The organism is Streptomyces sp. NPDC031466, from assembly GCF_055581265.1.
In genome coordinates this window covers 296,151-409,701 of record NZ_JBVIJT010000003.1, presented here as the reverse complement: position 1 = coordinate 409,701, position 113,551 = coordinate 296,151, and the positions used below count along the sequence as shown (strand labels likewise).

At 72.7% G+C, this 113,551-nt stretch carries 95 protein-coding genes and 1 tRNA gene (2 of these 96 only partly in view); 57 read left to right on the top strand and 39 right to left on the bottom strand.

What is annotated here, in order from left to right; all coding sequences use genetic code 11:
• The 3 genes from ACZ5GP_RS07820 to ACZ5GP_RS07810 all read left to right on the top strand — a co-directional run.
• Positions 1-506: the 3' portion of an ATP-dependent DNA ligase gene (locus tag ACZ5GP_RS07820; RefSeq protein WP_468749949.1), read on the top strand. The gene continues 565 nt to the left of window position 1, outside the view; only the last 506 of its 1,071 coding nucleotides appear in the window; its start codon lies beyond the left edge, outside the window; it ends in the stop codon at positions 504-506.
• A 165-nt stretch (positions 507-671) separates the two neighbouring features.
• Positions 672-2,462 (top strand): hydroxysqualene dehydroxylase, encoded by a 1,791-nt coding sequence (locus tag ACZ5GP_RS07815; protein WP_468749948.1) that lies wholly within the window; start codon positions 672-674, stop codon positions 2,460-2,462.
• Between the two features lie 58 nt (positions 2,463-2,520).
• Positions 2,521-3,453 (top strand): DUF3048 domain-containing protein, encoded by a 933-nt coding sequence (locus tag ACZ5GP_RS07810; RefSeq protein WP_468749947.1) that lies wholly within the window; start codon positions 2,521-2,523, stop codon positions 3,451-3,453.
• Between the two features lie 13 nt (positions 3,454-3,466).
• Here the strand turns inward: ACZ5GP_RS07810 and ACZ5GP_RS07805 are convergent, their stop codons facing one another.
• From ACZ5GP_RS07805 to ACZ5GP_RS07795, 3 genes are all read right to left on the bottom strand, one after another.
• Positions 3,467-4,846 carry a M64 family metallopeptidase gene (locus tag ACZ5GP_RS07805; RefSeq protein ID WP_468749946.1) on the bottom strand — a complete coding sequence of 460 codons (1,380 nt, stop codon included), beginning with the start codon at positions 4,844-4,846 and terminating at the stop codon, positions 3,467-3,469.
• A 268-nt stretch (positions 4,847-5,114) separates the two neighbouring features.
• Positions 5,115-6,083 carry an SDR family oxidoreductase gene (locus tag ACZ5GP_RS07800; protein WP_468749945.1) on the bottom strand — a complete coding sequence of 323 codons (969 nt, stop codon included), beginning with the start codon at positions 6,081-6,083 and terminating at the stop codon, positions 5,115-5,117.
• Between the two features lie 21 nt (positions 6,084-6,104).
• Positions 6,105-6,869, bottom strand: coding sequence for an SDR family oxidoreductase (locus ACZ5GP_RS07795; RefSeq protein WP_468749944.1), 765 nt, complete (start codon positions 6,867-6,869; stop codon positions 6,105-6,107).
• Positions 6,870-6,937: 68 nt separating this feature from the next.
• On the opposite strand from ACZ5GP_RS07795, the gene ACZ5GP_RS07790 reads away from it, so the two are divergent.
• Genes ACZ5GP_RS07790 through ACZ5GP_RS07775 form a run of 4 tightly spaced genes read left to right on the top strand, consistent with a single transcriptional unit; the run spans position 6,938 to position 10,432 of the window.
• The gene (locus ACZ5GP_RS07790) at positions 6,938-7,705 is read left to right on the top strand and encodes an enoyl-CoA hydratase family protein (RefSeq protein WP_468749943.1); all 768 of its coding nucleotides are present in this window, start codon (positions 6,938-6,940) and stop codon (positions 7,703-7,705) included.
• Positions 7,702-8,580 (top strand): CoA transferase subunit A, encoded by an 879-nt coding sequence (locus ACZ5GP_RS07785; protein ID WP_468749942.1) that lies wholly within the window; start codon positions 7,702-7,704, stop codon positions 8,578-8,580. Before ACZ5GP_RS07790 ends, ACZ5GP_RS07785 begins: the two co-directional genes overlap by 4 nt.
• Positions 8,577-9,359: a CoA-transferase subunit beta gene (locus tag ACZ5GP_RS07780; protein WP_468749941.1), complete on the top strand. Its 783-nt coding sequence runs from the start codon at positions 8,577-8,579 to the stop codon at positions 9,357-9,359. Before ACZ5GP_RS07785 ends, ACZ5GP_RS07780 begins: the two co-directional genes overlap by 4 nt.
• On the top strand, positions 9,356-10,432 hold the full coding sequence (locus ACZ5GP_RS07775) for an NAD(P)H-dependent flavin oxidoreductase (RefSeq protein WP_468749940.1): 1,077 nt from the start codon (positions 9,356-9,358) through the stop codon (positions 10,430-10,432). The genes ACZ5GP_RS07780 and ACZ5GP_RS07775 overlap by 4 nt, the downstream gene beginning before the upstream one ends.
• A gap of 125 nt (positions 10,433-10,557) precedes the next feature.
• Here the strand turns inward: ACZ5GP_RS07775 and ACZ5GP_RS07770 are convergent, their stop codons facing one another.
• The 4 genes from ACZ5GP_RS07770 to ACZ5GP_RS07755 form a co-directional block, all read right to left on the bottom strand.
• Complete coding sequence (locus tag ACZ5GP_RS07770; RefSeq protein ID WP_468749939.1) at positions 10,558-13,209, bottom strand: ATP-binding protein; 2,652 nt, start codon at positions 13,207-13,209, stop codon at positions 10,558-10,560.
• 183 nt (positions 13,210-13,392) lie between these two features.
• On the bottom strand, positions 13,393-14,550 hold the full coding sequence (locus ACZ5GP_RS07765; RefSeq protein WP_468749938.1) for an acetyl-CoA C-acetyltransferase: 1,158 nt from the start codon (positions 14,548-14,550) through the stop codon (positions 13,393-13,395).
• 46 nt (positions 14,551-14,596) lie between these two features.
• A complete protein-coding gene (locus tag ACZ5GP_RS07760) occupies positions 14,597-15,184 on the bottom strand; it encodes a TetR/AcrR family transcriptional regulator (protein WP_468750161.1) in 588 nt (195 codons plus the stop codon).
• Between the two features lie 99 nt (positions 15,185-15,283).
• Positions 15,284-16,090 (bottom strand): SDR family oxidoreductase, encoded by an 807-nt coding sequence (locus ACZ5GP_RS07755; protein WP_468749937.1) that lies wholly within the window; start codon positions 16,088-16,090, stop codon positions 15,284-15,286.
• A gap of 128 nt (positions 16,091-16,218) precedes the next feature.
• On the opposite strand from ACZ5GP_RS07755, the gene ACZ5GP_RS07750 reads away from it, so the two are divergent.
• From ACZ5GP_RS07750 to ACZ5GP_RS07735, 4 genes are all read left to right on the top strand, one after another.
• The gene (locus ACZ5GP_RS07750; protein ID WP_468749936.1) at positions 16,219-17,547 is read left to right on the top strand and encodes an acyl-CoA dehydrogenase family protein; all 1,329 of its coding nucleotides are present in this window, start codon (positions 16,219-16,221) and stop codon (positions 17,545-17,547) included.
• Complete coding sequence (locus ACZ5GP_RS07745; RefSeq protein WP_468749935.1) at positions 17,544-18,524, top strand: acyl-CoA dehydrogenase family protein; 981 nt, start codon at positions 17,544-17,546, stop codon at positions 18,522-18,524. Before ACZ5GP_RS07750 ends, ACZ5GP_RS07745 begins: the two co-directional genes overlap by 4 nt.
• Positions 18,525-18,739: 215 nt before the next feature.
• On the top strand, positions 18,740-19,924 hold the full coding sequence (locus ACZ5GP_RS07740; protein WP_468749934.1) for an anhydro-N-acetylmuramic acid kinase: 1,185 nt from the start codon (positions 18,740-18,742) through the stop codon (positions 19,922-19,924).
• An 85-nt stretch (positions 19,925-20,009) separates the two neighbouring features.
• The gene (locus ACZ5GP_RS07735; protein WP_468749933.1) at positions 20,010-20,951 is read left to right on the top strand and encodes a DUF2510 domain-containing protein; all 942 of its coding nucleotides are present in this window, start codon (positions 20,010-20,012) and stop codon (positions 20,949-20,951) included.
• Between the two features lie 159 nt (positions 20,952-21,110).
• Here the strand turns inward: ACZ5GP_RS07735 and ACZ5GP_RS07730 are convergent, their stop codons facing one another.
• On the bottom strand, positions 21,111-21,695 hold the full coding sequence (locus tag ACZ5GP_RS07730) for a TetR/AcrR family transcriptional regulator (protein WP_468749932.1): 585 nt from the start codon (positions 21,693-21,695) through the stop codon (positions 21,111-21,113).
• Positions 21,696-21,856: 161 nt separating this feature from the next.
• On the opposite strand from ACZ5GP_RS07730, the gene ACZ5GP_RS07725 reads away from it, so the two are divergent.
• Both ACZ5GP_RS07725 and ACZ5GP_RS07720 read left to right on the top strand, forming a co-directional pair.
• Positions 21,857-22,735 (top strand): phosphatase PAP2 family protein, encoded by an 879-nt coding sequence (locus ACZ5GP_RS07725; protein ID WP_468749931.1) that lies wholly within the window; start codon positions 21,857-21,859, stop codon positions 22,733-22,735.
• Positions 22,732-23,646: a DMT family transporter gene (locus tag ACZ5GP_RS07720; protein ID WP_468749930.1), complete on the top strand. Its 915-nt coding sequence runs from the start codon at positions 22,732-22,734 to the stop codon at positions 23,644-23,646. Before ACZ5GP_RS07725 ends, ACZ5GP_RS07720 begins: the two co-directional genes overlap by 4 nt.
• 38 nt (positions 23,647-23,684) lie before the next feature.
• Here the strand turns inward: ACZ5GP_RS07720 and ACZ5GP_RS07715 are convergent, their stop codons facing one another.
• On the bottom strand, positions 23,685-24,575 hold the full coding sequence (locus ACZ5GP_RS07715) for an LURP-one-related family protein (RefSeq protein ID WP_468749929.1): 891 nt from the start codon (positions 24,573-24,575) through the stop codon (positions 23,685-23,687).
• A 360-nt stretch (positions 24,576-24,935) separates the two neighbouring features.
• Between ACZ5GP_RS07715 and ACZ5GP_RS07710 the strand changes: the two genes are divergently transcribed.
• Genes ACZ5GP_RS07710 through ACZ5GP_RS07695 form a run of 4 tightly spaced genes read left to right on the top strand, consistent with a single transcriptional unit; the run spans position 24,936 to position 28,811 of the window.
• Entirely contained in the window at positions 24,936-25,715 is a 780-nt protein-coding gene (locus tag ACZ5GP_RS07710) for a HalD/BesD family halogenase (RefSeq protein WP_468749928.1), read from the top strand.
• Positions 25,712-27,058, top strand: coding sequence for an APC family permease (locus tag ACZ5GP_RS07705; protein ID WP_468749927.1), 1,347 nt, complete (start codon positions 25,712-25,714; stop codon positions 27,056-27,058). Before ACZ5GP_RS07710 ends, ACZ5GP_RS07705 begins: the two co-directional genes overlap by 4 nt.
• Positions 27,055-28,041, top strand: coding sequence for an ornithine carbamoyltransferase (locus ACZ5GP_RS07700; protein WP_468749926.1), 987 nt, complete (start codon positions 27,055-27,057; stop codon positions 28,039-28,041). The genes ACZ5GP_RS07705 and ACZ5GP_RS07700 overlap by 4 nt, the downstream gene beginning before the upstream one ends.
• Positions 28,038-28,811 carry an SDR family NAD(P)-dependent oxidoreductase gene (locus tag ACZ5GP_RS07695; RefSeq protein WP_468749925.1) on the top strand — a complete coding sequence of 258 codons (774 nt, stop codon included), beginning with the start codon at positions 28,038-28,040 and terminating at the stop codon, positions 28,809-28,811. Before ACZ5GP_RS07700 ends, ACZ5GP_RS07695 begins: the two co-directional genes overlap by 4 nt.
• 141 nt (positions 28,812-28,952) lie before the next feature.
• Here the strand turns inward: ACZ5GP_RS07695 and ACZ5GP_RS07690 are convergent, their stop codons facing one another.
• The gene (locus ACZ5GP_RS07690) at positions 28,953-31,010 is read right to left on the bottom strand and encodes a phosphocholine-specific phospholipase C (protein ID WP_468749924.1); all 2,058 of its coding nucleotides are present in this window, start codon (positions 31,008-31,010) and stop codon (positions 28,953-28,955) included.
• A gap of 279 nt (positions 31,011-31,289) precedes the next feature.
• Between ACZ5GP_RS07690 and ACZ5GP_RS07685 the strand changes: the two genes are divergently transcribed.
• From ACZ5GP_RS07685 to ACZ5GP_RS07675, 3 genes are all read left to right on the top strand, one after another.
• Positions 31,290-32,492, top strand: a complete 1,203-nt coding sequence (locus ACZ5GP_RS07685; RefSeq protein ID WP_468749923.1) for a serine hydrolase domain-containing protein — start codon at positions 31,290-31,292, stop codon at positions 32,490-32,492.
• A 23-nt stretch (positions 32,493-32,515) separates the two neighbouring features.
• Positions 32,516-33,064 (top strand): DinB family protein, encoded by a 549-nt coding sequence (locus ACZ5GP_RS07680; protein WP_468749922.1) that lies wholly within the window; start codon positions 32,516-32,518, stop codon positions 33,062-33,064.
• 106 nt (positions 33,065-33,170) lie between these two features.
• A complete protein-coding gene (locus tag ACZ5GP_RS07675) occupies positions 33,171-33,671 on the top strand; it encodes an FBP domain-containing protein (protein ID WP_468749921.1) in 501 nt (166 codons plus the stop codon).
• Positions 33,672-33,680: 9 nt separating this feature from the next.
• On the opposite strand, the gene ACZ5GP_RS07670 is transcribed toward ACZ5GP_RS07675, so the two are convergent.
• Positions 33,681-34,070 (bottom strand): (2Fe-2S) ferredoxin domain-containing protein, encoded by a 390-nt coding sequence (locus ACZ5GP_RS07670; protein WP_358586536.1) that lies wholly within the window; start codon positions 34,068-34,070, stop codon positions 33,681-33,683.
• Positions 34,067-35,443: a 6-phospho-beta-glucosidase gene (locus ACZ5GP_RS07665; protein ID WP_468749920.1), complete on the bottom strand. Its 1,377-nt coding sequence runs from the start codon at positions 35,441-35,443 to the stop codon at positions 34,067-34,069. The genes ACZ5GP_RS07670 and ACZ5GP_RS07665 overlap by 4 nt, the downstream gene beginning before the upstream one ends.
• Positions 35,444-35,538: 95 nt before the next feature.
• On the opposite strand from ACZ5GP_RS07665, the gene ACZ5GP_RS07660 reads away from it, so the two are divergent.
• Complete coding sequence (locus ACZ5GP_RS07660; RefSeq protein ID WP_468749919.1) at positions 35,539-36,399, top strand: hypothetical protein; 861 nt, start codon at positions 35,539-35,541, stop codon at positions 36,397-36,399.
• Between the two features lie 70 nt (positions 36,400-36,469).
• Positions 36,470-37,768 (top strand): MFS transporter, encoded by a 1,299-nt coding sequence (locus ACZ5GP_RS07655; protein ID WP_468749918.1) that lies wholly within the window; start codon positions 36,470-36,472, stop codon positions 37,766-37,768.
• A 16-nt stretch (positions 37,769-37,784) separates the two neighbouring features.
• On the opposite strand, the gene ACZ5GP_RS07650 is transcribed toward ACZ5GP_RS07655, so the two are convergent.
• Together ACZ5GP_RS07650 and qcrB are read right to left on the bottom strand one after the other, a co-directional pair.
• The gene (locus tag ACZ5GP_RS07650; protein ID WP_468749917.1) at positions 37,785-38,636 is read right to left on the bottom strand and encodes a metallophosphoesterase family protein; all 852 of its coding nucleotides are present in this window, start codon (positions 38,634-38,636) and stop codon (positions 37,785-37,787) included.
• A gap of 29 nt (positions 38,637-38,665) precedes the next feature.
• A complete protein-coding gene (gene qcrB / locus ACZ5GP_RS07645) occupies positions 38,666-40,312 on the bottom strand; it encodes a cytochrome bc1 complex cytochrome b subunit (RefSeq protein ID WP_468749916.1) in 1,647 nt (548 codons plus the stop codon).
• A gap of 362 nt (positions 40,313-40,674) precedes the next feature.
• Here qcrB and ACZ5GP_RS07640 point away from each other — a divergent pair, with 362 nt between their 5' ends.
• Positions 40,675-42,327: a GMC oxidoreductase gene (locus ACZ5GP_RS07640; RefSeq protein ID WP_468749915.1), complete on the top strand. Its 1,653-nt coding sequence runs from the start codon at positions 40,675-40,677 to the stop codon at positions 42,325-42,327.
• A gap of 53 nt (positions 42,328-42,380) precedes the next feature.
• Here ACZ5GP_RS07640 and ACZ5GP_RS07635 read toward each other — a convergent pair whose 3' ends face one another.
• Both ACZ5GP_RS07635 and ACZ5GP_RS07630 read right to left on the bottom strand, forming a co-directional pair.
• A complete protein-coding gene (locus tag ACZ5GP_RS07635) occupies positions 42,381-42,872 on the bottom strand; it encodes a carboxymuconolactone decarboxylase family protein (protein WP_468749914.1) in 492 nt (163 codons plus the stop codon).
• Between the two features lie 3 nt (positions 42,873-42,875).
• Positions 42,876-43,952, bottom strand: coding sequence for an NAD(P)H-dependent amine dehydrogenase family protein (locus ACZ5GP_RS07630; protein WP_468749913.1), 1,077 nt, complete (start codon positions 43,950-43,952; stop codon positions 42,876-42,878).
• Between the two features lie 132 nt (positions 43,953-44,084).
• On the opposite strand from ACZ5GP_RS07630, the gene ACZ5GP_RS07625 reads away from it, so the two are divergent.
• The 6 genes from ACZ5GP_RS07625 to ACZ5GP_RS07600 all read left to right on the top strand — a co-directional run bounded on the left by ACZ5GP_RS07625 (position 44,085) and on the right by ACZ5GP_RS07600 (position 53,915).
• Positions 44,085-46,856, top strand: a complete 2,772-nt coding sequence (locus ACZ5GP_RS07625; protein WP_468749912.1) for a helix-turn-helix transcriptional regulator — start codon at positions 44,085-44,087, stop codon at positions 46,854-46,856.
• Between the two features lie 515 nt (positions 46,857-47,371).
• A complete protein-coding gene (locus ACZ5GP_RS07620; RefSeq protein ID WP_468749911.1) occupies positions 47,372-48,577 on the top strand; it encodes a radical SAM protein in 1,206 nt (401 codons plus the stop codon).
• 7 nt (positions 48,578-48,584) lie between these two features.
• The gene (locus tag ACZ5GP_RS07615) at positions 48,585-50,723 is read left to right on the top strand and encodes a DegT/DnrJ/EryC1/StrS family aminotransferase (RefSeq protein WP_468749910.1); all 2,139 of its coding nucleotides are present in this window, start codon (positions 48,585-48,587) and stop codon (positions 50,721-50,723) included.
• Entirely contained in the window at positions 50,720-51,907 is a 1,188-nt protein-coding gene (locus tag ACZ5GP_RS07610; protein ID WP_468749909.1) for a hypothetical protein, read from the top strand. The genes ACZ5GP_RS07615 and ACZ5GP_RS07610 overlap by 4 nt, the downstream gene beginning before the upstream one ends.
• Positions 51,908-51,916: 9 nt before the next feature.
• Complete coding sequence (locus ACZ5GP_RS07605) at positions 51,917-53,038, top strand: hypothetical protein (RefSeq protein ID WP_468749908.1); 1,122 nt, start codon at positions 51,917-51,919, stop codon at positions 53,036-53,038.
• Positions 53,039-53,054: 16 nt separating this feature from the next.
• On the top strand, positions 53,055-53,915 hold the full coding sequence (locus ACZ5GP_RS07600; RefSeq protein ID WP_468749907.1) for a phytanoyl-CoA dioxygenase family protein: 861 nt from the start codon (positions 53,055-53,057) through the stop codon (positions 53,913-53,915).
• Positions 53,916-53,956: 41 nt separating this feature from the next.
• On the opposite strand, the gene ACZ5GP_RS07595 is transcribed toward ACZ5GP_RS07600, so the two are convergent.
• Both ACZ5GP_RS07595 and ACZ5GP_RS07590 read right to left on the bottom strand, forming a co-directional pair.
• Positions 53,957-54,907, bottom strand: a complete 951-nt coding sequence (locus ACZ5GP_RS07595) for a Gfo/Idh/MocA family protein (RefSeq protein ID WP_468749906.1) — start codon at positions 54,905-54,907, stop codon at positions 53,957-53,959.
• A 61-nt stretch (positions 54,908-54,968) separates the two neighbouring features.
• The gene (locus tag ACZ5GP_RS07590; RefSeq protein WP_468749905.1) at positions 54,969-55,970 is read right to left on the bottom strand and encodes a zinc-dependent alcohol dehydrogenase; all 1,002 of its coding nucleotides are present in this window, start codon (positions 55,968-55,970) and stop codon (positions 54,969-54,971) included.
• Positions 55,971-56,206: 236 nt separating this feature from the next.
• Between ACZ5GP_RS07590 and ACZ5GP_RS07585 the strand changes: the two genes are divergently transcribed.
• On the top strand, positions 56,207-57,718 hold the full coding sequence (locus ACZ5GP_RS07585; protein ID WP_468749904.1) for a glycoside hydrolase family 3 protein: 1,512 nt from the start codon (positions 56,207-56,209) through the stop codon (positions 57,716-57,718).
• A gap of 31 nt (positions 57,719-57,749) precedes the next feature.
• Here ACZ5GP_RS07585 and ACZ5GP_RS07580 read toward each other — a convergent pair whose 3' ends face one another.
• Positions 57,750-60,083, bottom strand: a complete 2,334-nt coding sequence (locus ACZ5GP_RS07580; RefSeq protein WP_468749903.1) for a collagenase — start codon at positions 60,081-60,083, stop codon at positions 57,750-57,752.
• A 258-nt stretch (positions 60,084-60,341) separates the two neighbouring features.
• Positions 60,342-61,553: an MFS transporter gene (locus ACZ5GP_RS07575; protein WP_468749902.1), complete on the bottom strand. Its 1,212-nt coding sequence runs from the start codon at positions 61,551-61,553 to the stop codon at positions 60,342-60,344.
• Between the two features lie 651 nt (positions 61,554-62,204).
• On the opposite strand from ACZ5GP_RS07575, the gene ACZ5GP_RS07570 reads away from it, so the two are divergent.
• The 7 genes from ACZ5GP_RS07570 to ACZ5GP_RS07540 all read left to right on the top strand — a co-directional run bounded on the left by ACZ5GP_RS07570 (position 62,205) and on the right by ACZ5GP_RS07540 (position 69,209).
• Complete coding sequence (locus ACZ5GP_RS07570) at positions 62,205-62,969, top strand: helix-turn-helix transcriptional regulator (RefSeq protein ID WP_468750160.1); 765 nt, start codon at positions 62,205-62,207, stop codon at positions 62,967-62,969.
• Positions 62,970-63,065: 96 nt separating this feature from the next.
• Positions 63,066-64,289 (top strand): NAD(P)/FAD-dependent oxidoreductase, encoded by a 1,224-nt coding sequence (locus ACZ5GP_RS07565; RefSeq protein ID WP_468750159.1) that lies wholly within the window; start codon positions 63,066-63,068, stop codon positions 64,287-64,289.
• Positions 64,290-64,475: 186 nt separating this feature from the next.
• Positions 64,476-64,769 (top strand): (2Fe-2S)-binding protein, encoded by a 294-nt coding sequence (locus ACZ5GP_RS07560; RefSeq protein ID WP_468750158.1) that lies wholly within the window; start codon positions 64,476-64,478, stop codon positions 64,767-64,769.
• Positions 64,750-66,474 carry an FAD/NAD(P)-dependent oxidoreductase gene (locus tag ACZ5GP_RS07555; RefSeq protein ID WP_468749901.1) on the top strand — a complete coding sequence of 575 codons (1,725 nt, stop codon included), beginning with the start codon at positions 64,750-64,752 and terminating at the stop codon, positions 66,472-66,474. Before ACZ5GP_RS07560 ends, ACZ5GP_RS07555 begins: the two co-directional genes overlap by 20 nt.
• Positions 66,471-67,379 carry a dihydrodipicolinate synthase family protein gene (locus tag ACZ5GP_RS07550; RefSeq protein WP_468749900.1) on the top strand — a complete coding sequence of 303 codons (909 nt, stop codon included), beginning with the start codon at positions 66,471-66,473 and terminating at the stop codon, positions 67,377-67,379. Before ACZ5GP_RS07555 ends, ACZ5GP_RS07550 begins: the two co-directional genes overlap by 4 nt.
• A gap of 51 nt (positions 67,380-67,430) precedes the next feature.
• Positions 67,431-68,435: a proline racemase family protein gene (locus tag ACZ5GP_RS07545; RefSeq protein WP_468749899.1), complete on the top strand. Its 1,005-nt coding sequence runs from the start codon at positions 67,431-67,433 to the stop codon at positions 68,433-68,435.
• 111 nt (positions 68,436-68,546) lie between these two features.
• Complete coding sequence (locus tag ACZ5GP_RS07540) at positions 68,547-69,209, top strand: GntR family transcriptional regulator (protein WP_468749898.1); 663 nt, start codon at positions 68,547-68,549, stop codon at positions 69,207-69,209.
• A 77-nt stretch (positions 69,210-69,286) separates the two neighbouring features.
• Here ACZ5GP_RS07540 and ACZ5GP_RS07535 read toward each other — a convergent pair.
• Positions 69,287-69,371 (bottom strand) — tRNA-Leu (locus ACZ5GP_RS07535).
• Between the two features lie 276 nt (positions 69,372-69,647).
• Here ACZ5GP_RS07535 and ACZ5GP_RS07530 point away from each other — a divergent pair.
• Positions 69,648-70,073, top strand: coding sequence for a PaaI family thioesterase (locus ACZ5GP_RS07530; RefSeq protein WP_468749897.1), 426 nt, complete (start codon positions 69,648-69,650; stop codon positions 70,071-70,073).
• A gap of 92 nt (positions 70,074-70,165) precedes the next feature.
• Here ACZ5GP_RS07530 and ACZ5GP_RS07525 read toward each other — a convergent pair whose 3' ends face one another.
• Entirely contained in the window at positions 70,166-71,113 is a 948-nt protein-coding gene (locus tag ACZ5GP_RS07525; RefSeq protein WP_468749896.1) for a beta-ketoacyl-ACP synthase III, read from the bottom strand.
• A gap of 287 nt (positions 71,114-71,400) precedes the next feature.
• Here ACZ5GP_RS07525 and fdhD point away from each other — a divergent pair, with 287 nt between their 5' ends.
• Entirely contained in the window at positions 71,401-72,249 is an 849-nt protein-coding gene (gene fdhD, locus ACZ5GP_RS07520; protein ID WP_468749895.1) for a formate dehydrogenase accessory sulfurtransferase FdhD, read from the top strand.
• 43 nt (positions 72,250-72,292) lie between these two features.
• Here fdhD and ACZ5GP_RS07515 read toward each other — a convergent pair whose 3' ends face one another.
• Entirely contained in the window at positions 72,293-72,733 is a 441-nt protein-coding gene (locus ACZ5GP_RS07515; RefSeq protein WP_468749894.1) for a MarR family winged helix-turn-helix transcriptional regulator, read from the bottom strand.
• Positions 72,734-72,842: 109 nt separating this feature from the next.
• Between ACZ5GP_RS07515 and ACZ5GP_RS07510 the strand changes: the two genes are divergently transcribed.
• The 3 genes from ACZ5GP_RS07510 to ACZ5GP_RS07500 all read left to right on the top strand — a co-directional run bounded on the left by ACZ5GP_RS07510 (position 72,843) and on the right by ACZ5GP_RS07500 (position 77,166).
• Complete coding sequence (locus ACZ5GP_RS07510; protein WP_468749893.1) at positions 72,843-73,766, top strand: quinone oxidoreductase family protein; 924 nt, start codon at positions 72,843-72,845, stop codon at positions 73,764-73,766.
• Positions 73,767-73,997: 231 nt separating this feature from the next.
• Positions 73,998-75,890, top strand: coding sequence for an exo-alpha-sialidase (locus ACZ5GP_RS07505; RefSeq protein ID WP_468749892.1), 1,893 nt, complete (start codon positions 73,998-74,000; stop codon positions 75,888-75,890).
• Between the two features lie 10 nt (positions 75,891-75,900).
• A complete protein-coding gene (locus ACZ5GP_RS07500; protein WP_468749891.1) occupies positions 75,901-77,166 on the top strand; it encodes a hypothetical protein in 1,266 nt (421 codons plus the stop codon).
• Here the strand turns inward: ACZ5GP_RS07500 and ACZ5GP_RS07495 are convergent.
• On the bottom strand, positions 77,102-78,202 hold the full coding sequence (locus tag ACZ5GP_RS07495; RefSeq protein WP_468749890.1) for a bile acid:sodium symporter family protein: 1,101 nt from the start codon (positions 78,200-78,202) through the stop codon (positions 77,102-77,104). The genes ACZ5GP_RS07500 and ACZ5GP_RS07495 overlap by 65 nt on opposite strands.
• A gap of 165 nt (positions 78,203-78,367) precedes the next feature.
• Here ACZ5GP_RS07495 and ACZ5GP_RS07490 point away from each other — a divergent pair, with 165 nt between their 5' ends.
• Positions 78,368-79,273 (top strand): LysR substrate-binding domain-containing protein, encoded by a 906-nt coding sequence (locus ACZ5GP_RS07490; RefSeq protein WP_468749889.1) that lies wholly within the window; start codon positions 78,368-78,370, stop codon positions 79,271-79,273.
• On the opposite strand, the gene ACZ5GP_RS07485 is transcribed toward ACZ5GP_RS07490, so the two are convergent.
• Positions 79,270-80,250, bottom strand: a complete 981-nt coding sequence (locus tag ACZ5GP_RS07485) for an Lrp/AsnC family transcriptional regulator (protein ID WP_468749888.1) — start codon at positions 80,248-80,250, stop codon at positions 79,270-79,272. The genes ACZ5GP_RS07490 and ACZ5GP_RS07485 overlap by 4 nt on opposite strands.
• A 121-nt stretch (positions 80,251-80,371) precedes the next feature.
• On the opposite strand from ACZ5GP_RS07485, the gene ACZ5GP_RS07480 reads away from it, so the two are divergent.
• The 3 genes from ACZ5GP_RS07480 (at position 80,372) to ACZ5GP_RS07470 (ending at position 85,019) form a co-directional block, all read left to right on the top strand.
• Positions 80,372-81,883, top strand: coding sequence for an MFS transporter (locus ACZ5GP_RS07480; protein ID WP_468749887.1), 1,512 nt, complete (start codon positions 80,372-80,374; stop codon positions 81,881-81,883).
• Between the two features lie 303 nt (positions 81,884-82,186).
• On the top strand, positions 82,187-84,010 hold the full coding sequence (locus ACZ5GP_RS07475) for an AMP-dependent synthetase/ligase (protein WP_468749886.1): 1,824 nt from the start codon (positions 82,187-82,189) through the stop codon (positions 84,008-84,010).
• A 217-nt stretch (positions 84,011-84,227) separates the two neighbouring features.
• Positions 84,228-85,019 carry an aldo/keto reductase gene (locus ACZ5GP_RS07470; protein WP_468750157.1) on the top strand — a complete coding sequence of 264 codons (792 nt, stop codon included), beginning with the start codon at positions 84,228-84,230 and terminating at the stop codon, positions 85,017-85,019.
• Between the two features lie 73 nt (positions 85,020-85,092).
• Here the strand turns inward: ACZ5GP_RS07470 and ACZ5GP_RS07465 are convergent, their stop codons facing one another.
• The 4 genes from ACZ5GP_RS07465 to ACZ5GP_RS07450 all read right to left on the bottom strand — a co-directional run bounded on the left by ACZ5GP_RS07465 (position 85,093) and on the right by ACZ5GP_RS07450 (position 87,816).
• Positions 85,093-85,476 (bottom strand): CU044_2847 family protein, encoded by a 384-nt coding sequence (locus ACZ5GP_RS07465; protein WP_468749885.1) that lies wholly within the window; start codon positions 85,474-85,476, stop codon positions 85,093-85,095.
• Between the two features lie 135 nt (positions 85,477-85,611).
• A complete protein-coding gene (locus ACZ5GP_RS07460) occupies positions 85,612-86,628 on the bottom strand; it encodes a class I SAM-dependent methyltransferase (protein ID WP_468749884.1) in 1,017 nt (338 codons plus the stop codon).
• A gap of 124 nt (positions 86,629-86,752) precedes the next feature.
• Positions 86,753-87,502 (bottom strand): class I SAM-dependent methyltransferase, encoded by a 750-nt coding sequence (locus tag ACZ5GP_RS07455; RefSeq protein WP_468749883.1) that lies wholly within the window; start codon positions 87,500-87,502, stop codon positions 86,753-86,755.
• An 8-nt stretch (positions 87,503-87,510) separates the two neighbouring features.
• Entirely contained in the window at positions 87,511-87,816 is a 306-nt protein-coding gene (locus ACZ5GP_RS07450; protein WP_468749882.1) for a 4a-hydroxytetrahydrobiopterin dehydratase, read from the bottom strand.
• A 65-nt stretch (positions 87,817-87,881) separates the two neighbouring features.
• Here ACZ5GP_RS07450 and ACZ5GP_RS07445 point away from each other — a divergent pair, with 65 nt between their 5' ends.
• The gene (locus ACZ5GP_RS07445; RefSeq protein ID WP_468749881.1) at positions 87,882-88,736 is read left to right on the top strand and encodes a helix-turn-helix domain-containing protein; all 855 of its coding nucleotides are present in this window, start codon (positions 87,882-87,884) and stop codon (positions 88,734-88,736) included.
• A 10-nt stretch (positions 88,737-88,746) separates the two neighbouring features.
• Here ACZ5GP_RS07445 and ACZ5GP_RS07440 read toward each other — a convergent pair whose 3' ends face one another.
• Entirely contained in the window at positions 88,747-89,163 is a 417-nt protein-coding gene (locus ACZ5GP_RS07440) for a hypothetical protein (RefSeq protein ID WP_468749880.1), read from the bottom strand.
• Positions 89,164-89,443: 280 nt separating this feature from the next.
• On the opposite strand from ACZ5GP_RS07440, the gene ACZ5GP_RS07435 reads away from it, so the two are divergent.
• The 4 genes from ACZ5GP_RS07435 to narI are packed head-to-tail and all read left to right on the top strand — an operon-like array spanning position 89,444 to position 96,062.
• Complete coding sequence (locus tag ACZ5GP_RS07435; protein WP_468749879.1) at positions 89,444-93,127, top strand: nitrate reductase subunit alpha; 3,684 nt, start codon at positions 89,444-89,446, stop codon at positions 93,125-93,127.
• Positions 93,128-94,768, top strand: coding sequence for a nitrate reductase subunit beta (gene narH / locus ACZ5GP_RS07430; protein ID WP_468749878.1), 1,641 nt, complete (start codon positions 93,128-93,130; stop codon positions 94,766-94,768). It abuts the gene before it with no gap.
• Positions 94,765-95,340 (top strand): nitrate reductase molybdenum cofactor assembly chaperone, encoded by a 576-nt coding sequence (gene narJ / locus ACZ5GP_RS07425; protein ID WP_468749877.1) that lies wholly within the window; start codon positions 94,765-94,767, stop codon positions 95,338-95,340. Before narH ends, narJ begins: the two co-directional genes overlap by 4 nt.
• Positions 95,340-96,062, top strand: a complete 723-nt coding sequence (gene narI, locus ACZ5GP_RS07420; RefSeq protein ID WP_468749876.1) for a respiratory nitrate reductase subunit gamma — start codon at positions 95,340-95,342, stop codon at positions 96,060-96,062. The genes narJ and narI overlap by 1 nt, the downstream gene beginning before the upstream one ends.
• On the opposite strand, the gene ACZ5GP_RS07415 is transcribed toward narI, so the two are convergent.
• The 5 genes from ACZ5GP_RS07415 to ACZ5GP_RS07395 form a co-directional block, all read right to left on the bottom strand.
• A complete protein-coding gene (locus ACZ5GP_RS07415; protein WP_468749875.1) occupies positions 96,059-96,301 on the bottom strand; it encodes a hypothetical protein in 243 nt (80 codons plus the stop codon). The two genes, narI and ACZ5GP_RS07415, sit on opposite strands and share 4 nt — an antisense overlap.
• 111 nt (positions 96,302-96,412) lie before the next feature.
• Positions 96,413-96,838, bottom strand: a complete 426-nt coding sequence (locus ACZ5GP_RS07410) for an OsmC family protein (RefSeq protein ID WP_361086524.1) — start codon at positions 96,836-96,838, stop codon at positions 96,413-96,415.
• Between the two features lie 163 nt (positions 96,839-97,001).
• Positions 97,002-98,576: an MFS transporter gene (locus ACZ5GP_RS07405; protein ID WP_468749874.1), complete on the bottom strand. Its 1,575-nt coding sequence runs from the start codon at positions 98,574-98,576 to the stop codon at positions 97,002-97,004.
• 68 nt (positions 98,577-98,644) lie between these two features.
• Positions 98,645-99,118: a MarR family winged helix-turn-helix transcriptional regulator gene (locus ACZ5GP_RS07400; protein ID WP_468749873.1), complete on the bottom strand. Its 474-nt coding sequence runs from the start codon at positions 99,116-99,118 to the stop codon at positions 98,645-98,647.
• Positions 99,119-99,194: 76 nt separating this feature from the next.
• Positions 99,195-100,571: a jacalin-like lectin gene (locus ACZ5GP_RS07395; protein ID WP_468749872.1), complete on the bottom strand. Its 1,377-nt coding sequence runs from the start codon at positions 100,569-100,571 to the stop codon at positions 99,195-99,197.
• A 322-nt stretch (positions 100,572-100,893) separates the two neighbouring features.
• Between ACZ5GP_RS07395 and ACZ5GP_RS07390 the strand changes: the two genes are divergently transcribed.
• From ACZ5GP_RS07390 to ACZ5GP_RS07380, 3 genes are all read left to right on the top strand, one after another.
• The gene (locus ACZ5GP_RS07390; RefSeq protein WP_468749871.1) at positions 100,894-101,571 is read left to right on the top strand and encodes a DUF7019 family protein; all 678 of its coding nucleotides are present in this window, start codon (positions 100,894-100,896) and stop codon (positions 101,569-101,571) included.
• Complete coding sequence (locus tag ACZ5GP_RS07385) at positions 101,572-103,605, top strand: HEAT repeat domain-containing protein (RefSeq protein ID WP_468749870.1); 2,034 nt, start codon at positions 101,572-101,574, stop codon at positions 103,603-103,605.
• A 207-nt stretch (positions 103,606-103,812) separates the two neighbouring features.
• Positions 103,813-105,444: a DUF6345 domain-containing protein gene (locus tag ACZ5GP_RS07380; RefSeq protein ID WP_468749869.1), complete on the top strand. Its 1,632-nt coding sequence runs from the start codon at positions 103,813-103,815 to the stop codon at positions 105,442-105,444.
• Between the two features lie 11 nt (positions 105,445-105,455).
• Here ACZ5GP_RS07380 and ACZ5GP_RS07375 read toward each other — a convergent pair whose 3' ends face one another.
• The 3 genes from ACZ5GP_RS07375 to ACZ5GP_RS07365 form a co-directional block, all read right to left on the bottom strand.
• Positions 105,456-106,856, bottom strand: coding sequence for an amino acid permease (locus tag ACZ5GP_RS07375; protein ID WP_468749868.1), 1,401 nt, complete (start codon positions 106,854-106,856; stop codon positions 105,456-105,458).
• An 83-nt stretch (positions 106,857-106,939) separates the two neighbouring features.
• The gene (locus tag ACZ5GP_RS07370; protein WP_468749867.1) at positions 106,940-109,090 is read right to left on the bottom strand and encodes a phage holin family protein; all 2,151 of its coding nucleotides are present in this window, start codon (positions 109,088-109,090) and stop codon (positions 106,940-106,942) included.
• 177 nt (positions 109,091-109,267) lie between these two features.
• Positions 109,268-109,696, bottom strand: a complete 429-nt coding sequence (locus ACZ5GP_RS07365) for a hypothetical protein (protein ID WP_468749866.1) — start codon at positions 109,694-109,696, stop codon at positions 109,268-109,270.
• Between the two features lie 82 nt (positions 109,697-109,778).
• Here ACZ5GP_RS07365 and ACZ5GP_RS07360 point away from each other — a divergent pair, with 82 nt between their 5' ends.
• From ACZ5GP_RS07360 to ACZ5GP_RS07350, 3 genes are read left to right on the top strand one after another with little or no spacing between them, the layout of a single operon-like run.
• Positions 109,779-110,555 (top strand): MBL fold metallo-hydrolase, encoded by a 777-nt coding sequence (locus ACZ5GP_RS07360; protein WP_468749865.1) that lies wholly within the window; start codon positions 109,779-109,781, stop codon positions 110,553-110,555.
• The gene (locus ACZ5GP_RS07355; RefSeq protein ID WP_468749864.1) at positions 110,552-111,169 is read left to right on the top strand and encodes a DedA family protein; all 618 of its coding nucleotides are present in this window, start codon (positions 110,552-110,554) and stop codon (positions 111,167-111,169) included. Before ACZ5GP_RS07360 ends, ACZ5GP_RS07355 begins: the two co-directional genes overlap by 4 nt.
• Before the next feature lie 53 nt (positions 111,170-111,222).
• Positions 111,223-112,497 (top strand): IS701 family transposase, encoded by a 1,275-nt coding sequence (locus ACZ5GP_RS07350; protein WP_468749863.1) that lies wholly within the window; start codon positions 111,223-111,225, stop codon positions 112,495-112,497.
• A gap of 148 nt (positions 112,498-112,645) precedes the next feature.
• On the opposite strand, the gene ACZ5GP_RS07345 is transcribed toward ACZ5GP_RS07350, so the two are convergent.
• Positions 112,646-113,551: the 3' portion of an MBL fold metallo-hydrolase gene (locus ACZ5GP_RS07345; protein ID WP_468750156.1), read on the bottom strand. It continues 42 nt past the right edge of the window; only the last 906 of its 948 coding nucleotides appear in the window; its start codon lies off the right edge, out of view; its stop codon occupies positions 112,646-112,648.

The window sequence follows — 113,551 nt, the reverse complement described above, 5'->3', positions numbered from 1 at the left end:
ACGAACGCGTCATGTTCAAGGTCAAGCACGAGCGCACCGCGGACTGCGTGGTCGCCGGCTACCGCTTCCACAAGAGCGGCCCCGTCGTCGGCTCGCTCCTCCTCGGCCTGTACGACGGCGCCGGGGCCCTGCAGCACGTGGGCGTCGCGGCGGCGTTCACCATGAAGCGGCGGGCGGAACTCGTCGAGGAGCTGGAGCCACTGCGGATGGGGACCGCCGAGGGGCATCCCTGGGCGGCCTGGGGGGACGAGGCGGCGCACGAGACGGCGCGGCTGCCGGGGGCGCCGAGCCGCTGGTCGGGGAAGAAGGACCTGTCGTGGGTCCCGGTGCGCCCGGAGCGGGTCTGCGAGGTGGCGTACGACCACATGGAGGGCGGGCGGCGCTTTCGCCACACGGCGCGCTTTCGCACCTGGCGCCCCGACCGTGACCCGCTGAGCTGCACGTACGCCCAGCTGGAGGAGCCGGTGCGCTACTCCCTCACCGATGTCCTCGGGCCCCCGGCCTGACGAGCGCCGCGGTGCCCCGGCGCCTTGACCACACCGACAGGCGGTGCCCCGGCGCCGTAATCACGCCAATGTTCGGCGCGGCACCCCGGCATCTTCCGCCTCATGCGCCGCGCCCCTATGCTCCTGCGCCTGACACGTCAGTTACCGACGGTAAGGGGGGCGGGCATGGGGCGCTGTGGTGCCGGGGGAAGCACGCGAAGAGGGTTCGTCGCGGGGGCGGCGGCGGTCGGCGGAGCGGCAGCGCTGGGCGTGGGAGCGGGCGCCCTGCCCGCGGCGGCCGCCGCGCCTGACGCGCCGCAACAGCAGTCCGTGGCCGTCCTCGGCGGCGGTGTCGCCGGGCTGACGGCCGCTCACGAGCTGGCCGAGCGCGGCTTCGCCGTCACGGTGTACGAACGCAGGGCACTCGGCGGCAAGGCCCGCAGCATGGACGTACCCGACAGCGCGAAGGGCAACCGAAGGCCGCTGCCCGGTGAGCACGGCTTCCGCTTCATCCCGGGGATCTACCACAACCTCCCCGACACGATGCGCCGCATCCCCTTCCCCGGCAACGCCAACGGCGTGTGGGACAACCTCGTGGCACCGCGCGAGATGGCGTTCGCGCGCACCGGCCGCGAGGACATCCGCATGCCGATCCCGTGGCCGGGCCACGAACCCGAGAAGCTCACCCTCGACGACATCGCGCGGGCGCTCAGCGCGCTGCTCGACACCGCGTTCCACCTGCCGGCCCACGAGGTCGCGTACTTCGTGAACCGCGCCCTGGTCTACCTCACCAGCTGCGACGAGCGCCGCGACGACCACTGGGAGGCGACGCCCTGGTGGGACTTCGTGCGCGCCGAGAGGATGTCGAAGGACTATCAGCGGATCCTCGCGATCGGCGTCACCCGCAACATCGTGGCGACGAAGGCCGAGGAGGCGAGCACCCGCACGGTGGGCACCCTCGGCGAGGCCTTCGTCCTCAACGCCCTCGGCCGAGGCGCGGACGGCCCGCCCGACCGGCTCCTGAACGCACCCACCAACGAGGCCTGGATCCACCCGTGGGTGACGCATCTGGAGTCGCTCGGCGTGCGGTTCCGCATCGGCTGGACCGTGCGGGAGCTGGCGTTCGGCGGCGGCCGCGTCACCAAGACGGTGATCGAGGACCCCGACGGCGTACGGCGTGACATCACCGCCGACCACTACGTGCAGGCCATGCCGGTGGAGCACGCGCGCAGGACGTGGAGCGCCGCGATGAAGGCGGCGGACCCGCAGTTGGCGCGCTGCGACAAGCTGCAGACCGATTGGATGACGGGCATCCAGTTCTATCTGACCGAGCGCCCGCCGCTCGTGAAGGGCCACTTCAACTGCATCGACTCCCCCTGGTCGCTGACCGGTATCGCGCAGGCGGCCCACTGGCCCGCGCGCGACTTCCCCGCCGACTACGGCGACGGAGTCGCGGTCGACTGCCTGTCGGTGGACATCTCCGAGTGGGACAAGCCGGGCGTGCTGTACGGAAAGACGGCCAAGCAGTGCACGCGCGAGGAGGTCGCCAAGGAGGTGTGGGCGCAGCTCAAGGCCGCGCTGAACGACACCGGCAGGACGGTCCTGAGCGACGGCAAGCTGCACTCGTGGTTCCTCGACCCGGGCGTCGACGGCCTCGGCACGCCGAACCCCACCAACGAGGACCAGCTCCTCATCCACCCGGTCGGCACCCTGCACAACCGGCCCTCGGCCGCGACGAGGATCCCCAACCTCTTCCTCTCCGGCGACTACGTGTCCGTGGACATCGACCTGGCCACGATGGAGGGCGCCAACGCCTCCGCCCGGCAGGCGGTCAACGCGCTTCTGGAGCGGGTGGGTTCCGACCACACGCCGTGCACGGTGACGCCGCTCTTCCGCCCCCCGGCGATCGAGTCGGCCAAGCGCCACGACCGCGTCCGCTACCGGCTCGGTCTGCGCAACGCCCTCGATCTGGGGTGAGCGCGGAGGGCATGCCCTTCGCGGGCTGCATCCGGTGTGCGCGGGGTATGACGTACGCATGAGACGGCGGATACGGACGCGCGTGGGTGCCGGGGCGGTGGTGCTCGCCGCCCTGGTGGCGGGTTGCACGGTACGGCCCGCCGGGACGGGGCCGTCCGCGGGCGGTCCCGGTGGCGGCGGCACCGTCCTCGCCGTGAAGATCGACAACGTCCGTCCGGCGCGCCCGCAGACCGGTCTGGACGCCGCGGACATCGTCTACGTCGAGCAGGTGGAGGCGGGGCTGAGCCGGCTGATGGCGGTCTACGCCTCCCGCCTGCCGCCCGTGATCGGCCCGGTGCGCAGCGCGCGCGAGACGGATCTCGAACTGCTGCGGCAGTTCGACCGGCCCGTGCTCGCCTTCTCGGGGGCGCAGTCGAAACTGCTGCCGTTGATCGCCGGCGCGCCCGTGCGGGCCCTGCCGCCCGGCAAGGCGCCGGGGGACGCCTATTACCGGGACGGCGGGCGGGCCGCGCCGCACAACCTCTTCGTACGCCCGAAGGCGCTGAAGGCCGCCCCGCGCGCGGGCGCCCTGGAGAGCACCGGGTTCCGGTTCGGGCCGCGCCCGGCGGGCGGTACCCGGCAGACGCACCGGACGGTCCGCTTCCCCGCGGCGCGCTTCGCCTTCGACTGGGTGGAGTACGAGGGCCGTTGGCGCGTCACTATGGACGGCGAGCGGGCGCGCACCTCAGGGGGCAGGGAGCTGCGCGCCGCCACGGTCGTCGTGCAGTACGTGAAGGTGCGGCGCTCCGCCTTCCACGACCGCTCGGGCAGCGTCACGCCGTTCACCGAGACGGTGGGCGAGGGGACGGCACGCGTGCTGCGGGACGGCCGTTCCTACGAGGCCCGCTGGCGGCGTCCGTCGGCCCAGGACGGCACCCGGTTCACGACCCCCGACGGCAGGCCGCTGCCGTTCGCCGAGGGCCAGGTGTGGGTGGTGTACGCGAAGGCGTGAGGGCCGGGAGGTGTCAGCCCGCGACGCGCCAGGTGAGCTTCTTGGTCAGGAGCTTGCGCAACGCCGGGTCGCGGACCGCGTCGGTGGCGTCGGTGCCCCGCACCGAGACGGTGTGCGCGCGGCCGTCGGCCGGTACGCCCAAGGCGCGCGGCGTCATGCTCTTCTCGCCTCGGCCCTTGTCGGTCGCGTGGCCGTCGACGTACCAGCGCAGCTGGATTCCCTTGCCCGCCTCGACGGTGACGGGCTGTGTGCGGTTCACCTCCCGGTCCGTGCGGGTGGTGGCGCCGATCACCGACGCGTGCCGGTGGAAGCCGGCGATCATCGCCTCGCGGCCGGGCAGGTTGAACTCGCTGCCCAGGGTCCGCATGATCGAGTCCTCAGTGGGCCGGTAGATGCCACGGGGGTAGTAGCCGCCGCCCCGGTACGCGCCGACGGTGCCGCCGTCCGGTGACGTCCGGCCGATCCAGCGGTACCACTTCTTCTTCTGCGCCGTCAGCTGCGCCGCCTTGAGCTTGCTGATGTTCGACTCCCACGGCTCGGCGCCGGTGTAGGTGTCGTACTCGTCGTACCAGTACTCGTCGGCCAGCTTGCCCAGGGAGTGGCCGGTCTCGTGCACGACGATCTGGGAGGACTCGGGGTTGTCGGAGGAGGCGGTGGCTATGCCGTCGTAGCCCGACGGGGAAACGATGTCGTTGTAGCCCGCGCCGCCGTACTTGGTGGAGTTGGCGAGGACGATCACCAGGTCGGCGTCGGCGGCCTTGCTCGCGTACGCCTCGACCTTCTCGGGGTTGACGCACAGCAGGCGCTCGACGTTGTCGCAGTAGAACGACGTGCCGAGAGCGGTTCTCTTGCTCGTGTGGTAGTCCGGATCGCCGCCCACGCCGGACTGCGGGGAGTGGGCCTCCACCGCCCAGACGTTGAACTGCTTCTTGTACGTGCGGTACGGCTCGACCGCGGAGACCTCCTTCCACTTCCTGCGCACGTCGGAGAGGAAGTCCTCCTGCTGGGACTTGGTGTACCCGTCGCCGATGAACACCACGTCGGCCTTGGTGCCGATCGGGCCGTTCCGCACGAGGGAGACGACCTTCCCATCCTGGGCGATGGCCGAGCGCTGCCTGTTGTTCAGCGGGGCGGGGACGGGGATGGTGGTGTGCCGCGGGTGGCTGTCGGGGCCGGGGAAGTACTCGACCTGCTGCTGAGGTCCTTCCGACCGCGCGGACGCGGCGGACGGCGGGGTGCCGGGGGCGGTGTCGGCGGCGGCACCGCCGCCCCCGGCGAGGCCGGCCGCGACGGCCACGCCAGTGGCGACCGCGATCTGGAGCCGGGTACGCCCGGGCCGTCCGCCCGCGCGCCGGCTCGTCCGTACTGATGTGCCGGGTATTCGGCTCCGCATGAGGGTCCTCTCGACATCCGCCGACGAACGGCGCACAACCAAAATGGGCATGACAATACAAGGGGTGGGGTGCCGGGTGCGCCGTCCGAGCGGCCGGCTCGACGCCCGGACCAGCGGGACTGCTCACCGCTGCCGGGGAACTGACCCCGTGACGACGTTGCGCCCCTACCTTGGCGTGGAGCGCTCACGTTTCGCTGACGTTCGGCTCACGCGCCGGTGACGGCTGCCCGCGGCCGGCCTCGGGTGGGCAGGGGCAGGCGCGGGAGGCTCACCGCGCCCCGTACACCGGCTGCGGCGGCTGCGCGTCGGTGAGGAGTCTCCGTGCCGTCTCGCCCGCTTCCGCGGGCGTCCAGCGGGCGCCCTTGTCGGCGGTGGAACCGGGACGCCAGCCCTCCATGACGGTGATGCGGCCGGCCTCCGCCTCGAAGACGCGGCCGGTGACGCCCGCGGAGCCGGCGGCGCCGAGCCAGACGACCAGCGGGGAGACGTTCTCCGGGGCCATCGCGTCGAAGGCGCCGCCCCCGGGGGCCGCCATGGTCTCGGCGAAGGTCCGCTCCGTCATACGGGTCCGGGCGGCGGGGGCGATGGCGTTCACCCGCACTCCGTAGGGCGCGAGTTCGGCGGCGGCGACCATGGTGAGGCCGAGGATGCCGGCCTTCGCGGCGCTGTAGTTGCCCTGCCCCACGCTGCCGAGCAGGCCCGCCCCGGAGCTGGTGTTGACCACGCAGGCGTGCGGTGTCCGCCCGGCCTTCGCCTCGGCCCGCCAGTACGCCGCCGCGTGCTTCAAGGGCAGGAAGTGGCCCGTGAGGTGGACCCGCAGCACGGCGTCCCAGTCGTCCTCGTCGAGGTTGACCAGCATCCGGTCGCGCAGAAAACCCGCGTTGTTGACGAGGGTGTCGAGACGGCCGTACGCGTCCAGGGCGGCCCGTACCAGGGAGGCGGCGCCGTCCGTCGTGGCGATGTCACCGTCGTGCGCGACGGCGTCGCCGCCCGCGGCGCGGATCTCCTCGACCACGGCGAGCGCGGGCCCGCCGGACCCCCCGGAGCCGTCCGGGCCCACCCCGAGGTCGTTGACGACGACCCGTGCGCCCTCGGCCGCGTACGCGCGCGCGTGCGCACGGCCGAGGCCGCGCCCCGCGCCCGTGACGAGCACGACGCGGCCCGCGCAGATTCCGGCCGGGGCGGGGGAAGTCGAGGCGGGGTCGGGCACGGCGGCGGATGCGGCGGGCGAGGTCATGCGGCGACTCCCTTGGGGGGTTCAGCGGTTGACGGAGGCGGCGTCCAGGAACGCCGGGCGTTCACCGCCGCCGTGCAGCTGGAGCGCGGCGCCGCTGATGTACCGGGCGCGGTCGGAGGCGAGGAACACGCAGGCGTCGCCGACGTCGGCAGGGTCCGCGAGACGGCCCAGCGGGACGGTGCGGGCGACCCGTTCGACGCCCTCCTCGTCGCCGTAGTGCAGGTGGGCGCTCTCGGTCCGGGCGAGGCCGAGGACGACCGTGTTGACGCGCACGGCGGGGGCCCATTCGACCGCCATGGTCCGGGCGAGGTTTTCCAGCCCCGCCTTCGCCGCGCCGTAGGCCCCGCTGCCGGGCGAGGGCCGCGTGCCGCTCACACTGCCGATCATCGTGATGCTGCCGCCGTTCTCCTGGGTGCGCATCACCTGACTGGCCGCGACCGAGGCGTACAGCGGGGCGAGCAGGTTCAGTTCGACGATCCTGGCCTGGCGGGCCGGGGCCGCATCGGCGAGGAGGCCGTACGGCGTTCCGCCCGCGTTGTTCACGAGCGCGTCCACCCCGCCGTGGTCGGCGGCCACCGCGTCGAAGAAGGCGGGGACCGCCTCGGCCTCGCGCAGATCCAGCGGGCGGAACTCGGCGGTGGCGCCCGCCGCTTCGACCGGCTCCCCGGGAGGCCGGCGGGCGCAGACGACGACGTGCGCCCCGGCGGCGAGGAAGGCGCGGGCGATTCCGGCGCCGACGCCACGGGTGCCGCCGGTGACGACGACGACCTGTCGGGTGTCAGTCATCGCTGCTACCTTCCTGACTAACAAATGTTTGGTTGAAGGCGTGTGGTCGAAAGGTAGCGGATTCGCTGATGTCTGTCTCCACCTCCGTCACCACCTCCGTCCCGGACGACGGCGTGGCCGTGGTCACCGTCGACCGTCCACCCGTCAACGCCCTGCCCGCGCGGGGGTGGTTCGCGCTGGCGGACGCCGTGCGCGTCGCCGGGCGCGACCCCGCCACGCGCTGCGTGGTGCTGACCGCCGAGGGCCGGGGGTTCAACGCCGGCGTGGACATCAAGGAGCTGCGGCGCGACCGCGGCCACACCGCGCTGCTCGGCGCCAACCGCGGGTGCTACGCCGCGTTCAGCGCGGTGTACGAGTGCGAGGTGCCGGTCGTCGCCGCCGTGCACGGCTTCTGTCTGGGCGGCGGCATAGGACTCGTGGGCAACGCGGACGCGATCGTGGCGAGCGAGGACGCCACCTTCGGGCTGCCCGAGCTGGACCGGGGCGCGCTCGGTGCGGCCACGCACCTGGCCCGCCTGGTCCCCCAGCACCTGATGCGCACCCTGTACTACACCTCGCGCACCGTGACGGCCGCCGAGCTGCACGCCCACGGCTCGGTGTGGCGGGTCGTCCCGCGCGCGCAGCTGCACGAGGCGGCCCTGGCGCTGGCGCACGAGATCGCCCACAAGGACGGCACGCTGCTGCGCCTCGCGAAGGCGGCGATCAACGGCATCGACCCGGTCGACGTCCACCGCAGCTACCGCTTCGAGCAGGGCTTCACCTTCGAGGCGAACCTCAGCGGCCTGGCCGGCCGCATCCGCGGGGACGTCGGACCGCGAGGGGAGGACGGGGCATGACGGACCCGGCACGGACGGCCAAGACGATGACGCCGGAGGAGATCGTCGGGCGCCTGGCGAGCGGGATGACGCTCGGCATCGGCGGCTGGGGTTCCCGCCGCAAGCCGATGGCGCTGGTGCGCGCGCTGCTGCGGTCCGACATCACGGACCTGACGGTCGTGTCGTACGGCGGCCCGGACGTCGGTCTGCTCGCCGCCGCCGGCCGCGTCCGCAAGCTGATCACGGCGTTCACGACGCTCGACTCGATCCCCTTGGAACCGCATTTCCGGGCGGCACGCGAGCGTGGCGCCCTCGAACTCGTCGAGTGGGACGAGGCGATGCTCATGCAGGGCCTCACCGCGGGCGCCCAGCGGCTGCCGTTCCTGCCGATCCGCGCCGGCCTCGGCTCCGACGTGCTGCGCGTCAACCCCGGCCTGCGCACAGTCATTTCGCCCTACGAGGACGGGGAGGAGCTGGTCGCCGTGCCCGCCCTGCGGATGGACGCGGCGCTGGTGCACATGAACCGCGCCGACCGGTTCGGCAACGGCCAGTATCTGGGCCCGGACCCCTACTTCGACGACCTGTTCTGCGAGGCCTCCGACACCGCGTACGTCTCGTGCGAGCGGATCGTCGACTCCGGGGAGCTCACCGCGCACGCGGCGCCCCAGACGATGCTTCTCTCGCGGCACGCGGTGACGGGCGTGACCGAGACACCGCAAGGCGCGCACTTCACGTCGTGCGTGCCCGACTACGGCCGCGACGAGCCCTTCCAGCAGGAGTACGCCACCGCCGCGGCCGACCCCGAGGCCTGGGCGGCCTTCCACGACCGCTTCCTCACCGGCACCGAACAGGACTATCGGCTGGCCGTCGAGGCCTGGCACAAGGAGCAGCGATGACACCGACCGGTGCGCCGACGGCCGGGCGGACGGCCACCCGCGCCGAGTACTGCGTGATCGCCTGCGCCGACGCCTGGCGGGGTGACGGCGAGATCCTCGCGTCCCCGATGGGCACGATCCCCTCCGTCGGCGCGCGCCTGGCCAAGCTGACGTTCTCGCCCGAGCTGCTGCTCACGGACGGTGAGGCACTGCTCATCGGCGACGTCCCGGCGGTGGGCGCCGCCTCGGGTGTGACGGAGGGCTGGCTGCCCTACCGGCGGCATCTGACGATGGTGATGGGCGGGAAGCGGCACGTGATGATGGGCGCGAGCCAGATCGACCGTTTCGGGAACCAGAACATCTCCTGCGTCGGCGACTGGCGGCGACCCCGGCGACAGCTCCTCGGCGTGCGGGGCGCCCCGGCCAACACGGTGAACAACCCGGTGAGTTACTGGATCCCCCGGCATTCGACGCGGGTGTTCGTCGCGAAGGTCGACATGATCAGCGGTGTCGGGTACGACAGCGCGGCCGCCGCCGGGCCCGCCGCGACGCGCTTCCACGAGCTGCGGCGCGTGGTCTCCGACCTCGGCGTCTTCGACTTCGTCACGCCCGATCACTCGATGCGTCTCGTGTCCCTGCATCCGGGCGTCACGCTGGACCAGGTGCGCGGGGCGACCGGCTTCGCGCTCTCGGTACCGGACGAGGTGCCGTGCACGCGGGAGCCGACGGGCGAGGAACTGCGGCTGATCCGCGAGGTGGTGGACCCTCGGGGCCTGCGTGAGCGCGAGGTGCGCGCGTGACGCCGTCCGCGCCCGTCCTCAGGACGGCACTGACCGAGCTGGTCGGGGTGCGGCATCCGCTCGTGCAGACCGGCATGGGCTGGGTGGCGGGCCCCCGGCTGGTGTCGGCCACGGCCAGTGCGGGGGCGCTCGGCATCCTGGCCTCGGCGACCATGCCCGTCGAGCGGCTGCGCGCGGCCGTGCGTGAGGTCAAGTCCCGTACGGACGCGCCGTTCGGGGTGAATCTGCGCGCCGACGCGGGTGACGCGCGCGACCGCGTCCGGGTCATCGTCGAAGAGGGCGTGCGGGTCGCGTCCTTCGCGCTCGCGCCGTCCCGGGAGCTGATCGCCGAGCTGAAGGACGCGGGCGTGGTGGTCATCCCCTCGGTCGGCGCGCGCCGGCATGCCGAGAAGGTCGCCGCGTGGGGCGCGGACGCGGTGCTCGTACAGGGCGGCGAGGGCGGCGGGCACACGGGCGAGGTCGCCACGACGGTTCTGCTGCCGCAGGTGGTCGACGCGGTGGACATTCCCGTGGTCGCGGCGGGCGGGTTCCACGACGGGCGGGGCCTGGTCGCCGCGCTCGCCTACGGCGCGGCGGGGGTGGCGATGGGCACCCGCTTCCTGCTCACCTCGGACTCGACGGTGCCGGACGCGGTCAAGGCGTGCTATCTGGCGGCCACCGTCAAGGACGTCACCGTCACCACGCGCGTGGACGGCCTGCCGCACCGGATGCTGCGCACGGAGCTGGTGGCCGGCCTGGAGAAGTCGGGCCGGATCGCGTCCCTGGCCCGGGCGGTGCGGCACGTCGCGGCGTTCCGGAAGGTCTCCGGTCTGGGCTGGGCGCGCCTCGCGCGCGACGGCCTCGCGATGAAGCACGGCAAGGAGCTGACGTGGGGCCAGGTCCTGCTCGTGGCGAACACGCCGATGATGCTGAAGGCGGCGATGGTGGACGGCCGCCCCGACCTCGGCGTGATGGCCTCCGGCCAGGTGGCGGGAGTGATCGATGACCTGCCGTCGTGCGCGGAACTGGTGGAGCGGGTGATGACGGAGGCGGCGGAGGCAAGGGGCCGATTGGGCCGGCCCTGGTGCCCCTGACCGCTCGCTGGGGGCCACCTGTGAGCCGCCCGCTCGGCGGCAGTGAGCCGGGGGCAGTGAGCCGGGGGCAAGGACTGCCTGAGGCCGCGCCGCGTGGCTCGGCCTCACCGCCGCGCGGCCCGGCGTCAGCGCCGCGCGGGCGACAGGTGGTCCAGTGCCCGGTCGATGAGGCCGTCCGCCCCGCAGCTCCGTGCCAGGGTCAGGCCCCGCTCCAGCTCGGGCGCGGAACCGGTCGCGATGCCGTACTCGACGCGGGCGACCGCGTGTTCGTAGGCACAGGGTGAGGCCTCCAGGTAGGTGACGGCCTTGCGGAGCAGCTCGATGGAGCGCGCTCCGCTCTCCAGGGCGGCCGCGCACCGCAGGGCCTCGCCGATCGCGGTGTCCGTGCCGAACCGCTCGGCCTGTGTGCGGGCGTCCGAGACGAGGCGCCTGGCCCGCTCGGGGTCGTCGTGGGCCAGGGCGCGGGCGAGGTCGTAGGCCCAGGGCGCGAGGACGGTGTTGTACTGTCCGCGCGCGGTGAGCGCCTTCGCCGTCTCTTCCAGGATGTCCAGTCCCTCGCCGGTGCGGCCGCGGGCGAGCAGCAGTCTGCCGCGTACGGACATGGCGTCGGGCACGTAGATCGTGGAGGCGGAGGGCGGCGCGAAGCCGTAGCGGTCGGCGACGGCGCCGGCCTCCTCGGTGTGTCCGCGCGCCAGCAGTGTGTCGATGAGCATGCTGGCCGCCTCCCAGTGCATGGGCAGGCCCTCGCCGACGCGGTCCGCGAGGCGCAGGCTCTCCCGCAGGGAGCGCTCGGCGTCGACCAGTCGGCCGCGCCTGCGGTGGACGTAGCCGAGGAAGGCGTGGGCGAGGGCGAGGTGTCCGCCGCTCCAGCCCGCCGTCTCGTACACGCACACGGCCTCGGTGAACAGGCTCTCCGCACGGTCGAGCCGGTCCGCGAAGGCGTAGGAACCGCCGAGCATCAGCCTGAGTTCGAAGCTCCATTCCGTGTCGGTCCAGCCGAGGCCCGGTGCCAGGCGGCCGTTGACGAGGGCACGGTCGCAGAGCTCGACGACCAGTTCGGCGTTCTCGCCGCGGGTCATGGCGTCGAAGGCCCGCAGGATCAGCAGGGCCCGCTCGGAGTTGTCCCGGCCGGCGAGGGGTCCGGCGAGTGCGGCCAGTCGCCGTGAGCGCCCCGGTGAGTCCTTCTCGCCGGCGTGGATGCCCTCCCACATGTAGCGCACGGCTTGCAGGCGCAGCTTCAAGGGCCCTTGGGCGAGCCGCTCCGCCTCCTCGTCGATGGCCCGCAGGCCTTCTCCGAGCTGGTCGTTGTGGACGAGCGCCTGGGAGAGCCGGCAGACCGCGTCGACGCGCAGCTCCTGGTCGAGGCCGCGCATGGAGAGCGCGTCGCGCAGGTGCGCGATGGTGGTGACGGGCGAGGTCAGGAGTGTGGCGCAGCCCAGTTCGTAGAGCACGCGCGCGTGGATCTCGGGCAGGGGCGGCTCCCGCAGGGCCCGCTCCAGGCAGCGGCGGGCCGCGTCGGGCGCGCCGACCGCGAGGTGTTCGGCCGCTGCCCGGCGCAGCTGCTCGACCATGTTGGGGTCGTCCTCGGGGTGGACTTCGAGCAGGTGCCGGGAGGCGGCCGCCGCGCTCCGGCCTTCCCGGGTGAGGACCTCCGCGGCCACGCCGTGCAGGGCGGTGCGGGTGGCCGCGGGGATCGAGCGGTAGATGGTGCTCGCGATCTGGGGGTGGACGAACTCCAGGGTTTCCGCGTCGCGGAGCAGGATGCGTGCGGCGCAGAGCCGTTCCGTGCAGCGTTCGGCGCTCTCGCGGGACATGGCGGCGAGGCCGGCGGCCATGTCGAGGGGGGTGGCGGTGCCGAGGATGGCGACCGCCCAGGCGAAGCGGGTGGCGTCGGTGCCCAGCTCCTCGAGCCGGGCGACGAGGCCGTGGCCCTTGGCCGAGCGGTTGAGGGCGCGCAGCGCGTCCGCGGAGCTCTCCACCGGTTCCAGTTCGCCGTCCTGCACCTTGGCGAGCAGTTCGACCGACTCGTACGGATTGCCGCCGGTGACCGCCCACACCTCGCGGCAGAAAGGCGCGTCGGCGTGCTCGCCGAGCGTGGCGCGGGTCAGGCCCGCGGCGGCGTCGGGGGTGAGCGCGCGCAGGGTGCTGAACGAGCGGGCCGACGCGCCGGCCGAGGCCAGCTGGCGCAGGCTCTGGCCGGTGGTGTCGCCGGGGCGGTGTGCGATGACGACGAGGACGGGCAGCTCGTCCAGGCGGCGGGCGAAGGCGACCAGCCACTGCAGGGTCTCCTGGTCGGCCCAGTGCGCGTCGTCGACGACGAGGACGAGCGGCCACTTCAGCTGCGCGAGGCGTGCGACCGTTTCGACGAGGCCGTCGCACACGCCCTGGGGGTCGACCTGGCGTCCGCCGGGCTGGACTATGCCGAGGGCCGGGCCCGCGATGTCGTACCAGTCGCCGAGGTATTCGCGGGTCTCCTCGTCGGAGATCGCGATCAGGACGGGCTGGAGGAGCTGGCGCACGACGTTGAACGGGACGGAGGTGACCGCCTCACCGCCGCGTGCGGTCCAGACGGTGGCACCGTGGTCCTCCGCGATGCGCCGCACCTCGGCGAGGAGCGCGGTCTTGCCGATGCCGGCCTCGCCGCTGAAGACGAGCAGGCCGCCCGCGCTCGCGGCGTCCGCGCAGAGCCGCTCGACGGCCTTGGTCGCCGTGGCGAGTTCGGCGTCGCGCTCCCAGAGCGGGGTCCAGGCGGCTCCGCCGGGCCGTCCCTGCGTCATCGCGCTACCTCCCGGGGTCGCTCAATCGACGTACAGGAGTCGAGACTAGCCGGGTCGGGGCCGCTGTGGAGCACGGTCGGCCCAGCTACTCCCACAAGAGGTGAGGAGGATCCTGGCCCCGGCGGCCCGGCGGACTTTTCCGGGAGTGCGGGCACGGGTGGCCCGGCGGGGGCCGGCAGCCGGTCAGAGGCGTTCGATGATCGTCACGTTGGCCTGTCCGCCGCCCTCGCACATCGTCTGGAGGCCGAACCGGCCGCCCGTGCGCTCCAGTTCGTGCAGGAGCGTCGTCATCAGCTTCGCCCCGGTCGCGCCGAGGGGGTGGCCGAGGGCGATCGCGCCACCGTTGGCGTTGACCTTCTCCGGGTCGGCCCCGGTCTCCTCCAGCCAGGCGAGGACGACCGGCGCGAACGCTTCGTTGATCTCCACGAGGTCGATGTCGTCGATGCTCATGCCGGTCTTCTCGAGCGCGTACGCGGTGGCGGGGATCGGCGCGGAGAGCATCCGGATGGGGTCCTCGCCCCGCACGGAGAGGTGGTGGATCCGCGCGCGGGGCGTCAACCCGTGTACGCGCAGGGCCCGTTCGCTCGCGAGCAGCATGGCCGCCGCGCCGTCGGAGACCTGGGAGGAGCACGCGGCGGTGATGGTGCCGCCGTCCACGACGGGTTTCAGGGCCGCCATCTTCTGCGGGGTGGTGTCGCGGCGCGGGCCCTCGTCGGTGGTGACGTCTCCGTACGCGACCAGTTCGCGCGCGAAGCGGCCCTCGTCGAGGGCGCGGATCGCCCGCTGGTGGGAGCGGAGCGCGAACTCCTCCATGTCGCGGCGGGATATCCCCCACTGCTCGGCGATCGCCTGGGCGCCGTGGAACTGGTTCACCGGCAGGTCGCCGTAGCGGGCGCGCCAGCCCTCGCTGCCGGCGTAGGGGCCTTCGGTCAGGCCGAGCGGTTCGGCGGCCTGCCGGGACGCGAAGGCGATGGGGATCATCGACATGTTCTGCGTGCCGCCCGCGACGACGAGGTCCTGGGTGCCGGACAGGACGCCCTGGGCCGCGAAGTGCACGGCCTGCTGGGACGATCCGCACTGCCGGTCGACCGTCACGCCGGGCACCTCTTCGGGGAGCCCGGCCGCGAGCCAGCTGGTGCGGGCGATGTCCCCGGCCTGGGGCCCCACCGTGTCCAGGCAGCCGAAGACGACGTCCTCGACGGCGGCCGGGTCGATGCCGGTGCGCTCCATCAAGGCGTTGAGGACGTGGGCGCCCAGGTCGGCGGGGTGGACCCGGGCGAGCCCTCCCCCGCGCCTGCCGACGGGGGTGCGGACCGCTTCGACGATGTAGGCCTCGGCCATGACTGCGTACTCCTCGGTCGGGCGGCGCCGCGTGGGAACACGCCGCTCAGGTACGTACGGAGATGCCGTCCAGGACCATCGACAGGTACTGGCGGGCGATCTCCTCGGGGCTGTGGCCGCCACCGGGGCGGTACCAGGACGCGGCCACCCAGACGGTGTCGCGCACGAAGCGGTAGGCGAGCCGGACGTCCAGGTCGTCGCGGAAGGCGCCGTCCGCGACACCCCGCTCCAGCGTCGTCAGCCAGGCCTTCTCGAAGCGCTGCTGCGAGTCGGACAGGTACTGGAAGCGCTGCTGGGCGACCAGGTGCCTGGACTCCTTCTGGTAGATCGCGACGGCGGCGCGGTGCCGGTCGATCTCCCTGAAGGACTCGGTCACGAGCGCTTCGAGGGTCGCGCGGGGGTCGAGCCGGGCCTGGAGCACGGAGTCGTACCCGTCCCACAGCTCGGTCAGGAAGGTGCGGAGGATCTCTTCGAGCATCGACTCCTTGGAATCGAAGTGGTAGTAGAGACTGCCGGCGAGCATGCCCGCGGCGTCGGCGATCTTGCGGACCGTGGTGGCGTTGTACCCCTGCTCGGCGAAGACGTCGGCGGCGATGCCGAGCAGTTCGCGGCGCCGCTCGGGCGAGGGACTCACCTGGGTCTTCTTCTTGCCGGGGCGCCGCTGTGCCGCGTCGGTGCTCTGCTGCCGTGCGTTGGTGCTCTGTTTCGGTTTCGACACACGGCCATTCTCCGCCTACGCGTGCTGGCTGCTGACCGAGACGGTCTCGCCCGTCATGTACGAGGAGTAGCCGCTGGCCAGGAAGACGATGACGTTGGCTATCTCCCAGGGCTGCGCGTACCGCCCGAACACCTCCCGCGCGGTGAGTTCCTCCAGGAGCTCCGGGGTGGTCACCTTCGCCAGATGGGGGTGGAGGGCGAGGCTCGGCGCGACCGCGTTGACCCGGATGCCGTGGGGGGCGGCCTCGATCGCGGCGCAGCGGGTGAGGGCCATGACGCCGGCCTTCGCCGCGGCGTAGTGCGCCTGGCCCGCCTGGGCGCGCCAGCCGAGCACCGAGGCGTTGTTCACGATCGCTCCGGCGCGACGGGTGCCGTCGCCGGTCCCCTCGGTGGCCCGCATCCGGCGCAGGGCGGCGCGCAGGCAACGGAAGGTGCCGTTCAGCGTCACGTCGATGACCCTGGTCCACTGCTCGTCGGTCATGTCCGTGATCTGCGCCGTGCCGCCCAGCCCGGCGTTGTTCACCACGATGTCCAGGCGGCCGTGGGCCCGCTCGGCCAAGTCGAACAGGCTCTGGACCTGCGCCTCGTCGGTGACGTCGCACGGGATGCCGTCGATCCGGTCGGCGCCGAACTCCGCCGCGAGTGCCGCGACCGACTCCTTGGTGCGGCGCGCGTGGGCGTCACCTATGACGACGCGCGCCCCCTCTTCCAGGAAGCGGCGGGCGGTGGCGCCGCCGATGCCCGCTCCGGCGGCGGCGGTGATCACCGCGGTGCGGCCCGCGAGCAGATCGTGGCCCGGCAAGGACGCGGGTGCGTCGGCCATGAGCGGCTCCCCCCTGTTCCGGTGCGGCTGTGCCGCCAGGACATTTCCCTCGACTCGGAGTCTCCCCACAAGGTAATCTACCAAACACTTGTTAGGGAAGAGCGGACTGTCAGGGAGAGTGGGGGCTGATGGATCTCGACTTCACCGCCGGGGAAGAGGAGTTCAGGCAGCAGGCGCGGGACTGGCTCGCGGCGCATGTACCGGCCGTGCCTCTCCCCTCTCTGGAGACCGCGGAGGGCTTCGCGGCCCACCGGGAGTGGGAGCGCGAGCTGGCCACCGACCGCTGGTCGGTGGTGTCCTGGCCCGAGGAGTACGGCGGGCAGGGCGTCGACATCGTCAAGTGGCTGGTGTTCGAGGAGGAGTACTACGCGGCAGGGGCGCCGGGCCGCGTCTCGCAGAACGGCATCCATCTGCTCGCGCCGACGCTCTTCGACTTCGGCACCGCCGAGCAGCGGGCACGGGTACTGCCCGCCATGGCGAGCGGCGAGACGATCTGGGCGCAGGCGTGGTCGGAGCCGGAGGCCGGTTCGGACCTCGCCTCCCTGCGTTCCACGGCGCGGCGGGTGGCGGGCGGCTGGCTGCTGCGCGGCCAGAAGACGTGGTCATCGCGTGCGGCGTTCGCGGACCGCGCGTTCGGGCTGTTCCGCAGCGAACCGTACGAGGCCGGGGCGAGCCCGGGTGCCGGCGGTGCGAGCAGGGGCGCAGACACGGCCGGCGTCGGCAGTGCCAGGAGTGGCGTCGGCAGTGCCGGCAGTGGCGTCGGTGAGGCCGGTGCCGGGGGCAAGGCCGAGGCCACGGGGATGTCCGGTGCCGAGGCCACGGGGAAGCCGGGCGGTGTTCCGGCCAAGCCCCACCATGGGCTGACCTATCTGATGTTCCCGCTCGACGCCGAAGGCGTGACGGTCCGTCCCGTCGGTCGCCTGGACGGCAAGCCCGCCTTCGCCGAGCTCTTCCTCGACGACGTCTTCGTGCCGGACGAGGACGTGATCGGCGAGCCGGGCCAAGGCTGGCGCATCGCCATGTCGACCACCGGCAACGAACGCGGTCTGACCCTGCGCTCCCCCGGCCGTTTCCTCGCCTCGGCGGACCGCCTGGTGCGGGACTGGCGGGCGCACGGCGCCCCCTCGGACACCGCGCTGCGTGACCGCGTCGCCGACGCCGTCATCGGCGCGCGCGCCTACGAGCTGTTCACCTGGGCCTGCGCCTCGCGCTTCGCGGCCGGGCAGGCCGTCGGCGCCGAATCCAGCCTCAACAAGGTCTTCTGGTCGGAGTACGACATCGCTCTGCACGAGACGGCGCTCGACCTGCGGGGCCCGGCGGGGGAACTGACGGAGAGCACGGACTGGCTGGAAGGGTACGTCTTCTCGCTCGCCGGCCCCATCTACGCGGGTACGAACGAGATCCAGCGCGACATCATCGCCGAGCGGCTGCTCGGTCTGCCGAAGGGGCGCCGATGAGGTTCCTCCTGGACGAGGAGCAGAGGGAGTTCGCGCGTTCGCTGGACGCGATGCTGGCGGCGGCCGACACCGTGGCGGCCGCACGCGCGTGGGGCGCAGGTGATCTCGGGCCGGGGCGTGCGGTGTGGGCGCGGCTCGCGGACATGGGCGTCTTCGCGCTGCCGGTTCCGCAGGCGTACGACGGGGTGGGCCCGCTGCCCGTCGAAACCGCCGTCGCGTTCGTGGAGTTGGGGCGGCACGCCGTGCCGGGGCCGGCCGTCGAGACGGTGGCCGCGGCGGCACTGCTCACTCGCCTGGCGGAAGAGGGCGAGCCGGGGCCGGCCGAGCGGTTCCTGCCCGCGCTCGCCTCCGGCGCGCTGAACGCGACGCTGGCTCTCCCGGAAGGGAGTCCGTACGCCCTGGACACGGAGGCGGCGGGCGTGATCCTGGCCGTGTCCGGCGACGAGTTGCGGCTCGCTCCCGGGCACGCGCGCGTACGTCAGTCCCTCGACCCCGCCCGCCGCCTGGCCGCCCCGCTGCCCGGCGGCGAACTGCTCGCCCACGGAGCGGCCGTGACGGCGGCCGCGCGGCACGCGACGCAGTGGGCGGCGCTCGCCACGGCCGCGCAGGCGCTCGGCGTCGGGCTCGCGCTGCTGGACAGGACCGTGGCGTACGTGAAGCAGCGCACGCAGTTCGGTTCGCCGATCGGGGCCTTCCAGGCCGTCAAGCACCGCCTCGCGGATGTCCTGGTGCGCCTGGAGTTCGCCCGGCCGCTGGTGCTCGGCGCCGCGTCGACCATGGCGCCGGCGGATGTCGCCGCCGCCAAGGTGACCGCGGGCGATGCGGTGTACGGCGCCGCTCGCGCGGCCCTCCAGTTGCACGGGGCCATCGGCTACACCGCCGAGTTCGACCTCTCCCTGTGGCTCACGAAGGCGCGTGCGTTGCGCGGGGCGTGGGGAGCCCCGGGGGTGTGGCGGGGACAGGTCCTGGCCGAGTGACGGCTGACGGCTGACGGCTGACGGCTGACGGGCCGGGCGTACGTCACTCGGGCGGCCCGTACGCGGCACGCCCCCGCCGGGCCGGGCACGGCCGTGGAAGCGGCCCGGCGCCCCGGGCTGCACCCCGTGCCGCTTTCGCGGAAGACGCGTCACCCCTCTCCCCCGGGATGCGATGATCAAGGTCAAGGGTGAGCCGACCGAGAAGGAGGCCCCACGTGCGCGTGATCGGGCTCATGTCAGGGACCTCGTACGACGCGATCGACGCCGCGGCCGCCGATCTGACCCTCGACGGGGACCGCCTGACGCTCACCCCCCTCGGGCTGATCAACCGCGGCTACGACGAGGGGCTGCGCGCCTCGCTCGCCGCCGCGCTGCCGCCCGCGCCCACCACGCTCGCCGACGTATGCCACCTGGACACCGCCATCGGCCGCGCGTTCGCCGCCGCGGCCGTCGAGGCGGACCGCGAACTGTGCGACGGGCAGGCGCGGTTGGTCGCCTCGCACGGCCAGACGGTCTACCACTGGGTGGCGGACGGGCAGACGCACGGCACCCTGCAGATCGGGCAGCCCGCGTGGATCGCGGAGGCGACGGGGCTGCCGGTGGTGGCCGACTTCCGCCCGCGCGACATCGCCGCGGGCGGCCAGGGCGCGCCCCTGGTGAGCCTCGTCGACCGGATGTGGCTGCGCGACCGCCCCGGCACCCCCGTCGCGCTGAACCTCGGCGGCATCGCCAACATCACCGCCGCCGACGGCACGGCCTTCGACACGGGCCCCGCCAACGCCCTGGTCGACGCCGTGGTGGCCGAGGTGACGGGCGGCCGCCTCACCTATGACCTGGACGGTGAGATCGCCCTGCGCGGCACCGTCCACCAAGGCCTCCTCGACCGCCTCCTCGCCGAGCCGTACTACGCCCGTCCGGCGCCCAAGACGACCGGCAAGGAACTGTTCCATCTGCCGTACCTGCGTACGGCGTTGAAGGGGTACGAGGCGCTGCCCACCGAGGACGTCGTCGCCACGCTCACCCGGCTCACCGCCCGTACGGTCGCCCACGCCGTGCGCTCGGTGCGGGCCTCGGAGGTCATCGCCTCGGGCGGCGGGACGCGCAATCCCGCGCTGATGGCCTTTCTGCGGGCGGAGTTGGGCGTCGGCGTGCCGGTGCGGACCTCGGACGAGCTGGGACTGCCGGCCGCGGCGAAGGAGGCGTACGCCTTCGCCGTCCTCGGCTTCCTGACGCTGCACGGCCTGCCGGGGACGGTCCCGACGAGCACGGGGGCCCGCCACGCGAGCGTGCTGGGCTCGATCACCCCGGGCCGGCGGGGCACGCCGTGGCCCGAGACGGTCCCGGAGAAGGTGGCCCCCACGCGGTTGGTCGTCAACGGACATGGGAGCGGGGCACGGTAGGCGGCCGCCTCCCCGGTCCGAGGACGCCGCCTTTCGACCGGCCCCTCTCATGCCCCTTTCACGCGGGGCTCATACTCTGGCGCCCATGACGCAGATGACTCCCCCAGGCTGGTACCCCGACCCCGGCCAGACCGCCGGCGGTCCTCCCACCGAGCGCTGGTGGGACGGGAACGTGTGGACGGATCAGGTGCGCGCCGCCCAGAACGCGCACGCCCATCCGACTCAGCCGGCCTTCCCGGCGTATCCGGGGCAGCCCCCCGCGCCACGGCGAGGCCTGCGCGTGGCGATAGCCGTCGGCGTGGTGCTGGTCGTCCTCGCCGGGATAGGCGGCGGCGTGTACGCGCTGACCTCCGGTGACGACGGCGACGGCGACGCCGGCTCCGCGGCGCGGAAGCCGTCGACCGGCGCCCCCGAGGAGCCCGGCAAGCCCGGGGCGACGCAGACCCCCGAGGGCCCCGGGGCGCCGAGCGCGCCGGGCCAGGAGAAGGGCTTCGCGAGCGACCCCGTCAGCGGCATCAAGATACCGGTGCCGGACGGCTGGACGGGCGGCACCACCCAGCGCGGCGCCGCGGTGCAGACCGCCCCGATCCCCTGCCCCGGGAACGCCGAGGAGCAGTGCACCCGCGGCAGCGCGTACTCCCAGACCGCCGAGCGCCTGCACCTCGACGGCAAGACGCCCGAGGCGGCCGCCAAGGCGGACATCAAGACGAACGCGAAGGAAGGGTACGGCGGCAAGACATACGGCCGGATCACCTCGCACAAGGTCCTGGCGTCCAAGTCGATCACTGTGGCGGGCCAGAAGGGCTACTACGTCCGCTGGAAGGCCGTGACGGAGAAGAGCGACGACGGCTACGTCGAGTCGCTCGCCTTCCCCTCCCCCGCCGACAAGTCGAAGCTCGTCATCGTCCGCATGGGCATCGACGTCAATCCCAAGGCCCCCTCGCCGTCCGCCATGGACCAGATCGCCAAGGGCATCAAGGCCGGTCCCACCGGTGACGGCGGGGCGGGAGCCGGACAGGAGGTCTGAGCGCGGTCCGACGCCCGGCGCACGGACCCAAAGGGCCGGGCGGGGTTCCTCGCCGCTCACGAGGAACCCCGTCCGGCCCGGGGGTGCGCGCCGCCCCCGTCCCCACGGTGCGGCGCGGGCAGGCCCGAGTCCCGTCATCCCACGGACTCGGGCCCACGATCAGGTGAGGCCGAGCGCGGGCAGCACGCAGGCCTCGACGAACCGACTCAGATACTCCTCGTCGGCGTGGGCGCCCTCGATGATGGGCCGCGCCCGCAGCACGCCGAACAGCTGCACCGTGAGGAATTCCACCGCCGGGTGGCCCCCGGCGATCTCGCCGCGCTCGACGCCGCGCCGGATGATCGCGTCCATGGCCTGGAGCTCCGGTTCGACCAGCGTCTCGCGCAGCACCCGGCGCAGGTCGACGTCCTGCAGGACCGCGTGGCTGAGCGCCTGGACCAGCATCGTGTCCCGCCCCGACTGCTCACCCGCGGCGCGGGCCGCCTCGCGCAGGTCGCCGGCGAGACTGCCGGTGTCGATGCCCGCGAAGCGCACGCACCGGTTGGCGCGCAGGGCCGCCGCGACGAACTGCGGCTTGGTCTTCCACTGGCGGTAGAGCGTGGACTTGCTGCACCGGGTGCGGGCGGCCACGCCCTCCATGGTCAGCGCCTCATAGCCGCACTCGCGGAGCTGGTCGAGGACGGCGTCGTAGAACTCCTGCTCACGCTCGGGCGTGATCTTCGAGCGACTCGACGTCGACGTCATGACTCTTCCCCTCGGTACGGCGGCCGGTCCCGCTGGAACGACCCTCATCGATACGCCAGTGTACCGGTACGTCGACGTATCGGTACACTGGCGTATCGATGAGTGGGGCGATCCCCCGCTCGGCACCGCACTACCCAGTCATCACGCAAAGGGGCCGGGGGATGGAATCCCGAACCGAGCCTGTCGAACGGGAGCCGGACAGCATGGTCCGGACGCCGGACACGAACGTCCGGAAGCCGGACACATCTGCCCGACCGCCCCTCGTCCGCGAGCTCCTCCTCGTCGCAGGACTCTTTCTCGTCTACAAATTCGGCAGGCAGCTCGCCAACGGCCACACCGGCGAGGCGTTCCGCAACGCGCACCGCGTGTGGGACGCCGAGCGGGCCCTGCGCCTGCCCGGTGAGGGCGGCGTGCAGGACGCGCTGCTGAGCAGCGAGACGCTGATCCACGTCGCGAACACCTACTACGCGACCGTGCACTTCCCGGCCACGCTGCTCTTCCTGGTCTGGCTCTACGCGCGCCGTCCCCGGCACTACGTCTGGACCCGGCGGGTCCTTGCCGCGCTGACCGCGGCCGCGCTCGTGCTGCACCTCGGCTTCCCGCTCGCGCCGCCCCGGATGCTGGCCGCCGCGCACCTCATGGACACGGCGCGGGTCTACGGGCCCTCGGTGTACGCCGCGAAGCCCGCGACGGACACCATGGCCAACCAGTTCGCGGCCATGCCCTCCCTGCACTTCGGGTGGGCGCTGATGCTCGCCATCGGCATGATCGTCGCGACGTCGACGCGGTGGCGCTGGCTGTGGCTGCTGCACCCGCTGCTGACGCTCCTCGTGATCGTCGGCACCGCGAACCACTACTGGCTGGACGCGATCGCCGCGAGCGCCCTGCTCGGCGTCGCCCTCGCGGTGATCCGGCTGCCGCGCCCGGCTCCGTCGCTGGTCGTACGGCGCTCCGGGGCCGGGCTCGCGCCCGAGCCCCACCCGGGCTCTTCCACCCCGCCGGCCGCGCCCGCGCTGACCGTCTCGGGGGCACACCGATGAGCGCCACCCTTGTCGCCGTCGTCCTCTCCCTCGTCTCGGCGGGCGCCTACGCCGCCGCGGCCGTGGCCCAGGAGCGGCTCGCCTCCCGGGTCGCCGACGGGGAGAGCGGCGCGCTGCGGATGCTCGCGAGCGGCGTCTGGTGGTCCTCGGTCGGGCTCAACGCGGCCGCCGCCCTGCTGCACGTGGCCGCGTTGAAGTACGGGCCGCTCACCCTGGTCCAGCCGCTGGGGGCGCTCACCCTCGTCGCCGCCGTGCCCCTCGGCGCGCGGCTCGCCGGGCGCCGGGTCACCCGCCTGGAGTGGCGCGGCACCGGTCTCACGCTCATGGGCCTCGGCGCGCTGCTCCTGACCGCATCGGGTCCGGCGCCGGACGACACCCTCACGGTGCCCGAGGCGCTGGTCGTGTCCGCCGCCACCATGGCGGTCATCGGGTTGCTCTCGCGCCCGGGAGCCCGGCCGGGACTGCGGCACGCGACCGCGTCCGGTTTCGCCTCCGGCGTCGCCTCGGCGCTCACGCAGACCGTGACGGTCGCCGTGACCGACCGCTCGGGCCCGCTGCTCAGCCCGCAGGTGATCGTCGTGGCGCTGCTGGTCGCGGCCTTCGCCGCCGGTGGGCTGCTGCTCTCGCAGACCGCCTACCGCGGCGGCCTCGGCGCGCCGCTCGCCGTGGTGACCCTGTCCAACCCGCTGGCGGCCTCCGTCATCGGCGTCGCGCTGCTCGGCGAGCGGCTGCGGGGCGGGGCCGGCGGGCTCCTGCTCGCGGTCGCGGGCGCGGCGGTGGCGGCGTACGGGGTCCTGGTGCTCACCCGCTCCCCGCGGCTGCCCGGGGACGAGCCGGCGACGCCCGACTACCTGCCGTCGATCCCCTCCCCGGCCGTGGAACCGGCGGCGCTGCGGCTGTCACGGCCCTGACGGCGTCGCCGTTTTCGTTCATCGGCCGAGGGGCCGGGTCACCCGAAGCCGCGGGCGTCCTGCTTGAGGGCCGTGTCGACCGTGAGCGCCGTCGCCACCACGAGGCTCAGGAGCGGCTCGGGCAGCTGGTAGTGGATCTGCAGGACGTAGTTGTCCGCGGTGGTGAACATGGTCTTGGCGAGACCTTCCCAGGTCTTCGTGATCCGGGCGACCTCGTTATCCGCGTGGTCGACGATCGCGAAGTTCCAGGCGCGCCAGTTCTCCGCCTTGATGGCGCCGATCCGCTGGCCGTTGACCATCATCGCGAAGTTGATCTTGCCGATCATGTTCTGCTGGACGATCTCACCGACCGGCTGCCCGTCCGCGCGCTCGACGATCACCCGTGATTTCATGAACTTCGCCGGGCGGGTCAGCAGCATCTGCGGGCGGCCGTGCGCGTCGCGGATCTCCAGCTTGTGGGTCATGAACTGGTCGAGGCTGGAGACGAAGCGCGCGACCTTCTTCAGCGTGCTCTGGCCCACCTGCACGACCGTGCCGAGCGTGTTGCCCGACTGGTCCATGACGCTGTACTCGTTGGTCAGCTCGATGAGCTTGGCCTTCTGGTTCACCACCAGGACCGGCTCCGTGAACAGCGTGCCGCCGCCCTGCGCGGACGGCGCGACGCCGGCCTGCCGCTGGACCTGGCGCTGCACCTTCGCGGGGTCGGCGGCCGGGGGCGCCACCGGCGCGGCCTGCGGCTGGGCCGGCGCGTGGCCGAACTGGCCCTGCGGCCCGCCGAACTGGCCCTGCGGGGCCTGCGGCTGCTGCGGGACCTGCTGGGCCGGGTTGGTGTGCTGGGTCCACTGGGAGCCGTCCCACCAGCGGAGCTGCTGGGGGTCGCCCTGGGGGTCCGGGTACCAGCCTGCAGGAGTGTTCGAATGCGTTGTCACCCGGGTGACCCTACCCTCAGGCCACCGGGCGCCCACCAGTCCCTCGGGCGTGGCCGGCGCCTCGATCCGACCCGCCGCCCGCAGATCGGGCGGGCCGAACAGGCGGCCGGATTAACCGGACCACCGAGTATGACAAAAAGAATCATTGCGTCAAGAACAATGCCACAACAGTCCCGCCGAATCATGCAAATCGGATCGTCATATACCGGGCGGCCTGTACAGCGAAGCACGCCCGACTTCCCCATCGGCTGGCTTGAACACATCCCTTTCTTTGGCACCCGCACAGTGACCGGGTAGGCTTCCGTCTTTGAAATAGGCCGAAGTGAGCACACCTCCTGCCGACTACGTGGGGAGCTGGTCATGCGACCGGACGAGCGGATCGGGGGCCTCGTTCAGTCCCTCTCGGAACACCTGGTCAGGAATGTCGAGGAACACCGCCTGGAGAGCGCGCGCCGCGATTTCCTTCAGAACGGATTCACCACACTGCCCTTCCTCGCGCCCGACCGTGTCAAAACAGCGATTGCGGACGAAATCGAAAGCCTCGTAGCGGAACACGGCGTTCGCCGTGGAGTCAGCTTCAAGGAGACCGGACATACGCCCCGGCACATGCGCAATGTCCGCCACAAGGAAATCAGCGACCACGCATCTGTCATTCCGGCGGTGTATTCCTCCCCGGATCTCCTCGGAACTCTGGGCAGAGTCGCCGGTGAGCCGGTGCTCATGTGCCCCTACGAGCCGGAGCGGTACGTGATCACCGAGCTGGAGCGGTCCGGTGACACGCACGGCTGGCACTGGGACGACTACAGCTTCGCGCTCGTCTGGGTGGTCGACTGCCCGCCCGCGGAGCACGGCGGATTCGTCCAGTGCGTGCCCCGCACGTACTGGAACAAGCAGGACCCGCAAGTGCACCGGCAGTTCCTGAGGCAGCCCATCCACTCCTTCGAACTACGGCCGGGCGACCTCTACCTGATGCGCACCGACACCACCCTGCACCGCGTCTATCCGCTGAGCCGCGGCCGTCGGCTCATCATCAACATGGGCTACGCCTCCCATGCTGATCTGCACAAACAGATCAGCCACGAGACCATGGACGGGCTCTGGCGCGGCTCGCGCGAGGAACAGGCGGAACAGACCGTATGACGTCTGCCGGGGGGACTCCCGCACCAGGCTCCGAGCCCCCGCAACTGCCGCGGCAGCTGACCACGTCGGGGCTCGTCGTCCACTACATCACCTCCGTGATGGGCGCGGGCGTGCTGCTGATTCCCGCGCTCGCCTGGGCCGAGGCGGGACCGCTGTCCCTGGTCGCCTGGGGACTGCTGATCCTCTACAGCTACCCCTTCGCGCTGATCTTCGCGAAGCTGTCCGTACGGCATCCCACGAGCAAGGGCGTCGCCCAGTTCGTGGAGGCGGCCTTCGGTGCGCGGGCGGGCCGGATCGCCGCCGTCTTCCTGCTCCTCACCCTGCTCGCCGGCAATCCCGTGCTGGGACTCGCCGCGGGCCGCTATCTGCTCTCGGCCGTCGACCCCACCGCCTCGAACCGGGCGGCGCTGCTCGCGGGCACAGCCGTCATCGTGTTCTGCGTGGCCCTCAACCTCTGGGGGATCAAGGTGAGTACGCGCGCGCAGATGGTGGTTCTCGGCGCCGTGGTGCTGTTGCTGGTCCTCGTCATCTGCCTGGCGCTGCCGAAGGGCGACTACACGCGCCTCACGCCGTTCGCACCGCACGGCTGGAGCGCTCTCGGCAGTACGTTGCTCATCTGCTTCTTCGGATTCATCGGCTGGGAGAACGCCGCGCCGGTGGCCGAGGAGGTAAGGGATCCCGAACGCACCTTTCCCCAAGGCATTCTCCATGCCGTCAGCTGTGTGGGGCTCCTGTACTTCGCGATGGCTCTCACCGTCTCGGTGGCGCTGCCCGCATCGCCCGCGGGCCACTCCGGCGGGTCGGGGCAGTCGGATCTGACGGCATTCGTGCGGCTCCTCCAAGTGGCCACCGGGACCGGCCTGCGGAGCAGCGGATTTCTCGTCGCCGGGGTCCTGCTGCTGCTCACCACCAACGCCTGGTGCCTGGGCACCTCGCGCCTCGTCTTCGCCCTCGCCCGCGACGGCCTCCTGCCCGCCCGGCTGAGCAGGCTCACCGCCCGGGGCAGGATCCCGGCGCGCGCGGTTCTCGCGCTCCTGCCGGGCTACGCGGTGTCGGTCGTCCTCCTCCTCGTCACCGACTCCAGTGAGACCACCCTCATCAAGGCGTCGTCGGCCACCTACCTGCTCATCTTCCTGATGGCCTTTCTCTCCGCGGCGAGACTGCTGCCCCGGGGCGGCACCGCCCGGCTGAATCTGGCGGTCCTCGCGGCCACCCTCGCCATGCTGCCGTTCTTCGGCGTCAGTCTCGTCATCGCGCTGGCGATGCTGCTGCTCTCCGTCATCGCCGAACGGTGCCTGCGCAAGCGCGTCACCCCACCCACCGAGACAGGAGTCCTCACATGAGCGCACGCCATATCCTGCGCATACAGGACCTCTCCGCCAAGGAGATGTGCTCCCTGCTCGACCTCGCCGAAGCGATGAAACGCGGCGACGACACACGCGCCCACCTGGCGGGCCGCTGTATCGGCCTCCTCTTCAACGTGCCCTCCACCCGAACCAGGGTCTCCTTCCAGGTCGCCGCCTCCCAACTCGGCGCGCACAGCTACCCGTACGGGGTGGAGGAACTCCGACTCGCCAACCGCGAGTCGATCGAGGACACCATCGGCGTACTGAACCGCTATCTCGACGCGCTCGTGGTCCGCTGGTACGACATGGACGACTACGGCGCGGGCCACCGCCGCCTGCGCGCGATGACCGAGCGCGCGACGATCCCCGTCATCAACGCGCTGGACGACGAGGAGCACCCCTGCCAGGTGCTCGCCGACCTCATGACGCTGCGCGAGCTGTACGGGGCGCAGGTACCGGCCGAACGGGTCGTGTACGCCTGGTCCTACTCGCCGCGGCAGAAGACCCCCGGGGTGCTGCACTCCTCGATGATGGCCGCGGCCGTGCTCGGGCACCGCATCACCGTCGCGCACCCCCCGGGGTTCGCACCGGAGGAGCGTGTGACCCGGGCCGCCCGGGCCGTCGCCGCCCGGACCGGCGCGAGCATCGAGCTCACCCACGACCTGGAGGGGGCCGTCCAGGACTGTGCGGCGGTGTACACCCTGAGCTGGAAGTCCCCGACGCTCGTCGGCCAGGAGGAGATCCAGGCGAGGACCCGGCTCGCGGACCGGTGGCGGATCACCGCACCGCTGATGCGGCGGGCCGCCGACGGGGCGGTGTTCCTCGACTGCATGCCCACCAATCGGGGTGAGGAGGTCGACGCCGAGGTGAAGGACGGCCCATGGTCGAAGATCTTCCAGCAGGCCGAGAACCGACTGCACACCCAGAAGGCGCTGCTCACCCAGTTGTTCGACGGCACGCTCCAGGGCGGCCCGCGATGACGGCGGCGGGCTGTGGCACGCGGGTGGCCCTGGTCACCGGGGGCGGCGGGGGTATCGGCGGCGCCGTCGCGCGGCGGCTCGCGGACGACGGCGCGCACGTCGCGGTCGTCGACCGGGACCGCGGGGCCGAGGCGGTGGCCGGGCGCATCCGCGAGGCGGGCGGACGCGCCGAGTCGTTCCTGTGCGACCTGGCCGCGGAGAGCGAGGTGTCGGCCCTGGTCGAGGAGGTCACCGACCGGCTCGGCACCATCACCGACGTGTGCTGTGTCGCGGGCAGCATCCGACGCGGCACGGTGCCGGAACTGTCCCTGGCGGACTGGCACAGGTCGTTCGCGGACAACGTGGACTCCGTCTTCCTGGTGTGCCGGGCGGTGCTGCCGCTGATGGAGCGGGCCGGGCACGGCCGCATCGTCACGGTGGCCTCCGGATGGGGGCTGCGCGCCGGAAAGAAGGCCGCGGCGTACTGCGCGGCCAAGGCCGGTGTGGTGATGCTGACGCAGGCCATGGCGCTGGACCACGGCCCCGCCGGCATCAGGGTCAACTGCGTCGCCCCGGGCGACACCCGTACGCCGATGCTCGCCCGGGAGGCACGCCAACTCGGCCAGTCGGACGCCGAGTTCCTCGCCGAGGCCGCCGACCGGCCGCTGGGCAGGATCGGCACGCCGGAGGACATAGCCGCCGCGGTGGCCTTCCTCGCCGGGCCCGACGCCGACTTCATCACCGGCACCGTGCTGAGCGTCGACGGCGGGGGCGGCGGGGGCGGCGTCTGAGACGTCGGGCGGAGGCCGGGGGGGGTCGTGGGGAAGAGGTGACACCGCCCGCTCCAAGAGCGTCTCCAGTACCGGCGCCGCGGGGGTCCCGGCTTGTCGCCGCCAAGGCCCCCCGCTTGCGCCCTCCGGGCCCGGCGCCGGTCAGACGGTGATGATCGCCGGGTCGCTCACGCCCGCCGCGCCGGTCTCCACGTGGCCCGCGAGCCTGCGCAGGAAGCCCGTGTCGGTGTCGGACTTCACGGTGAGGTCGTACCAGCGCCTGCTCGCCCGCAGGTCGACGGTGTGCGACATGGTGGCGCCGGCCTTGACCTTGAAGGTCTGCGGGGTGCCTCCATAGGCGTTGGTCAGCGTGAGGTTCACATCCGTGCCGCCCGTGTTCCTCAGGGTCAGCTTGATGTTGCCGGTCGTGCCGTCGTGCCGGGCCGTGACCTCCGGGCCCGCTTTCTTGCCGGGGCCCTTGAAGGTGCGCAGGAAGCCGTTCGGACCGAACACCGACAGGTCGTACGAGCCGCCGGAGTACACGGAGTTCCAGGTGTCGGAGAGCGTCTTGCCCGCCTCCGTGGTGTACGTCCAGGGGCCGTCGGTGCGGTTGGCCGAGCGGACGTGGAAGCAGACGCCCGCCTTGTCGCCGCCGCCGAACGTCAGCGTGAACTTGCCGGCGGCCGCGTCCGCCCTGCCGTCGACCAGCGGGGCGTACGGCAGGGCGCGGGTGGGGCGTGTGCCCCGCTCCTGCTTGGGCAGGGCCGCGTTCGCGGGCGCCTTCGGCACGTAGTCGGGGTGGCGCTTGTCGTCCGGCGGCTCGTAGGCGGCGGTGTCGGGCAGCCGTGCCGGTCCGGTGTCTTTGCCGCTGAAGTCGAACGCGGAGGTCAGGTCGCCGCAGATCGCGCGGCGCCAGGGCGAGATGTTGGGCTCCTTGACGCCGAAGCGCCGCTCCATGAACCGGATGATCGACGTGTGGTCGAAGACCTCGGAGTTCACGAAGCCGCCGGTGCTCCACGGCGAGACGACGATCATCGGGACGCGCTGGCCGAGGCCGTAGTGGCCGGCCGCGTAGGAGGCGTTGCCGGGGAAGTAGTCGAGCGTCGTGTCGACGGTGGACTTGCCCTGGGCCGCGTCCTTGGGGACGTACGGCGGGACGATGTGGTCGAAGTAGCCGTCGTTCTCGTCGTAGGTGACGAACAGCGCCGTCTTGGCCCACACCTCGGGGTTGGAGGTGAGTGCGTCGAGGACCTGGGCGATGTACCAGGCGCCGTAGTTCACCGGCCAGTTGGGGTGCTCGGTGAAGGCCTCGGGGCAGGCGATGTAGGAGACCTGCGGGAGCCGGTCGGCCCGCACGTCGGCCGTCAGGATGTCGAAGTACCCGTCGCCCGCCTTGGCGTTGGTGCCGGTGCGCGCCTTGTCGTGGAGCGGGTCGCCGGGCTTGGCGTTGCGGAACCTGTTGAAGTACAGCAGGGAGTTGTCGCCGTAGTTGCCGCGGTAGGCGTCGTCGATCCAGCCCCAGTGCCCGGCCGCGTCCAGGCCGTCGCCGATGTCCTGGTAGACCTTCCAGGAGATGCCCGCCTGCTCCAGGCGCTCGGCGTACGTCGTCCAGTCGTACCCCGCCTCCTGGTTGCCGAGGACCGGGCCGCCGCCCTTGCCGTCGTTGCCGACATGGCCGGTGAGCATGTAGTAGCGGTTGGGGTCGGTGGCGCCCATGAACGAGCAGTGGTAGTCGTCGCAGATGGTGAACGCGTCGGCGAGGGCGTAGTGGAAGGGGATGTCCTCCCGCTTGAGGTAGGCCATGGTCCGCTCGGACTTCGCGGGGATCCACTGGTCGTACCTGCCGTTGTTGAACGCCTTGTGGCCCCCGGCCCAGTCGTGGTCCAGGCCCGCGATGAACTGCATGCCGAGGTCCTCGGCGGCCGGGTGGAAGGGCAGGACCTCCCTGGTGCCGTTCGGCTGGTTCCAGACCGGCTTGCCGTTCGGCAGGGTCACCGGGCGCGGGTCGCCGAAGCCCCGTACGCCCTTCATGGTGCCGAAGTAGTGGTCGAAGGACCGGTTCTCCTGCATCAGCACCACGACGTGCTCGACGTCCTTCAGGGTGCCGGTGGTGCGCCTCGCGGGCAGGGACGCGGCGCGGGCGATGCTCTGGTCGAGCATGGCGTAGGCCGCGGTGCCGCCGGCCAGCTGCAGGAAACGGCGCCTTTTGAGTTCAGGCATGTGTATGTCGACCTCGTGTGATGTGGGGGACGCGAGCGGGTGCAGTGTGTCAAGGGGAGCAAGCGATACGGAAGGGCCGGTGTCCGCCGGGTGAAGAGAAGTCCAATCTCTGGTCGGGGATACACAAGTCCCTCGTTTGGAGGGCACGGAACCCGCACGGGCACGGCGGCTGGACCGGTTCGGCGGTTCTGTCCCGATCGCCCCCGTTGACGGGGTAGGTGCCGTGGGCAACCATGCGGGAGCAGGGGGAAATTCGTCGCCTCACCCCGGGGAGAGCCCATGACTGTGCACGTCCACGGCACCTGCGCGCCCGGCTTCGAGCGCGTGCGCGAGGAGTTCGAGCGGAACTTCACCGAGCGCGGCGATCTGGGCGCGGCCGTCGCGGTCACGGTCGACGGCGCGTTCGTGGTGGATCTGTGGGCTGGTGACGCCGACCGGAGCGGCACGCGCCCCTGGGAGCGCGACACACTGGTGAACGTGTACTCCACGACCAAGGGAATGACGGCCCTGTGCGCCCACCTCCTCGTGGAGCGCGGCGAGTTGGACCTGGACGCCCCGGTCGCACGGTACTGGCCGCAGTTCGCCCGGGCGGGCAAGGCGGACCTGCCCGTGCGGTGGCTGCTCAGCCACCGCGGTGGGCTGATCGCGCCCGGCGAGCCGCTGGGGCCGGGCGCCGTGTACGACTGGGAGAAGGTCACCGACGCGCTGGCCGCCACCACGCCCTGGTGGCGCCCCGGCACCGCGCAGGGCTATCACGCCGTGACGTTCGGCTTCCTGGTCGGTGAGGTGGTGCGGCGGATCACCGGGGTCACGCTCGGCGCCTTCCTGCGCTCCGAGGTGACCGGGCCGCTGGACGCGGACGTCTTCGTCGGCACACCACCGAGCGAGCACGGGCGGTGCGCGGACATGGCGCCGCCGGTCGCGGGCACGGGCGGCGCCCCCTCGCGCGGGGCGTTCGCCGAGATCCCCGAGCCCCCGGTGAGCGGGCTCGACGAAGCGCCCACGGCCCCGCTCACGCTGGCCTTCGGCTACCTGCCGCTCGGCGACGTGAACGGCGCGGCCTACCGGAGCGCCGAGATCCCCGCGACCAACGGCCACGCCACCGCACGCGGCCTTGCCACCGTCTACCGGGAGTTGGCGTGCGGACGGCTGCTCGGCGCCGACACGGTGGAGCGGCTGCGCACATCGCAGAGCGGCGCCGACGAACCGGACCTGGTGCTGCGCGCGGGCACGCCGCTCGCCGGGACGTGGTCGTGGGGCCTCGGCTTCATGCTCAACCTGTACGGGCAGGCCGGCCCGAACCCGCGCGCGTTCGGGCACGGCGGCGCGGGCGGGTCGTACGCCTTCGCCGACCCGGAGAACCGCGTCTCGTACGCGTACACCATGAACCGCATGGGCGTCGGCACGTCCGGCGAGGACCTGCGCAGCGCGCACCTGGTCGGCGCGCTCTACAAGGCCCTGGGGGCGGGTGGCGGCGCCTGAGAGCGGCGGCCGATGATGAGGGCATGACTACAGACAGGCGCGTCGCCTTCTTCACCGGAGCAGAGCCCGACCCCCGGCACGGAGCCCCCGGCACCGGGGACGAGCGGGAGATGCTCGTCCAGTTCCTGCGGACCCAGCGGATGACCCTGGAGGTCAAGTGCGCCGGCCTGACGGAGGAGTTGGGGCAGCGGTCCGCGGCGCCCTCCGGGCTTTCGCTGCTCGGTCTCGTCCGGCACCTCACCGACGTGGAGCGCCGCTGGTTCCGCCAGGTCCTCGCCGAGCAGGACGCGGAGCCGCTCTACGCGACGCCCGACAACGCCGACGCGGACTTCGACGACGCCGTGGCGGAGCCGGACGCCGTCGCCGCGGCGTGGGCGGCCTGGCGCGAGGAGGTGGAGTTCTCCGAGCGGTTCACCGCCGAGGCGTCCGGCCTCGACATCGAGGGAGAGCACGCGTGGCCGGGCACGGTGTCGCTCCGCTGGGTGCTCATCCACATGATCGAGGAGTACGCGCGTCACAACGGGCACGCCGATCTCCTGCGGGAGCGCATCGACGGGGCGGTGGGGCTGTGACGTTCCCCGAGGGAACCGTCGGGGTGGGCTGGTGAACCGTCGGGGCTGGGCGGGGCGGGGAGAAAATGACAGGACGGTTCCGTTTGTCCGTTGATACCTTCCGATCATGGAACCCGTCAGTGAAAAAGAGATCCGCTCCTCCTTCGTGAACTGTTCGAAGGGCGAGGCGAACCGGCTCACGCCGCCGACGGGCTACGCCGAGACCCCCTGGTCCGACCTGGACTTCCTGGGCTGGCGCGACCCCAAGGCCCCCGAGCGCGGCTATGTGGTGACGCGCCGGGACGGCAAGCCCGTCGGCATCGCGCTGCGCGCCTCGACCGGGCCCCGCAAGAGCCTGCTGAAGTCCAGCATCTGCTCGGTGTGCGTGACTCCGCAGGCCGGCTCGGGCATCACGCTGCTGGTGGCCCCGAAGGCCGGCGCGGCGGGCCGCGAGGGCAACTCGGTCGGCCTGTACATCTGCGCGGACCTCGCCTGCTCCCTGTACGTGCGGGGCAAGAAGGTCACGGCGCTCGCCCGCCGCTTCGAGGAGAGCCTCTCGCTCGAGGAGCAGAACGCCAGGACCCTGCGGAACCTGCACGGCTTCCTCGACCAGGTCCTCGCGGGCTGAGGGCCCTTCCTACCCGGCGCGCGGGTCCACCAGCTGCAGGGCGAGGGTCGGTGAGGGCTCCGCGAGCCCCGGTCCGCCCGCCTCGGCCCAGGCGAGTATCTGCTCCAGGGACTCGTCGTCCGTGACGAACCCGACCCAGGCCGCCCGGCCGCCTCGCCTGCGCCCCTCGTACGAGGGCTGGACGACCACGATGTTGGCCTGGCCGCACGGCCCGAGGCAGTCGCTCGTGCGCACCGCGAACCGGCCGCGGGAGGCCGCCGCCGCGGACCGCAGCCGCTCCAGCTGCCAGGCGTGGTCGATACCGGGGTTCTTGCGGGCGTCGCCGCAGCAGCAGCCCCGGCACACGACGAGGGTGCAGGGGCGGCGGGCTGCGGCACCGATGGAGACGACGGGACTCATCCCGTGATCATCTCAGGCCCGTCCGGCGCCCGGCGGCCCAGGTAGGCGAGCTGGGGGTGCGCCTGGCGGTAGCCGTCCACCAGGCGTCGGGCGACCGTCACGGAGTCGACGAGCGGATGCAGGGCGAACGCCTTGACGGCCGTGGCGAGCGAGCCGCTGTCCGCCGCGGCGAGCACCTCGCGCTCGACGGCCTTGACGGCGCACACCAGCCCGGTGGCGTGGCCGGGCAGCGGATCGACGGCCATCGGGTGGGCGCCGTTGGCGTCGACGGAGCACGGCACCTCGATGACGGCGTCGGCGTCCAGGGCGGCGAGGGTCGTGCCGTTGCGGACGTTGAGGATGAGCGTCGTCCGCTCGTCCCGCGCGATGGCCCGCATCAGCGCGAGCGCGACCTTCTCGTACCCGCCGGACTCCAGGTCCTCCTCGGCCCGCTCCCCCACGCCCGCCGCCTCCCTGTTCTCCGCCATGTACGCCGCCTCGCGTTCGGCGAGCGTGTCGTGCCACGCCTTGAGGGCGGGGGTGCCGGGATGCCTCATCTCGGCGTAGAAGCGGCCCTGTTGGCCGTGGAGGAAGACGCCGCGCGTCTGTCGCGCCTGCTGGTAGGCGCGCACGGTGTCCCGGTTGAAGTAGTAGTAGTGCAGGTACTCGTTGGGGATCGCGCCGAGGGACTGGAGCCAGTCGGCGCCGAACAGCCTGCCCTGTTCGAAGGAGACGAGGAGTTCGGGGTCGGCGAGCAGGCGCGGCAGCTCGTCGCGGCCCGCGACGTGCAGCCCGCGCAGCCAGCCGAGGTGGTTGAGGCCCACGTAGTCGATGAAGGCCTCGTCGGGATCGTGGCCGAGGACCTGCGCGACCCGGCGGCCGAGGCCCACCGGGGAGTCGCAGATACCGATGACGCGGTCGCCGAGATGGCGCGCCATGGCCTCGGTGACCAGGCCGGCGGGGTTGGTGAAGTTGATGACCCAGGCGTCCGGGGCGAGCCGCGCGACGCGCCGCGCGATGTCCACGGCCACCGGCACCGTGCGCAGTCCGTACGCGATGCCGCCCGCGCCGACCGTCTCCTGGCCGAGTACGCCCTCGGCCAGGGCGACGCGTTCGTCGGCGGCCCGTCCCTCCAGACCGCCGACGCGGATGGCGGAGAAGACGAAGTCGGCGCCCCGCAGCGCCTCGTCCAGGTCGGTGGTCGCGGTGACGGCGGGCGCGCCGGGGATGTCCGCGGCCTGCTCGGCGAGGACGCGGGCGATGGCGTCGAGCCGCGCCGCGTCGAGGTCGTGCAGGACGACGTCCGTGACACGGCCCTCGGCCCGGTCGCCGAGGAGGGCGCGGTACACGAGCGGCACCCGGAACCCGCCCCCGCCGAGAATCGCGAGCTTCATGTCGTCAACCACCTTCTGTCGGACCGTTATCACCGGGACTCACGTTACGTACGATGGCGCGGCAGCGTTCCGACCCCCCACCGAGGAGTGCCCCGATGACCCTGTGGAAGGCATCGACCGCCCTGTCCTGTGCCGCCGTGCTGGCGGTGACGACGGGCGGCGCCGCGGCGGCGGCACCCGCCTCGCCCGGCGGCTGGCAGGCGTCGGGCACCTCGTACGTGAACTCCCTGACCGGCGGCCAGGGTCTCGCGAGCCGCGCGGACGGCACTCTGCTGTACCGGGGGCTCGGCTCGGTGCCGCTGGATCTGCGCGTCGAGGGCTGGGGGCACATAGGCGACCCCGACATCGCGGAGGGGCACACCTTCGACGCCTACCAGGGCGGTGACGGCGCGACGTCGAAGATGTTCGCGGTGACCACGCCCGGCGGCAAACGGCATGTGTACGAGCATCGCCTGGACGCGGGCGAGAAGCTCAACAACTCCTTCGCCGCCGTCTCGCCGGACTCGCGCTGGCTGGTGTCCGGCGAGTGGGGCGACCAGAGCCGTCTCCAGGTCTTCCCCGCGCCGCTGCTCAATCCCGCGACACCGCCCACGGGCGGGGCCCTGCCCCAGGCCGGGCAGATCACGCTGGACAAGCCCGTGCGCGACATCCAGGGCTGTGACTTCGTGGCCGCCAGGCGGCTGGTGTGCGCCTCCGACGACGCGTCGAAGGAGCTGTTCCCCGAGGAGCGGCCCGTGCTCCAGATCGAGCTGGACCGCGCCCTCGACGGGCAGCCGGTGACCGGCCGCGTCTCCGCCCTCTTCGCGTCCCCGCGGCGCAGCGTCTGCTCCGGTTCGTTCGAGACGGAGGGCGTGGACTACGACGTGGCGCGCCGCACCCTGCGGGTCGAGGTGGTGCCCCCGGCGCCGTGTCTGGTGACCACGGCGGTGTACGCGTACAAGCCGACGACCGGCTGAGATCGGGAGGCCGTGTCCGCCAGGCGGACACCACGTGTGGGGCGTCGCCGCACCGGGGAAAGTCGTGATCATGACACAGCACGTCCAGCAGGTGACCGACACCTCCCCCGCCCCCGAGCGGCGCCCGATACGGCAGTTGCTCGCCGCTTCGGTCGGCAACGCCGTCGAGTGGTACGACTGGTACGCCTACACCTTCCTCGCCACGTACATCGCCGGCCAGATCTTCCCCAAGGGCTCGGGGAACTCCCTCGTGCCGCTGCTCTCCACGTTCGCCGTCTTCGCCGTCGGCTTCTTCATGCGGCCCGTGGGCGGCCTGCTCATGGGCGCCGTCGCCGACCGGCGCGGCCGGCGCGCCGCGCTGACCGTCACCATCCTGCTGATGGGCGGCAGCAGTCTGCTGGTCGCCCTCACCCCGACCTACGCGGCGGCGGGCGTCCTCGCGCCGGTGGTGCTCGTCGCCGCGCGGCTGCTCCAGGGCCTGTCGGTGGGCGGGGAGTTCGCCGCGTCGACGACGTTCCTCGTGGAGTCGGCGGGCCCGGGGCGGCGGGGGCTTTTCTCCAGTTTCCAGTACGTCTCCACGACCGTGGGGCAGTTGACCGCGTCGGGCGTCGCGGCCCTGCTGGTCGCCACGCTCTCCGAGGGGCAGATGGACGGCTGGGGCTGGCGGCTGCCCTTCCTCATCGGGGCGTTGCTCAGCCTGGTCGGCTTCTGGATCCGGCAGGGCGCGCAGGAGACGCACCGGGCGCCCGCCGCGCAGGGTGAGCGGCCCGGGCTCTTCGACGCACTGCGCCACCACCCGCGCCAGTCGCTGCTGATCTGCGGCATCACGGCGGGCGGCACCCTCGCCTACTACACCTGGACGTCCTACCTGCCGACGTACGCCGAGCTGAACACCGGCATCGGCAAGGGCGGTGCGCTGCTCGCGGGCACCCTCTCGCTCGCGTTCTTCGCCCTGCTCCAGCCGGTCGGCGGTCTGCTGTCCGACCGGGTCGGCCGCCGGCCGCTCCTGCTGTTCTTCGGCATCGGGTTCACCGTCCTCAGCGTGCCGCTGCTCAAGGCCCTGACCGGGTCGTTCGTCTCGCTGCTGCTCGTGCAGTGCGCGGGGATGGTGCTGCTCACCGGTTTCACGTCGATCTCGGCGGCGGTGAACGCGGAGGTCTTCCCGGCGCGGGTGCGGGCCGCCGGGATCGGCTTCCCGTACTCGCTCACCGTCGCACTGTTCGGCGGCACGGCCCCGTACGTGGGGACCCTGTTCAAGGAGATCGGCTCCCCCGGGCTGTTCCCCGGGTACGTGGCCGTGCTCTGCCTGGTGTCGTCGGCGGTGTATGCGCGGTTGCCGGAGACGGCGCACCGCGAGCTGGCGCGGTGAGCCGGCACGGCCCCGCTCAGCCCTCCTGCGGCGCCGGCAGGATCTGGCGCAGGTGCGGGTCGGGGTGGAAACTGCGGCGCCACTCGCGGGGGTAGCCGACGGACGCCTCCACGTGCGGGACGCCGTCGTGCCAGGTGGTGCGCGGAATGTGCAGATGGCCGTAGACGACGGCCGCCGCGTCGTACTTCACGTGCCAGTCGGCGCTCAGTTCGGTGCCGCACCACAGGGCGAACTCGGGGTAGCGCAGGATCCGGGTGGGCTCGCGCAGCAGCGGCCAGTGGTTGACGAGGACGGTGGGCAGGCCGGCGGGCCGTTCGGCGAGGCGTTCCTCGGTGAGCTTGACGCGGGCGCGGGACCAGTCGTCGCGGGTGGCGTAGGGGTCGGGGTGCAGGAAGTACTCGTCGGTGCAGACGACGCCCGCCTCGTGGGCGACCGCGAGCGCCTCTTCCTTGGTGTGCGTCCCCTCGGGGCGGAAGCTGTAGTCGTAGAGGAGGAACAGCGGGGCGACGGTGACCGGGCCGCCCGCGCCGCGCCACACCGGGTAGGGGTCCTCGGGGGTGACCACGCCCAGCTCGCGGCAGAGCGCGACGAGGTGCTGGTAGCGCTCCTCGCCCCGCAGTTGGACCGGGTCGTCCTTGGGCGTCCACAGTTCGTGGTTGCCGGGCGACCAGATCACCTTGGCGAACCGCCCGGCGAGCGTGCGCAGCGTCCACTCGATGTCGGCGACCCGCTCGGCGACGTCACCGGCGACGATCAGCCAGTCGTCGTCCGTGTGCGGCCTGATGGTCTCGACGTACCTCCTGTTCTCGGAGTACGCGACGTGCAGGTCGCTGATCGCCAGCAGCTTCGGAGTGCTCTCGAATGCCATCACCGTGCGAGGCTAACCGAGTTGTCCCGTCAGTGGTGATCTCCTTCGCCCCGCTGGATCGCCAGGTACTCCTCCGTCGTCGGCTTCGGCACCTGCGCCTTAGGGCCGTACATGGCGCGGGAGAGGCGTGAGCGCAGCCGTTCGGAGCGGGAGACCTTGCGTACCACGCCGCCTGCGTCGACCAGGGGGCCGATCTCGTAGGGCCGGGGCTGCTCGTGCGCGGTCAGGCGGTACAGCTCCGCCTGGGGCAGCGGCTCGTGGATCTCGACGTACTCGCCGTGCGGCAGGCGCTTGATGGTGCCGGTCTCGCGGCCGTGCAGCACCTTGTCGCGGTCCCGGTGCTGCAGACCGAGGCAGATCCGGTGGGTGACGAGGTACGCGAGGACGGGCGCCACGAAGAAGGCGATCCGCACGGACCACGTGATGACGTTGATGGAGAGGTGGAAGTGCGTGGCGACGACGTCGTTGCCGCCGCCGACCAGGAGCACGAAGTACAGCGTCAGCCAGGCGACGCCGAGACCGGTGCGCACCGGGGTGTTGCGGGGGCGGTCCGCGATGTGGTGCTCCCGCCTGTCGCCGGTGACCCACGCCTCGACGAACGGATAGACGGCGATGGCCATCATGATCAGCGGGAAGAGCGAGAAGGGGATGAGGACACCGAGGGCGAGGGTGTGCCCCCAGATGTTGATCTCCCAGCTCGGCATGGTCCGGATCAGGCCCTCGGAGAAGCCGAGGTACCAGTCGGGCTGGGCGCCGGTGGAGACCACGTCGGGCCGGTAGGGGCCGATCGCCCAGACGGGGTTGATGGAGGCGACCGCGCCCATGATCGCCAGTACGCCGAAGACGAGGAAGAAGAAGCCGCCCGCCTTGGCGATGTAGATGGGCAGGAACGGCGCCCCGACGACGTTCTTCTCGGTCTTGCCCGGCCCGGCGAACTGCGTGTGCTTGTGGTAGAAGACGAGGATCAGGTGCGCGACGACCAGCCCGAGCATGATGCCCGGCAGCAGCAGGATGTGAATCGGGTAGAACCGCGCCACGATGTCCTCGCCCGGGAACTCCCCGCCGAACAGGAAGAAGTCGAGGTACGTCCCGACCACCGGGACGGAGAGGATCGCGCCGTGCGCGAAGCGCACGCCGGTGCCCGAGAGCATGTCGTCGGGCAGTGAGTACCCGGTGAGCCCCGTGATGATGGCGAGCATCAACAGGGTCCAGCCGAAGAGCCAGTTGACCTCGCGGGGCTTGCGGAAGGCGCCGGTGAAGAACACCCGCATCATGTGCACGAACATGCCGGCGATGAAGACGATCGCCGCCCAGTGGTGGATCTGCCGGATCAGCAGACCGCCGCGCACCTCCAGGCTGATCTCCAGCGTCGACTCGAACGCCCGCGACACCTGCAGGCCCTTGAGCGGTACGTAGGGGCCGTCGTAGGTGACCTCGGCCATGCTCGGTTCGAAGAACAGGGTCAGATAGGTGCCGGTGAGGATGAGGATCAGAAAGCTGTAGAGGCAGATCTCGCCGAACATGAACGACCAGTGGTCGGGAAAGATCTTGCGCATCTGGGTCCTGGCCAGGGTGTTGATGCCCAGGCGTCCGTCCGCCCAGTCGGCCACCCGTTCACCCCTGCCGGGCCGTGCGGGACGTCCTCGTGTGCCGGTTCGCTCGGTGCTTCCACTCATGCGACTCCCCTTCAGGCGGCTACCAGAGTAGATCGCACACAGGACGGATCCAACAGGCCCGAATGTGACAACTGCGCGCCACAGCAGCCCCGTTCACCGCAGGCCGTCGGCGTGCGCACGCTGCCCTTCACCGACCCGCGGCCGGATCGCGCTGACCTGGTGGGCGGACGGCCCGGCGGGCCCCGCGGCCCGGACGCTCCTCGTCTGGTTGCGGGCGGAGTTGAACGGCACCCGGTGACCCGTAAGGGAGAGGGCTGTTCGAGGGGCGGGATCGGACAGAAGTTACCTTTAGGTATGGCGTGACTTCCCTGACGGGGAGCAGTAGAACTCGTTTCATTCGGCCCAGAGTGAGGGAAGATCCCATGGACGCTGCATCCGAGCCCAGCACGTTGTCCGGCGGGACATCGCGGCGGAGGTTCATCGCTGGAACCGGTTCTCTTCTCGGTGGCCTCGCTCTCGCGGGCCGCGCCGCGCCGGCCGGTGCCCGGAGTGGGCCACAGGCGGTATCGGCCGCTCCCCTCGCGGACGGCGCCCGCGTGCCCGTCCTGGTGATCGGGACCGGCTACGGCGGCTCCGTCGCCGCCCTGCGACTGGCCGAGGCGGGTGTCGACGTCCACATGGCCGAGATGGGGATGGCCTGGGACACCCCCGGGCCCGACGGCAAGATCTTCGCCAACACCACCAGCCCCGACTACCGTTCGTACTGGCTGCGCACCAGGACCAAGCAGCCGCTGAGCAACTTCCTCGGCTTCCCGATCGACAAGAACGTGCCGCGCCACACGGGAATCCTGGACGCCGAGGAGTTCGGCGGCATCACCGTCTACCAGGGCCGGGGCGTCGGCGGCGGCTCACTGGTCAACGGCGGCATGGCGGTCACACCGAGGCGCGAGAACTTCGCGGCCGTACTTCCCACGGTCGACGCGGCCGAGATGTACGGCACCTACTATCCGCGGGCCAACGCCGGGCTCGGCGTGCACACCGTCGACCCGGCCTGGTTCGAGACGGCCGAGTGCTACCAGTACGCCCGGGTGGGCCGCAAGCACGCCCAGCGCTCCGGCTTCCCGTTCGTGTTCGTGCCCGACGTGTACGACTGGGACCACATGAAGCGGGAGCAGGCGGGCACCGCCCCGAGGTCCGCGCTGGCCGGGGAGATCCTCTACGGCAACAACTACGGCAAGAAGACGCTCCAGCAGACCTATCTGGCCCGCGCCAAGGCGACCGGCCGGGTCACCGTCTCGCCGCTGCACAAGGTCACTTCGGTCGACCCGGCCGCCGGGGGCGGCTACCGGGTCACCATCGACCGGATCGATACCGGCGGGAACACCGTCGCCACCACGGAGGTGACGGCCGACAAGGTCTTCTTCGCCGCGGGCAGTGTCGGCACCAGCAAGCTGCTCGTCAAGCTGAGGGCGACGGGCGCCCTGCCGCGCCTCAACGACGAGGTCGGCGCGGGCTGGGGCGACAACGGCAACGTCATGTGCGGGCGCGCCAACCACATGTGGGACGCGACCGGCGCTCTCCAGTCGGCCATCCCCACGGCCGGCATCGACAACTGGGCGGCGGGCGGCGCGTTCGCCGAGGTCGCGCCGCTGCCCACGGGGATCGAGACCTACGCCTCGTTCTACCTGTCGATCACCAAGAACCCGCACCGCGCCCGCTTCACCTGGAACGCGGCGGCGGGCCGAGCCGAACTGGACTGGCGGACGGCCTGGAAACAGCCCTCCATCGACGCCGCCAAGACGATCTTCGACAAGATCAATGCCAAGGAGGGCACCATCTACCGCACCGACCTCTTCGGCGCGTACAAGATCTGGGGCGACCACCTCACCTACCACCCGCTCGGCGGGGCCGTCCTCGGTCGGGCCACCGACAACTACGGGCGCCTGCAAGGCTATCCGGGGCTCTACGTCATCGACGGCGCGCTGATCCCCGGCAACACCAGCGTCAACCCGTTCGTCACCATCACGGCTCTCGCCGAGCGGAACATCGAGAAGATCGTCTCCGCCGATCTGTGAGCCCCTCGCCGGCGCCCCGGCGGCGCTCCGTCCGCTCTTCCGTCCGCACTGCGTCAGCGCTTCGGCAGCGCGCACGCCGTGTCGAGGCCGAGCACATGATTGAGCCGGCCGAACGCCAGCCATGACCCGATGCTCATGCTCAGCTCCACGATCTCGGCCTGGCCGTAGTGCGCGGTCATCCGCGTCCAGAACTCCTCGTCGAGGCCGTGGTGGTCCAGGGCGTACCGCTCGGCGTACTCCGCGGCCAGCCTCGTGCGGTCGTCGAAGGCGTCGGTGGTACGCCACCGGGCGACCGCGTCGGCGAACTCCTCCTCCACCTTCTGCCCGTCGCGCTCGGTGCGCCAGTCCAGGCAGAACGCGCAGCCGTTGATCTGCGCGACCCGCAGCCGCGCCGCCTCGAACTCGCGCAGTCCGAGCGTCGTGTGGGCGTAGACCGCGAGGGAGAAGTGCGACGCGGCCGCGCCGATCTCGGGGACCATCTCGCCCCACACGTAGGGGATCGCGTCCTTTCCCTCGGGGATGTCGATGCGCGGGAACGCGCCCATGGGTCACTTCCTTCCGAGTCGGCCCGCCGCCGGGCGCAGCGGGACGTCGAGCGCGTCGTAGAGGCCGGGTCCGGCGTCCACGAGCCAGTCGATGGCGTTCACCAGGCGGCCGACGGCGGTGGCGTTGCCGCCCGCGGAGCGGTTCTCGCCCTCGTCCGCGGCCTCGACCGTCACCTCGATGCGGGGGCGGCCCTCCACGATCACGCGGTGGGCGCCGTCCCCGCCGCCGGGCGGCGCGGGCCAGTCCGGCGCGCAGGCCGGGTGGATACGGGTGACGTGCTCGACGACGATGCGGGGTTCGCCTCCCACGATGCCCCGCACCTCGAAGCGGACGGCGCCCTGGGTGCCCGCGGCGAACTCCCCCATCGTGCGCGTACGCACCGTCGCGTCGAGGGGTCGCCGCGCCAAGGACTCGGTGACGGAGTCCAGTTCGGCGCCGAGCGCCCTGGCGATCAGGCGGATCTGGCCGCCCCACACCAGCGTCGGGACCGACGGCGCCAGCATCGGCGGCTCGTACTCCATCGGCTGCCCCATGCCGATGAGGTGGCGGACGGAGTCCTCCTGGTCGTACGTGGAGTAGTCGAAGATCTCCTGGCAGCGGACCGCGTCGACGGTGGTGCCGAGTCCGCTGATCAGCAGGGGCAGTACGTCGTTGGCCCAGCCGGGGTCCACCCCGGACACGAAGAGCGAGCCGCCGCCCGTGGCGACGGCGGCGAGGACCGGGTCCCTGAACTCCGCCGGCGCGCCGTGGCGGTCGTAGAGCGGGTACAGCGCGGGCGTGACCACCACGGCGCCCGCCCGGACGGCCTTGACGACGTCGTCCAGGGCCTCGGCGGGGCGCAGGTCGCCGGTGGCCGCGTAGACGACGGCGCGCGGACCGGCGGCGAGCGCCGCGTCGACATCGTCCGCCGCCGCCACACCCACCTCACGTCCGAGCCCGGCGAGTTCGCCGGCGTCCCGGCCGACCTTTTCCGCGCTGTGCACGAGGACGCCCGCGAGCGAGAGCGCCGGATGGGCCTCCACGGCACGGACGGCCGCGCGGCCGACATTGCCGGTGCCCCAGACCACCGTGGGAATCATGCGCGGAGGGTAGCGGCCCGGCCTGAGGGATGACAGAGCCAAGTACTCCTGATCCGAGGCAGGTTGTCAGGACGTCGAGATGTGTCCGTCCGGCGCCTGCGCCGAACCGGACGCCGCCGGTACCCTGAGGGCATGCTCCTGGGGCGTTCCTCGGAATGCGCACGTCTTCTCGCTCTCGTCGACAAGGCACGCGGGGGCGGGAGCGGCGCCCTGCTCATCCGCGGGGAGGCCGGCATCGGCAAGACCAGCCTCCTGTCGTACGCGGTGGAGCAGGCCGACGGTCTACGACGGCTCGGCACGCGTGGCGTCGAGGTCGAGTCGGACCTGCCCTATGTGGGCCTCGCCGACCTGCTGCGGCCCGTGCTGCACTTCCTCGACCGCATCCCGCAGCGCCAGGCCGCCGCGCTCACCGGGGCGCTCGCGCTCGGGCCCGCCGTCGCCCAGGACCGCTTCGCGGTGGCCGCGGGCACCCTCAGCCTGCTCGGCGCGATCGCCGAGGAGGGCCCGGTCCTGGTCACCGTCGACGACGCGCAGTGGCTCGACCCGTACTCCCTGGACGCGCTCGCCTTCGCCACCCGCCGACTCGGCCGCGAGGGCGTCGTCGTGCTGTTCACCTCACGCGACGAGCTGAAAGAGGCGGCGTCCCGGCTCGCCTCCGTCGAGACCATGACCCTCGGCGGGCTCGACGCCGCCTCCGCGCGCCGGCTGATCGCCGAGAAGGGCACCGCCGAACTGACCGAGCGGGAGGCGGCCCGGCTCCTCGCGGAGGCGCGCGGCAACCCCCTCGCCCTCATCGAGCTGCCCGCGCTGCTCGCCGGGAGCGGCGCGGACGGTGACGGCGACTCCGGGGCGCCGCTGCCCATCGGGGAGCTGCTGGCGCACACCTTCGGCAGTGCCGTGGCCCGGCTGCCCCAGGAGGCGCAGGACGCGATGCTGCTCCTCGCGGTCCTCGGGACACGTCCGCTGGCGGGCACCGAGGCGGCGCTGCGGGCCCACGGGCTCAGCCACGAATCGCTTGAGGCCGCCGAGGCGGCGGGCCTGGTCGTCGAGGAGCGGGACGGCTACGCCTTCCGGCACCCGCTGGTGCGCTCGGCGGTGTACCACGGGGCGACACCGGTGCGCAGACGCCGGGCCCACCACGCCGTCGCCCGCTCCCTGCAGGGCGCCACCGCGCCCGCCCTGGAGCAGTACGCGTGGCACCTGGCCGCCTCCGGCGCGGAGCCGGACGAGCATGTGGCGTCGCTGCTGGAGAACGCCGCCGCCGGGGCCCCCGACACCCTCGCCTACCCGCTCGCCTCCCGGCTGTACGAGCGTGCCGCGCGGTTCACGCCCGCCGGTCAGCGCAAGGCGGAGCGGCTGCTGTGCGCCGCCCGCGCCTCCCAGGCCGCGGGCTCCCTGGACGAGGCCGCCGCGATCCTGGACCGCTCGCTGGAGCACGCCGAACAGCTCGGCACGCGCCTCGACATCCGCCAGCTGCGCTGTTATCTCGACGTGCAGCGCGGACAGCCGACGCGTTCGCGGGAACTGCTGCGGGCGGCGGTCGACGAGGCGCGGCAGGTCGACCCGGCGCTCGCCGCGGTCATGCTCGGCGGCATCGCGCTCACCGAACTGGCGGTCGGCGACCTGACCGCGGCGCGCACCACCTCGGCGGCGGCGATGGAACTGGCCGACTCCGCCCACCGGTCCCTGCTGCCGGTACGGCTGCTGCGCACCCTGGTCCTGCTGCTCGGCGGCGACGCGGACGCGGGCCGCAGGCTGCTGCGCGAACTGGCGGGGCCGCTGGCCTCACCCGACCCGGCGTTCCCCTACCCGCTCTCGGGTGTGGGCGGCCTGTGCCACCTCGCGGCGGAGGACCTCGACGAGGCGCACAACCTGTTGGACCGCGCCGCGTACACCGCGCGTGGCTCCAGCGCGGTGGGGCTGCTGTCCCATCTGCTGTGCACGCTGTCCGTGGTGGAGTTCTGGCGGGGCCGCTGGAGTTCGTCGCTGGCGCAGGCCGACGAGGCGGTGCGGCTCGCGGAGGCGACCGGGCGTCTCATCGAGGTGCCGCGCGGGCTGGCCGCCCTGGCGCGGACCGAGGCCGCGCTCCATCGCGAGGCGGACTGCCGGCGGCACGCGGCGCAGGCCATGGAGTGGGCGGCCGCCACCGAGCTGCCGATGGACGCGGCGCGGGCCCGCGGCGCGCTCGGCCTGCTGGAACTGGGCCTCGGCCGCTTCGAGGAGGCGGTGCACCGCCTGGAGGAGGTCCGGGCCTTCTCCCGTACCCACGGCCGGGGCGACGGCCTGTATCTGCCCTGGGCCGCTGACCTGGCGGACGCGTACGTCCATCTGCGCAGGACCGCCGAGGCCCGCGAGGTGCTCGACGTGCTGGAGCACGAGGCGGGGCGCGGTCACCGCCCGGTCACGGCAGGGGCGGCCGCGCGCTGCCGGGGGCTGCTCGAACCGGACGCCGCCGAGCACCACATGCGGCGCTCCCTCGCGCTGCTCGCCGAGCGCCCCGTGCCCTTCGAGCGGGGGCGGACCGAGTTCGCGTGGGGCGAGCAACTGCGCAGGCAGGGCCGGCGCAGCGAGGCCCGCCGCCTCCTCAAGCGGGCCCTCACGACGTTCGAGCGGCTCGGCGCGGCGGGGTGGGCGGCGCGGGTGGCGGCCGAGCTGCACGCGGCGGGCGGCACCGAAGTGCGCCCCGAGCGGGCCCCGTTGGAGCGGCTGACCCCGCAGGAGATGCAGGTGGCCCTGGTGGTGGGGCGGGGCCTGACCAATCACGAGGTGGCGGAGCGGCTCTTCCTCAGCGTCAAGACGGTCGAGTTCCATCTGAGCAACATCTACCGGAAGCTGGACGGCGTGCACCGCAGGGCGCAGCTCGTACGACTGCTGGCCGGCGCCTCTGAGGTCTCGCCGGTCTGACCGGCCGGTCCGCCGTACTCACCGGCCGGGATCCTCACCGCCCCGAGCGGGGGCGCCCCGTATCGGCACCCCCTCCTCGCCCCCCCCGCTGCGGTCGCTCCCCCGTGGCCGGGTGGCCCGTCCGGACGTACACCCCCGTAGCACGTCCGGCCACCGGCTATTCCCCCGTACCGGTGTTCCGGGCCCGCCGCGGCTCAGCGACCGTGTGACCACCATGGCCCCGCGCCGGCCTGGGCGCGACCGTGAAAACCCTGGGGTCCGGGGAGCGGGGGCCGGATCGGGCGTCGGGGGGAGGCGGGTCGGGCGGGACGGGCGGGGCGTGATCGCGCGAACAGGGGTGCGGTGAGGCGGTGGCCCCGCGGTGCGGCCGCTGCGGGCCGGGGCCCGGCCCAGGGTTTTCCTGGGGTGCCAACTCCCTTGTTGTCTAGACCCGTTGACAGTCCGGACCGGCCTCCCTACTGTCGCAAAGGACCGTCTCGAACAGCGTCATCGCACATCGATCGCGTGGGGGGTTCGTGAACAGCACACCCGGTTCCGGCGACATCCGCATTGCGGCCCCCCAAAATCGAGAAGGCCTGCCGATCGTCAGTCTCGATCAGGCGCACTCCCCGCAGAAGGTCCTCGCCCACGGGGAGTTGCTGCGCCGCTTCGTCGCGGGTCAGGAGATCAAGCCGGTCCATATGCGGATCGGCGTCATGGGCGCCTGCAATATGCGCTGCAATTTCTGCAACTTCCACTCCCCCAACGAAGAGCAGTTCTACGACCTGTTCTCGTTCAAGGACTCGATCGCCACCGACAAGGCCGTCACGCTGCTGCGCGAGTTCGCCGCCAACGACGGGCGTGCCGTGACCTTCTGCGGCAGCGGTGAGTGCACCATCCACCCGGGTTACACCGAGATCTGCCGGGCGGGGCACGCGGCCGGACTGCGGATCGGGCTGATCACCAACGGCTCCCGGCTGGGCCGCCCGAAGACGGCCTCCTGCGTCGCCGAGACCCACACCTGGGTCCGCATCGGCCTGAACGCGGGCACGGAGGCGACGTTCGACGACATCACCCGGGACCGCGAGCAGACGTTCTCCCGGTTCATCGGCTCGGTCGGCCGGCTCAGGCAGAGCGCCGTCGACCCCGACTTCCGCATCGGCTTCAACTACGTGATCACCCTGCAGAATTACCGGGAGATCATGGCGGCCGCCCATATCGCCCGGGAGTCCGGCGCGCATTACGTGCGTTTCGAACCGGAGTTTTACAGCGCCCTCGGCCACGAGACCATCGAATCGGTGATGCCGGAGATCTCCGAGTCGCTCACCGCCGCCGCCGCGCTCTCCACCGCGGACTTCGAAGTGTCGGTGCCCAAGCTGGACCGCGGGCCGATGGACCAGGTGGAAGAGGTGGAGGGCGACTTCGAGCGCTGCCACTACAGCCGTTTCGTCACGGCGGTCGGTGCCGACGGAAACCTTTATCCGTGCCCCCAGGTGCATCTCAACAGCCGTTATCTGATCGGTGATGTGGTCGAGCAGGGGTATGCCGAAGTGCTCGAAGGCGGCCCGCGCGCCGAGTGGGAAGCCTCCAACCCGCGCAGGACCGACCTGTGCAAATCGTGTTTCTACCGCCCGCAGAACGAACTCCTGGAACTCCTCAAACGCGGCCAGATCAAACTGGACGAGGCGCTGGACGCGTACGCGCTGGAAGTGCCCAGCACCCTGCACGCCGATTTCGTCTGAGCCGCGCATGCAGCTCCGTCACCTGTGCCGGCTCCTGGCCGCCGAACCGGCCCTGCGCCACGAGCCCTTGGGCGGCGCCGGAAGCCGCTCCTCGCAGCTGCGTGCCGTGGTGGCGCGGCTGGCACGCGTGGAGCGGGCGCCGCTCACCGTCACCGAGAGCCACACCACGCTCGGCGACGGACTGCACCGCGAACGGCTGGTGTTCGACTCGCCGGTACGCGGCGCCTTCCCCGGCACCCTCCTCGCCCCGCCGACCGGCGCGCCCGGCCCGGCCGTCCTCGTCCTCGGCGGCAAGAACGCCCGCCTCGACCAGCTCACCGGCGCCGAGCCCCCCGACCACCCGGACCGCAACGTCGCCGAACAGCTGGCCCGCGCGGGCTTCGTCACCCTCTCCTTCGACCACGGCATCGGCGGCGGACTCGACGGCGGGCGCAGGGCCGGGCGGGACGAGGGCACGCTGCTGGCCCACGCGTTCACGCTGACCGGCCGCTCGCTGCTGGGCGCGCTCGTCGGTGACGCCCTGGGCGCACTCGATGTCCTCGCGGCCCACCCACGGGTGGACCCGGAACGCGTGGGCCTGTTCGGGCACAGCCTCGGCGCGGCGGTCGCCCTGCACACCGCGCTGCTCGCACCCCGCCCGGGCCTGCCGCTCTGCGCGGCCAGTCATCTGGGCAGCTACGAGGCCCTTTTCGTGCGGCTCCTGACGGGCCATGAGGGAGCGGTGCTTCCCGGCATCCTGGAGTACGCCGACCTGGCCGACCTGTATGCCGCGCTCGCCCCGGCCCCGCTCCAGCTCCAGTACGGCACGGCTGACGCCTATCTGGAACCGGCCGACGCGAGGGCCGCCGCGGAGGCGGTCCGCGCGGCGTACGCGAGCGCCGGGCCGGCACATGCTTCCCCGGGCGCCTCCGCACTGGAGGTCCACGAGCTGCCCATGGGCCACGGCACGCACGTCGGCCACGCGGCGGACTTCTTCACGCGTGCCCTGTCCACAGGGCGACGGGCCGCTCCCGCTCCGGTGCCGGCCCAGCGCGTCCACTTCGCCGTGTCCGACCGGCGCGCTGTGCTCGACCGCGTCGACGCCGCGCTCGCCTCGGGTGTCCTCACCCAGGGCCCGCAGGTCGCCCGGTTCGAGGAGCTGGCCCGCCCCTGGACCGGCACCCGGACGGCCGCCGTCGCGTCCGGTTCGGCGGCCCTGGAGATCGCGCTGCGCATCATCGGCGTGGCCGGGCGCACGGTGCTCATGCCCGTCAACACGTTCTTCGCGACGGCCGCGGCGGCGGTGCGCGCCCAGGCGGCCGTACGTTTCGTCGACATCGAGCCGGACGGCCTCGGCATGGACCCGGACGCGCTGCGCGTCGCCCTGGACCGGTGTCCCGACACGGCCGCCGTGCTGCCGGTCCACATCGGCGGCATCGTGTCACCCGCGCTCGACGGGGTCCTCGCACACTGCCGGGAGCGCGGCATCCCCGTGGTGGAGGACGCCGCGCACGCCCTCGGCGCCACGCTGGACGGGCGTCCGGCGGGCTGCTTCGGCCGGTTCGGCGCCTTCTCCTTCTTCCCGACGAAGGTCGCCGTCAGCGGTGAGGGCGGGCTGCTGTCCGCCGCGCTGCCGGGCGACCTGGAGCAGGTGCGGCGCTGGCGCGACCACGGCAAGAGCGCCCAGGGTTCCACCCTGCACGACCGCCCGGGCGGCAACTGGCGGCTGAGCGAACTCCACGCCGCCGTCGGCACGGTCGACCTGGAGCGCTTCTCCCACACCCTGGCGAGGCGCCGCGAACTGGCGGCCCGCTACGACGCGTTGCTGGCCGACGTGCCGGGCATCCGGCCCCACGCGGTGCCCCGGGCCTCGGGCGGCAACTTCTACAAGTACCTCGCCTACCCCGACCCCGACGGGCCGCTGGACCGCACGCTTTTGAAGAAGCGGCTGCGGGAGCGGCACGGCGTGGCCCTGGCCGGTGAGGTGTACGACCATCTGCTGTGCGACCACCCCTACTTCGCGTCCGGCGCTCACCGGGCGGCGCCCGGCGGGTTCGAGCACGCCCGCTGGTTCGCCCGGCACCATGTCGCGCTGCCGCTGTACCCGTCCCTGACGGAGGCCGAGCAGATCCGGGTGGTCGCCGCGCTCCGCAGCGAGCTGTCGTGACGGCGGTGGTCGGCGCGTTCCGCAGGGGTGGCTGGCACGCCTCGCCGGACACCGCCGCGCTGCCGGGCACGAGGCCTGCGTACCGTCTCGCGCTGGTCCCGGAGATCGTCGCCGACGCCGACCACACATGGTGGCGGACCGTGCGCGCCGACCTGCCGCCGCTCACTGACCGCCGTGAACTGCTGCTCGCCGCAGTGGAGTTGTTCACTCGCGGCACGGTGGAGATCGGGGGCCTCGGCGAGCAGGACGCCGACGGTTTCCGCGCGGCGCTGTGGGAGACGGCGGGCCTGCCCGGGCCGCTCGTGGACCGCTGGTGCGCGCTGCTCCGCGAGAGCCTGTCGAGGACGGGCGCCGCGGCGCCGGCCGACGACCGGCTCGCCCTCGTCGCGCTGCCGGGGAACACCTTCACCTGCCTGGACTCCGTGCTCGGCGAGGCCGAGCGGTCGGGAGCCGTGTGGGTGCGCCCCAGCCGGCGCGAGCCGCTCTCCGCCGCCCGGCTCGTCGCCGCCCTGCTCGCCGTCGGCTGGCCCGCCGCCCGCATCGGCCTCTACCCCTGCGCACAGCGGGCGCTGCACGGCCTGTTGCGGCGCGCCGACCGGCAGGTGGTCTACGGCGGTTCCGGCGTGGCCGCGGCCCTGCGTACGGCCCCCACGCTCACCCTGCACGGGCCGGGCCGGGGCTGCGCCCTGGTGCCCTCCGGGATGCCGGCCGACGAGGCCGTGGCCTGGCTGCTGCCCCTGGTCGCGGGCGACTCGGGGCGGTTCTGCAGCAACGTACGCACCATCATCTGCACGGACCGCGAGCAGAGCGCGTCCCTCGCCGGCGCTCTCGCGGACGCCCTCGACGCGATTGCTCCGGGCCGCCACGACACCGACTGGCCGCTCACCGTCTTCCGCGACCCGGACACGGCCCACCGGGCCCTGCGCTCGGTCCTGGACCGCATGCGCCCGGACGACCGGATGCTCACCCGCCGGGCCCCGATCGCCCTTGTCGACGGAGCCCCCTGCGTACTGCCCCGGCTCGTGCTGATCCAGGACCACGAAGGCCATCCCCTGGTCGGCCACGAAGTCCCCTTCCCCTTCGCCGCCGTCCTGCACGCCCGGCCCGACGCCGTGCGGGCCATCACCGCCGGGTCCCTGTTCGTGCACCGCCCCGTGCCGCCCGCGCCCCGCCCAGCGAAGTGAGGCCCCGCGATGACGACCGCCTTCGGCACGCTGCCCGCCACCTTGCGCACGCGGGTCCCGGAGCTGGACATCGACCTCGACACGTGGACGCGGCGGATGATGCGCTGGCACTTCGACCCGCGGACGGCGAGCCCCTTCTGGGCGGCCCGGCGCGGCTCACTCGGCTTCGACCCCGTCAAGGACGTGGACAGCTTCGCCGCGCTGGAGCTGTTCGGCCTCTTCGACAAGGCCGAACTGCGCGCCGCCCACGCCCGTGACCTGCTGCCCCGCGGCTACCGCGACCGGCCCTTCCGCGTCTTCGAGACCGGCGGCACCACCGGCGCGCCCTGCCGGATCGTCAACGTCACGCGCCTGGCGTACGACGTGGAGATCTACCGGACGGTCCTGGAGGCGCGCGGTGTGGCCGGCGGCGACGTCCTCGCCATGACGCCGAGCGGCCCGCACGCGTACGGGCACTTCGTGGAGGGCCTCGCGGACAGCTGGCGCGGCGCCGTGCACTCCATCGACTTCGACCCGCGCTGGGTGAAGGCCGCGCTGCGCTCGGGCGGTGAGGCGGACGCGTACACCGCGCACCTGGTCGACCAGACCCTGGCCCTGCTGACCGCCGAGCGTCCCGCGCTGCTCTTCACCACCTCGCGGCTGCTCCTGGAGCTGGCGATGCGGCTACCGCGCCCCCTGCACGCCTTCGGCGTCCGCGCGGTGTGCACGGGCGGGACGTCGTGCACCGCGGCCGAGGCCCAATTCCTGCGCGAGGAGCACTTGGCGGGCGTGCAGTGGATCGACACGTACGGCAACACGCTGGTCGGGCACGCGCTCCAGGGCGACGCGGCGGCGGGCGCGGCGCCCGGGCTGCCGGACGGCGCGGGGCACTCCTACCATCTGCCGCCGCCTTTCGCCGTGTTGCGGGTCGTGGACCCCGCCGACGCGTGGCGCGAGGTCGCCGTCGGCGGGCGCGGGCGCGTGCGGGCCACGACACTCCTCGAAGACCTCTTCCTGCCGAACCTCCTGGAGCGGGACAGCGCGGTCAGGACCGGCCCGCACCCTTGGTTCCCCTGGGACGGGGTGGCCGCGGTGCGGCCCTTCCGGGCGGACGGCGAGGGCTCCGCCGAGGCGGTGGAAGGCGTCTACTGACCGAAGGACACCCCCAGTGAACTTGTCGTCGAACGGCGTGCCCATCCCCTTCACGCCGGAACTCTTCGGCCGGCTGCGGCCCAGCGCCGACCTGCTGTCGCCGCGCGATCCGGCGGCGCTGCGCGCGCGGCTGCGCGCGGACGGCTACCTGTACCTGCCGGGGCTGCTCGACCGGAGAGAGGTGCTGCGGCTGCGCGGCCAGTACTTCTCGCTGTTCCCGCCGGGGCTGCTCGCGGCGGGCAGCGATCCGCGGGACGGCGTGTTCTCCGGGCGGGTGCCCGCGCGGGTCCCGGAGTACGGGGTTCCGGGGCATCCCGCGTACGCCTTCGTGCGCTCGGCGCCCTTCGCCCGGTTCGTGGGCGACCCCGCCCTCGCCTCGCTCGCCTCCCAGCTCCTCGGCGCCGACGTCCGGATGCTGCCGCGCCGCATACTGCGCCACTTCCACCGGGGCACGCGCCGCGCCTCGCGCGCCCATGTCGACTTCGACTACATGGACCAGGGCTCGCCGCGCGTCGTCACCCTGTGGATACCCGTCGGCGACTGCCCTCCCGCGACCGGCGCGCTCGTGTACCTGGAGGGCTCCCACCGGCTGGCGCCGAAGGAGTACGCGCCGCTGCGCAACATCACCGACCGGCCGGGCGACCGCCGCCAGATCTGCCACGACCTGGCGCTCACCGCCCGCACCCTCGGCCGCCGCTGGCTCTGGGCGGACTTCGCGGCGGGCGACGTGATGGTGCACCTGCCGCACATCATCCACGCGTCCCTGGACACCACGACGGACACGATGCGGCTGTCCGTCGACGCCCGCTTCGTACGGCGAGACGACCGACCCGACCCGCGCTGGCTGCGGCCCTGGTCGGCGGACGACGGGGCGTGAGGCATCCCCGGGTGGAGCGGGCGGGGCCCGGAGCGGGTGGCTCAGGTCCGGAGCCGGATCGGGCGGGCGCCCGTCGCGTCCGAGTGTTGTGCCGCCGTGATCACGTCGTCCACCAGCCGGGCCTCCGCCACCGGGCACACCGGCGCCCGGTCCTCCCTGACGGCCGCTGCGAAGTCGGCGAACAGCGGCTGGTGGGGGTTGGCCGCCGGGGGCAGGTGGAGCGGGGCCCCGGTCAGCCCCACGAGCCGTCCCGCGTCGAGCGGGTCGAGCGTCACGGCGCGCCCGCCCCCGGTCAGCTCGACGCGGTCCACGGGCGGGCCCTCGCCCCACTCCAGGAGGCAGCGCGCCGTCAGCCCCGACGGCCAGGTCAGGGTGAGGTCGGCCCGCCGCTCCGCGCCTTCGGGGAAGCGGTCGCCGAGCCGCGCCGTCAGCTCGTACGGCTGTCCGAAGAGGTGGAGCAGGAGGTCGACGCGGTGGCTCCCGGCGTCGGCGAGTACGCCACCGCCCGAGACGGCGGGGTCGGTGCGCCAGCGCATCGGGTCGCCGGGGCCCGGATCGAAGGGGCACCGGAACCGCACGTCGACCCGCTCGGGCGTCCACCGGGCGAGTTCCGCGCGCAGTCGGCGCGGGGCGGGCGCGAGCCTGCGGTAGTACGCGACGCCCGCGCACCGCCCGGCCGCCTCCAGCGTGCCGCCGGTGGCGAGGCCCCCGGCGAGCGGCTTCTCGACGAGGACGGGCAGCCCGGCGTGCAACGCGGCGCGGGCGAGCGGCACATGGCTCGCGACGGGCGTGGCGACGTACACGGCGTCGACGTCCGTGAGCAACAGCCCGGGATCGGCGCCGGACCTGGCGACGTCGAACCGCCGGGCGACGCGCGCCGCGCGGTGCGGGTCGCGGCCCCACAGGGCGACCGGTTCCTCGCCGAGCGCGCGCAGGGCGGGCAGCACGCGGCGCGTCACGATGTCGCCGTATCCGGCGATGGCCCACCTCATGCGGGGCCCGCCCGGGGCGGGCCGGGCTCCGCCCACAGGTTCAAGGGGCGCTCCCGCGGGTTCACGGGACGATCGCCACCTTCAGCGTCTCGCGCGGCGGCCCGGCGTAGGGGGCGTGCTCGGCGTCGGGGTAGAGGGCGCGGCTCGCGGAGAGCTGCTCCATGGCCTTCGGCAGCTCGTCCAGGGGGTAGGTGTGCGTGTGCAGGTCGGGCAGGCGCAGGGTGTCGGTGCGGCGGTGGGCGAGGCGTTCGGCGGCGGCGAGGGCTTCGGTGCGCGCGGTGTCCAGGGGCTCGGCGGAGCTGTGCACCCGCAGCCCCTTGCGCTCCCAGGTGACCAGGTCGAGGGTGACGTGCGTGTCGATGTGATGGGTGCCGAGGAGGACGACGAGACCGTTCTGGCGTACGAGGCCGACGCAGGCGTTGAGCGTGGTGGGTGTGCCGACGGCGTCCACGGCGACGTCGAAGTCCGCCCCGATCGCGGCCAGTTGCTCGCTGCCGCCGTCCACGCGGCGTACCGCGTCGGCGCCCGCGGCGGACGACCGTTCGAGGCGCCAGGCGTCGAGGTCGGCGGCGACGGTCTCGGCGGCGCCGCGTGCCAGCGCGACGCGCAGCGCCAGCTGCCCGACGGGTCCCTGTCCGATGATGGCCACGCGGTCGCCGAGCCGGACGCCGCGGGTGGCGTGCACGGCCAGCGGCAGCAGTTGCAGGATCGCGCCCTGCTCGAAGGGCACGGCGTCGGGCAGCGCGCCCACGGATATCTCGCGGGCCAGCGCGAATTCGGCGTACCCGGTGGTGAGCGGGGTCCGCACGAAGACCCGCTGCCCGGGCACGACCCGGCTCACGCCGGCGCCGGTCGCCTCGACGGTGCCGGCGATCTCATGACCGAAACAGCCCTCGGAGCAGTGCGCGCGCAGGCCGTAGTAGTGGAAGTAGGCGAGGTCGCTGCGGTTGCAGACCGTGCAGGCGCGCACCCGGACGAGGACCTCCAGCGGCCCCGGCTCCGGTACCGCCACGTCGGTGACCAGTCTGATGTCGCGCCTGCCGACGAGTTCATACCTGCGCATGGCCTTCCCCCCACCGGTTGCGATCAGCGGACGACTCCAGCATCGCCCAACTCCGCCTCGCGGGCGTTGGATTCGCTCGCCTCGGCCGGTTCCGGCTTCTTGACAGCTCCGATCGCCGCGCGCCAATATCCACTATCCGATTGGCCTGGACCAATCTGCAGGAGCCCCGCTGGGTGCCCCACGTCCCACGGGCCACGCCCCGTACGCCACGTACCCGCACCTTCGGAGGTCGCGCCATGGCACCGAGCAGTGACCCGACTCTGGAGCAGCTGGCCAACTCCGTGCTGCAGCCCGGCTTCGAGGGCACCACGGCCCCCGACTGGGTGCGCCGGCGCATCGCCGAGGGCCTGCGCTCCGTCGTGCTGTTCGCCCGGAACATCGAGACGCCCGAGCAGGTCGCCCGCCTCACCGCGGCCCTGCGCGCGGAGAACCCGGACCTCATCGTCGCCATCGACGAGGAGGCGGGCGACGTGACCCGCCTGGAGGCGTGGACGGGCTCGTCCCGGCCCGGCAACCTCGCCCTCGGCGCGGTGGACGACATCGACCTGACCGAGCGCGTGGCGCACGACATCGGCCGCGACCTGCACGCCGCGGGCGTGTCCCTCAACTTCGCGCCCAGCGCGGACGTGAACTCCAATCCCCTCAACCCGGTGATCGGCGTCCGTTCCTTCGGCTCCCGCACCGACCTCGTCTCCCGTCACACGGCCGCCTGGGTCCGCGGCCTGCAGCGCGCCGGTGTCGCCGCCTGCGCCAAGCACTTCCCCGGCCACGGGGACACGGTGGTCGACTCGCACTACGGCCTGCCGCAGGTGCGGGGCTCCGCCGAGGAGATCGCGCTCACGGCGCTGCCGCCGTTCATCGCCGCGCAGGAGGCGGGCGTCCGGGCGGTGATGACGGCCCATGTGCTGGCTCCCGCGTACGACCCCGACCTGCCGGCGACGCTCAGCCACCGCATTCTGGTGGACCTGCTCCGCGGCGAGCTGGGGTTCGACGGGCTCCTGGTCACCGACGGCATCGAGATGGGCGCCGTCACCGACCGCTACGGCATCGACGGGGCCACCGTCCGGGCGGTCGCGGGTGGAGTGGACGCGGTGTGCGTGGGCGGCGAGAGCGCCGCGGAGGCCACCGTCGACCTGCTCTCCACGGCCCTGGTCAAGGCCGTGCTCGGCGGCTCGCTCCCCGAGGAGCGGCTGGCGGCGGCGAGCGCCCGGGTTGCGGCGTTCGCCGCGTGGTCGGGCGAGCGCTCCCGGGCCGTGGCGGGGGCGGTACGGGACCTTGACATCGGCCTGGTCGCGGCGCGCCGCGCGGTCCGCGTGCGCCACCGCTCCGGGACGGCGCTGCCCCTCACGGGCGCGCCGCACGTGGTGGAGCTGTCCCCCACGATGAACCTCGCCGTCGACGGCCACACCCCGTGGGGCATCGCCGGCCCCCTGCGCGACCTGCGCCCGGGCACGACGTCCGTACGCCTGACGGAGCCCGAACTGGCTCACGAGGGCGCCCTTTTGGAGCGGGAGGCGCTGGCTCCGGCGATCGGCCGCGCCTTGGTGGTGGTGGTCCGCGACGCGGCCCGCCACCGCTGGATGACCGACACGCTGACCCGCCTCCTGCGCAGCCGCCCCGACGCACTGGTGGTCGAGATGGGCGTGCCGGGGGGCGACACACCGGGCGCCGCCCATCTGATCACGCACGGGGCGACCCGGGTGTCCGGGATCGCGGCGGCGGAACTGCTGGTGGGGGCCGGCGCCTGACCCGCCCCGCCGGGCGCCGGCCCCGTACGGTTCAGCCCCTGAGCGGGCCCTCACAGTCGTAATCGGCGCTGCCCGCCCGGCCGTTGGACCAGATCTCCACCTGGCCGAACGAACAGTTCATGTCGGCGAGGTTGTTGTGCCCCGCCTCGGAACGGTCGAGCAGGTAGTAATCCACCGTCTCCGACATGTCCTCGAACACGGCGTCCGGATCGCCGGACGCGCTCAGATTGGCGGTGATCCGCCCGGTGCAGAGGTAGCGGGGGCGCTCCGGGGCACCGTTCGAGCGGCACTGGGGCAAGCTGCCCGTCGTCGCCTTGAAGGAGTCGCGGACCTGGGCGGCCGTGGTGTCGCGCAGCCGCGCCACCGGCACGTACGTCGTGTCCGGCACGAACAGCTCGTCGACGTGGGCGATCTGCTGGTCGAGGAAGGCGTCGTACGCGCTCTGCAGCCCGCTGTCCTTGCCGAGCCGGTCACGCCAGGCGTCGAAGCCCGCCGGGTCGTCGGCGCGCAGCAGGGCGTACATCTCCCGGATGAGGGTGGGCCGTTCACTCCACAGGAACTCGAAGAAGGTGCCCGCGTAGTCGTAGAAGCGGAAGCCGTCCCCGTCGTACGTGGCGTGCAGGAGCCGGTCGACGCTCATCCTCGGGTCGCCGCCCGCCGTGTCGTCGATGACGCCCTGGACAAGTGACTTGCGGACCTTGACGCCGTCGTCCCGGGTGGCGCCGTCGAAGAACTCGGCGGTGCCCTCGTCCATCGCGGTGGTCCGGTCGCCCTCGTACCAGGGCCCCTCGCCGAAGAAGCCGGGCACCGCCCAGCGGCCGTTGAGATAGTGCGTGTACTCGTGGCGGAAGAGTTCCTCCAGGGTCAGCGTCGAGTCCTGCGGGACGCGCCGCTGGTAGGTGTAGAAGGTCGCGCCCTTCTCGATGTAGACGCCGCCGTTGTTCGTGTCCATCCCGGTGAGCAGCGGATGGTAGTTCTCGTAGTCGGCGCGAGAGGCGTAGAGCACCGTGGTCAGACCGGTGTTGGGATCGCCCGCGAGCGGCTCCCGGGTGCCGATGACGCGGTGGAACTGGGCCTTGACCTGCTTGCTCGCGTAGTAGAGCTGGTCGACGGTCCCCCGGTCGAGTGCCGTACGGACCTTCATCCCGCCCTTGTCGTACGTGAAGGTGCTCGGGAAGAGGCGGCGTTCGATGTCCGCCTTGCAGACCTTGTACGGCGCGCAGGCCCCGTATTCGTTCAGCCAGGTGGCGACCTTGGCCCAAGGGGCGCTTCCTTCGCCGAAGTTGCGCGCGGTGACGGTGACCAGGCCGCCGAGTCCGGGGACGATCTCGCTCCTCAGCCCCTCGATCTGGCCGAACCTGCCGTACTCGCTCAGGGCGTCGCGCACCACCCAGGCGTTGGCCGTGCCCTTGAGGTGGGTGTGGCCGGCGAAGGCCTTGAAGGCGGCGCGGTAGGACGGGTCGGCCGTGACCGCAGCGTGGAAGGCGGTGTCCTGGTTGCCGGGATACACGCCCAGGTAGTTCAGCGAGAGCGCGGCGAGCGCCGACCCGGCCCAGGAGGCGTCCTTGGCCGTCTCGGGGTGAGCGGCATCCATGGTGGCCAGCACCCGTTTGACGAGCGGGAGTTGGTGCTGGCGCAGTCCGGGGGCGCTCGCCGCGTAGAGGGCCTCGCGCAGCGACTCGGCGTTGGGCCGGGTCACGTCGAAGGTGCGCGGGGCCGCGCCGAACGCGGCGACCGCCCGGCGCATGGCGTCGACGGTCGGGGCGTCGGTGACGTCGATCTCGTCGTGCGAGAAGTCCTGGTAGGCGACGGCGTGGAGATAGGTGAGCAGTTCCAGGAGGTTGCTGCCGTTCTTGCCGTCGTGGGTGGCGGCGAGCCGGGTGACGCGGGCGGAGACGGCCTGGACGTGCGCGTCCGACATGACGGGGGCGAGCCGCCGGTCCCAGTCCCAGATGAGCCCGCTCAGACACCCGTTGGCGGTGACGGCGGGGTCGGCGAGGAAGTCGGCGAACCGCTCGGGGGACAGACCGGTGACGCCGTCGAGGGTGCAGGGGGCCACCGCGCCTTTCGCCCCGCCGCCCTGCGGCTTGGCGGTACGGCCGGGGGTGCCGCCGCCCTTGAGACCGCCGGGCGCCGGGATCTTGTACACGCCGGGTTTGGGGGCCTTCGCCCTGCGGTCGACGATGTCCAAGGGGTTCGGTTCGGCCGCCTTGCCCGTGGCGACGGAGGCGGAGACGTGGCGGGTGGATGCGGGGGCGGGGTCGGCCGCCGCGTATCCGTACTGGGCGGCCGTGGCGCAGAGGGTCGCCGCTATCGCACCGGCGAGCGCGGATCTGCGCAGGGTTCGTGGACGTGGCTGGGACACCGATGGCTCCTGTGTGGGGTGGGGAGGTACTGCCTCGGCCAACTGCCTTGTGCGCGACGGCCCTTGAGGTTGCCTGCGAGTGACGTGTGCATGGCTGCCGTCTGACCATGTGATGCGTAACGTAGTAATGTGAAATTGCACTGACAACCCCTCAGGAACGAGGAAACCGGAAACCTCGCGGGTCCCGGAGACTCTGCGGGCCGCGCACTCGGGGTGACGCGAGCCCGGTCGCGGCTGGTCAGGGCCGGTCAGGGACGGTCAGGACTGCGAGGCGGCCTTCTCCCTCGGCTCCCCCGGCTCCCCCGGCTCGCGCAGGGCGCGCAGCAGGAACCGGCCGAGGGCGGGCAGGGCGATCAGCGGCACGAGGGCGGTGCGCAGGGAGGTGGCATCGGCGAGTGCCCCGACGAGGGGACTCGCGAGGCCGCCGATGCTCACCGTCAGACCGAGCGTGACCCCGCTCGCGGTGCCCACGCGGTGGGGCAGATAGTCCTGCCCGAGGGTGATGTGCAGGGAGAACGGCACATAGAGGCCGGCCGACGCGAGAACGACGAAGAGCAGGAGCATCGGCGCCGGGGCGAGGACGACGCCCGCCACGGCGAACACCGTCAGGGTGTACGACCAGCGCACCACCGGCAGGCGCCCGTGGCGGGCGGCGAGCTTCCCGCCGGCCACGGTGCCGACGGCGCCGCCGAGGTAGAGGACGAAGAGCGCGAGGGTGCCCGCGGTCTCCCCGCCCCCGGTGCGCTGCCGCACGTACAGCGCGATGAACGTGCTCAGCCCGGTGAAGACGATCGAGCGACAGGCGACGGCCGCGGACAGCCTCAGGAATGAGGGCCAGTCGTCTTCCGCGAGGACGGGGCTCGGCTCCCCGCTCGGGGCGGCGGCCGCCTCGAACGCCCGGATGCCCCGCAGCGCCGCCACGCACAGCGCCGCCCCGGCGAGGGCCGGGACCACGAGGAGCGGGGAGGCGCGCAGGCCGCCCGTGGCGACGACGGCGGCGGTCAGCAGGGGCGCGGTCGCGAAACCGAGGTTGCCGCCCAGGGAGAACCAGCTCATCGCGGTGTGACCGCCCCGGCCGGCCCGCCGCGCCACGCGCGCGGCCTCCGGGTGGTACGCGGCGACGCCGATCCCGGACACGGCGACGACGAGCAGCGTCAGGACGTAGTGTCCGCCGACCCCGGCGAGGGCCACCCCGGCCCCGCCGACCAGCGTGCTCACCGGCAGCAGCCACGGCATGGCCCATCTGTCGGTCAGCACGCCGAACAGCGGCTGCACGAGGGAGGAGAGCAGGGACGCGGCGAGCACGATGCCGGACGCGGCGGCGTAGCTATAGGCACGTTCCGCCACGAAAAAGGGCACGAGCGCGGCGACGGCTCCCTGGTAGACGTCCACGCAGGCGTGACTGAGGGCGAGGAGGAGGACGGGGCGGGGGCGGCGGATAGGGCGGCGGCGCTTGGGGCGGGGGCGCATGGGGCGGGGGCGGCGAGCGGATGGGGGGCGTTGGGGGCGGTGGATGAATTGGGCGTGGCGGATGCTCCGAAGAGGACCGCCGACTCGGGAATGGTTCACCGCCTCATCGTCGCGACCGCTTCCGCTGGCGCGCTTCCGATAAAATGCCAACTCATGCCGGACAACCGCCACTCGCCGCCGGAGCCGGACATTCGCCATCCCCAGCCAGCCCGGGACATCCGCCACGCCTTGCCAGCGCCGGACGTCGCCCACCCCCCGCCCGTGCCGGGCACCCGCGACGCCCAGCCAGCACCGGACATCCGCCACTCTCAGCCGGCGCCGGACGCCCCCCACCCCCAGCCAGTCCCGGGCACCCGCCACGCCCAGCCAGCACCGGACATCGACCACCCCCAACCAGTCCCGGGCATCCCCCACCACCCGCCTGTACCGGACATCCGCCACCCCCAGCCAGCGCCGGACGTCGCCCACCCCCCGCCAGTCCCGGGCACCCGCCACGCCCAGCCAGCACCGGACATCGACCACCCCCAACCAGTCCCGGACATCGCCCACCCCCCGCCTGCGCCGGACATCTGCCACGCCCAGCCGGCACCGGACGTCGCCCACCCCCAGCCAGCGCCGAGCGACCCCCACGTCCAGCAGCCAGCGCCGGTCATCCGCGCCCCCCAGCCAGCGCCGGGCATCCGCCACACCCCCGAGGCCCCCACCCGCACCCAGGCCCTGGCCCCCGGCGAACGCATCGACGCGCACCGCCATGACGACCACCAGATCATCTACGCGGGTTCCGGCGTCGTGGCCGTCACCACCGGCGCCGGCACATGGTTCGCGCCCGGCACCCGGGCCCTGTGGGTCCCCGCCGGATGCGTCCACGCCCACCGCGCCCACGGCCACTTGGCCCTGCACCTGCTGGGCCTGCCCGCCACCACGAACCCGCTGCGCCTCGACGCCCCGACGGTCCTCACCGTCGGTCCGCTGCTGCGCGAACTGATCCTCGCCTGCACGCGGGACCCGCACGAGGACACCCCGGAGCGGCGGCGCCTGCACGCGGTGCTCCTGGACCAACTGCGCGCTTCCCCGCAGCAACCCGTCCAGCTGCCCACCCCCTCGGACCCCCGCCTCACCACCGTCTGCGACCTGCTGCACGACGACCCCGCCGACCCGCGCGGCCTGGCCCAACTGGCGGCCGTGGCCGGGGCCGGCGAACGCACCCTCAGCCGCCTCTTCCGCCGCGAACTGGGTATGACCTTCCCGCAGTGGCGCACCCAGCTCCGGCTTTATCACGCCCTGCGGATGCTGGCCGACGGGCTGCCGGTCACCACGGTCGCGCACCGCTGCGGATGGTCGTCCACCAGCGCCTTCATCGACGTGTTCCGCCGCGCGTACGGCTACACCCCCGGCACCCACAACCGGCGCGACTGACCACTCCAACGGCCACCCCACCCTCCGACCGCATCAACTTCCCTTCGTGCAGGCACCCTTGGCAGCACCAGTGCCATGTGAAATATTACTGCCGTGCTGACGGGACACCTTTACGGACGGCCGGAAACCTCGGATCTCATCGTCGTGGGAGCGGGAGTCGTCGGCGCGGCCTGTGCCTACTACGCCTGCCTCTTTGGCCTCGACGTCACCGTCGTCGACCGCGGCCCCGTCGCGGGCGGCACCACGGGTGCGGGTGAGGGAAACCTCCTCGTCTCCGACAAGGAGCCGGGACCGGAACTACAACTGGCGCTCTTTTCGGCCCGGTTGTGGCGCGACCTGGCGACATCGCTGCCCGCCCGTGTCGAATACGAGAGGAAAGGCGGCCTGGTCGTCGCCTCCACCGAGGCCGGGCTGGCCGCACTGCGGGACTTCGCGGCAGGCCAGGGACGTGCGGGCGTCGAAGCGGTCGAGGTCGCGGCCGACCGCCTCACCGATCTCGAACCCCATCTGGCCCACGGTCTCGCGGGCGGCTTCCACTACCCGCAGGACGCCCAGGTCCAACCGGCGCTCGCGGCAGCGCACTTGCTCCGGGCAGCGGCCTTGGACGGAGGAGGAGACGGCGTCGGCGGCCGGGGGCGCCTCACGCTGCGGCTCGGCGAGGAAGTCACCGCGGTGCTCACCGGGCCCGGTGGTGCGGTACGAGGGGTGGGGACGTCCCGGGGCGACCTCCGCGCACCGCACGTCGTCAACGCCACCGGCACCTGGGGCGGCCGGCTCGCCCGCCTCGCGGGCGTCGAACTACCGGTGCTTCCCCGTCGCGGCTTCGTCCTCGTCACCGAACCGCTGCCGCGCGTGGTGCGGCACAAGGTGTACTCCGCCGACTACGTCGCGGACGTCGCGAGCGGCTCCGCCGCCCTCCAGACCTCCGCGGTGGTGGAGGGCACCCCGGCGGGCCCGGTGCTCATCGGGGCGAGCAGGGAGAGGGTGGGCTTCGACCGCACTCTGTCCGTGGAGGTCCTGCGGCGCCTCGCGACCCAGGCCACCCGGCTCTTCCCCGCCCTCGCCGAGGTGCGGGCGATCCGTGCCTACGCGGGCTTCCGGCCCTACCTCCCCGACCACCTCCCCGCGATCGGCCCCGACCCCCGCGTCCCGGGGCTGCTGCACGCGTGCGGCCACGAGGGCGCGGGCATCGGGCTCGCGCCGGCGACGGGTCTGCTCATCGCCGCGATGCTGACGGGCCGCGAACCACCGCTGGACGTCACGCCGTTCGCCCCGGAACGCTTCACGGGAAAGGCCTTCGAGAAGGTGCGGGACATATGAGATGTGCGAGGCGTACCAGGCCCATAAGACACGCCGGGGCAATTGAGCCGCGCGAGAGGAGCCGGGCCCATGGCAGGTGACGACGTGACGTCCGCCGTCCGAAGGTCCGGCGACCGGGACCGGGACCGGGACCGGGGTCAGGACCAGGACCAGAAGTATTCCGCCGGCCGCTCACCCGCAGCGCTCGTGGGCGCCACTCCGGATGCCGCCGCCTTCACCATCACCTTCGACGGATACGACCTGACCGCGTTGCCCGGCCAGTCCATCGCCGCCGTTCTCTGGTCCGCGGGCATCCTCGCCTGGCGCCGCACCCGGGTCGGCGGACGGCCGCGCGGGGCGTTCTGCGGCATCGGCCAGTGCTACGACTGCCTCGCGACCGTCAACGGACGCCCGAACCGGCGGGCGTGCCTGGTCACCGCGCGGCCCGGTGACGCGGTGACCACACAGGAAGGGGACGGCCATGCCGGGCTCGCCGTCTGAGACGTACGATCTCGCGGTACTCGGCGCCGGTCCGGCGGGCCTGGCCGGTGCGGTGAAAGCCGCCGAACTTGGGCTGAGGGTCGCCCTGTTGGACTCCTCCGGTCAGCCGGGCGGCCAGTTCTACCGGCACCCCTCACCCGCCACGGGCGCCACCCGCCCCGAAGCCCTGCACCATGACTGGTCCACGTTCGCCGGGCTGCGCGCTCGACTGGCGGCGAGCGACGTCACCCAGCTCTTCGGCCACCACGTCTGGACGGTGACGCGCGAGACGACCGACGGCCCGGCACCGGCTGGGGCGCCCATGCCGCCCCAGTGGGCCGTCCACGCCCTCGCCGGGGAAGACACGGATCACCCGCCCGCCGCTGAAGAGCCCCATTCGGGGAGGGAGCCGGTCATCGTGCGGGCCCGAGCGGTCCTCCTCGCGACCGGTTCGTACGAGCGCCACCTACCCTTCCCGGGCTGGACCCTGCCCGGCGTCGTCGGCGCGGGCGGCGCCCAGGCCATGCTCAAGTCGGGGCTCGCCCTGCCCGGCCGCCGTGTCGTCGTCGCGGGCAGCGGCCCGTTGCTGCTCGCCGTCGCCGCCTCGCTCACCGCGGCCGGGGCCCGCGTCCCCGCGGTGATCGAGGCCTCGGGATACCTCCGTTACGCCCGCCGCCCCGGCGCCCTCGCCGCCAACCCGCACAAGCTCGCGGAAGCCGCGCTGCACGGCGCGGCCCTGTTGCGCCACCGGGTACGCCTGCGCACCCGCAGCGCCGTGACCCGGGCGCACGGCACAGACCGGGTGGAGGCCGTGACGGTCACCCGCCTGGACCGCGACTGGCGGCCGATCCCGGGTACGGCCCGCCGCATCGCCTGCGACGCGCTCGCGGTGGGCCACGGCCTCGTCCCGCAGATCGACCTGGCCACCGCACTCGGCTGCGCCACCCGCCGCACCGCCGATGGAGCCCACGCCCTCGAACTGGGCCCCCTTCAGGAGACCTCGCTCCGGGGCCTGTGGGCGGCGGGAGAGACATCGGGTGTCGGCGGCGCCCAACTGGCTGTCTTCGAGGGCACCTTGGCGGCCCACGCGATCGTGTCCCGCCTGACCGGCACCCCTCGGGCCCCGCTCTCCCACCTGCGCGCCCTGCGACGGCGTCGCGACCGCGCGCGCGTCTTCGCCGAGACGATGACCGCTGCCCACGCACCGGGCCACGGCTGGACACGGTGGCTGCCCGACGACACGGACGTGTGCCGCTGCGAGGAGGTGCCGGCGGGGCGCGTGCGCGAGGCGGTGGCCGACTTCGGTGCCCGGGACGCCCGTACCGTCAAGCTCCTCACCCGGGCGGGCATGGGCTGGTGCCAGGGCCGCATGTGCGGGACCGCCGTGGCCTGCCTCGCGGCGCCGCCCACCGGCATCCCCGCGACCACGGCGACCCCCGCCACCGCATCCGCGGACCGGCGCCCACTGGCCACGCCCGTCCCTCTCGGCGTCCTGGCCCGCCTGCCCGAGCCACCCCTCACCCCTCAGGGCCCGTCCACCGCACAAGCCCCACCTGCCACGTCCGACCCACCCACGACGACCACCACGCCCTACACACCCGACCCACCCGACACGCCGACCCAACCCCCGAAGCCCGCACCCCGAACAGAGCACCCCACAGACCACCCCCCAAATCACCCCACGGGCCACCCCGCCGACGACCCCACAGAAGGGCACCCCTCATGACCTCCGCCACCTGGACCCCGGACCGCCCCTGGCGCGGCATCATGGTCGCAACGGCGCTCCCCCTGCGCGAGGACCTCTCGATCGACTACGACGCGTACGCCGAGCACGTCCGCCACCTCCTCGCGAACGGCTGCGACGGCGTGGTCCCCAACGGTTCCCTGGGCGAGTACCAGACCCTCACCGACGACGAACGCGCCCGCGTCGTCCGCACCGCCGTCGACGCGGCGGGCGACGGAGCACGCGTGATGCCCGGCGTGTCCGCCTACGGCAGCGCCGAGTCCCGCCGCTGGGCCGAGCAGGCGGCGGAGGCGGGCTGCGGCTCGGTGCTCCTCCTGCCGCCGAACACCTACCGCGCCGACGAACGTGCCGTGCGCGCCCACTACGCCGAGACGGCCAAGGCGTGGGTGCCCGTGGTCGCGTACAACAACCCGCTCGACACGAAGGTCGACCTGACGCCCGACCTGCTCACCGGACTGCACGCGGACGGCAGCATCGTGGCGGTGAAGGAGTTCAGCGGCGATGTGCGCAGGGCGTACGAGATCGCCGAACTGGCGCCGGAACTGGACCTGTTGATCGGCGCGGACGACGTCCTCGTCGAACTGGCCCTCGCGGGCGCGGTCGGCTGGGTCGCCGGTTACCCGAACGCCTTTCCCGCGTCCTGCGCGGAGTTGTACCACGCCGCCTGCGCGGGTGATCTGGAAACGGCGCTCCCGCTCTACCGGTCACTGCACCCGCTCCTGCGCCAGGACTCCAAGACCGAGTTCGTGCAGTCCATCAAGTTGTCGATGGACATCGCGGGCCGCTTCGGCGGGCCGACCCGCCCCCCGCGTCTCGCGCTGACCGGCGCCACGGAGGCCCTGGTGCGGTCGGCCACCGAAAAGGCGCTGGCGGCCGGCCACCACTAGCCCGCCTGCCCTCCCTGTCCCGCTACGTTTCTACGATTCCCGAGGAGACGCATGCGCACTCGTCACGTCTTCCACGCCGTCGACTCGCACACCGAGGGCATGCCCACCCGTGTGATCACCGGCGGTGTGGGAGTGATCCCCGGCGCCACCATGGCCGAGCGCAGAATCCACTTCATCGAGCACCTCGACCACCTGCGCACCCTCCTGATGCACGAGCCGCGCGGGCACTCCGCGATGAGCGGCGCCCTACTCCAGCCCCCGACGCGCCCCGACGCCGACTACGGCGTCCTCTTCATCGAGGTCTCCGGGGTACTGCCCATGTGCGGGCACGGCACCATCGGGGTGGCCACCGTGCTGGTCGAGACCGGCATGGTCCCGGTCACCGAGCCGGTCACCAGGGTCCGCCTGGACACACCGGCGGGCCTGGTCCAGGCCGACGTGCACGTGGCCGACGGCGCGGCGACGTCGGTCACCTTCACCAACGTGCCGGCGTTCTGCGTGGCCCTGGACCGCGAGGCCGAGGTGCCGGGCCTCGGCACGGTGACGTACGACCTGGCCTTCGGCGGCAACTTCTACGCGTTCGTCCAGCTGGACGCGCTGGGCCTGCCGTTCGACCGGGCGCGCAAGGACGATCTCCTCGCGGCGGGGCTCGCCCTCATGGAGACGATCAACGCCTCCCCGGACCGCCCGACACATCCCGCGCAGCCCGACATCTCAGGACTGAAGCACGTCTACCTGGCCGCGCCCGGCTCCCACGCACAGCGCTCCCGGCACGCGATGGCGATCCACCCCGGCTGGTTCGACCGCTCCCCGTGCGGGACGGGCACCTCCGCGCGCATGGCGCAGCTGTACGCGCGCGGCGAACTCCCGCTGGACCGCGACTTCGTCAACGAGTCCTTCATCGGTACGGAGTTCACCGGCCGCCTGATCGCACGCGCGGAGGTCGCGGGCCTGCCGGCGGTCGTGCCCCGGATCACCGGCCGCGCCTGGATCACCGGCACGGCCCAGTACTTCCTGGACCCCACCGACCCGTTCCCGGCCGGCTTCACCCTCTGACCCCCGGCCGGAACGAGTCCCGGCCGGAACGCTCCCCACCTCACCAACTCGCAACGTGACATTGTACTTTGGTGATCCGCGCGGGCGGGGGCATCACCGGAGGGGAGCACCATGGGGCACCTGAAGCAGAAGAACCTCATCACCACCAGGGAGCGGCTGCGCGACCAGGTGGCCCATGCCCTGCGAGCCGCCCTGATCTCCGGCGAGCTGCGGCCGGGCGAGATCTACTCCGCGCCGGGCCTCGCCGAGGACTTCGGCATCTCGGCGACGCCGGTGCGGGAGGCGATGCTCGATCTGGCCCGCGAGGGCCTGGTCGAGCCCGTCCGCAACAAGGGCTTCCGCGTCACGGAGGTCGACGAGCGCGACCTCGACCAGTACAAGGAGATCCGGGCCCTGATCGAGATCCCCATGATCGGCCGGATCACCCGCACAGCGGCCCGAGAGGACCTGGAGGTGCTGCGCCCGGTCGCGGAGGAGATCGTCCGGGCCGCCCGCGACCACGATCTCATCGCCTACCTGGAGGCGGACCGCCGCTTCCACCTGTCGCTCCTCGCCCTCTCGGGCAACGACCGTCTGGTCGAGACCGTCGGCGAACTCCGCAAGCGGTCCCGCCTCTACGGCCTCACCGCCCTGGACGAGCGGGACCAGCTGACCCCGTCGGCCGAGGAGCACATCGAACTCCTCGACCTGATGCTGTCGGGCGACGCGACGGCGGCGGAACAGTGCATGGCCCGCCACCTCGGACACGTCCGCTCCCTCTGGGCCACATCCTGAGGGGATTCGCTGGGCTGTTGGTCACGTCCACACCCCGGAAACGCAGAAGACCCCACGTGAAGTGGGGTCTCAGCCGGTGTCCGAGGGGGGACTTGAACCCCCACGCCCGATAAAGGGCACTAGCACCTCAAGCTAGCGCGTCTGCCATTCCGCCACCCGGACCAGGTGTCTTTCGCCGTGTGGTGTTCCCCGCGGCGACATGGACAACAATACCAAGGTTTCGGAGTGCCTTTCACCTGCGTATCGGGCCGCCGACCGCCGGATACCCGGCGGGTACCCCGGCTCGCGCGGGTTCTCACCCGGAGTGATGATCCCTTCACGTTGCGGGGGCGAAGGCGGCACGGTGGGGCCCGGCCGGTTTACCTCCGGGGTAATCGACGGCCGCCGCCGATGTACCGCACGATGGGGGTCGCCACGCCCCCAGCGGAAGGTCACCCCATGACGGACACCCTGCCCCAGAACGATCCGCGCGCCCAGCTGCTCGCCGCCGTCCCTTTCGCCGGGCACCTCGGCATCACCTTCGCCGAGGCGCGGCCGGATCGCGTGGAGGGCACCCTGCCCTGGTCGCCGGAGCTGTGCACGGCGGGCGGCGTGCTGCACGGCGGAGCGGTGATGACGCTCGCGGACACGGTCGGCGCGGTGTGCGCGTACCTCAACCTGCCCGACGGCGCGGCCACGTCGACGATCGAGTCCAAGACCAACTTCCTGCGGGCCGTGCGCTCCGGGACGGCCCGCGCGGTGGCCCGTCCGCTGCACATCGGCGGCTCCTTCATCGTCGTACAGACCGAGATGTACGACGATCAGGAGCGCCTCGTCGGGCAGACCACGCAGACCCAGGCGGTCCTCGCCGCCCGCGGCGCCTGAGCCTCGGCGCCCCGAGCCCCGGCGCGGAGGCACGCGGTTGCGGGGCCGCATGGCCTCCGTAACGCCCCCCCGGCAATCGCGCGTCCCCGCGCTCACGGACAGCGCACGACCTGCCCCGCGTACGAGAGGTTCCCGCCGAAGCCGAAGAGCAGGACCGGGTCGCCCGAGCGCAGTTCCCCGCGCTCGACCAGCTTGGACAGGGCCATCGGGATGGAGCCCGCCGAGGTGTTCCCGGAGTCGACCACATCGCGGGCGACGACGGCGTTGACGGCGCCGATGCGCTCCGCGAGCGGCTCGATGATGCGGAGGTTGGCCTGGTGCAGGACGACCCCCGCGAGGTCGGTGGGGGTGAGTCCGGCGCGTTCGCAGGCCGTGCGGGCCAGCGGCGGCAGCCGGGTGGTCGCCCAGCGGTAGACGCTCTGCCCCTCCTGGGCGAAGCGCGGCGGGGTGCCCTCGATGCGCACGGCGTTGCCCATCTCGGGCACCGAGCCCCACAGGACCGGGCCGATGCCGGGCTCCTCGCCGGGCCCGCAGGCCTCGACGACGACCGCGCCGGCGCCGTCCCCGGTCAGCACGCACGTGGTGCGGTCCGTCCAGTCCGTGACCTCGGACATCTTGTCGGCGCCGATGACCAGGGCCCGGGTGGCGGCCCCGGCCCGCAGGGTGTGGTCGGCGGTGGCGAGCGCGTGCGTGAAGCCCGCGCACACGACGTTGATGTCCATCGCGGACGGCGAGGGGATGCCGAGCCGGGCCGAGACGCGGGCGGCCATGTTCGGTGACCGGTCGATGGCCGTGGAGGTGGCGACCAGGACCAGGTCGATCGCGTCGGGGGTCAGGCCCGCGGCGGCCAGGGCCTTCCCCCCGGCGTGCGCGGCCAGCTCGTCGACCGGCTCCTGCGGGCCCGCGATGTGACGGGTGCGGATGCCCACCCGGGACCGGATCCACTCGTCGCTGGTGTCGACCAGGCCCGCGAGATCCTCATTGGTGAGGATCTTGGCGGGCTGATAGTGGCCGACGGCGACGATGCGCGAGCCGTGCATGTACGGGTCCCCCTTGTTGCCGGAGATGCGGGACCCTCCAGTCTGGTCAGCGACTCACCGGTAACAGGGGGTGTAAAGCGACAGGAAAGGCGCGTGCGCTTTGGATGCTTCTCATGATCCGGTCACCCTCCGATGAACTGTGTGACCTTATGTACGAGTTCCGCGCGTACCGCGTGTACGAGTACCGCGGCGGCCTCGGCCGCGGGGGCACGCCCCGCGTGCAGGACAATGGCAAGGTGACGGCCACCTCGGCCGCCAGCACGTACAGAACCGGGGCTGATCAGGACATGGGACGAGTCACGGAGCGACGCAAGGTCGTCCGGATCCGGGACGGGCACGTCTCCGAGCGGCCCGACACCCTGGTCGCCGAGGAGCCCCTGGAGATCCGGCTGAACGGCGGGCCGCTCGCCATCACCATGCGCACGCCGGGCGACGACTTCGCGCTCGCGGCGGGTTTCCTGGTGAGCGAGGGGGTTCTCGGGGGCGCCGAGGACCTGCGGAACATCGTGTACTGCGCGGGCGCCACCGAGGACGGCTCGAACACGTACAACGTGGTGGACGTCCGCACGGCGCCCGGCCTCGTCCTGCCCGACATCACCCTGGAGCGCAACGTCTACACGACGTCGTCCTGCGGCCTGTGCGGCAAGGCGAGCCTGGACGCCGTGCGCACCACCGCCCGGTGGCCGATCGCCGACACGCCCCCGGTGCGCGTCGGCACCGAGCTGCTGGCCGCCCTGCCCGACCGGCTGCGCGAGTCCCAGCGGGTCTTCGACCGGACCGGGGGCCTGCACGCGGCGGCCCTGTTCGACGAGGAGGGGCGGCTGCTGGACATACGGGAGGACGTGGGACGGCACAACGCCGTCGACAAGCTCGTGGGCCGGGCGCTCCAGGACGGGCGGCTCCCGCTGTCGCGCGCGATCCTGCTCGTCTCGGGCCGCGCCTCGTTCGAGCTCGCCCAGAAGGCGGTGATGGCGGGCATTCCGGTGCTCGCCGCGGTCTCCGCGCCGTCCTCGCTCGCGGTCGACCTGGCCGCCGAGACCGGTCTGACCCTGATCGGTTTCCTGCGCGGCTCCTCCATGAACGTGTACGCGGGCGAGCACCGCGTCGCCCTGCGGACCCCGGCCGCCCAGGGCTGACCCCACTCCGGACAGCGGCACGGCCCTGGCCCGGCCGACTGCTTCAGGTCACCCCCGAGATCCGGGTGAGCATCTCGAGGAACCGGGTGCGCTCGGCGTCCGACAGGGACGCGAGGAGCGTCTCGTTGGCCCGCTCGGCCGCTTCGGTGCACCGTGCCACGAGGCGCTCGCCCTTGGCCGTGATGGTGATCGCGTTCTTGCGGCGGTCCTTGGGGTCCGGGGCGCGGTCGACGAGTCCGTCCGCCTGGAGGTCGTTGAGGACGCCGACCATGTCCTTGGGGTCGAGCAGGACGCTGCGGCCCAGTTCGGCCTGGGCGACCGGGCCGAGGTCGGCGACGGCCGCGAGCACCACGTGGTGCCACATCTTCAGGCCCTCCTGGGCCAGCGCGTCGGCGACCAGGGCACGTCCACGGGCGGCGGCGCGGCCGAGCAGCCAGCTGGGAAGGGTGCGGATCGCGCTGGGGGCGGGTGGCGTCGTGGGCATGGGAGGAGCCTAGCGAGAGCGGACGCGAAATCATTGGACCTCCCTACGATATTTGGGTATACCGTTGGGACTCCCAATGATTCTCTGATCCACTCCGGAGGTGGTGCGGATGCGTCGCGTCCGTTACGAACGCAGCGGCGGTCCCGAGGTCCTGTTCCTGGAGGAGACGCCCGTGCCCCGGCCGGGCCCCGACGAGTTGCTCGTACGCGTGGAGGCGGCCGGTGTGACCCTGCCCGTCGTCCGCAAGGTTCGCGAGGCCCGCGAGCCGATCGCCCTGGGCGGCGAGATCGCCGGGGAGGTCGTCGCACTCGGCGAGGGCGTCACCGGCCACGCGGTGGGCGACCGTGTCACAGGGCTGGTCTTCGGGCACGGTTACGCCGACTACGCCCTGCTCCCCACCGCGATGGCCTCCCCCGTGCCCGGCGGCGCGAGCGCGGTCGACGCCGTCGCGCTGGTCCGCTCCGGGCTCGTCGCCAGGGGCGCACTGGAGGCCGCGCGCCCCGAGCCGGGAGAGGCCGCGCTCATCACGGCGGCGGCGAGCGGCGTCGGCCACCTGGCGGTGCAGCTCGCGCGGGCGAAGGGGGCCGGGCGGATCGTCGGCGCGGTCTCCGACGCCGGCAAGGCCGACTTCGTGCGCGGGCTCGGCGCCGACGACGTCATCACGTACGACCGCGAGGACTGGGGCGAACCCGTCGACTACGCCCTGGACGCGGTCGGCGGCGAGCTGCTCGCGCCCGCCGTGGCGGCCCTCGCCCCGCACGGGCGTCTGGTGGCCTACAGCTCCGGCGGCGGCACCGTGTCGGCGTATGACCTGCTCGTCGGCGCGAAGTCCGTCATCGGCTTCCAGATGGCGCTCATCGCCCACGGGAAACCGGCGCTGTACGAGGCCTGGCGGCGGGAGCTGTGGCAGCTGTACGCGGCCGGTGAGCTGCGGCCCGTCGTGCACGCGCGGTACGCCTTGGAGGACGCGGCCCTCGCCCATGCGGCCACCGAGGAGCGGACCAACCTCGGGAAGGTGGTCCTCGTCCCGTGACCGCCCCGGTCCGCGCCCCGCACCTCGTACGGGAGCGGCACGCGGGGCTCCCCCGGCGCGCGGTTCTTGTGAGGTGCGGTGGCCGCCAGTACCGTCTGTGGCGCGCACATAGGACGTGGGATGTCAGGACGTCCCGTCGCCATCACCGTCGCTCCATCGCCGCCACGTCGCTCCATCGCCCTCGCCGTCGCTCCGTCGCCATCGCCGTCGCCAGGAAAGGCGGGCCGCACCATGTCGTCGACTTCGAGCCTCCGTGTACGCCTCAGATCTCTCGGGCCCACCATCGCCGCCGCGCTGGCGCTCGCCGTCGGTGCCCTGCTGCCGGCGCCCCTCGCGCGCGCGGCGGCCGAACCCGCGCCGCCCTTCGAGCAGCAGGTGCTGTTCAAGGCCTCCCAGGACCCCGGATACGCCTGCTTCCGCATCCCCGCCGTCGTGCGGACGACCCACGGCACCCTCCTCGCCTTCGCCGAGGGCCGGGTCAACGACTGCAGTGACGCGGGCGACATAGACCTGGTGCTGAAGCGGTCCGACGACGGAGGCCGCACCTGGGGCCCGCTCCACGTCATCAACGAGGGCGCCGGCGACACGCACGGCAACCCGGCGCCGGTCGTGGACCGCGAGAGCGGCCGCGTGCTGCTCGCGGAGACGTACAACACCGGCCGCACGGACGGCAAGAACTGCGAGGTGCCGTGCGACCGCACCCCCCATCTGCAGTACAGCGACGACGACGGCCGCAGCTGGTCGGCGCCACGCGACCTGAGCGAGGAGATCCTGCCGAGGGAGTGGAACTCCTGGTACGCGACCGGCCCCGTGCACGGCGTCCAGCTCTCCCGGGGCAGACACGCCGGACGCCTCGTCCTCGCGGTCAACGCCGAGACGTGGGACGGCAGCCGGATAAGCGCCAACCACGCCGCGCTGGTCGTCAGCGACGACGGCGGCGACCACTGGAAGGTCGGCGCCACCGACTCGTACCCCGTCGGCGCCGACGGCACGTTCCGCCAGAAGCCGTCGGAGATGACGGTCACCGAACGGCCCGACGGGGCGGTGTACGTCAGCGGCCGCGAGCAGGACGGCACCGACCTCGGCCACCGCACGCACGCCGTGAGCCGTGACGGCGGTGACACCTTCGCCGCCCCCTTCGAGGCGATCCCGGACCTGTACGCGCCCCAAGTGCAGTGCTCCACCCTCCAGTTCGGCCGGCGGATGCTGCTCGGCTGCCCCGCCGACCCCGACCGCCGCCGCACGATGCAGATCCGCTCCTCCTACGACGGCGGCCGCACCTGGGACAGCGTCGACCGGGGCACGACGGTGACCGCGGACTGGTCCGGCTACTCCGACCTGGTGCGGGCCGACGGCGCGCACGTCGGCCTGCTGTACGAGGGCGGCGCCGTGGACGCGCGCGACGAGATCCGCTTCGCCCGCTTCACCGAGGAGTGGCTGCAGCCGCGCCGCGGCCCCGACCCGACGACCCGCGACCACGCGCCGGGCGCCCGCGCCGCGGCCGTGCTCGGCGGGGCGCGCGAGACCAAGGGCCGCTTCGGCGGCGCCCTCGCCCTCGACGGCACCGACGACGCCGTACGGCTGCCCTTCCGCCGCCGGCTGGCCCTGGGCTCGGGGGACTTCACCGCCTCGATGTGGTTCCGCTACTCCGCGACCACCGGCGAGCAGCCGCTGCTGTGGATGGGCGGCATCGGTACCAACCAGCCGCAGGTGTGGCTGCGCGGCGAGCCGGCGAGCGACCGCGTCACGGGGCTGATCACCACGCGGGACGGCGCGGCGCCCCCGAGGTCCGCCGCCGTGCGCACCACGGGCGCGTACAACGACGACCGCTGGCACCACATCGCGCTGCGCCGCGGCGACGGGCGTCTGACGCTGTTCCTCGACGGCACGCGGGTCACCGCCGCCGACGTACCGGGCTCGGTCAGCCGCAACTCGCCGTTCGGCGTGCACATCGGGCAACGCCTGGACAGCCGCGCCCACTTCACCGGGGCGGTCGACGACGTGCGGGTGTACGACAGGGCCCTGAGCGACGCCGAGACGGAGGCCTTGCGCACCACCTGCGACGCTGTGACACACGACACCGTCGCCCGGCTCCCCATGGACCGCGTGCGCGGCAGGAACTAACGTCCCGGGCGTGTCCGACCAAGAGCGTCACGGCGGGGCGAGCGGCAGGATCTGGCTGATCCTGCTGCTCGCCGTGGCCTGCGCGGCCGTCCTGCTCGTCGCCCTGCCCGGCCGCGACCGTGAGGGCGGCGACACACAGGCGGCGGCGTGCCGGCCGCGCACCGTGGCGTCCTGGTCCGCCGACGACCGGGCCACCGGGGAGTTCGCCCGCTACGGCGACGACCCGGCCCGGGCCGACGACTGGACCGGCGGCGACGGCACCCACTCGGTGCGGCTGCCGGACGGGCGCGTGCTGTGGCTGTTCTCCGACACCTTCCTCGGCCAGGTCCACGCGCCGCCCAACCCGGCGGGCCAGCCCCACCCCTGGCGGGACGCGAACGCGCCCATGGTCCGCAACTCCGCCCTGGTCATGTCCCGCTCGGGCACCCTTGAGCGCACCCTTCCCGCGCCGCTCTTCGCCGACCCGGGGCCCCAGCAGTGGCGCTGGCCGGTGGCGGCCCGTGTCGAACCCCGCTCACCGGACTCGGAGGAGCGGGTCGTACGCGTCCTGCTGTGGACCCGGATGACGGGCCAGGGCCCCTGGATCTACGGCGTCCCCCTGGCCACGGAGGTCGCCACGCTCTCCCTGCCGGACCTGCGCGTCGAGGGCATCGTCAAGGTGTCCGACCAGCAGCGGGTCGCGGACCCCCAGAAGCGGGTCCTGTACGGCACGACGACGGTCGAGGACGAGCGCTGGACGTACGTGTTCGGCGGCACGGACGCGCAGGCCGCCTCGCGGCCCACCTCGCACGCACACGTCGCGCGCGTCCCGCACGGCCGGCTCGCCGAGGCCGGCGCGTGGGAGTACTGGGACGGTGAGGGGTGGGGCCGCGAGAGCGCCTCGCGGGCGGTCCTCGGCAACGGCGGCCACAAGGGGGTGGGCAGCGCGTTCACTGTGGTGCGGGACAAGGGGACGTACGTGCTGTTCACCATGGCCGCGGGCGCCGAGGGGCTGACCGACGTCACGTCGTACTGGGCCTGCTCCCCCACCGGCCCCTGGCACGGCCCGGCCAAGGCGTTCGAGGCGCCCCTGCCGAAGGACGGCGCCGCGCGCCAGGACACGGCCGCCTACAACCCGCAGGCCCATCCGGCGCTCGGCGGGGACGGGCGCGTCGTGCTGAGTTACGACGTGAACTGGCTGGACCCGGTGCCCGCGAGCGCGCAGGCGAACGTCAATCGGAACGTGTCGCTGTACCGGCCGCGCTTCGTGTCGCTGCGGCTGGCGGAGCCCCGCTGACGGGGTCCTGCCCGTCGAAGTCGGTCAGGTCGGAGTTGGTCACGTCGGATGCGGTCACGTCGAAGTCGGTCAGATCGCGCGAGCGGCGCTTGGCGATGACCGCGCAGACCATGAGCTGCATCTGATGGAAGAGCATCAGCGGCAGGACGGCGAGGGAGGCGTGCGCCCCGAACAGCACGCTGGCCATGGGCAGGCCGGCGGCCAGGGACTTCTTCGACCCGGCGAACTGGATCGCGATCCGGTCGGCGCGTCCGAAGCCGAGCCGTTTCGCGCCGTACCAGGTCAGCGCCAGCATCACGGTGAGCAGTACGGCCTCGACACCGAGCAGCGCGAGCAGCCGCGGCAAGGTCACCTGGTGCCAGATGCCCCGGACCATGCCCTCGCTGAAAGCGGTGTAGACGACGAGCAGGATCGAGCCCCGGTCCACGCGTCCGAGGACCTTCTTGTGCCGGGTGAGGAAACCACCGACCCAGCGCCGCAACGCCTGACCGGCGACGAACGGCACGAGGAGCTGGACGACGATCTTGACGACGGAGTCCGCCGAGAAGCCGCCGCCCGTGCCGCCGAGCAGCGCCGCCGCGAGCAGCGGGGTGAGGACGATGCCGGCGAGCGAGGAGAAGGAGCCGGCGCAGATCGCCGCCGGGACGTTGCCGCGGGCCAGGGAGGTGAAGGCGATGGACGACTGGATCGTCGACGGCACCAGGGTGAGGAAGAGGAAGCCGCTGTAGAGGGCGGGCGTCAGGACATGGGGCACGAGCCCCTTGGCGGCGAGCCCGAGCAGCGGGAAGACGAGGAACGTGCAGGCGAGGACGGTGACGTGCAGCCGCCAGTGCCGCAGTCCGTCGAGCGCCTCCCGGGTGGACAGCCGGGCCCCGTAGAGGAAGAAGAGCAACGACACGGCGGCGGTGGAGACTCCGGAGGCGACATCGGCGGAGGTGCCCCGCGCGGGGAGGAGGGCCGCGATGCCCACGGTCGCGAGCAACGCCACGATGTAGGGGTCGACCGGCATCCAGGACGGCCACTTCAGGCGTTTCACGGCACTCCATGCTCTCGGTGCGGGGGTGTGGTTCCGGACCGTCCCGGCGCCGGGGTGGCCGGAACGTCTCGTCCCCATGGTCCCCCCGAGCCGTGCGATCGGGAATCCCGTACACCGCTCTGACTGTCATCACAGAACACGATGGGCGCGGCTAGGCTGGTGCGCGTGTACGACCCTTCGCAGCTGCGCACCTTCCTCGCGGTCGCCCAGACGCTGAACTTCACGCAGGCCGCCCGGCGCCTCGGCCTGCGCCAGTCCACGGTGAGCCAGCACGTGCGCCGTCTGGAGGAGGCCACCGGGCGGCAGCTGTTCACCCGCGACACGCACAGCGTCGAGCTGACCGAGGACGGCGAGGCGATGCTCGGCTTCGCCCGCCGCATCCTCGCGGTGCACGAGCAGGCCGCGGCGTTCTTCACGCGCACGCGGCTCGGCGGGCGGCTGCGGTTCGGGGCGTCGGAGGACTTCGTCCTGACCCGGCTCACCGACATCCTGGAGGCCTTCCGGCACGACCACCCCGACGTCGACCTGGAGCTGACCGTCGAGCTCTCCGGCACGCTCCACGAGCAGCTGGACGCGGGCAGACTCGACCTGGTGCTCGCCAAGCGGCGCCCGGAGGACCCGCGCGGTGAGCTGGTGCGCCACGACGAGCTGGTGTGGATCGGCGCGGAGCGGCTGCGGCTGGATCCCGAGCGCCCGGTACCGCTGATCGTCTATCCGCCGCCGGGCATCACCCGCGCCCTGGCCCTGGAGGCGCTGGAGAGGCGCGGCCGCGCCTGGCGGGTGGCGTGCACCAGCGGCAGCCTCAACGGCCTGGTGGCGGCGGCCCGCGCGGGGCTCGGGGTGATGGCGCACTCGCGCGGCCTGATCCCGCCGGGCCTGGTCCGCGTCCCGGACCGGGCGGGCCTGCCCGAGCTGGGCCGGGTCGACTTCGTCCTGCTGCACGGCGAGCGCCGCGCCGCCGACCAGGGCGCCGCGGACGCGCTGGCGGCGGCGATCCTCGCGAGCGGCGACCGGCTGCGGCACGGGGCCGGCCCTCCGGGCGGACGAGCGGAGAGGGACGGCACGCTCTAGCGCAGGGGCCGCGGGTAGGTGAGTTCCTTGAAGCGGCGCAGGAGGGGAGCCGTCTCGATGTGCCGCACGCCGTCCAGCGGGCCGAGCCTGCCGCTCACATAGCGGTACAGCTCCGCGGTGTCGCGGGTCAGGACGCTCGCCATCAGGTTGGCGGAGCCGGAGGTCGCCGAGACGTGGGCGACCTCGGGGTGTGCGGCCATCGCCCGTCCGACCGCGTCGAGTGCGCCGGGCGCGACGGTGACCCACAGGATCGCGGCGGTGGCGAATCCGAAGCACGCGGTGTCGTACTCGGTGTCCAGGTAGAGCGCCCCGGAGCCGAGCAGCGCGGCGACGCGGCGCTTGACGGAGGACTCGGAGAGGCCCGTCAGCCGCTGGAGTTCGGGGTAGGTGGCACGCTCGTCGGCCTTCAGGGCGGCGGCCAGGGGCTCGTCGTCGGGGACGATGCGCACGGGGCCCGGGGGCGCGGCGACCGTGGCCGGCCGCAGGGCGGCGGCCTGTTCGTCGGTCAGGGGGCGGTGCTTGCCGATCCAGCCGGTGCGTCCGCCGTAGAAGCGGTGCATGAGCTGGTGGGCGGTGATCTCGATGAGCTTTTGGGTGCGCAGGAGTTTGCCGAAGAGCAGGTCGTCGTAGTCGCCGGGGGTGCGGGGCAGCGACATGCAGACCACCTCGGTGCCCGCCGACGTCAGGTGGACCCAGGCCGTGTCGGGGCGGCGGGCCAGGGCGGCCGCGATGGCCTCGGCCCCGTCCGGTGTGCAGCGCAGCCGCAGCATCCACTGGTCCCTGCCGAGCCGCGCGCTGTCCCGGACGCCGATGACGCGCAGGCCCGCACCGGCGCGCAGCCGGCGGAAGCGGCGCGCGACGGTCTGGTCGGAGACGCCGAGCACGCCCGCGATGCGGCTGAAGGACGCCCTGCCGTCGATCTCCAGGGCGTGCACCACCTTGCGGTCCAGGGCGTCGAAGACATCGGATTCCACCACCGAGCCCCTCCCTGTGTCGGATCCGTGCGCGCGAAGGCCTCCCGGCACCGGGACCGGCCGCCGCCACCTCATCGTACGGATACGCACACCTGCTCGTACGACAAGTCGGAGGAAGAGGGAAATGCGCAGATGGGGGCCGCTCACGGCGGTGTCTCTCGGGACCTTCATGCTGTTGCTGGACGTGACCATCGTGGTGGTGGCACTGCCCGACATGGCGCGGGCGCTGAACGCCTCGCTCAGTGACCTCCAATGGGTCATCGACGGTTACGCCCTCGCACTCGCCGCGCTGCTGCTCGGGATCGGCGCCGCCGCCGACGTGCTGGGGCGGCGGCGGCTCAACGTGGCGGGGACCGCGCTGTTCGCCCTGGCCTCACTGGGGTGCGGCCTGGCGTCGGGCGCCGAGCTGCTGGTGGCGGCCCGCGCGCTGCAAGGAGTGGGCGCCGCCGCCATGTTCGCGACGACCCTGCCGCTGCTCGGCGCCGCCTACCAGGGGCGCGAGCGGTCGCTCGCCCTCGGCGTGTGGGGCGCGGTGAGCGGGGCGTCGGCCGCGCTCGGCCCGATCGTCGGCGGGGTCCTCACACAGGGACCGGGTTGGCGCTGGATCTTCTTCGTGAACCTGCCGGTGAGCGTGGTGTCGATCTGGCTGACGCTGCGTGTGGTGCCCGAGTCCCGGGCCGCCGCCGGGCGGCGGGTCGACTGGGCGGGGACGATCGCGTTCGCGGGCTTCGCGGGGGCGGGGACGTACGGCGTGCTGCGCGGCGGCGCCGAGGGCTGGACGTCGGCGCCCACCGCCGCGGCCCTCGCGCTCTCGGCGCTCGCGCTGCTCTGCTTCGTGCTGGTGGAGCGGCGGGTCGCCCATCCGCTGCTCGATCTGCGGCTGCTGCGCAAGCCCGCGTTCACCGGGGTGCTGATCGGCGCGCTCGGCTACAACGCGGCGGCGTTCGGCGTCATCCCCTATGTCTCGCTGTGGCTCCAGACCGTGCTCGGCATGAGCCCGGTGCGCGGCGGCCTCGTGCTGCTGCCGCTGGCGGCGACGTCGTTCGTGGTCGCGCTGATCAGCGGGCGCCTGCTGCACGGTGTGGCGCCCCGTCTGGTCATCGGCGTCGGGCTGCTCCTGGTCGGCGCGGGCGGCCTGTGCACGGCGATGCTCGACGCCTCCTCGTCCTGGGCGGCGCTCGCCCCCGGGCTGACCCTCGCGGGGCTCGGTACGGGGCTGGTCGCGCCGGGTCTCGCCGGGGCGGCGCTGGCCGCGGTGCCGCCTTCGGACGCCGGGATGGCGGGCGGCGCGGTCAACACCTTCCGCCAGCTCGGCTACGCGGTCGGGGTCGCCCTGTTCGGCACGGTGCTGACCTCGCGCATGACGGACTCGCTCGGTCATGACGCGGCACACGCCGTCGCGGGCGGCGGCGCGCGGGACCCGCACGGCACGCTCTCCGAGCACGCGGTGCGGGCGGCCTTCGCGGACGGCCTGAACGGGGCGTCCCTCGCGGCGGGCGTCACGGGGCTCGCCGCCGGGGTGCTGGTGCTCGTCCTGGTGCGTACGCCGGGGCGGCGGCCGGGGGCGGTGGGCGCGAAGCCTCCGGGCGCCGCGTCCCGCGACGAGCGGGAGCCCGCCACCAGGCAGCGGGCGTAGGCACGGGCGGCAAGCGGCGGGCGGCACCCTGCGAGCGCGGGGTGCCGCATGCGCGGGGTGCGTGGGCCGTGGGTGCGCGCCGGGGGGAGCACACGTCTGCACGCCACGTACAGATTCGGTGGAGATTACGGTACCGAAACTTACTCAAGCGTAAGTAATCTGTCCCGCCGTTCCCCTTGTGGCCGCATTTCCACCTGCTGACCTGTGCTGATGGTCCGTACCGCCCGCCCATCGGCCCCCTCCCGCGACGCTGCGGCGTGGGGTACGGTCACGGCGCTGTGCGGAGCGCCACGAGGAGCACCATTGCGCGAGTTCACGAACCCTCCGACGGCGTCGGCGTCGCCGGCGGGCGGTCTTGCCGACGCTGTCTTCGACCATGCCCGTGCGGATCCGACGCGCGTCGCCCTGGGCCGCAAGTCGGACGGACGGTGGCACGACGTCACCGCGGGAGCCTTCCGTGACGAGGTGCTGGCCCTGGCGAAGGGCCTGATCGCGCAGGGCGTACGGTTCGGCGACCGCGTCGCCATCATGTGCCGCACCCGCTACGAGTGGACGTTGTTCGACTTCGCGCTGTGGACCATCGGCGCCCAGGTCGTGCCCGTCTATCCGACCTCCTCGGCCGAACAGGTCCACTGGATGCTGCACGACGCGCGGGTCAGCGCCGCGATGGTCGAGCACGAGGACCACGCGATGACGATCGGCTCGGTCGTCGACCGGCTGCCGCAGCTGCGCCGGCTGTGGCAGCTGGACGCCGACGCCGTGGCCGAACTGAACGGCGCGGGCCTGGACATCGACGACGAGGTGGTGCACCGCCACCGCCGGGCGGTCACCCCCGACTCGATCGCCACGATCATCTACACCTCCGGCACCACCGGCCGCCCCAAGGGCTGCCTGATCTCCCACGCGAACCTCATGTTCGAGGCGGATGTGATGGTCGCGCGCTGGGAGCCGGTCTTCCGCGCCAAGCGCGGCGACGAGGCCACCACCCTGCTGTTCCTGCCGCTCGCGCACGTCTTCGGCCGGATGGTGCAGGTCGCCGCCGTGCGGGGGCGGGTCAAGATGGGGCACCAGCCGAACCTCAACGCGGCCGCGCTGCTGCCGGACCTGGCCGCGTTCCGGCCCTCGTTCATCCTGGCCGTGCCCTACATCTTCGAAAAGGTGTTCAACGCGGCGCGGCGCAAGGCGGAGAAGGAGGGCAGGGCGGGCCCGTTCGACAAGGCCGTCGAGTGCGCGGTGCGCTACGCGGACGCGATGGAGGCCAAGGCCTTCGGCTCGGGCCCCGGGCCATCGGCCGCCCTGCGCGTGCAGCACCAGCTGTTCGACAAGCTCGTCTACTCCAAGGTGCGCGAGGCGATGGGCGGCCGGGTACGGCACGCGATGTCGGGCGGCTCGGGCATGGACCGGCGGCTCGGCCTGTTCTTCGCGGGCGCCGGCGTGACGATCTACGAGGGGTACGGGCTGACCGAGTCGACGGCCGCCGCGGCCGCCAACCCGCCCGAGCGCACCCGCTACGGCACGGTGGGTCAGCCGATCCCGGGGACGACGGTGCGCATCGCGCAGGACGGGGAGATCTGGCTGCGTGGCGGCAACGTCTTCCAGGGTTATCTGAACGCCCCGCAGGCCACGGAGGTGACCCTGCGCGACGGCTGGCTCGCCACCGGCGATCTGGGCTCGCTCGACGAGGACGGCTATCTGACGATCACCGGGCGCAAGAAGGAGATCCTGGTGACGTCCGGCGGGAAGAGCGTCTCGCCGGTCCAGCTGGAGGAGCGGGTGCGCGACCATCCGCTGGTCGCGCAGTGCATCGTCGTCGGCAACGACCGCCCCTACATCGCCGCCCTCGTGACGCTGGACAGGGAAGCCGTCGAGCACTGGCTGACGATGCGGCGCAAGCCGCTCCTTCCCGCCGGCGAGCTGGTGCGGGACCCGGATCTGGAGACGGAGGTGCGACGGGCCGTCGTCGCCGCCAACACGCTCGTCTCGCAGGCGGAGTCGATCCGCACGTTCCGGATACTGGCGCATCAGTTCAGTGAGGAGCACGGGCTGCTCACGCCTTCGCTGAAGTTGAGGCGGAAGGCCATCGAGGACCTCTACGCGGCCGAGGTCGACGCCCTGTACCGCGTCTGACCCGGCGTTTCTCTCGCCCCGCCCCGCGCATCGGCGGCGTGATCGTGGGCACAGGATGGCGTGTGGTCACCCGGTCGGAGCGTGCGGGACCGCATGCCTCCGTTTCAGGAATGCGGCGTCGCCCCTGATCGTTGACCATGGGAGAACCACCCGACGACTGAAGGATCGAGAGCTCGTGAGCAAGGTCCCCCCGATCATCCTGAACAACGGCGTCGAGATGCCGCAGCTCGGTTTCGGCGTGTGGCAGGTGCCGGACGACGAGGCCGAGGCGGCCGTCACGACGGCACTGGAGGCCGGGTACCGCAGTATCGACACCGCGGCGATCTACGGCAACGAAGAGGGCACGGGCAAGGCCATCGCCGCCTCCGGTGTACCCCGTGAGGAGCTGTTCGTCACGACGAAGCTCTGGAACAGCGACCAGGGTCATGACGCGACCCTGCGTGCCTTCGACACCTCGCTGAAGAAGCTGGGGCTCGACCATGTGGACCTGTACCTCATCCACTGGCCGATGCCGTCCAAGGACACCTACGTCGACACGTACAAGGCCTTCGAGAAGATCCAGGCCGACGGCCGCGCCAAGTCCATCGGCGTGTCGAACTTCCTGCCGGAGCACCTGGAGCGGCTGATCTCCGAGACGTCGGTCGTCCCCGCCGTCAACCAGATCGAGCTGCACCCGCACCTCCAGCAGCGCGCCTCGCGCGAGTTCCACGCCGAGCAGGGCATCGCCACGGAGGCGTGGTCGCCGCTCGGCCAGGGCAAGGGGCTCCTGGACGTTCCCGCGATCGTCGCCATCGCGCGCAAGCACGGGCGCACGCCCGCGCAGATCGTGCTGCGCTGGCACATCCAGCTGGGCAATGTGGTGATCCCCAAGTCCGTGACCCCGTCGCGGATCAAGGAGAACATCGACGTCTTCGGCTTCGAGCTGGACCCCGAGGACATGGCGGCGATCTCGGCCCTGAACGAGGACCGCCGCCTCGGCCCGGACCCGGCGACGTTCGACACGGTGTAAGCGGTGCAGGACGGGCGGGCGGCCCCGGCCGACAAGAGGTCCGGGCCCGCCCGTTCGTCTGCCCGCCCCGCTCCTACACCGCGTCCCGGCGCACCCCGTCCTCCGCGTCCTGATCCTGCCGTCCGCCCTGCGGCTCAGCGCGGCGTGACCAGGTCAGCCGTACGGTCAGGTGGCCCTCGGTCGCCGTCCTGGCGATGACCGCGCCGGCCGCCACCGTGAGTTTGACGCCGAATTCGAGCTCGATCGTGTCGGGGTCCAGGGCCCGCTCCCGGAAGGTCCGCAGCGCCGACAGCGCGGCGCCGCGCACATGTCCGAGGGCCGACTCGAAGCGCCCCTCGACATCATGGACCGCACCGGCCTCGCCCCGCCGCGACACGGACCGCAACCCGGGGTCCGTGGACTCCACTTCGACCACGACGGGTCCCTGCTCGGACTCCCAGCGCACCAACTCACCCACGTGCGTCTCCCCCTTCACGGTTCGGACCTCGACCGGCGTTGCCCCCGCTCTCGAAGGTAGCGTCAACAGGGCTTCCAGCAGCGGGTGTTCGGCGGATACGTGTGCCGCTGGGCGCGCCCCGGACACTGCTTACCCCTACGCGCCTGCAGGGTCCTTCACCGCCACGTGCACCGTCTGCGCCGAGAGCAGGAACAGATCGGGGCGGTGGTGCAGGCCCTGCGGGTCGTTCTCGTCCAGGAGGCGGTCGAACGTGGCGAGGTCCTCGGGGGTGAAGCGCTCTTCGTGCATCTCGCGGCGGCGGGTGAACTCCTCGATCACATGGGCACGGGCGTCCTCGGGGAGCGGGGCCGGCAGGTCGAGGAGGAAGCTGCGGGTCGCCACGTGGCGCAGGCCCGCGCCGGTGAGGAGCGCCGGCCAGTCCTCCGGCGCGTCCTTGGTGCCCGGCAGGCTCTCCCGCATGCCGGCGAACCACGCCTCGTCGGAGGCTTCGAGGCGGGAGAGGAGGCCGGGGCGGCCGAAGCCGATGTCGCGGGGGAGGTAGCGGGCGTTCAGGCCGCCCTCCAGGAGCGCGATCGCACCGCCCGGGGCGAGGCGGGCGGCCAGCGCGGCCAGCGCGGCGCTCTGGTCGCCGACGTGGTGCAGGGACTTGCACAGCCACAGGAGGTCGGCGGTCGGTACGTCGCCGATGTCGTCCGGCAGCGCGGCGCGCACGGCGTCGAAGCGGCCGGCCAGGCCCTCGCGGGCGGCGCGCTCGCGGGCCCGCTCAAGGAGGGGTTCCTCGGGGTCCGCCGCGACGATCCGCGCCTTGGGGAAGGCCTCCGCCAGCAGGAAGGAGACGGCGCCCGGGCCGCTGCCGACGTCCACGACGACGCCGGGCTCCGGGACCCAGCCGCGCAGCCAGGCGGCGACCTCGCCGTACAGCGGCGCGGCGATCCGCGCGTAACGCTCCAGCATGGTGCCCATGGCGGACCAGTCCATGTCCTTGCCATCATGGCCGTGGCCGTGGCCGTGGCCGTGACTGTGCCCGCTGTGGCCGCTGTGGCTGTGGCCGCCTCCGTGGGCGTCGCCCGTGTGGCCCGCGCCTACGCCCTCTCCCCGGGCGTCTCCCGTCGCCTGGTTCTCGTCGTGGCCCTGCCCCTGCTGATGCGCCATCGCTGTGCCGCCTTCCGGTTATCTGCCCTCGTCGTGGATGGGGACCAGCCTCCACCCGCCTCCCGGTTTTCGCCCACTCACGTTGCCGATACCGCAAAAGGCGGAGCACGCCGAAGAACGGCCCTCACGCGCCTCGCGTCCGTTTGCGGAACGCGCGCAGGCCGAACCGCGGGTCGGGGCGCGGCACGTCCTGGTCGGGGAGCGCGGCGAGCCGGGCCGCGAGGCGCGCGGCCTGTGGCCCGTCGGGCGGGATCTGGGTGAACCAGCCCCGGCGGAGGTCGTCGGCGGTGGAGCGGGGCGAGCGGCCCTGGCCGTGGCCGGTGAAGCGGGAGCGGCCGGCGGGAGCCATGCCGTGCTCGGCCGCGTACACCGCGACGGCCTCGGCGCGGTCGACCGCGGGGCGCACCGGGCGCGGGGCGAGCACGGCGTCGATGTCGCTGCCGACGTCGTGCGAGGCGGCCTTGTCGACGGTGGTGACGTAGGTGCCGCCGGGCCGCAGCACGCGCGCGCACTCGCCGACGACCGCCGCCGCCTCCTCGGGTCCGGGCATCAGGTGCAGCAGCCACACCGTGCTCACCGCGTCGAACGTGTCGTCGGGGAAGGGCAGTCGGCGGCTGTCGCCGAGGACGACGGCGCCCGGCACCCGGTCCGCCGCCATCCGGGCCATGCGGTACGTCGCGTCGACCCCCGTCACCCGCAGGCCCTCATGTGCGGCGAGGCGGCGCGTGACCAGGCCGGTGCCGCAGGCGACGTCGAGGAGGGTGCGGGGGTGGGACGGCAGCAGGCCGAGGACGGCGGCCGCGGCGGCCGCCGCGCGGGGTTCGCCGCCGCGCGAGGCGTCGTAGCGGTCGGCTTCCTTGCTGTAGTCCAGCATGGCGGGACTCACTCGGCGCCGTGGGCCGGGGCCAACCCCTCGACCCTGCGGGCGAGTTCGAAGTCGAGGGCGGTGAGCGCGCCGCCCGCGCTGTGCGTGTGCACGGACAGCGTGACGGTGTGGTGGCCGAGGGTCAGGTCGGAGTGGTGGTCGAGTTCGTCCTGCGTCCGCGCGATGTGGACGACCAGGCCGGTGGCCGCGAAGTGCGAGCCGAGCCGGTAGGAGCGGGTGAGCCTGCCGTCGGCCAGGGACCAGCCGGGCAGCCCGGCGAGACGGTCCTCGATCTCTTCGTGCGGGAGCGGTGCGCGGGACATGGGGGATGTTCCTTCCTCGGGGTCGCTCCCACCTTGCCACAGCCCCTTTCGACTACCGTCTACGTATGACCACCGCCGCGCCCGCCACGGGGACCGCCAAAGGCAAGGCCAAGGGCAACGACACCAGGGGGAACGCCACCGGAGTGGGTCCGCTGCTGCGCTGCTGGCGCGAGCGGCGCCGGTTGAGCCAGTTGGAACTGGCCCTGCGCGCCGACTCGTCCGCGCGGCACATCAGCTTCATCGAGACGGGCCGCTCACGGCCGAGCGAGGAGCTGGTGCTGCGCCTCGCCGACCATCTCGACGTGCCGGTGCGGGAGCGCAACTCCCTGCTGCTCGCCGCCGGTTACGCGCCGCGCTTCAGGGAGACGCCGCTGGAGGACCCCTCGATGGGCATGCTCCGCGAGGGCCTGGAGCAGCTCCTGACGGGCTATGAGCCGTATCCGGCGCTGGTCGTCGACGCGGCGTACGACGTGGTCGCGGCGAACCGCGGCATCGCGCTGCTGTTGGAGGGCCTTCCGGAGCGTCTGCTGGCGCCGCCCCTGAACGCGATGCGGCTGACCCTGCACCCCGAGGGTCTCGCCACCAAGATCCGCAACCTGCGGGAGTGGCGCGGCCATCTGCTGCACCAGATGGAGCGGCAGATCGCGCTGCAGCGCTCGGACGCCCTGCGGAAGGTGTACGAGGAGGTGGCCGCGTATCCGGTGGGCGATCCGGGGGTGGACGCCTTCGAGGCGGGGACGGACGTGCCGTATTTCGCGCTGCCCCTGCGGATCGAGCACGAGGGGCACGTCCTGTCCTTCATCTCGTCCATCTCGACGTTCAACACCCCCATGGACGTGACCGTCGCCGAGCTGGCCATCGAGACACTGCTCCCGGCCGACCCGGCGACGACCAAGTTCCTCCAGACCCGGATGGCCTGAGGGCCCCGGCTCAGGCCCTCGCCGCGCGCAGCGCCGCGTACTGGAGCGCCGCGAAGCCGCCGACGGTGACGGCCTGCATCGGGATCCAGACCGCGCCCGCCGTGCTGGGCGAGAGCCACAGGGCGAGGGCGAGGACGCTGAGCAGGGCCCAGGCGGCGTTGCCCTCGATCACCGCGCGCACGCCGAACGTCGGCGGGCTCTTGCGGGCGGCGAGGTAACCGACGCCCGCGCCGTAGGCGGTGAGGAAGACGCCGAGCCCGAGCAGCAGCCCGGAGTCGACGCCGAGGAAGCGTCCGAGGGGCCCCGAGGCGGCCACGTACGCGAGGCCGTTGCCCGCGGTCACGATGGCGTCCAGGCCGAGGAAGCGGCGCAGCATGGTGGTCGGGTCGGTGGTGCGGGCGAGGGCGGTGAGCTGGTAGGTCGTCATGGCGGGCTGCCTCCGGGGTGTGGGGCGGATGGTGCGGGGAGCCGGATCGGCTCCGCGGTGCCGCGGTCCCGATCCGGTGACACCACTGTGCCGAGCGCGCGCCACCCGGTCGATTACGTCACAGGTAATGCCGCCCATGACCTCCCGGGACCGGTGCCGGGAGGTCATGGGCGGCCGGGCCCGCGACCCGTACGGCCGCAACCCGTACGGCCGCCACCGGAAGGTGCCCCGGCCACCCCGCCCCTAGGTTCGTGGCAAGGCAGACCTAGGGAGCCCCACGGTGACAGAGACGACCGAGCCCGCCGCGGCCCTGCTGCGGGCGGGGAAGTTCTTCCGGCGCGGCACCACCGCCCCCGACCTGCACAGCGTCGCGCTGACCGGTGGCCGGGACGCGGACGCCTTCTACCGGGACCGCTGGAGCCACGACAAGGTCGTGAACTCCACGCACGGCGTGAACTGCACCGGGTCCTGCCGCTGGAAGGTGTACGTCAAGGACGGCATCATCACCTGGGAGACGCAGGCGACGGACTATCCGAGCGTCGGCCCGGACCGCCCGGAGTACGAGCCGCGCGGCTGCCCGAGGGGCGCCGCGTTCTCCTGGTACACCTACTCCCCGACCCGCGTCCGCTACCCCTACCTGCGCGGCGTCCTCGTCGAGATGTACCGGGAGGCGAAGGCCCGCCTGAAGGACCCGGTGCTCGCCTGGGCGGACATCCAGGGCGACCCGGAGCGCCGGCGCCGTTACCAACAGGCGCGCGGCAAGGGCGGGTTGGTGCGGGCGGGCTGGGACGAGGCCGTGGAGATCATCGCGGCGGCGCACGTCCACACGATCAAGACGTACGGTCCCGACCGCGTCGCGGGTTTCTCCCCCATCCCCGCGATGTCGATGGTCTCGCATGCCGCCGGCGCCCGCTTCATGGGTCTGATCGGCGCGCCGATGCTCTCCTTCTACGACTGGTACGCGGATCTCCCCGTGGCCTCGCCGCAGGTGTTCGGCGACCAGACGGACGTACCGGAGTCGGGTGACTGGTGGGACGCCGCGTATCTGGTGATGTGGGGCTCGAACGTGCCGGTGACGCGGACGCCGGACGCGCACTGGATGGCCGAGGCGCGCTATCGGGGGCAGAAGGTCGTGGTCGTCGCGCCCGACTACGCCGACAACGCCAAGTTCGCCGACGAGTGGCTGCATCCGCATCCCGGCACCGACGGCGCGCTGGCCTTCGCGATGGGGCACGTCGTCCTGAAGGAGTTCTTCGTCGACCGCCAGACGGAGTTCTTCACCGACTACGTGCGCAAGTTCACCGATCTGCCCTTCCTGGTGACGCTGACCGAGCGGGACGGCGCGTACGTGCCCGCGAAGTTCCTGCGCGCCGCCGACCTCGGCGAGGACGGGGAGGGCGGTGACTGGAAGACGGCGGTGCTGGACGCGCGGACCGGGCGGCCCGCCGTGCCGAACGGCTCGCTCGGCTTCCGATGGACGGAGTCCGGCAAGGGCCGGTGGAACCTCGACCTCGGTGACATCGAGCCGCAGCTTTCGCTGCACGGCTCCCCGGTGGCGGCGGGCGTCGAGGTGCTGCTGCCGCGCTTCGACACCGAGGGCGGTGCGCACGGCCAGGGCCGGGGCGAGGTCGTGCGCCGGGGCGTGCCCGCCACCCGCCTCGGCGGGCAGGACGGGCCGCTGGTCACCACCGTCTTCGACCTGCTGCTCGCGCAGTACGGCGTCGGGCGCGAGGGGTTGCCCGGCAGCTGGCCCATTTCGTACGAGGACGCCTCGCAGCCGGGCACGCCCGCCTGGCAGGAAGTACACACCTCCGTACCGGCCGCCAAGTGCCTGCGGATCGCCCGGGAGTTCGCGGCGACGGCGGAGAAGTCACGCGGTCGCTGCATGATCCTGATGGGCGCGGGCACCAACCACTGGTTCCACTCCGAGACGATCTACCGCTCCTTCCTCGCCCTGCTCCAGCTGACGGGCTGCCAGGGCCGCAACGGGGGCGGCTGGGCGCACTATGTCGGGCAGGAGAAGTGCCGCCCCGTGACCGGCTGGGCGACGCTGGCCGGCGGGCTCGACTGGAGCAGGCCGCCCCGGCAGATGATCGGCGCCGCCTACTGGTTCCTCCACACCGACCAGTGGCGCTACGACAGGTTCGCCGCCGACGTGCTCGCCTCACCGCTGGGCGAGGGCCGCTTCGCGGGGATGACCGGCGCCGACTGCCTGGCCCTGTCGGCGCGGACCGGCTGGATGCCGTCGTACCCCACGTTCGACCGCAATCCCCTGGACCTCGCGGAGACCACGGACGATCCGGTGGCCAACGTCGTCGGCGAACTGAAGGCGGGCACGCTGAAGTTCGCCTGCGAGGACCCGGACGCCCCGGAGAACTGGCCGCGTGTCCTGACGCTGTGGCGCGCCAACCTCCTCGGCTCCTCCGCGAAGGGCGCCGAGTACTTCACGAAGCACCTGCTCGGCACGCACTCCTCGCTGCGTGCCGAACAGGCCGCGCCCGAGGAGCGCCCCTCCACCGTGGCATGGCGCGAGGAGGCCCCCGAGGGCAAGCTCGACCTGCTGGTCTCCCTCGACTTCCGCCAGACGTCGTCCACCCTGCTGTCGGACGTCGTCCTGCCCGCCGCGACCTGGTACGAGAAGCACGACCTGTCGACCACCGACATGCACCCCTACGTGCACTCCTTCACCCCGGCCGTCGACCCGCCCTGGCAGGCCCGCACCGACTTCGACACGTTCCGCGTGCTCGCGGAGCGGCTGAGCGAGCTGGCCGTGGACCATCTCGGGGTCCGCAGGGACATCGTCGCGACCGCCCTCCAGCACGACACGCCGGGCGAGACGGCGCAGCCCGGCGGGGTGGTCCTGGACTGGCGCAAGGGCGAGTGCGAGCCGGTGCCGGGCAGGACCCTGCCGAACCTCGCCGTCGTGGAGCGCGACTACACCGCGATCGGCGCGAAGTTCGCCGCGCTCGGCCCGCTGGTGGAACAGCTGGGGCTGCCCGCGAAGGGCATCGCGCTCCGCCCCGACCAGGAGGTGGCGGAGCTGAAGGAACGCAACGGCGTGGTCGTCGGCGGGCCCGCCGACGGCCGCCCGGCCCTGAACACCGCCGTGAAGGCGGCCAACACCATCCTCGCCCTGTCCGGCACGACGAACGGCCGGCTGGCCACGCAGGGCTTCCACACCCTGGAGGAGCGGACCGGCCAGGAGATGGCGCACCTGGCCGCCGAGCACGAGGGCAAGCGCGTCACGTACGCCGACACGCAGGCGGCGCCCGTGCCGGTGATCACCTCGCCGGAGTGGTCGGGCAGCGAGTCCGGCGGGCGCCGCTACACCGCGTTCACCCTCAACACCGAGCACCTGAAGCCGTGGCACACCCTCACCGGGCGCCAGCACTTCTTCATCGACCACGACTGGATGCACGAGCTGGGCGAGGCGATGCCCGTCTACCGGCCCCCGTTGGACATGAACCGCCTCTTCGGCGAACCGCGACTCGGCCCCGACGGCGAGAAGGAGGTGACGGTCCGCTACCTCACGCCGCACAACAAGTGGTCGATCCACTCCGAGTACCAGGACAACCTCTTCATGCTGTCGCTCTCGCGCGGCGGCCAGTGCATCTGGATGGCCCCGCAGGACGCGGACGCGATCGGCGTGCGCGACAACGACTGGATCGAGGCGGTCAACCGCAACGGCGTCGTCGTCGCGCGGGCCATCGTCTCGCACCGCATGCCGGCCGGCACGGTCTACATGCACCACGCCCAGGAGCGCACGGTCAACGTGCCCAAGACGGAGGCCACCGGCAGGCGCGGCGGCATCCACAACTCCCTGACCCGGCTGATCCTCAAGCCGTCCCATCTCATCGGCGGCTACGCACAGTTGTCCTGGGCGTTCAACTACCTCGGTCCGACGGGGAACCAGCGCGACGAGGTGACGGTCATCCGCCGCAGGTCGCAGAAGGTGGAGTACTGAATGCGCGTCATGGCCCAGATCGCGATGGTGATGAACCTCGACAAGTGCATCGGCTGTCACACGTGTTCGGTCACCTGCAAGCAGGCGTGGACCAACCGGGACGGCATGGAGTACGTCTGGTTCAACAACGTCGAGACCCGCCCCGGCCAGGGCTATCCGCGCCGCTACGAGGACCAGGACAAGTGGCGCGGCGGTTGGGAGCTGAACAAGCGCGGCGCCCTGAAGCTGAGGAACGGCGGCCGCATCAAGTCGCTCCTGGAGATCTTCTCCAACCCCAAGCTGCCCGAGATCAAGGACTACTACGAGCCCTGGACCTACGAGTACCGCAACCTCACCGACGCCCCGCTCGGCGACGACTATCCGGTGGCCGAGCCCCGCTCCCTGATCTCCGGCAAACCGATGAAGATCGAGTGGTCGTCGAACTGGGACGACAACCTGGGCGGTGCCACGGAGCACGGCCACCTGGACCCGATGGTCGACAAGGTGCGCCAACAGGCGAGCGAGAAGGTGAAGTTCGCGTTCGAGCAGACGTTCATGTTCTACCTGCCCCGCATCTGCGAGCACTGCCTGAACCCGTCGTGCGTGGCGTCCTGCCCGTCCGGCGCGATGTACAAGCGGGCGGAGGACGGCATCGTCCTGGTCGACCAGGACCACTGCCGGGGCTGGCGCAAGTGCGTGACCGGCTGCCCGTACAAGAAGGTCTACTTCAACCACCGCACCGGCAAGGCCGAGAAGTGCACAATGTGCTATCCGCGCGTCGAGGTCGGCCTGCCGACGGTCTGCTCGGAGACGTGCGTGGGCCGGCTCCGCTACCTCGGTGTCATCCTCTACGACGCCGACAAGGTGACGGCTGCGGCCTCCGAGCCCGACGAACACAGGCTGTATCAAGCCCAGTTGGACGTCTTCCTCGACCCCGAGGACCCCGAGGTGCGGCGCGCGGCCGAGCGGGCCGGCATCTCGTACGACTGGATCGAGGCGGCCCGTCGCTCCCCCGTGCACGCGCTGATCAGCACCTACCGGGTGGCGCTGCCCCTGCACCCGGAGTACCGCACGATGCCGATGGTCTGGTACATCCCGCCCCTGTCGCCGGTGGTGGACGCGCTGACGGAGACCGGGCACGACGGCGAGGACGCCACGAACCTCTTCGGCGCCATCGACACCCTGCGCATCCCTCTGGAGTACCTCGCGGAGATCTTCACCGCAGGGGACGTGGGCCCGGTGCGGGCCTCGCTGGAGAAACTCGCGGCGATGCGGGCGCACATGCGGGCCGTCAACCTCGGCGACACCCCCGACGGCGACGTGGCGCGGTCGGTGGGGATGTCGGGACCGCAGATCGAGCAGATGTACCGGCTGCTGGCCATCGCCAAGTACGACGAGCGGTACGTCATTCCGACCGCGGCCCTCGGCGACGCGCGGCGCCTGGAAGAATCGGCCCTTCCCGAACTCTCGGACTCCTGCAGCCTCGACTTCGAGGGCGGCCCCGGCATGGGTGGCGACGGGCCGTTCGGCCAGGACTCGGGGCGCCGGCAGCTGCCGCTGGTCACCATCGAGAACTTCCACACGCTCCGCGACCGGCAGACCGCCGACCGGGAGCCGAGCGCCGCCGAGAAGGCCCACGCGGCCGAGGAGGACGACCAGTGACGACCGAGCACGCCGTCCTCCACCAGGCCGCCGCGTTCTGCCTCGCCTACCCCGACGAGGACTTCCACGCGCGGCTGCCGCTGCTGCGGGCCGCCGCTCCCCCGCCGCTGGCCGGGTTCGTGACGTACGCCGAGACCACCGCGCCCCGCGAGCTCGCCGCGCACTACGTCCAGGTCTTCGACTTCAAGAACCGCCACAGCCTGTACCTGAGCTGGTGGCGGGACGGCGACACCCGGCGGCGCGGCATGGCCCTGGTCCGCTTCAAGGAGGCCTACCGCGCGCACGGCCTGGAGTTCACCGGCGAGGAACTGCCGGACTTCCTGCCCGCGGTCCTGGAGTTCTCCGCGCAGGCGGGCCCGGAGCTGCTCATGGAGCACCGCGGCGGTCTGGAACTGCTGCGGATCGCGCTCGGCGAGTGCGGCACGCCGTACGCGGACGTGCTCGACGCGGTGTGCGCGACCCTGCCCGGCCCCTCGCCCAGGGACCGCGCCGAGGCGCTCGCCCTTGCCCGCTCGGGGCCGCCGCGCGAGGACGTCGGCCTGGAACCCTTCGCACTCATCGGGGAGCACTGATGAAAACGCTGCTGTGGGGCGCCCTCCCCTACCTCGCCTTCGTGCTGCTCGTCGCCGGCACGATCTGGCGCTACCGCTATGACAAGTTCGGCTGGACGACCCGCTCCTCGCAGGTCTACGAGTCCAAGCTGCTGAACATCGCCTCCCCGATGTTCCACTACGGCATCCTCTTCGTCCTCGTCGGGCACCTGGTCGGCCTGTTCCTTCCCGAGTCGTGGACGGACAAGGTGGGCGTCAGCGAGCACACCTACCACCTGTTCTCGCTGTACGGCGGCACGGCGGCCGGCGCCCTGCTCGTACTCGGCATCCTGCTGCTGCTCTACCGGCGGCGGACCAATACGCCGGTGTTCCGCGCGACGACCGCCAACGACAAGCTGATGTACCTGGTGCTGTTCGCGGCGATCGTCCTCGGCATGGTCGCGAAGCTCTCGCACGCCTCCGGGGACGGCTACAACTACCGTGACTCCATCGCCCCTTGGGCCCGCAGTCTGTTCACGCTCCGCCCGGACGTCGACCGGATGACGGGCGTGCCGCTGCTGTACGAGATCCACGCGGTGGTCGGCATGGTGCTCTTCGCGCTGGTGCCCTTCACCCGGCTGATCCACATGTTCAGCGCGCCGCTCCAGTACCTCTTCCGGCCGTACGTGGTCTACCGCGCCCGGGACCCGCGGCGGCTGGGTGCGCGGCCGGAGCGGCGCGGCTGGGAGCGTACGGGCTCTTAAGCCGTCCCGCCCGGACCGTCGTTGCCGTCCCGCCCCTGCTTGCCCTTGTCGTCCTCGTCCACGATCTCGGCGTCCACCACGCCCTCGCCCTCCTCGGCGGCGGCCGCCCCGGCCGGCTCGTCCCGGATGCCCCCGCTCTGGTCGGTGGTCGCGTGCATCACCTGGCCCATCTGCCGGCTGACCGTCGCCAACTTTTCGGCGCCGGCCGCCTCCACGCCGGCCCTGGTCCGGGCGGGCACCTTGTCGAAAGTTGAGCGAAACGTTGTCAAGGTCAATGGGTTGACGCGACGATGCCGCCACCCCCTGGACGGGGACGGCGGCATCGCGGGGGCGCGCCGGGCGGCGGCGCGTCAGGCCAGCTTGGCCGACAGGGTGATGGTCGTGCCGGTCAGTGCCTGGCTGACGGGGCAGTTCGCCTTGGCGTCCTCGGCGGCCTGGGTGAAGGCCGCCTCGTCGAGGCCCGGCACGTCGCCCTCGACGGTGAGGTGGATGCCGGTGATGCCGGTGCCCGGCTGGAAGGTGACGTCGGCCGAGGTGGTCAGGCGGCTCGGCGGGGTGCCCGCGCCGGTCAGGGCGTGCGACAGCGCCATGGAGAAGCAGCTGGAGTGCGCGGCGGCGATCAGCTCCTCCGGGCTCGTCTTGCCGTTCGCCTGCTCGGCGCGCGACGGCCAGGACACGGCCTGCTCGCCGATGCCGGAGGAGTCGAAGGTGACGGTGCCCGAGCCCTCCGTCAGAGAGCCTTCCCAGACCGTGTGCGCGGAGCGCGTGGTTGCCACGATGCAGTTCCCTTCAGTGCGGTTCCGTGAGCGGAGTGCGGTTCCGTGATCGGAGGTCCGCTGCCACCATCCGATCACACTCACGGGGAGAACGGGACTTCCGCGCCTCCCCGGGTCGCGGGCGAGCGCGCCGCCGCGCGTGTCCGGGCGCGGGTGGGCACCGTCACCGCGGGGCGCGCCGCACCCCGGCCACGGCGAGGATCGCGCCCAGGAGGCACAGCACTCCCGTGACGAGTACGGCGGTGTGCACGCCGTTCATGAACGCCTGGCCGCTGCCTTCGGTGATCGCGGCCCTGAGCTGTGCGGGCATCTCACCGGAGACGGGGGCGACTCCCATGGCCACCGCGTCCTTGGCCTCGTGCAGCCCCTCGGCCATGGGCGCGGGCACCCCGGCGGAGGTCAGCTCGCCGGTGAGGGTCGAGCCGACCCGGCCGCTGATCAGGGAGACGAGGACGGACGTACCGAGCGCGCCGCCGATCTGCAGCGCGGTGGCCTGCAGTCCGCCCGCCACCCCGGCGTCCCTGACCGGCGCGTTGCCGACGATCGCTTCGGAGGAGGCCGCCATCACCATGCCGACGCCGAGACCGAGCGCGACGAACGGCGGCCACATCGCGGTGTACGAGGAGTGCGCGCCCCAGCCGAGCATGCCGAAGGAGGCGGCGGCCTGGAGGACCATGCCGGCCGGCATGGTCAGGCGGGCACCGAACTTCTCGGTGAGCTTGGCGCCCAGCGGCGAGGCGAGGACGGAGGCCAGGCTGAGCGGCAGCGTGCGGACACCGGCTTCGACCGGCGTGAAGCCGCGGACGTTCTGCAGGTAGAGCATGACGAAGAAGATCACGCCGAGCAGGACGAAGAAGTTGACCGCGGTGATGAGCGTCCCGATGGTCAGGGCGGGATCGCGGAACAGGCGCATCGGCAGCAGGGGCTGCGTGACGCGCGTCTCGTACCAGCCGAAGGCCAGCAGGACGACGAGGCCGGCGGCGAGCGTGCCCAGGGTGGGGCCCGAACTCCAGCCCCACGTCTCGCCCTTGACCACGCCGAAGACGACCGCGAGCAGGCCGAGCGCGAGCAGGACGACGCCGGGTACGTCGAAGCGGTGCCGGTCGGCGGGGTTCTTGCTCTGCGGCAGCACCAGCGCGCTGAAGGCGAGGGCGACGACCCCGATCGGCGCGTTGATGTAGAAGACCGACTCCCAGGTGACGTGCTCGACGAGCAGGCCGCCGACAATGGGGCCGAGCGCCGTGGACACGGACGAGACCATCGCCCAGATGCCCACCGCCATACCGAATTTCTTCGGCGGGAACACCGCGCGCAGCAGGCCGAGCGTGTTGGGCATCAGCAGGGCGCCGAAGAAGCCCTGTACCGCGCGGAAGGCGATGACGCCCTCGATCGAGCCCGCGAGACCGATGGCGACGGAGGCGGCCGTGAAGCCCAGGACGCCGATCATGTAGAAGGTGCGTCGCCCGAAACGGTCGCCCAGCTTCCCGCCGAGAATCAGCGCGGCGGCCAGTGCGAGCAGGTACGCGTTGGTGACCCATTGCAGATCGGCGGTGGACGCGTGCAGGCCGCGGCCGATCTCCGGGTTGGCGATGGAGACGACGGAGCCGTCCAGGCCGACCATGAACAGGCCGAAGGCGACGGCGACCAGCGTGAGCCAGGGGTTGCCGCGACGGCGGTGCGGCGTGTCGGGCGGGGAGGGTGCGGGCAGGGGTGAGTGATCCACGACGGTGGAGGGCATGGTAGTGCCTTGTTTCTCGGAGAGCGGGGCGAGCGGCGGGGCGCGGACCGGCGCGCGGGCGCCGTCGGTCAGTGGGCGGCGGGGTGAATGTGCGGCGCCAGCCCGCGCAGGGCGCCGAGGGCGGACCCGATCGCGGCGCGATCCCCGTCGGTGAGGGCGTCCAGCGCCTCGCTGACGTACCCCTGCAGGAGGTTTCCGACCGCGGCGAGGCGGCGGCGTGCCTCGGCGGTGGTGTGCAGGTGGGCGACGCGCTTGTCGTCCGGATCCTGTCGGCGCTCCAGCAGTTCCTGACCGACCAGTTGGGTGACCAGGGCGCTCACGTTGTTCGGCTTCATCAGCAGCTCGTCGGCCGCCTCGCGCACGGTGATGCCGTCCCGCTCCGCGACGAGCCGCAGCAGCGCCAGCTGGCCCTCGGGCAGCTTGGCGTGCGGGAAATCCTGGGCCAGACGCCGGTCGAGTGCCCGGTGCAGCGCGGGCAGGGCGGCCGCGAGCCCGGAGGCGAGGCGGCGCGTGTCCTGGTCGGGCGCGTGGGAGGCGGGCATACGCCGATCATAGGTATGCGCCCATACCTATGTCAACATAGGCTTTTACGTCCGGGGCGGGCCCTGCGACGGCGGCTCACCGCGGCGCGTAGATCATCCCGAGCTTGTCGACGCCGACGCCCGCACGGCCCGTGAAGCCCACGATCCGTGTGCCGGCCGGGGCCGTGAAGGTGACGGCGTCCGGGGTCGGGGTGCCCGCGGCGAGGGAACGGCCCGCGTCGGTGCCGAACCTGGCGGAGAAGAGGCGGGTGCGGCCGTCCTTCTGCCCCTTGGTGAGCGTGACCGAGGTGAGGTGCTCGCCGGGAGCCAGGGTGAGGGAGACGAGGGTGCCGCCGGCGCCGCCGTGGACCAGCTCGGTGCCGCCGTCCAGAGTCAGGGCCACCGCGTCGAGCCGGGCTCCGCCGCGCAGGGTCAGTGTGCGGGGTGCCGGAGTGCCCGGGGGCAGGTCGTCGCTGTCGTTGAACGCGGTGCCGTGCGGCCCCCCGAACTGGTCGCCGGCGCGCAGGCCGGGGTCGAGCTTCCAGGAGAAGTCCACGGTGTGGGGGTAGTGGTCGGAGAGCGGGGCGCCCTCGGCGTCACGGAACGCCGGGTGCTCGTTGTGGTACCGGTCGGCGCTCAGCGCGACGAGCGGGCCGCCCCGGTAGAGGACCTTGTCGACGACCTCGCAGTGGTCGGTGACGTGAGCGGGGTCGCACAGCAGCGGCTCTGAGCCGGCGGGCGGAGGGGAGCCGTCGCGCACGAGCCGCACCCACGCGTCGGTCAGGCCGTTGCGGCTCGCGAGGTCGCGGATGTTGTCGCCGGCGCGGGTGTAGCGGGTGTTGGTGTCGCCCATCACGATCACCGCGTTGCCGCCGGAGTTGGCGGCGATGAAGTCGGAGAGCTGCGTGATGTTCGCACGGCGCGCGGCGAGGTCGGCCTCGGTCGAGCCGGCGTTGGTGTGCACGTTGTAGACGTCGACGGTGACACCTTCCGCCAGTCGCGCCCGGGTGAGGCTGAAGCCCTTGGGCGTCAGGCAGTCGGTGCCGTTGCACGTGTCCCAACGTACGCGTTCGAAGTCGCTGTACGGCACGTCCGAGAGGGTGTTGAGACCGTCACCGAAGGGCACGCCGCCGCTGGTCGCGGTGCGGTACGGGTGGTTGTCACCGGCGTAGAGGGCCGCGTGGTGGTTGAAGTCCTCCTGGACGTTGACGATGTCGTAGTCGGCGAGCCGCGGCGAGATCAGCGGGGTGTTCCGCTCAGGGTGCCCGGAGGACATCCCTTCGGGCAGCCCGGCGACGTTGTACGTCAGCACGGTGAACGAGCCCTGGGTGGCCGCGACGGCCTTCCCGGCCGGGACAGGGGCCCCGGTACCTGCGGTGGCGGCGGCGCCAGTGGCGGCCCATACCGCCGTGACGGCCACGGACAGCGCCGCGAGGCGCAGGCGGGTGGCGACGCTCGGCCGATCACTGCTCATGGCACGTCCTCGTCGTCCGCCCGCGAGAATCCTCCCCGAGAATCTCCACGGGGAAGGAGAGTGGTCAGGCGACGGTAGTGAGGGCCGGCGTGGGAGTCAACGGGCGTGCGATGCCCTGGTCGTCATGGCGAAGCCGCCGGGCCCTGCCGGTGGTCGGGTTCAGCGCAAGCCGGTGATCCTGGCCGGCGAGTATGGGATGCTGCGGCCCGGCGCCCTCACCATCGGGGATGCCAGGGCCTGTTGGACGGAGTGCCAGGAGAGCGATGGGCAACGGCAGCCGCCTCGCCGCCCGGGGGCGCCGCCCCTCAGGGGCTGGTTAGGCGTGCGGTACTACCTCTACGTCTCCACCGCCAAGGTGGACATGCTGTACGGGCAGATCCCGCCGAAGCTTCTGCGGCGTCTCGCCGTCGAGGCCAAGGTCGACCTGAAGGTCGTGAGCGTGGCTGTGCAGTCACCGCGCGCCGACACGAGCGCGTACGACCGTCTCGACCTCGTGGAGGCCTACCTGGAGCGGGAGTTCGACGTCGGCTGGATGACGGAGCCGACGGCCTGGTTCCGCGGGGACCTGGGGTTGCGGATCGCGGGGTACGGCGACGCGAACGGACCGACGCTGATGATGGGCGAGGACGGTGACACGCTGGTCGCGCTCATCGGCTCGGCCCACCACTTGATCGGCTACCAGATCGCGCCCGACATGCCCAGGGTCGGCTTCTCGGGACTGCCGTCGATGTTCGCACTGCTGCGGGACTTCCCGCCCGCATGGGAGTCGCAGATGAGTGTCCCCCGGCGGAACGGTAGGCGCACCGCGGACGGTGACAGCATCATGCGCGAAGTACGCCAGTGCGCCGAGGCGTTGACGGTACCGCCGGTGTACGGCGAGTTCCTGGCACGTCAGTTGCTGCGTGGCACCGTGACACGGGAGGACGGGCGGGAGCTGACGGTCGTCATCGGGACACCGGTGTACGTGGCGATGTCGGACCCGGAGGGCGGGGAGGCCTGAGTGGAGCGGGCGACGTCGTGGGCCGAGCTGGTGCGGATGCGCGTGGAGGGCGATGTCGCGGGCCTGTGCCGGGCCGCACGGTCCGCTGACCAGGACATCGCGGAGTCGGCGATCCGACTGCTGGGCGGCGGCACGGGATCGCCGGAGGCCGTCGAGGCGCTCCTCGCCTGTCTCCGGTGGAACGACGAGCCACGTCCTGGACTGCGCTGGTGCGCCGCGGAGTCGCTGGGGCGGCTGCGGGAGCGGCGCGCGGTACCGGCACTGGTGCGGCTGCTGGCCGAAGGGCGCGACAGTCGCGTACAACCGGTTGAGTCCGTGTGCGAGGCGCTGGCCGCCATCGGGGGTCCGGAGGCCGTAGGCGGACTCCTCCACGTGCTCGACCTGGTGGCGGGCGACCACCACAGGTACACGGCCGTGCCGGTGCTCGACGCGCTGGCCCGGCTGCGCCCGCGCGAGGCGGTGACGCCGCTCCTCGCCTCCCTCTGGCACTATCTGCCCGACCACGCGGGACACCTGGTGCGCACGCTCGGGGCGATCGGCGACCCGCGCGCCGGCTCCGCGCTCCTCGTCCTCGTGCACTCCCCCACCTCGGACACGCACCTGCGCCGGGCCGCGCTCCGGGCGCTGTACGCGCTGCAGGCCCGCGCCTGGCCGCCCGGACGCCGCTATCCGTCCGCCGAGGAGGTGCTGCGCGAGACGCAGCGCGACCCGGACCCCGACACGGGCCGCCTCGCGACGGCCCTGCTCTCCCGGACCGAGGGCGGCCGGGAGTTTCTGTGGGGTGTGCTCCGCGCGGCGGCCCACGCACCGCACGACGCCGGGTGCCCGCCGCACGCCGTGGCCGCCGTCTGCGACCGTGTCGCGGACGCCCCCGGCCTCTTCGGCGTGGACGTGCCCGGCCGGTCCGCGTACGTCGCCCTGCTCCGGCACCACCTGCGCGAGGCAGCGGCACCGACCGTGCGCCGGGCCGCCGCCCGTGCCCTCGCCGCCTGCGCGGGCCCCGGAGCGGTCGAGGCGCTGCTGGTGGCCCTGGGCGACGCGCGGAGCAGCGACACGGTGGCGGACCTGCTCGCCGGCCTGCGCAAGCCGCCGCTGCGGGAGGCCCTGGCCCTGCTCGCCGATCCGGACCGGCCCTCGGCCCAACGGAGCGGTGCGGCAAGGACGTTGGGAGTGGCCCGGTACGCGGCCGCCGTGCCCTCGCTGCTGGCCGCCCTGGCGGACGACACGTCCCCGGCGGCGGTGCGCACCTCGGTCGTGGACGCGCTCGGCGCCCTGCGGCTCCGGGCGGGATCCGCACCCCTCGCGGCTCTGGCGCGGGACGAGGGGCAGCCCGGCACCGTGCGCGCCCGCGCCGTGCGGGCCCTCGGCCTGATCGGCGCGCCGGACACGCTGCCGGTGGTGTTGGCGTGCGCCCGCTCCCCGCACGAGGCGATACGGGGGCGGGCGGCGACGGCGTTGGGCGGTTTCCCGGTGCCGGCGGCGGCCAGGGCGCTCGGGGAGGTCGTCGCGCACGACCCGGAGCCCGACATCGCGCGGGCCGCCGCGCGCGCCCTCGGCCGGATCGGCGCCGCGGCCCTGCCCGTCCTCGTCCGGCTCGCGGATGACGTGCGCGAGGGCGCCGCGGACCAGCTCGTCGCGGCGCTCGCCGTTCGCTCCGAGGCCGAGGCGACGCGGGCGTTGGGCCGGCTGGCGACGGCGCCCCCGACCCGGGAGGCGGCGCGCGCCGCGCTGTGTGAGCGGGGTACCCCGGACTGCGTCGAGCCCCTGGCCGCGCTGCTCGACGCCGACTTGCACCCCCACGCCCAGGAGGCCGTCGTACGGGGGCTGCTGCGGATCGACACCGACGCGGCACACGAGCGGGTGCTGGACCACTGCCTCAGGGCCACGCATGCCCGTCAGTGGCACGTCGAGGTGCTGGACGTCATGGCCCGCTCACGCATCCGTCCTCACGCGTGGCCCACGCCGGAAGCGGCGTCCGGCTGCCGGGAGACCCGGGGCGAAAACGGGCCGCGTGCGGTCGGTGCCGGTGCCTGAGATGTTCGAGGCGGCGGCGCAGGTGCGCGGGAGCGGATACGAACACAGGGTGGGGGCCGCCGCGCCACAGGGGCCGCTGGGGTGCGGGGACAGGGCCGGGACGAGGTGCCTATGGCCTGAATGGCAGCTGGGCAAGGGCCGCCCGCGGTGACACTTTGAGGCCCCCTCGCGCAGGACAGCGAGGAGATCCTCCCAGGAGGTATGGCCATGCGCATCAACTACTCGGACCGGGGTCCGTCCCCGCTGCAACCGGAGAAGCCCCAAGCGGCGGGTGAGCGCGACTCGACCTTCGGCTGGTGGGGTGCCTTCAGCATCCAGAAGTTCGTCAACCAGTCGTCGCTCTACCACACGCACGCCGACGCCACCGGCTGGCTGGCGTACCTCCAGCAGTTCTACGACCGCAACTTCTGGTTCGCCGACGGCGGCGCCCAGGTGTGGGCGTACGAGGAGACGTACGACAACTGGCAGGACCGGTACGGCATGGACGCCGTCTGCGCCGTCTACCACTCGGGCCACGGCGGCATGGACGGCAACGGCGTGTTCTTCGCGCCGCTCGGTGCCGCCTGGGACGGGCGCACCGACGCCGTCTCGAACCGGATGGCCCTCGGCAACGAGAAGGCCAATTATGTCTTCTGGTCGACCTGTGACTCGTTGAAGGTCACCGGGGGGCACTCGCCGATCCGTACGTGGGCCGGACCCAACATCGGCTTCCGCATGATCTTCGGGTTCGAGACCGTCAGCATCGACAGCCCGGACTACGGCAAGAAGTTCTGGGAGAAGTGGCGGGCCGGACAGACGTACTGCGACGCCTGGCTGAACGCCAGCTGGGACATCCACCACGGTCAGGCGCCCTCGGTAGCCGCGACCGGCGCCACCCAGGCCGAGGCCGTCAACCGCCTCGACACCGAGCGCAACTTCTACCGCGAGCACGTACCGGACAACTGGTACGCGTGGCGCTGGTACTACGCCCGCGAAGGGGTCAGGGAAGCCCTCACCCGGCTGCCCGGGCAGCGTCGGATCGTGCGGCTCGCGCCGTGCGACCCGGGCGCGGAACTCACCCGTCTCGGGCAGCTGGCCGACTTCCCGTCGGCGGCGTTGCAGGAGATCCAGGTGGAGCGCCAGGGCGTGCTCAACGCGGCCTCCGGCGACCGGATCGTCTCCACCGACGCGCGCGGGGTCAGCTGGGTCCGGCTCGCCGCGCCCAACCACCGCAACACCCACCAACTGCCCACCGACCGCGCCGTGGCGGCGGCGCGCGCGTTCGCCGAAGGGCACGCGCAGGGCGCCGAACTGATCATCGACAGCGTGCACGACTTGATGCAGAACTCCGGGACGAAGGACGGCTCCGAGGTCGGACACCCGGTCTCGCTGGAGACGCATGTGACGTTCCGGCAGGTCTTCGACGGCGTGCCCGTCATCACACCGGGCCAGGGCCTGATCCGCGTCGGCCTCGACAACGACGGGACCGTCGTCCAGTCGCAGATCGCGACCCGCGAGGCGACCGGTGTGACGCGCGAGCCGAGCGCGGACGTCGCACCGCCCGAGCCGGGTGGCGGCAGGCCCGCGGCGGCTCCGTCGGAGCGCGACCCCCGCACGGCGCTCGACGCGGCGCAAAGGACGCTGCTCGCCCACCTGGCGGCGGTCACCGCCGGCGACGAGGGGCATGGCGCGGCGGCGCGGCAGGAGCCGCGGGTCCAGGACGTGCCCGGCACCTTCGAGGTCGGCTACGAACTGGACGGTGACGAGGCGTACCCCGCGGCCCGCAAGCTGATCGAGATCGGCTCGCCGGACAGCATGTTCCGGACGCGGCGCTGGGTCGTCGCACCCCTGGCGAGGTAGGCCTCCCGGGGTCAGGCGTGAGAGGTGGCGGTCCGCTGCTTGCGGGCCGCCATCACCGCGTACACCAGCACCCCGAGGAACAGGAAGAGCACGCCCTGGTAGACGGCCGCGTACCCGGAGCCGGCGACCAGCCACAGGGAGAACGCGAACGCGATGACCGCGAGGAGCCCGTCGCGCACCAGGCGGCCGCGGTGGACGCGCTCGCCCTGCCCGGAGACCAGGAAGTAGATCTGAGCGACGGTGGCCAGCAGGTACGGCACGGTCGCGGTGAACGTGGTGATCAGGACCAGGGACTCGAAGACGCCGCTGGCGCCCGCCGTGTAGTTGTAGACGGTCAGCAGCGAGGCGAGGACGACGGTGACGAGGACGCCGACGGTCGGCACGCCGCGCTTCTTCCTGGCGAACGCGCTCGGGAACAGGCCGTCGCGCGCGGCCGCGTACGGCGTCTGGGCGCTCAGCAGCGTCCAGCCGTTGAGGGCGCCGACCATGGAGACCAGCGCGGCCAGCGCGACGGCGGTGCCGCCCCAGGAGCCGCCGAACATGGCGTTCACGGCGTCCGAGAAGGGCGCGCTGGAGCCCACCAGCTTGTCGTGCGCGACGGTCCCGAAGACGGCGAGGGTGCCGAGCAGGTAGACGAGCGCGGCGCCGAGCGTGCCGAGGATCGTGGCGCGTCCGACGTTGCGCCGGGGGTCGCGCACCTCGCCGGCGCTGACGGCGGCCGACTCCACGCCGAGGTAGGAGAAGAGCAGGATGGCCGCGGCCGCCGAGACGGCACCGACGGGACTGTCGTCGCTCGCCCGGAAGGGCCCGAGGTTGGCGCTGTCGAAGAAGAAGAGGCCGCCGACGGCGACGAGCAGCAGCGGCAGGAACTTCAGTACGGTGGCGACGAGCTGGACCGCGCCGACGTACCGGGTGCCCGCGAAGTTGGCGAGGGCGGGCAGGAGTTGCAGGACGAGGGCGGCGAGGCAGGCGGTCCACTTGTGCTCGTTGACCGGGACGAGCACGTCCAGGTAGCCCACGGCGGCGACGGCGAGGGCCGCGTTGGACACCCAGGTGGTGATCCAGTACGACCAGGCGGCCAGGAAGCCTGCGAAGTCGCCGAAGGCCTCACGCGCGTAGACGTAGGGGCCGCCGGTGCGCGGATCGCGTTCGGCCAGGCGCCCGAAGACGAGCGCCAGGGCTATCGCGCCCGCGGTCAGGACGCCGAAGGCGACCAGGCTGATCGTGCCGAAGGGCGCGACGGAGGCCGGGAGCAGGAAGATGCCGCCGCCGATGATGTTGCCCGTCACGAGACAGGTGGCGATCGGCAGCCCGAAGCGCCGGGCGTGCTTGCTCGGTGCCTGTTCGGCCGGTGCCGGCGGCGCCTGTTCGGGGGCCGGAGCCGACTGCGGTGCGGTTCCGGTGTCGTGCATGGGGTGCTGCGCCTCTCGTCGTGCCGGGGTGCCCGGGATCGCCGGGCGAAGCCATGGTCGGGCACGGCGGACGCTGCTCCAAATCAGCGTGTTTTGTCCTGCGCGGCCGGGTCGGCGGCCGCAAAAGCTGTGCCGACGGGCTCTTGGGGCAGTGGATCATTCACCGGAACGGGAGCCTCCGCGACGGTCACCGGCACCTCGGGCCCCAGCGCCTCGCCCAGCCAGCGGCGCAGCACACGGTGGACCGCTTCGGCGCCGACCAGCTCCTCGCCGTCCGCGACAGGGGCGGAGAGCACCAGCGGGGAGAGCAGGAAGGCACGGCTCTGCGCGCCGCCGAGGCCGCCGTGCGAGCCGATCTGCTCCTCGAAGGCGAGCACCTCGCCCTCCCGCGGGTCGTACCAGGAGTTCACCATGATGTCGGCGGCGTGCGGAAAGCCGTCGGTGCGGCGCACCGCGTCCGCCGCCCCCGGCCCGAAGTCCGCGAGCGGCCCGAGGTCGGCCGGCTCCTCGTCCAGGTACACCTCGGCGCCCCGCGCCCCGAGCACCAGCGGGCCGCGCTCCGCACTGCGTACGAGGAGGAAGCCGACGCCCGGATGGTCGGCGAGGGTGGACAGCAGCGCCGGATGGCGGCGGTCGATCTCCTCGCGGGTCATGCGGTGCCCCACGTCGGGGAAGGACACGAGGCCCAAATTGCCGGAGGCCAGCACGATCGGCTCCGCGCGGTGGGCCGGGCGGTGCTCCCCCGCGCCCTCCTCGACCGGGCGGCGCAGCGCCGCCCGTACCGCGGCCCGGGCCTCGGCGCCGCTGTGCGTGCGCCGCGCCCGGCGCGGCACGGGCAGCCCGCAGCCGGCCCGGACGAGGTCGGCGAGGGTGAGGCCGTAGCGGGTGCGGAAGGTCTCGCCCGGGCTCTGCCCGTGGTCGGAGAGCAGCACGATGCGGTAGGCGCGCGGCGCGTGCTCGGCGACCTGGGCGAGCAGCGCAAGCGAGCGGTCCAGGCGCCGGAGCACCTTCTCCACGTCGGGTCCGGTCGGCCCGGAGTGGTGCGCCACCTCGTCGTAGGCGACGAGGTCGGCGTAGACCGCGCTGCGCCCGGCGAGCATGTCGCCGATGACGGCGGCCACCACCACGTCCCGCTCCACGACGGTCGCGAAGGCGCGGATGAAGGGGTAGAGCCCGCCGCGGCCCACGCGGGGGCGGCGGCGCTCGACGCGGGCGCGCGTGGACTCGCCGATCTCCCGGCAGACCTCCGCGACGAAGGAGAGCGCGGTGCGCACGGCGTTGGCGGGATCGGAGAAGTAGGCGAAGTATCCGGCGCGCGAGCGGTTCTTCTTGTCCCTGCGCGCGGCCATGGACAGGACGAGCGCGAGCTGCTCGGCGCCCCCGCTGAAGAGGTTGCCGCGGCTGGCCCCGTCGACGGTGAGCAGACCGCCGTCCCCGGCGCGGCGGACGGCACGGCGCTGCAACTCGACGGCGGAGGCGGGCCGGTTGCTGACCATGACCTCGCCGGTGTCCTTCTCGTACCACCGGAAGGCGGGCACGTCGTGGTTGGAGCCGTGCAGGATGCCGAGCTGGCTGGCGCCGGTCTGGCTGGACCAGTCGGTGCGCCAGGGAGTCAGGCGGTGGGTCGCGGCGCCCTCCTCCCCCAGCCAGCGGCCGACGGTGGGCATGAGGCCCTTGGCGACTGCGCCGCGCAGGACGTCGTGGCCGACGCCGTCGAGCTGGACGAAGACGGTGCCGGGGGCGATGGGGCCCGGCCGCTCCCGGGTGCCGCGCCGCCTGCGGCGGTCGGCGAGGCGGTACAGGCGCCGCCGGTAGGCGTCGTCGTCCCGGACGGCGAGGGCGCCGCCCGCGGCCGAGGCGACGGCCGACATCACCGCGGCGACGACTACGGCGGTCTCTGCGCCGGCCTCGCCCCGGTCCTCGGGGATGAGGCTCAGGGCGAGCAGCAGGAGCGAGCCGTTGAGGAAGAAGGCGAGCAGGCCGAGCACGAGGGCGGGCACGAGCAGCAGGGCGCGCACCAGCAGCGGCCACACCAGGGCGGAGAGCAGACCGAAGGCGCCGGCGCCGTAGGCGGCGGTGACCGCGATGCGGGTGGCGCTGTCGCCGTCGTCCGCCTGGAGCTTGAAGTCCGGCAGGATCCCGGCGAGGACGAGCATCGTCAGGGTGCTGACCGCCCAGACCGCGACCACCCGCCACAGGGTGCTGCCGACCCTGCGCCACCGTGCTCTCCCCACGCCCTGCCCTCTCGCCCTTCCCCCCGAACCGGACACCAGCGTGTCACAACCCGTCGGGGCGGGGCCCGGCGCCCGTCGATCAAGGACGGTCAGCGGCTCGGTCAAGGACGGTCAGCGGCTCGGTCAAGGAAGGTCAGCGGCTCGGTCAAGGAAGGTCAGCGGCCCGATCAAGGGCGGTCAGCGGCCGTCGTAGCCCGCCGTCGGCATGGACAGGCGGCGGTGCACCCTGGCCTTCATGCGCGCGTCGTACGCGGGTTCGGCGAGGCCCGCCGTCTCCATCCGCACCCCTCGCCGCGCACACTCCGCGGTGAACTCCTCGGGGCAGCGCAGAGCCCGCTCCAGGACGCGGCGGCTCGGCACCACGAAGAGGTCGACGAGGCCCGCCTCGACGTCCGCCCACAGCATCACGTGGTCCGCGCGCAGCTCCCGTACGAGGAATTCGCGGGTGATCACATAGCCCTGGTCGGCGGCCCAGCGCGCGCATATGGCGTACTGGCTGCGCGAATCGACCAGGAAGGGGTCGGCGTCCAGCTCCTCCAGAGGGGTGAGGCTGGCGATGGCCGCCGCCCGCACCACATGCCCGCCGGCGCCCGGGTCCTCGCCCATGGCGTCCCCCTCACCTCGGTCCCGGCCGCCGACCCTACTCCTGGCCGTAGGCTCTGAGACAGTCGTACGAAGGAGGAACCGGGTGCCCGTCGAGGTCACATGGTGGGGCCACGCCACTTGCACGGTCGAGGATTCGGGCGTCCGCGTACTCACCGACCCCCTTTTCGCCCGCCGACTCGCGCATCTGCGGCGGCGCAGGGGCGCGCCGCCACCGCCCGGCGCGGCGGTCGCCGACGTCGTGCTCGTGTCGCATCTGCACGCCGACCACCTGCACATTCCCTCGCTCGCGCGGCTCGCGCCGGGCACCCGTGTGCTGCTCCCGCGCGGCGCGGCACGCTCGGTGCCCGGCCTGACCCGCAGGCTGTCCCACCTGCGCTTCACCGAGGTCGGGCCGGGCGAGGAGGTCCCGGTCGGCGACGTGGTCGTACGCGTGGTCCCGGCGCTGCACGACGGGCGGCGGCTGCCCATGGGGCCGCAGCACTCCCCCGCGCTCGGCTACGTCGTGCACGGTGAGGCCCGCACCTACTTCGCGGGGGACACCGGGCTGTTCGACTCGATGGCGGCCGAGGTCGGGGACGTGGACGTGGCGCTGCTACCGGTCGGCGGGTGGGGACCCTATCTGGGCCACGGGCATCTGGACGCGGGCCGGGCCGCCGAGGCGCTCACCCGCATCGCGCCGCGCAGCGCGATCCCGGTGCACTACGGCACGTACTGGCCGATAGGGATGGACGCGGTGCGCCCCCATGAATTCCACGCGCCGGGGCACGAGTTCGTGCGCCACGCGGCGCGGCTGGCCCCGAAGGTGGCGGTGCACCGGCTCGCCCACGGCGAGAGCGTGCTGCCGGAGGTGTCCGGGTGATCCTCGCCGTGGCGGCCCAGGTGTCGCCGCAGAGCACCCAGCAGGCCGTCGCCTATCCGTCGCTGTTCCTGCTGGTGGTGATCGGCGCGCTGGTGCCGGTGGTGCCGACGGGCGCGCTGGTCAGCTCGGCGGCGGTGGTGGCCCTGCACCGGATGCCTCCGTACGCGCTGCTGATCGTCTTCGGTGTCGCCGCGCTCGCCGCGTTCCTCGGCGACATCGCCCTGTACTGGCTGGGGCGGCGCGGCATGCGGTCGAAGAACGGCTCGCGCTGGCTGAAGGCGCTGCGCGACCGGGCGCCCGAGGAGCGGCTCGCGCAGGCGCAGGACAAGTTGCGGGACCACGGCGTCATGGTCCTGGTGCTGTCCCGGCTCGTGCCCGCCGGGCGGATCCCGGTGATGCTGGCGTGCCTGATGGCCGACATGCCGCTGCGCCGGTTCGCCCGCGGGGACATGCCCGCGTGCCTGGCGTGGGCGGTGACGTACCAGTTGATCGGCATATTGGGCGGCTCGCTGTTCGAGCAGCCCTGGGAGGGGGTCGCGTTGGCGATCGCGCTGACGGTGCTGATCAGCGTGGCGCCGAGCGCGTGGCGCAGGGTGCGGGGCGCCCCCGCCTAGTAGTGCTTCGTTAGGTCTTTTCGTTGACGCTGATCAAGAGCATGTTGGGGTGTGTGGATGCGCATGAAGTGAACCGATTGCGGGCGGCGTTAGCGATGTTCGTGGCGGATGTTTTCGCCTCTGTGCCGCGTAGGGATCAGCGGGCCAAGGGTGAGTGTTATCTGCGGGGCCTGATGCTCGACGGTCGGCGCAATTCGATCCAGCCGATGGCCGGACGTCTGCCGGACGGGAACATGCAGGCCCTGCAGCAGTTCGTGAACCAGTCGCCGTGGGATCCGCTGCCGGTCAGGAAGCGGATCGCCGAGCGGCTGAGCGGATTTGTCAGGCCCGAGGTGTGGGTGATCGACGACGTGTCGTTCCCCAAGTGCGGCAAGGCGTCGGTCGGGGTGGCCCGCCAGTACTGCGGAGCGGTCGGTAAACGGGCGAACTGCCAGGTCGCGGTCACTGTCCATGCCGCCACCGACAACGCCTCGTGCCCATTGGAGTGGCAGTTGTATCTGCCCCGTGAGTGGACGGACGAGCCGGACCGATGCCGAAGGGCAGGAGTCCCCGACAACGTGGTGCACCAGGAGAAATGGCGTCTGGCGCTCGGCCTCCTGGACACACTCGCCCAGTGGCAGCTGAAGGCCCCGGTCGTGGTCGCCGACGCCGGCTATGGCGTCAGCACCCCGTTCCGGCTCGCTCTCCAGGGGCGGGGACTGTCCTATGTCCTGGCCCTGAACGGGAAGGAAGTCGCCCACCCACAAGATGCCGAGCCGCACCGGCCCGCTTACGCAGGGCTCGGACCGCCCACCCTTCCCCGCTACCGCACCCCGCCGCGAGCCATCTCCACCCTCGCGGCACAGACGGGCTCGGAGCGGTTCACCGAGGTGACCTGGCGGCAGGGCAGCAAAGGCGCGATGACCTCACGGTTCACGGTGCTGACAGTGCGGCCTGCGGGCAAGCAGTCCCTGGCCGCAGCTCAGGAGGCGGGCGGCGGCCGCAACCGCTGGGACGGCGTCCTGCCCACCCAGACCCTCCTGGCCGAATGGCCGGACGACCAGGACGCCCCGACCGGTTACTGGATATCGAACCTGCCCGCCACCACCCCGGTCGCTGACCTGGTGCGGTGGGCGAAGATGCGCTGGCGGATCGAACACGACTACCGCGAACTCAAACATGGCCTGGGTCTGGACCACTTCGAGGGCCGCACCTGGCGCGGCTGGCACCACCACGTCACCCTCGTCACCGCCGCCCAGGCCTTCCTCACCCTCCGCAGGCTCGACCCAAAAGTCCAGGCACCGGCCCGAGCCTCTACCAGACCCTCGACACACTCCAAGGCCTGCTGAGGTGCTGGACCGGAACCTGCACTACCTGCGGCCGCCCCCTCAAAACCAGCAGAACCAGAACAAGAACCTAACGAAGCACTACTAGGGCCTCTCTTCCGGATCTTGCCGGGCCGGGCCGTGAGGGGGTGCGCGCGGTGTGTGGGCGGCCTCAGTCCAGCACTCGTGACGCCCCCACCGGCAGGTCCCACAGGTCCTCGCGGGGCCGGCCGGTCCTCTCCCAGGCCGCGCGGACCCGGGTGAGGGGTTCGAGGACCGGCTCGGCGGAGAGCAGGAACGTCCCCCAGTGCATGGGGGCCATCCGCCGGGCGCCGAGGTCGAGCGCCGCCTGGACCGCTTCCTCGGGGTCGCAGTGGACGTCGCTGAGCCACCACCGCGGGTCGTACGCCCCGATGGGCAGGAGCGCGAGGTCGATGCCGGGAAAGCGGTCGCCGATCCGCCGGAACCAGTGGCCGTAGCCGGTGTCGCCCGCGAAGTGGACCCGCCGCCCCCGGGCGTCGGTCAGGACCCAGCCGCCCCACAACGTCCGGCAGGTGTCCAGCAGGCCCCGCTTGGACCAGTGGTGGGCGGGCACGAAGTCGAGGCGCACCCCGCACAGCTGTGCGCCCTCCCACCAGTCGAGTTCCGTGACGCGGCTGAAGCGGCGGCGGGTGAACCAGCGGCCGAGCCCGGCGGGGACGAAGACCGGGGTGTCCCTCGGGAGCCGGCGCAGGGTGGGCGCGTCCAGGTGGTCGTAGTGGTTGTGGCTGATGACGACCGCGTCCACGCGCGGCAGCGCGCTCCAGGCGACGCCCACGGGGGTGACCCGGGCCGGGGTGCCGAGGATCCTGCGGGACCAGACCGGGTCGGTGAGGACGGTCAGGCCACCGATGCGGACGATCCAACTGGCGTGGCCCGCCCAGGTGACCGCGATCGTGTCGGCGTCCACCCGGGGCAGGGGGCCCGGCTCGTAGGGCAGCCGCCCGAGGTCTGCGAGGCCTTCGGGGCGCGGCCGCAGGGCCCCTTCGCGGGCGAACCGCGCGAAGGCGCGCAGGCCGGGCAGCGGCGTGGTCAGCCG

Excerpts from the sequence above, each read along its gene's own strand:
- ACZ5GP_RS07735 (WP_468749933.1), top strand. The coding sequence starts at position 20,010 with ATGACGCAGATGACTCCCCCAGGCTGGTACCCCGACCCCGGCCAGACC.
- ACZ5GP_RS07725 (WP_468749931.1), top strand. The coding sequence starts at position 21,857 with ATGGAATCCCGAACCGAGCCTGTCGAACGGGAGCCGGACAGCATGGTC.
- ACZ5GP_RS07790 (WP_468749943.1), top strand. The coding sequence starts at position 6,938 with ATGTCTGTCTCCACCTCCGTCACCACCTCCGTCCCGGACGACGGCGTG.
- ACZ5GP_RS07455 (WP_468749883.1), bottom strand. The coding sequence starts at position 87,502 with ATGCTGGACTACAGCAAGGAAGCCGACCGCTACGACGCCTCGCGCGGC.
- ACZ5GP_RS07635 (WP_468749914.1), bottom strand. The coding sequence starts at position 42,872 with ATGGGCGCGTTCCCGCGCATCGACATCCCCGAGGGAAAGGACGCGATC.
- ACZ5GP_RS07770 (WP_468749939.1), bottom strand. The coding sequence starts at position 13,209 with ATGACGCAGGGACGGCCCGGCGGAGCCGCCTGGACCCCGCTCTGGGAG.
- ACZ5GP_RS07710 (WP_468749928.1), top strand. The coding sequence starts at position 24,936 with ATGCGACCGGACGAGCGGATCGGGGGCCTCGTTCAGTCCCTCTCGGAA.
- ACZ5GP_RS07405 (WP_468749874.1), bottom strand. The coding sequence starts at position 98,576 with ATGCCCTCCACCGTCGTGGATCACTCACCCCTGCCCGCACCCTCCCCG.
- ACZ5GP_RS07615 (WP_468749910.1), top strand. The coding sequence starts at position 48,585 with ATGCAGCTCCGTCACCTGTGCCGGCTCCTGGCCGCCGAACCGGCCCTG.
- ACZ5GP_RS07525 (WP_468749896.1), bottom strand. The coding sequence starts at position 71,113 with ATGCACGGCTCGCGCATCGTCGCCGTCGGCCACTATCAGCCCGCCAAG.
- ACZ5GP_RS07445 (WP_468749881.1), top strand. The coding sequence starts at position 87,882 with ATGACCACCGCCGCGCCCGCCACGGGGACCGCCAAAGGCAAGGCCAAG.
- ACZ5GP_RS07675 (WP_468749921.1), top strand. The coding sequence starts at position 33,171 with ATGGAACCCGTCAGTGAAAAAGAGATCCGCTCCTCCTTCGTGAACTGT.
- ACZ5GP_RS07660 (WP_468749919.1), top strand. The coding sequence starts at position 35,539 with ATGACCCTGTGGAAGGCATCGACCGCCCTGTCCTGTGCCGCCGTGCTG.
- ACZ5GP_RS07400 (WP_468749873.1), bottom strand. The coding sequence starts at position 99,118 with ATGCCCGCCTCCCACGCGCCCGACCAGGACACGCGCCGCCTCGCCTCC.
- ACZ5GP_RS07765 (WP_468749938.1), bottom strand. The coding sequence starts at position 14,550 with ATGGCCGAGGCCTACATCGTCGAAGCGGTCCGCACCCCCGTCGGCAGG.
- ACZ5GP_RS07480 (WP_468749887.1), top strand. The coding sequence starts at position 80,372 with ATGCGCAGATGGGGGCCGCTCACGGCGGTGTCTCTCGGGACCTTCATG.
- ACZ5GP_RS07745 (WP_468749935.1), top strand. The coding sequence starts at position 17,544 with ATGAGGTTCCTCCTGGACGAGGAGCAGAGGGAGTTCGCGCGTTCGCTG.
- ACZ5GP_RS07460 (WP_468749884.1), bottom strand. The coding sequence starts at position 86,628 with ATGGCGCATCAGCAGGGGCAGGGCCACGACGAGAACCAGGCGACGGGA.
- ACZ5GP_RS07815 (WP_468749948.1), top strand. The coding sequence starts at position 672 with ATGGGGCGCTGTGGTGCCGGGGGAAGCACGCGAAGAGGGTTCGTCGCG.
- ACZ5GP_RS07695 (WP_468749925.1), top strand. The coding sequence starts at position 28,038 with ATGACGGCGGCGGGCTGTGGCACGCGGGTGGCCCTGGTCACCGGGGGC.
- ACZ5GP_RS07540 (WP_468749898.1), top strand. The coding sequence starts at position 68,547 with ATGGGGCACCTGAAGCAGAAGAACCTCATCACCACCAGGGAGCGGCTG.
- ACZ5GP_RS07510 (WP_468749893.1), top strand. The coding sequence starts at position 72,843 with ATGCGTCGCGTCCGTTACGAACGCAGCGGCGGTCCCGAGGTCCTGTTC.
- qcrB (WP_468749916.1), bottom strand. The coding sequence starts at position 40,312 with ATGAGTGGAAGCACCGAGCGAACCGGCACACGAGGACGTCCCGCACGG.
- ACZ5GP_RS07530 (WP_468749897.1), top strand. The coding sequence starts at position 69,648 with ATGACGGACACCCTGCCCCAGAACGATCCGCGCGCCCAGCTGCTCGCC.
- ACZ5GP_RS07550 (WP_468749900.1), top strand. The coding sequence starts at position 66,471 with ATGACCTCCGCCACCTGGACCCCGGACCGCCCCTGGCGCGGCATCATG.
- ACZ5GP_RS07780 (WP_468749941.1), top strand. The coding sequence starts at position 8,577 with ATGACACCGACCGGTGCGCCGACGGCCGGGCGGACGGCCACCCGCGCC.
- ACZ5GP_RS07805 (WP_468749946.1), bottom strand. The coding sequence starts at position 4,846 with ATGCGGAGCCGAATACCCGGCACATCAGTACGGACGAGCCGGCGCGCG.
- narI (WP_468749876.1), top strand. The coding sequence starts at position 95,340 with ATGAAAACGCTGCTGTGGGGCGCCCTCCCCTACCTCGCCTTCGTGCTG.
- ACZ5GP_RS07750 (WP_468749936.1), top strand. The coding sequence starts at position 16,219 with ATGGATCTCGACTTCACCGCCGGGGAAGAGGAGTTCAGGCAGCAGGCG.
- ACZ5GP_RS07810 (WP_468749947.1), top strand. The coding sequence starts at position 2,521 with ATGAGACGGCGGATACGGACGCGCGTGGGTGCCGGGGCGGTGGTGCTC.
- ACZ5GP_RS07380 (WP_468749869.1), top strand. The coding sequence starts at position 103,813 with ATGCGCATCAACTACTCGGACCGGGGTCCGTCCCCGCTGCAACCGGAG.
- ACZ5GP_RS07700 (WP_468749926.1), top strand. The coding sequence starts at position 27,055 with ATGAGCGCACGCCATATCCTGCGCATACAGGACCTCTCCGCCAAGGAG.
- ACZ5GP_RS07690 (WP_468749924.1), bottom strand. The coding sequence starts at position 31,010 with ATGCCTGAACTCAAAAGGCGCCGTTTCCTGCAGCTGGCCGGCGGCACC.
- ACZ5GP_RS07720 (WP_468749930.1), top strand. The coding sequence starts at position 22,732 with ATGAGCGCCACCCTTGTCGCCGTCGTCCTCTCCCTCGTCTCGGCGGGC.
- ACZ5GP_RS07800 (WP_468749945.1), bottom strand. The coding sequence starts at position 6,083 with ATGACCTCGCCCGCCGCATCCGCCGCCGTGCCCGACCCCGCCTCGACT.
- ACZ5GP_RS07795 (WP_468749944.1), bottom strand. The coding sequence starts at position 6,869 with ATGACTGACACCCGACAGGTCGTCGTCGTCACCGGCGGCACCCGTGGC.
- ACZ5GP_RS07655 (WP_468749918.1), top strand. The coding sequence starts at position 36,470 with ATGACACAGCACGTCCAGCAGGTGACCGACACCTCCCCCGCCCCCGAG.
- ACZ5GP_RS07470 (WP_468750157.1), top strand. The coding sequence starts at position 84,228 with ATGCCGCAGCTCGGTTTCGGCGTGTGGCAGGTGCCGGACGACGAGGCC.
- ACZ5GP_RS07450 (WP_468749882.1), bottom strand. The coding sequence starts at position 87,816 with ATGTCCCGCGCACCGCTCCCGCACGAAGAGATCGAGGACCGTCTCGCC.
- ACZ5GP_RS07545 (WP_468749899.1), top strand. The coding sequence starts at position 67,431 with ATGCGCACTCGTCACGTCTTCCACGCCGTCGACTCGCACACCGAGGGC.
- ACZ5GP_RS07395 (WP_468749872.1), bottom strand. The coding sequence starts at position 100,571 with ATGAGCAGTGATCGGCCGAGCGTCGCCACCCGCCTGCGCCTCGCGGCG.
- ACZ5GP_RS07590 (WP_468749905.1), bottom strand. The coding sequence starts at position 55,970 with ATGCGCAGGTATGAACTCGTCGGCAGGCGCGACATCAGACTGGTCACC.
- ACZ5GP_RS07685 (WP_468749923.1), top strand. The coding sequence starts at position 31,290 with ATGACTGTGCACGTCCACGGCACCTGCGCGCCCGGCTTCGAGCGCGTG.
- ACZ5GP_RS07785 (WP_468749942.1), top strand. The coding sequence starts at position 7,702 with ATGACGGACCCGGCACGGACGGCCAAGACGATGACGCCGGAGGAGATC.
- ACZ5GP_RS07670 (WP_358586536.1), bottom strand. The coding sequence starts at position 34,070 with ATGAGTCCCGTCGTCTCCATCGGTGCCGCAGCCCGCCGCCCCTGCACC.
- ACZ5GP_RS07755 (WP_468749937.1), bottom strand. The coding sequence starts at position 16,090 with ATGGCCGACGCACCCGCGTCCTTGCCGGGCCACGATCTGCTCGCGGGC.
- ACZ5GP_RS07375 (WP_468749868.1), bottom strand. The coding sequence starts at position 106,856 with ATGCACGACACCGGAACCGCACCGCAGTCGGCTCCGGCCCCCGAACAG.
- narH (WP_468749878.1), top strand. The coding sequence starts at position 93,128 with ATGCGCGTCATGGCCCAGATCGCGATGGTGATGAACCTCGACAAGTGC.
- ACZ5GP_RS07625 (WP_468749912.1), top strand. The coding sequence starts at position 44,085 with ATGCTCCTGGGGCGTTCCTCGGAATGCGCACGTCTTCTCGCTCTCGTC.
- ACZ5GP_RS07555 (WP_468749901.1), top strand. The coding sequence starts at position 64,750 with ATGCCGGGCTCGCCGTCTGAGACGTACGATCTCGCGGTACTCGGCGCC.
- ACZ5GP_RS07585 (WP_468749904.1), top strand. The coding sequence starts at position 56,207 with ATGGCACCGAGCAGTGACCCGACTCTGGAGCAGCTGGCCAACTCCGTG.
- fdhD (WP_468749895.1), top strand. The coding sequence starts at position 71,401 with ATGGGACGAGTCACGGAGCGACGCAAGGTCGTCCGGATCCGGGACGGG.
- ACZ5GP_RS07575 (WP_468749902.1), bottom strand. The coding sequence starts at position 61,553 with ATGCGCCCCCGCCCCAAGCGCCGCCGCCCTATCCGCCGCCCCCGCCCC.
- ACZ5GP_RS07640 (WP_468749915.1), top strand. The coding sequence starts at position 40,675 with ATGGACGCTGCATCCGAGCCCAGCACGTTGTCCGGCGGGACATCGCGG.
- ACZ5GP_RS07650 (WP_468749917.1), bottom strand. The coding sequence starts at position 38,636 with ATGGCATTCGAGAGCACTCCGAAGCTGCTGGCGATCAGCGACCTGCAC.
- ACZ5GP_RS07440 (WP_468749880.1), bottom strand. The coding sequence starts at position 89,163 with ATGACGACCTACCAGCTCACCGCCCTCGCCCGCACCACCGACCCGACC.
- ACZ5GP_RS07515 (WP_468749894.1), bottom strand. The coding sequence starts at position 72,733 with ATGCCCACGACGCCACCCGCCCCCAGCGCGATCCGCACCCTTCCCAGC.
- ACZ5GP_RS07505 (WP_468749892.1), top strand. The coding sequence starts at position 73,998 with ATGTCGTCGACTTCGAGCCTCCGTGTACGCCTCAGATCTCTCGGGCCC.
- ACZ5GP_RS07595 (WP_468749906.1), bottom strand. The coding sequence starts at position 54,907 with ATGAGGTGGGCCATCGCCGGATACGGCGACATCGTGACGCGCCGCGTG.
- ACZ5GP_RS07630 (WP_468749913.1), bottom strand. The coding sequence starts at position 43,952 with ATGATTCCCACGGTGGTCTGGGGCACCGGCAATGTCGGCCGCGCGGCC.
- ACZ5GP_RS07665 (WP_468749920.1), bottom strand. The coding sequence starts at position 35,443 with ATGAAGCTCGCGATTCTCGGCGGGGGCGGGTTCCGGGTGCCGCTCGTG.
- ACZ5GP_RS07730 (WP_468749932.1), bottom strand. The coding sequence starts at position 21,695 with ATGACGTCGACGTCGAGTCGCTCGAAGATCACGCCCGAGCGTGAGCAG.
- ACZ5GP_RS07705 (WP_468749927.1), top strand. The coding sequence starts at position 25,712 with ATGACGTCTGCCGGGGGGACTCCCGCACCAGGCTCCGAGCCCCCGCAA.
- ACZ5GP_RS07605 (WP_468749908.1), top strand. The coding sequence starts at position 51,917 with ATGACGACCGCCTTCGGCACGCTGCCCGCCACCTTGCGCACGCGGGTC.
- ACZ5GP_RS07680 (WP_468749922.1), top strand. The coding sequence starts at position 32,516 with ATGACTACAGACAGGCGCGTCGCCTTCTTCACCGGAGCAGAGCCCGAC.
- ACZ5GP_RS07365 (WP_468749866.1), bottom strand. The coding sequence starts at position 109,696 with ATGGGCGAGGACCCGGGCGCCGGCGGGCATGTGGTGCGGGCGGCGGCC.